Annotated in this window: 91 protein-coding genes, 2 tRNA genes, 6 rRNA genes, 1 pseudogene and 1 riboswitch (2 of these 101 running past the window's edge); of the genes and pseudogenes, 14 read left to right on the top strand and 86 right to left on the bottom strand. The window is 38.8% G+C overall.

Annotated features, from left to right (window positions below; genetic code table 11):
• Positions 1-227, top strand: the 3' portion of a protein-coding gene (locus VXM77_RS02375; RefSeq protein WP_161831077.1) for a hypothetical protein. Its footprint begins 754 nt before the window's first position; the window shows 227 of its 981 coding nt (coding positions 755-981); the start codon falls outside the window, past its left edge; it ends in the stop codon at positions 225-227.
• A gap of 281 nt (positions 228-508) precedes the next feature.
• Here VXM77_RS02375 and VXM77_RS02370 read toward each other — a convergent pair whose 3' ends face one another.
• From VXM77_RS02370 to VXM77_RS02350, 5 genes are all read right to left on the bottom strand, one after another.
• Complete coding sequence (locus tag VXM77_RS02370; protein WP_338506859.1) at positions 509-4,123, bottom strand: glucosaminidase domain-containing protein; 3,615 nt, start codon at positions 4,121-4,123, stop codon at positions 509-511.
• 151 nt (positions 4,124-4,274) lie between these two features.
• Positions 4,275-6,254 (bottom strand): LTA synthase family protein, encoded by a 1,980-nt coding sequence (locus VXM77_RS02365; RefSeq protein ID WP_338506857.1) that lies wholly within the window; start codon positions 6,252-6,254, stop codon positions 4,275-4,277.
• A gap of 416 nt (positions 6,255-6,670) precedes the next feature.
• Positions 6,671-7,726, bottom strand: a complete 1,056-nt coding sequence (locus VXM77_RS02360; RefSeq protein WP_338506855.1) for an N-acetylmuramoyl-L-alanine amidase — start codon at positions 7,724-7,726, stop codon at positions 6,671-6,673.
• Positions 7,727-7,835: 109 nt separating this feature from the next.
• Positions 7,836-8,342 carry a hypothetical protein gene (locus VXM77_RS02355; RefSeq protein WP_338506853.1) on the bottom strand — a complete coding sequence of 169 codons (507 nt, stop codon included), beginning with the start codon at positions 8,340-8,342 and terminating at the stop codon, positions 7,836-7,838.
• 209 nt (positions 8,343-8,551) lie between these two features.
• A complete protein-coding gene (locus VXM77_RS02350) occupies positions 8,552-9,157 on the bottom strand; it encodes a DedA family protein (RefSeq protein ID WP_338506851.1) in 606 nt (201 codons plus the stop codon).
• Positions 9,158-9,672: 515 nt separating this feature from the next.
• Between VXM77_RS02350 and VXM77_RS02345 the strand changes: the two genes are divergently transcribed.
• The gene (locus VXM77_RS02345; RefSeq protein ID WP_338506849.1) at positions 9,673-10,530 is read left to right on the top strand and encodes an Rpn family recombination-promoting nuclease/putative transposase; all 858 of its coding nucleotides are present in this window, start codon (positions 9,673-9,675) and stop codon (positions 10,528-10,530) included.
• A 66-nt stretch (positions 10,531-10,596) separates the two neighbouring features.
• Here the strand turns inward: VXM77_RS02345 and VXM77_RS02340 are convergent, their stop codons facing one another.
• From VXM77_RS02340 to VXM77_RS02310, 7 genes are all read right to left on the bottom strand, one after another.
• The gene (locus VXM77_RS02340; RefSeq protein ID WP_338506847.1) at positions 10,597-11,604 is read right to left on the bottom strand and encodes an LCP family protein; all 1,008 of its coding nucleotides are present in this window, start codon (positions 11,602-11,604) and stop codon (positions 10,597-10,599) included.
• 76 nt (positions 11,605-11,680) lie between these two features.
• A complete protein-coding gene (locus tag VXM77_RS02335; RefSeq protein WP_338506845.1) occupies positions 11,681-12,457 on the bottom strand; it encodes a hypothetical protein in 777 nt (258 codons plus the stop codon).
• 51 nt (positions 12,458-12,508) lie between these two features.
• Positions 12,509-14,461, bottom strand: coding sequence for a GGDEF domain-containing protein (locus VXM77_RS02330; RefSeq protein WP_338506843.1), 1,953 nt, complete (start codon positions 14,459-14,461; stop codon positions 12,509-12,511).
• Positions 14,462-14,652: 191 nt separating this feature from the next.
• Positions 14,653-16,395, bottom strand: a complete 1,743-nt coding sequence (locus tag VXM77_RS02325; protein ID WP_338506842.1) for a GHKL domain-containing protein — start codon at positions 16,393-16,395, stop codon at positions 14,653-14,655.
• A gap of 488 nt (positions 16,396-16,883) precedes the next feature.
• Positions 16,884-17,597, bottom strand: coding sequence for a LytTR family DNA-binding domain-containing protein (locus VXM77_RS02320; protein WP_338506840.1), 714 nt, complete (start codon positions 17,595-17,597; stop codon positions 16,884-16,886).
• 5 nt (positions 17,598-17,602) lie between these two features.
• On the bottom strand, positions 17,603-19,462 hold the full coding sequence (locus tag VXM77_RS02315; protein WP_338506838.1) for a diguanylate cyclase: 1,860 nt from the start codon (positions 19,460-19,462) through the stop codon (positions 17,603-17,605).
• A 405-nt stretch (positions 19,463-19,867) separates the two neighbouring features.
• Positions 19,868-21,715 carry a LysM peptidoglycan-binding domain-containing protein gene (locus VXM77_RS02310; RefSeq protein WP_338506836.1) on the bottom strand — a complete coding sequence of 616 codons (1,848 nt, stop codon included), beginning with the start codon at positions 21,713-21,715 and terminating at the stop codon, positions 19,868-19,870.
• A gap of 905 nt (positions 21,716-22,620) precedes the next feature.
• On the opposite strand from VXM77_RS02310, the gene VXM77_RS02305 reads away from it, so the two are divergent.
• Positions 22,621-23,850 carry an IS110 family transposase gene (locus tag VXM77_RS02305; RefSeq protein WP_161832790.1) on the top strand — a complete coding sequence of 410 codons (1,230 nt, stop codon included), beginning with the start codon at positions 22,621-22,623 and terminating at the stop codon, positions 23,848-23,850.
• Positions 23,851-24,081: 231 nt separating this feature from the next.
• On the opposite strand, the gene VXM77_RS02300 is transcribed toward VXM77_RS02305, so the two are convergent.
• The 4 genes from VXM77_RS02300 to nrdD form a co-directional block, all read right to left on the bottom strand.
• A complete protein-coding gene (locus tag VXM77_RS02300) occupies positions 24,082-25,086 on the bottom strand; it encodes a hypothetical protein (RefSeq protein WP_161831064.1) in 1,005 nt (334 codons plus the stop codon).
• A gap of 79 nt (positions 25,087-25,165) precedes the next feature.
• Complete coding sequence (locus VXM77_RS02295; RefSeq protein WP_161831063.1) at positions 25,166-25,651, bottom strand: dUTP pyrophosphatase; 486 nt, start codon at positions 25,649-25,651, stop codon at positions 25,166-25,168.
• A 22-nt stretch (positions 25,652-25,673) separates the two neighbouring features.
• Positions 25,674-26,177 carry an anaerobic ribonucleoside-triphosphate reductase activating protein gene (gene nrdG, locus VXM77_RS02290; protein WP_338506832.1) on the bottom strand — a complete coding sequence of 168 codons (504 nt, stop codon included), beginning with the start codon at positions 26,175-26,177 and terminating at the stop codon, positions 25,674-25,676.
• 112 nt (positions 26,178-26,289) lie between these two features.
• Positions 26,290-28,413, bottom strand: a complete 2,124-nt coding sequence (gene nrdD, locus VXM77_RS02285; protein ID WP_338506831.1) for an anaerobic ribonucleoside-triphosphate reductase — start codon at positions 28,411-28,413, stop codon at positions 26,290-26,292.
• Between the two features lie 812 nt (positions 28,414-29,225).
• Between nrdD and VXM77_RS02280 the strand changes: the two are divergent.
• A pseudogene (locus VXM77_RS02280) lies at positions 29,226-29,993 on the top strand (Rpn family recombination-promoting nuclease/putative transposase).
• Positions 29,994-30,156: 163 nt separating this feature from the next.
• Here the strand turns inward: VXM77_RS02280 and VXM77_RS02275 are convergent.
• The 7 genes from VXM77_RS02275 to VXM77_RS02245 form a co-directional block, all read right to left on the bottom strand.
• On the bottom strand, positions 30,157-30,978 hold the full coding sequence (locus VXM77_RS02275; RefSeq protein ID WP_161831059.1) for a metal ABC transporter permease: 822 nt from the start codon (positions 30,976-30,978) through the stop codon (positions 30,157-30,159).
• Positions 30,971-31,681: an ABC transporter ATP-binding protein gene (locus tag VXM77_RS02270; protein WP_161831058.1), complete on the bottom strand. Its 711-nt coding sequence runs from the start codon at positions 31,679-31,681 to the stop codon at positions 30,971-30,973. The genes VXM77_RS02275 and VXM77_RS02270 overlap by 8 nt, the downstream gene beginning before the upstream one ends.
• A 1-nt stretch (position 31,682) precedes the next feature.
• On the bottom strand, positions 31,683-32,759 hold the full coding sequence (locus tag VXM77_RS02265; protein WP_338506825.1) for a zinc ABC transporter substrate-binding protein: 1,077 nt from the start codon (positions 32,757-32,759) through the stop codon (positions 31,683-31,685).
• A 1,112-nt stretch (positions 32,760-33,871) separates the two neighbouring features.
• On the bottom strand, positions 33,872-34,738 hold the full coding sequence (locus VXM77_RS02260) for an Rpn family recombination-promoting nuclease/putative transposase (protein WP_262950728.1): 867 nt from the start codon (positions 34,736-34,738) through the stop codon (positions 33,872-33,874).
• Positions 34,739-35,185: 447 nt separating this feature from the next.
• On the bottom strand, positions 35,186-35,920 hold the full coding sequence (locus VXM77_RS02255) for a hypothetical protein (protein ID WP_338506822.1): 735 nt from the start codon (positions 35,918-35,920) through the stop codon (positions 35,186-35,188).
• Positions 35,921-35,922: 2 nt separating this feature from the next.
• A complete protein-coding gene (locus tag VXM77_RS02250) occupies positions 35,923-36,288 on the bottom strand; it encodes a hypothetical protein (protein ID WP_262950730.1) in 366 nt (121 codons plus the stop codon).
• A 376-nt stretch (positions 36,289-36,664) separates the two neighbouring features.
• Positions 36,665-37,741: a glycosyltransferase gene (locus VXM77_RS02245; protein ID WP_262950731.1), complete on the bottom strand. Its 1,077-nt coding sequence runs from the start codon at positions 37,739-37,741 to the stop codon at positions 36,665-36,667.
• 270 nt (positions 37,742-38,011) lie between these two features.
• On the opposite strand from VXM77_RS02245, the gene VXM77_RS02240 reads away from it, so the two are divergent.
• From VXM77_RS02240 to VXM77_RS02225, 4 genes are all read left to right on the top strand, one after another.
• Positions 38,012-38,206: a hypothetical protein gene (locus VXM77_RS02240; RefSeq protein ID WP_338505923.1), complete on the top strand. Its 195-nt coding sequence runs from the start codon at positions 38,012-38,014 to the stop codon at positions 38,204-38,206.
• Positions 38,196-38,552: an IS66 family insertion sequence element accessory protein TnpB gene (tnpB, locus tag VXM77_RS02235; RefSeq protein WP_338505925.1), complete on the top strand. Its 357-nt coding sequence runs from the start codon at positions 38,196-38,198 to the stop codon at positions 38,550-38,552. Before VXM77_RS02240 ends, tnpB begins: the two co-directional genes overlap by 11 nt.
• A 107-nt stretch (positions 38,553-38,659) precedes the next feature.
• The gene (locus VXM77_RS02230) at positions 38,660-38,872 is read left to right on the top strand and encodes a hypothetical protein (RefSeq protein ID WP_338505928.1); all 213 of its coding nucleotides are present in this window, start codon (positions 38,660-38,662) and stop codon (positions 38,870-38,872) included.
• Positions 38,869-40,164: an IS66 family transposase gene (locus tag VXM77_RS02225; RefSeq protein ID WP_338507421.1), complete on the top strand. Its 1,296-nt coding sequence runs from the start codon at positions 38,869-38,871 to the stop codon at positions 40,162-40,164. The genes VXM77_RS02230 and VXM77_RS02225 overlap by 4 nt, the downstream gene beginning before the upstream one ends.
• A gap of 199 nt (positions 40,165-40,363) precedes the next feature.
• Here the strand turns inward: VXM77_RS02225 and VXM77_RS02220 are convergent, their stop codons facing one another.
• Complete coding sequence (locus tag VXM77_RS02220; protein WP_161831053.1) at positions 40,364-40,756, bottom strand: hypothetical protein; 393 nt, start codon at positions 40,754-40,756, stop codon at positions 40,364-40,366.
• A 452-nt stretch (positions 40,757-41,208) separates the two neighbouring features.
• Between VXM77_RS02220 and cls the strand changes: the two genes are divergently transcribed.
• The gene (gene cls, locus VXM77_RS02215; protein ID WP_161831052.1) at positions 41,209-42,744 is read left to right on the top strand and encodes a cardiolipin synthase; all 1,536 of its coding nucleotides are present in this window, start codon (positions 41,209-41,211) and stop codon (positions 42,742-42,744) included.
• 81 nt (positions 42,745-42,825) lie between these two features.
• Here cls and VXM77_RS02210 read toward each other — a convergent pair whose 3' ends face one another.
• Positions 42,826-43,314 (bottom strand): DNA-deoxyinosine glycosylase, encoded by a 489-nt coding sequence (locus VXM77_RS02210; RefSeq protein WP_338506818.1) that lies wholly within the window; start codon positions 43,312-43,314, stop codon positions 42,826-42,828.
• 126 nt (positions 43,315-43,440) lie between these two features.
• Complete coding sequence (locus VXM77_RS02205; RefSeq protein WP_262953807.1) at positions 43,441-44,082, bottom strand: YoaK family protein; 642 nt, start codon at positions 44,080-44,082, stop codon at positions 43,441-43,443.
• Between the two features lie 701 nt (positions 44,083-44,783).
• On the opposite strand from VXM77_RS02205, the gene VXM77_RS02200 reads away from it, so the two are divergent.
• Positions 44,784-45,308 (top strand): flavodoxin domain-containing protein, encoded by a 525-nt coding sequence (locus VXM77_RS02200; protein ID WP_262950739.1) that lies wholly within the window; start codon positions 44,784-44,786, stop codon positions 45,306-45,308.
• Between the two features lie 44 nt (positions 45,309-45,352).
• Positions 45,353-45,871 carry a hypothetical protein gene (locus tag VXM77_RS02195; protein ID WP_262953808.1) on the top strand — a complete coding sequence of 173 codons (519 nt, stop codon included), beginning with the start codon at positions 45,353-45,355 and terminating at the stop codon, positions 45,869-45,871.
• Positions 45,872-46,261: 390 nt separating this feature from the next.
• Here the strand turns inward: VXM77_RS02195 and VXM77_RS02190 are convergent, their stop codons facing one another.
• From VXM77_RS02190 to VXM77_RS02135, 12 genes are all read right to left on the bottom strand, one after another.
• Positions 46,262-46,789 carry a VanZ family protein gene (locus VXM77_RS02190; protein ID WP_161831047.1) on the bottom strand — a complete coding sequence of 176 codons (528 nt, stop codon included), beginning with the start codon at positions 46,787-46,789 and terminating at the stop codon, positions 46,262-46,264.
• Positions 46,790-47,025: 236 nt separating this feature from the next.
• On the bottom strand, positions 47,026-48,345 hold the full coding sequence (locus VXM77_RS02185; RefSeq protein WP_161831046.1) for an amidohydrolase: 1,320 nt from the start codon (positions 48,343-48,345) through the stop codon (positions 47,026-47,028).
• A 66-nt stretch (positions 48,346-48,411) separates the two neighbouring features.
• Positions 48,412-49,464, bottom strand: coding sequence for an ABC transporter substrate-binding protein (locus tag VXM77_RS02180; RefSeq protein WP_161831045.1), 1,053 nt, complete (start codon positions 49,462-49,464; stop codon positions 48,412-48,414).
• Positions 49,465-49,486: 22 nt separating this feature from the next.
• The gene (locus VXM77_RS02175) at positions 49,487-50,515 is read right to left on the bottom strand and encodes an ABC transporter ATP-binding protein (protein ID WP_161831044.1); all 1,029 of its coding nucleotides are present in this window, start codon (positions 50,513-50,515) and stop codon (positions 49,487-49,489) included.
• 10 nt (positions 50,516-50,525) lie between these two features.
• The gene (locus tag VXM77_RS02170) at positions 50,526-51,308 is read right to left on the bottom strand and encodes an ABC transporter permease (RefSeq protein ID WP_161831043.1); all 783 of its coding nucleotides are present in this window, start codon (positions 51,306-51,308) and stop codon (positions 50,526-50,528) included.
• Positions 51,301-52,134 carry an ABC transporter permease gene (locus VXM77_RS02165; RefSeq protein WP_161831042.1) on the bottom strand — a complete coding sequence of 278 codons (834 nt, stop codon included), beginning with the start codon at positions 52,132-52,134 and terminating at the stop codon, positions 51,301-51,303. Before VXM77_RS02165 ends, VXM77_RS02170 begins: the two co-directional genes overlap by 8 nt.
• Before the next feature lie 31 nt (positions 52,135-52,165).
• Positions 52,166-52,266: riboswitch (purine riboswitch) on the bottom strand.
• A 277-nt stretch (positions 52,267-52,543) separates the two neighbouring features.
• Entirely contained in the window at positions 52,544-53,272 is a 729-nt protein-coding gene (locus tag VXM77_RS02160) for an HAD-IB family hydrolase (RefSeq protein ID WP_161831041.1), read from the bottom strand.
• Between the two features lie 216 nt (positions 53,273-53,488).
• Positions 53,489-53,815, bottom strand: coding sequence for a hypothetical protein (locus VXM77_RS02155; RefSeq protein ID WP_161831040.1), 327 nt, complete (start codon positions 53,813-53,815; stop codon positions 53,489-53,491).
• An 89-nt stretch (positions 53,816-53,904) separates the two neighbouring features.
• A complete protein-coding gene (locus VXM77_RS02150) occupies positions 53,905-55,224 on the bottom strand; it encodes a hemolysin family protein (protein ID WP_161831039.1) in 1,320 nt (439 codons plus the stop codon).
• A gap of 214 nt (positions 55,225-55,438) precedes the next feature.
• Complete coding sequence (locus VXM77_RS02145; RefSeq protein ID WP_161831038.1) at positions 55,439-56,116, bottom strand: hypothetical protein; 678 nt, start codon at positions 56,114-56,116, stop codon at positions 55,439-55,441.
• A 47-nt stretch (positions 56,117-56,163) separates the two neighbouring features.
• Positions 56,164-56,637: a hypothetical protein gene (locus tag VXM77_RS02140; RefSeq protein WP_262950744.1), complete on the bottom strand. Its 474-nt coding sequence runs from the start codon at positions 56,635-56,637 to the stop codon at positions 56,164-56,166.
• Between the two features lie 351 nt (positions 56,638-56,988).
• Complete coding sequence (locus VXM77_RS02135; RefSeq protein ID WP_161831036.1) at positions 56,989-58,545, bottom strand: glycerophosphodiester phosphodiesterase family protein; 1,557 nt, start codon at positions 58,543-58,545, stop codon at positions 56,989-56,991.
• Positions 58,546-58,713: 168 nt separating this feature from the next.
• On the opposite strand from VXM77_RS02135, the gene VXM77_RS02130 reads away from it, so the two are divergent.
• Positions 58,714-58,965 (top strand): DUF1653 domain-containing protein, encoded by a 252-nt coding sequence (locus VXM77_RS02130; protein ID WP_161831035.1) that lies wholly within the window; start codon positions 58,714-58,716, stop codon positions 58,963-58,965.
• 30 nt (positions 58,966-58,995) lie between these two features.
• Here the strand turns inward: VXM77_RS02130 and VXM77_RS02125 are convergent, their stop codons facing one another.
• From VXM77_RS02125 to VXM77_RS02110, 4 genes are all read right to left on the bottom strand, one after another.
• The gene (locus VXM77_RS02125) at positions 58,996-59,550 is read right to left on the bottom strand and encodes a DUF1836 domain-containing protein (protein ID WP_237658871.1); all 555 of its coding nucleotides are present in this window, start codon (positions 59,548-59,550) and stop codon (positions 58,996-58,998) included.
• A gap of 16 nt (positions 59,551-59,566) precedes the next feature.
• A complete protein-coding gene (locus VXM77_RS02120; RefSeq protein WP_161831033.1) occupies positions 59,567-60,418 on the bottom strand; it encodes a DegV family protein in 852 nt (283 codons plus the stop codon).
• Positions 60,419-60,880: 462 nt separating this feature from the next.
• Complete coding sequence (locus VXM77_RS02115; RefSeq protein ID WP_262950751.1) at positions 60,881-61,660, bottom strand: Rpn family recombination-promoting nuclease/putative transposase; 780 nt, start codon at positions 61,658-61,660, stop codon at positions 60,881-60,883.
• Between the two features lie 272 nt (positions 61,661-61,932).
• Positions 61,933-62,178 (bottom strand): hypothetical protein, encoded by a 246-nt coding sequence (locus VXM77_RS02110; protein WP_338506805.1) that lies wholly within the window; start codon positions 62,176-62,178, stop codon positions 61,933-61,935.
• A 487-nt stretch (positions 62,179-62,665) separates the two neighbouring features.
• Here VXM77_RS02110 and VXM77_RS02105 point away from each other — a divergent pair, with 487 nt between their 5' ends.
• A complete protein-coding gene (locus VXM77_RS02105; RefSeq protein WP_262950746.1) occupies positions 62,666-63,652 on the top strand; it encodes an HD domain-containing protein in 987 nt (328 codons plus the stop codon).
• Positions 63,653-63,930: 278 nt separating this feature from the next.
• Here VXM77_RS02105 and VXM77_RS02100 read toward each other — a convergent pair whose 3' ends face one another.
• The 35 genes from VXM77_RS02100 to VXM77_RS01930 all read right to left on the bottom strand — a co-directional run bounded on the left by VXM77_RS02100 (position 63,931) and on the right by VXM77_RS01930 (position 104,537).
• Positions 63,931-65,184, bottom strand: a complete 1,254-nt coding sequence (locus tag VXM77_RS02100) for an ABC transporter permease (protein WP_338506803.1) — start codon at positions 65,182-65,184, stop codon at positions 63,931-63,933.
• Positions 65,181-66,098, bottom strand: a complete 918-nt coding sequence (locus VXM77_RS02095; protein WP_338506801.1) for an ATP-binding cassette domain-containing protein — start codon at positions 66,096-66,098, stop codon at positions 65,181-65,183. Before VXM77_RS02095 ends, VXM77_RS02100 begins: the two co-directional genes overlap by 4 nt.
• A gap of 76 nt (positions 66,099-66,174) precedes the next feature.
• Positions 66,175-66,348, bottom strand: coding sequence for a hypothetical protein (locus tag VXM77_RS02090; protein ID WP_202618692.1), 174 nt, complete (start codon positions 66,346-66,348; stop codon positions 66,175-66,177).
• Between the two features lie 253 nt (positions 66,349-66,601).
• Positions 66,602-66,748, bottom strand: a complete 147-nt coding sequence (locus VXM77_RS02085) for a cyclic lactone autoinducer peptide (RefSeq protein ID WP_161831027.1) — start codon at positions 66,746-66,748, stop codon at positions 66,602-66,604.
• 11 nt (positions 66,749-66,759) lie between these two features.
• Entirely contained in the window at positions 66,760-68,070 is a 1,311-nt protein-coding gene (locus VXM77_RS02080; protein WP_338506798.1) for an ATP-binding protein, read from the bottom strand.
• On the bottom strand, positions 68,070-68,777 hold the full coding sequence (locus tag VXM77_RS02075) for a LytTR family DNA-binding domain-containing protein (RefSeq protein ID WP_338506796.1): 708 nt from the start codon (positions 68,775-68,777) through the stop codon (positions 68,070-68,072). Before VXM77_RS02075 ends, VXM77_RS02080 begins: the two co-directional genes overlap by 1 nt.
• 165 nt (positions 68,778-68,942) lie before the next feature.
• Complete coding sequence (locus tag VXM77_RS02070; RefSeq protein WP_320101440.1) at positions 68,943-69,776, bottom strand: transporter substrate-binding domain-containing protein; 834 nt, start codon at positions 69,774-69,776, stop codon at positions 68,943-68,945.
• The gene (locus VXM77_RS02065) at positions 69,773-70,531 is read right to left on the bottom strand and encodes an amino acid ABC transporter ATP-binding protein (protein WP_161831023.1); all 759 of its coding nucleotides are present in this window, start codon (positions 70,529-70,531) and stop codon (positions 69,773-69,775) included. Before VXM77_RS02065 ends, VXM77_RS02070 begins: the two co-directional genes overlap by 4 nt.
• A 13-nt stretch (positions 70,532-70,544) precedes the next feature.
• Positions 70,545-71,222 (bottom strand): amino acid ABC transporter permease, encoded by a 678-nt coding sequence (locus tag VXM77_RS02060; protein WP_161831022.1) that lies wholly within the window; start codon positions 71,220-71,222, stop codon positions 70,545-70,547.
• Positions 71,203-71,862 (bottom strand): amino acid ABC transporter permease, encoded by a 660-nt coding sequence (locus VXM77_RS02055; protein ID WP_161831021.1) that lies wholly within the window; start codon positions 71,860-71,862, stop codon positions 71,203-71,205. Before VXM77_RS02055 ends, VXM77_RS02060 begins: the two co-directional genes overlap by 20 nt.
• A gap of 1,618 nt (positions 71,863-73,480) precedes the next feature.
• Positions 73,481-73,554: transfer RNA gene (locus tag VXM77_RS02050), tRNA-Gly, on the bottom strand.
• Between the two features lie 10 nt (positions 73,555-73,564).
• Positions 73,565-73,673 (bottom strand): 5S ribosomal RNA (gene rrf, locus VXM77_RS02045).
• Between the two features lie 75 nt (positions 73,674-73,748).
• A 23S ribosomal RNA gene (locus VXM77_RS02040) occupies positions 73,749-76,642 on the bottom strand.
• A 92-nt stretch (positions 76,643-76,734) separates the two neighbouring features.
• Positions 76,735-78,251 (bottom strand): 16S ribosomal RNA (locus VXM77_RS02035).
• Together the 16S, 23S and 5S rRNA genes with 1 tRNA gene alongside form the textbook arrangement of a ribosomal RNA operon.
• Before the next feature lie 429 nt (positions 78,252-78,680).
• Entirely contained in the window at positions 78,681-80,054 is a 1,374-nt protein-coding gene (gene rlmD, locus VXM77_RS02030; protein WP_262951080.1) for a 23S rRNA (uracil(1939)-C(5))-methyltransferase RlmD, read from the bottom strand.
• A gap of 62 nt (positions 80,055-80,116) precedes the next feature.
• A complete protein-coding gene (locus VXM77_RS02025; RefSeq protein WP_161832605.1) occupies positions 80,117-80,929 on the bottom strand; it encodes a hypothetical protein in 813 nt (270 codons plus the stop codon).
• An 81-nt stretch (positions 80,930-81,010) separates the two neighbouring features.
• Entirely contained in the window at positions 81,011-82,204 is a 1,194-nt protein-coding gene (locus VXM77_RS02020; protein ID WP_161832606.1) for an L-serine ammonia-lyase, read from the bottom strand.
• 46 nt (positions 82,205-82,250) lie between these two features.
• The gene (gene uvrB, locus VXM77_RS02015; RefSeq protein WP_161832607.1) at positions 82,251-84,224 is read right to left on the bottom strand and encodes an excinuclease ABC subunit UvrB; all 1,974 of its coding nucleotides are present in this window, start codon (positions 84,222-84,224) and stop codon (positions 82,251-82,253) included.
• A 133-nt stretch (positions 84,225-84,357) separates the two neighbouring features.
• Positions 84,358-85,782, bottom strand: a complete 1,425-nt coding sequence (locus VXM77_RS02010; RefSeq protein WP_338506784.1) for a S41 family peptidase — start codon at positions 85,780-85,782, stop codon at positions 84,358-84,360.
• Positions 85,783-86,308: 526 nt separating this feature from the next.
• Entirely contained in the window at positions 86,309-87,535 is a 1,227-nt protein-coding gene (locus tag VXM77_RS02005) for a M23 family metallopeptidase (RefSeq protein ID WP_237658976.1), read from the bottom strand.
• Positions 87,536-87,570: 35 nt separating this feature from the next.
• Complete coding sequence (ftsX, locus tag VXM77_RS02000; RefSeq protein WP_161832609.1) at positions 87,571-88,485, bottom strand: permease-like cell division protein FtsX; 915 nt, start codon at positions 88,483-88,485, stop codon at positions 87,571-87,573.
• Entirely contained in the window at positions 88,472-89,155 is a 684-nt protein-coding gene (ftsE, locus tag VXM77_RS01995) for a cell division ATP-binding protein FtsE (RefSeq protein WP_161832610.1), read from the bottom strand. The genes ftsX and ftsE overlap by 14 nt, the downstream gene beginning before the upstream one ends.
• Before the next feature lie 275 nt (positions 89,156-89,430).
• Complete coding sequence (locus VXM77_RS01990; RefSeq protein WP_161832611.1) at positions 89,431-89,910, bottom strand: S-ribosylhomocysteine lyase; 480 nt, start codon at positions 89,908-89,910, stop codon at positions 89,431-89,433.
• Between the two features lie 102 nt (positions 89,911-90,012).
• Positions 90,013-91,110, bottom strand: a complete 1,098-nt coding sequence (gene prfB / locus VXM77_RS01985) for a peptide chain release factor 2 (RefSeq protein WP_161832612.1) — start codon at positions 91,108-91,110, stop codon at positions 90,013-90,015.
• Between the two features lie 122 nt (positions 91,111-91,232).
• A complete protein-coding gene (gene secA / locus VXM77_RS01980) occupies positions 91,233-93,752 on the bottom strand; it encodes a preprotein translocase subunit SecA (protein ID WP_262951084.1) in 2,520 nt (839 codons plus the stop codon).
• Between the two features lie 248 nt (positions 93,753-94,000).
• The gene (raiA, locus tag VXM77_RS01975) at positions 94,001-94,549 is read right to left on the bottom strand and encodes a ribosome-associated translation inhibitor RaiA (RefSeq protein ID WP_161832614.1); all 549 of its coding nucleotides are present in this window, start codon (positions 94,547-94,549) and stop codon (positions 94,001-94,003) included.
• A 224-nt stretch (positions 94,550-94,773) separates the two neighbouring features.
• A complete protein-coding gene (locus VXM77_RS01970; RefSeq protein WP_161832615.1) occupies positions 94,774-95,178 on the bottom strand; it encodes a hypothetical protein in 405 nt (134 codons plus the stop codon).
• Positions 95,175-96,518, bottom strand: a complete 1,344-nt coding sequence (locus VXM77_RS01965) for a helicase-related protein (RefSeq protein ID WP_161832616.1) — start codon at positions 96,516-96,518, stop codon at positions 95,175-95,177. Before VXM77_RS01965 ends, VXM77_RS01970 begins: the two co-directional genes overlap by 4 nt.
• Positions 96,519-96,799: 281 nt before the next feature.
• Positions 96,800-96,873 (bottom strand) — tRNA-Gly (locus VXM77_RS01960).
• 11 nt (positions 96,874-96,884) lie between these two features.
• Positions 96,885-96,993 (bottom strand): 5S ribosomal RNA (gene rrf, locus VXM77_RS01955).
• A gap of 173 nt (positions 96,994-97,166) precedes the next feature.
• Positions 97,167-100,060: ribosomal RNA gene (locus tag VXM77_RS01950) — 23S ribosomal RNA — on the bottom strand.
• A 92-nt stretch (positions 100,061-100,152) separates the two neighbouring features.
• Positions 100,153-101,669, bottom strand: a 16S ribosomal RNA gene (locus VXM77_RS01945).
• A gap of 449 nt (positions 101,670-102,118) precedes the next feature.
• Entirely contained in the window at positions 102,119-102,574 is a 456-nt protein-coding gene (gene tnpA / locus VXM77_RS01940; RefSeq protein WP_161832950.1) for an IS200/IS605 family transposase, read from the bottom strand.
• Positions 102,575-102,791: 217 nt separating this feature from the next.
• Positions 102,792-103,643 carry a DegV family protein gene (locus tag VXM77_RS01935; protein WP_161832428.1) on the bottom strand — a complete coding sequence of 284 codons (852 nt, stop codon included), beginning with the start codon at positions 103,641-103,643 and terminating at the stop codon, positions 102,792-102,794.
• 27 nt (positions 103,644-103,670) lie between these two features.
• Positions 103,671-104,537: a DegV family protein gene (locus VXM77_RS01930; RefSeq protein WP_161832429.1), complete on the bottom strand. Its 867-nt coding sequence runs from the start codon at positions 104,535-104,537 to the stop codon at positions 103,671-103,673.
• Positions 104,538-104,909: 372 nt separating this feature from the next.
• Between VXM77_RS01930 and VXM77_RS01925 the strand changes: the two genes are divergently transcribed.
• Complete coding sequence (locus tag VXM77_RS01925; protein WP_161832430.1) at positions 104,910-105,545, top strand: YigZ family protein; 636 nt, start codon at positions 104,910-104,912, stop codon at positions 105,543-105,545.
• Between the two features lie 88 nt (positions 105,546-105,633).
• On the opposite strand, the gene VXM77_RS01920 is transcribed toward VXM77_RS01925, so the two are convergent.
• The 9 genes from VXM77_RS01920 to VXM77_RS01880 form a co-directional block, all read right to left on the bottom strand.
• Positions 105,634-106,902 (bottom strand): replication-associated recombination protein A, encoded by a 1,269-nt coding sequence (locus VXM77_RS01920; protein ID WP_161832431.1) that lies wholly within the window; start codon positions 106,900-106,902, stop codon positions 105,634-105,636.
• Positions 106,903-106,992: 90 nt separating this feature from the next.
• A complete protein-coding gene (mreB, locus tag VXM77_RS01915) occupies positions 106,993-107,988 on the bottom strand; it encodes a rod shape-determining protein MreB (protein ID WP_161832432.1) in 996 nt (331 codons plus the stop codon).
• 246 nt (positions 107,989-108,234) lie between these two features.
• Positions 108,235-108,957 (bottom strand): M23 family metallopeptidase, encoded by a 723-nt coding sequence (locus VXM77_RS01910; RefSeq protein ID WP_161832433.1) that lies wholly within the window; start codon positions 108,955-108,957, stop codon positions 108,235-108,237.
• Positions 108,958-109,010: 53 nt separating this feature from the next.
• On the bottom strand, positions 109,011-110,009 hold the full coding sequence (gene spoIID, locus VXM77_RS01905; RefSeq protein WP_161832434.1) for a stage II sporulation protein D: 999 nt from the start codon (positions 110,007-110,009) through the stop codon (positions 109,011-109,013).
• Between the two features lie 581 nt (positions 110,010-110,590).
• Positions 110,591-110,992 carry an ATP synthase F1 subunit epsilon gene (atpC, locus tag VXM77_RS01900; RefSeq protein ID WP_161832435.1) on the bottom strand — a complete coding sequence of 134 codons (402 nt, stop codon included), beginning with the start codon at positions 110,990-110,992 and terminating at the stop codon, positions 110,591-110,593.
• Between the two features lie 14 nt (positions 110,993-111,006).
• A complete protein-coding gene (gene atpD / locus VXM77_RS01895) occupies positions 111,007-112,410 on the bottom strand; it encodes a F0F1 ATP synthase subunit beta (RefSeq protein ID WP_161832436.1) in 1,404 nt (467 codons plus the stop codon).
• Positions 112,411-112,426: 16 nt separating this feature from the next.
• Positions 112,427-113,284, bottom strand: a complete 858-nt coding sequence (gene atpG, locus VXM77_RS01890) for an ATP synthase F1 subunit gamma (protein ID WP_161832437.1) — start codon at positions 113,282-113,284, stop codon at positions 112,427-112,429.
• Between the two features lie 20 nt (positions 113,285-113,304).
• Positions 113,305-114,804: a F0F1 ATP synthase subunit alpha gene (atpA, locus tag VXM77_RS01885; RefSeq protein WP_161832438.1), complete on the bottom strand. Its 1,500-nt coding sequence runs from the start codon at positions 114,802-114,804 to the stop codon at positions 113,305-113,307.
• A gap of 17 nt (positions 114,805-114,821) precedes the next feature.
• A protein-coding gene (locus VXM77_RS01880; RefSeq protein ID WP_161832439.1) for a F0F1 ATP synthase subunit delta crosses the window boundary here: on the bottom strand, positions 114,822-115,343 show its 3' portion. Its footprint extends 21 nt past the window's final position; the window shows 522 of its 543 coding nt (coding positions 22-543); its start codon lies off the right edge, out of view — the gene reads right to left on this strand; the stop codon is at positions 114,822-114,824.

Here is a 115,343-nt window from a genome sequence, read left to right as displayed (position 1 = left end):
CTACCCCTACTCTTTTACGCCAGATAACCTTAGCAATTGAACAGTTAATTCTAAAAAAATTAGAATACTTCGATTGGGTGTGTTCAAAAAATAAAGAGTTAATTATTGGTGACCTTAATAAGAAAATTAAATACTCGCTAGAAAGCCAATATTTAACTAAGAACTGCCCACTTTATCTCACTGACAATGAGGGAAATCTTTACGCCACCATCCACCTTACCCCTTAATTTAAACCTACCGAAATCGGAAGTTATTTAAATTAAATTTCCCTTTCAATACTTTACACATTGAATCTAGCAAATACTTGAAAGACATTCGGGTTAATAGTGAAACTCACTTTCCATACTTTCTAACATTAAATTAAATGGAATTAAATTGATCAGCCCTATTCATTGAAAACAACTCTCCATCACCTGAATCAGCCATCTCCACCGAAACGTATTTCTTACTTTAAAGATGAAAAAAACGCATCAACCACACGGTAACGTGATTGATGCGTTTTTTTTGATTAACGAATTTCTAATTTAACTGGTTTTCCTTTTCCAGCGTTTGAAATAGTGTATGTTTTATTTCCAACTTTATATGTTTTTGAACCTAAGTCAAAGTTACTCATTACTTGACTCGTTTTTGAAATTCCCGAAACATTCACCTCGATATCGAAGGTATACGTTCCAGTTGGTAACGAATAGATATCCACTGTTTGTTCATAACGTGCATAATCGTATGGTTTGTTATACTCTTTCGAGAACCATGGATGATAGTAGTTTGAAAGAACTTGACGCTTCACTTCTGGATGGCTCGCATTCTTAATGATCAATGTTTTCTTGACATCGGCATCATTATTCATGTTTAAGTTTTCAATAAATGACCACCCATATAAATAAAGTCCGTTTTGATTAAAGTCTGCACGATCCACATGGTTTTCATGTTTCCCGGCTTTCACATTTGACACTTCTAATTTTAATGCTGTTCCTTTTCCGCCGTTTGAAATTTTATACAGGCGGTTCCCAGCTTGGTACGTTTGTGAACTTAACGCAAAGTTACTTGTCACCTTTGATGTTTTCGAAATACCTGAAACATTCACGTCAATGTCAAACGTATACGTTCCGACGGGTAACGAATAGACATCAACTGTTTGTTCATAACGCGCGTAATCGTATGGTTTGTTATACTCTTTCGAGAACCATGGATGATAGTAGTTTGAAAGAACTTGACGCTTTACCTCTTGATTACTTGCATTCTTAATAATCAACGTTTTCTTCACATCGCTATCATTATTCATGTCTAAATTTTCAATAAATGACCAACCGTATAAATAAAGTCCGTTTTGATTAAACTCCGCACGATCCACATGGTTTTCATGTTTCCCAGCATTAATCGTTGAAACTTCTAATTTTAACGCCGTTCCTTTTCCACCATTTGAAATTTTATAAATGCGGTTTCCAGCTTGGTACGTTTGTGGACTTAGCGCATAATTACTCTTTAATGCGTTCGTTTTCACCCCACCTGGCACGCTAACTTCAATATCAAAGGTATACGTTCCAGTTGGTAAGTGATAAACATTAACCGTTTGTTCATAACGACCATAATTATAGGATTGTTTGTATCCTTCTGAAAGGTCGGTTGAATAGAAGTTTTTGAGCGATTGACGTTCAACTACATTATTTTTTGAATCTTTAATGATCAATGTCTTTTTGACCTGGGCGTCTTGGTTCATATCGGCATTTTCAATAAATGACCACCCATATAAGTAGAGCCCATTTTGATTAAGCGCCACACGATCGACGTGGTTTTGTTGATTTCCAAGTGGAGCATTTGTCACCTCTAGTTTAAGAGCTGTTCCTTTCCCAGAATTAAACACACGGTAACGTTTCGAACCAACTTCGATGTATCCTGTATCAATAGCATCGTTGCTTTTCATCTCGCTCATTTTTTGATAATCGTTCGCTTTAAAATCTATTTTTAATGAATAGGTTCCATTTGTTAACGAATTGATGTTTAAAGTTTGCTTATATCGGGCATACTGATAAGGACCTTTATATGCTGCTGCGAAGTCAGCATTATAAATATTTTGAGCCGTTTGACGAACGACTTCCAATCCACGTTCATCCACTAATAGAAGCTCTTTTTTCACGTAGCTATCTTGGCTAATATCTACGCCTTCAGTAAAGGCCCAACCGTATAAGTAAAGTCCTGAATTCCCGATAGAGACTTGATCAATATGATTCAAGAAGTTCCCATAAGTGACTGTCGTTGATCCATCCGGACTCTTATAGTTCGTATGATTCACCGAATTAATTTCATTTTTTGAAATATACCCTGTCGATGTTTTAAAATCGTACGTTCCACTATAAACAGGACTTCCATTAACAATCGGAGTATCAGTTTGAATATGATAGTATCCATTCTTTTCTCCTGTAATCAAAACGGGATAGTTTCCAAAGCTTAAATTATTTTTACTGTTTTTTGTCTTATAGTACGTCTTCGCACTTGAAGTAGCATCACTTTTTACATCGACGACTTTATTTGATGATTTAACGCCAAGTGAATAATAGTTGTAGTCTTTTGACCCATTCGCTTGATCGAAACGGTAATACCATCCAGCAATTTTTTCACCCCAGAATGGATCAGAGGCATACCGCACGTTCATTCCGCTTCCTTTGTTTCCAACATGGGATCCAGCGTAACGCCAATCAGAAAGAGGATCGGTATATCCCCAAGAAAGGTAGCGATCGGCATGATAATTAATTCCCGCTTCAACGCTTGGGAAACTCGTTCCATTTCCATAAGGGTTATTATCCGTCGCATTCATTCCAAATAGGTTGTTTTTATTCATACTAAGGCTACTTTTACCCCAACCACTTTCATGAATTCCCATCGCGTATTGAAGGGCGCCATTAATTCCGAAACGATCGCCGACGGCATTAAAGTATTTTCCGGTTCCAATTAATTTTCCACCTGAACCCCCATTGTTTGAGGTATACGTATCAAATGCATTCGTTTGGTGGTTTGTTTTCGAACGGACCGGTAAGTATTGATAATAGTTATAGAATGGATTGCCTTGATTAACCGCACCTGTTCCATTCACCTTAATTTGACGCCAATCTTTATAGAAATATACCCCATCATAACTATAATACTTCACATTGGCGGACATAAAGCTTGGTGCTTTCCCTACCGTCACCTTTGAATAGCTTCCCGTCTTCGTCACATCATTCGTTAAGTAATGATAAAGCGTTCCGTTTTCATTTGCATAATAAGAGGGCGATTGAACAGAATCTGACGCGTAAGGCTCAATTCCTGATTCGTTCAACTCATCCGCTTTATTTAAATAATCCGTATGATAGTTTAATTCTGGAGCTTCTTGGTATGCTCCTTCATCGGCTAAAGTTCTAGCCCCTGAATCAGGAACATAGTAAGCGACTGTCTGAATTTCATACTTCACTTTTGTCCCATCATTATTTAAATCCAACTCAAAATAATGGGATTGTGATTTACGCACTTTTCCTTCATAGCCTGATAAATAAACATAATAATAATTAGCGTCTTCTCCTAAATAAAGGGCATCGTCGACATAACATGAGTTGACATACGTCTCATGTTGAGAAGTTCCGTTTAAAGGATATAAATTGTGGTTTGGGCGACATTGAAGATTTTTCATAATTTCCGCTGTCGATTTTCCCTCTTGGTCTTGTCCCGAAGGAACGACCTGCCATAGTTGGACAAGCCCTGAGCCTGACGCCCTTGGTAACAGTTCTTCATTTTGTAACTCTAACTCATCAGTTACTCCTTTATCCGAACTTGCTAAATCATTTGTTTGCTCCCCTTGTATACTATCTTCAACCGTTTCTAAATCCATTTCCCCTTGATTGATTGAAGGTGTCTCACTCTCTTCATTCCCCACTGTCTCACCTTCGGCTGAAGGTGTTTGAACCTCGTCAGTGCTCTCTGACTCTTGTCCTGTTCCTGCTGTCCCCATCTCAGGAACACTTGGGACACTCGGCGTATCTGTTTCTGATTCCAACGTTTCATTTGCTACATGAGCAAGGACCGCCACATCTGCCACATTGTTTAAAACTAGTGATAAAGCAACTGAGGTTTGAATGATTTTAATTTTTCCCATTCGTATCTCCGCCTCTCGTCTCTCATTTTTCTTCTTTTTAATTATAAAAAAAATATTCGTATTTGTCACGAAAAGCAAAAAAATAGTGTAAATTCGTCAGTATTTTTATATTATATTTGGGACAAATTGGATGAGTTGTAAAAAAAAGAAGTTAGTCGGCTAGACTAACTTCTTTTTCGTATTGTGCCCCTTGACCAATCGCTTGATCCAGTCCACTATGTTGCTTAATTTCGATTAATTGATAATCCACGTGAGCCCCCACGACTTGCAATTCCTGTGGAGAAACATACGTCGTACTATACGGTTCCCCGTCCAAGTAGACCCGACTTTCAGAAGAAAAACCATCCCCACGAATAATCAGGAGTTCATCTTCTATTTCAACTGAATCAATTTTCAATTCATCCAATCCAAAGAAGAGATACGACGTATACGGCAAGATTTTATTTTGATAAAATTGGCCATCGCCTTTTAATAAATCAAACTGAACCAAGTCTAAAATCTGTTGATACTCCTCCGTCGTTGCATAAGTTTTATGAATACTATTCATTGCTCCATCCGGCATTCCAAGTAATTGCAACAAATAAGAACCTAATTGGTACGCCGTCATCTCATGAAAGGGCGCTACCGGTTGAAGCTCTGTATTACTATAAATTAAATAAGGCGTTTCATATAAATCATGCGCATACGTTTTTTCATTGGTTACGAGTGATAAATTAGGTAAATGATCCCCGAACATCACAACAACCGTTGGTTCTGATAACGTATCGATATATTCAACTAACCGCTTGATCTGCACATCTAAGCTGTGCATCCGATTCACATAATCTTGAAGTGGTAAAAGCTCCTCTTTATCTTTCTTCCCCTTAACCGTAATTTCTGATGTTTCACCATCGGTTAGACTATATGGTTGATGCGTTCCTGCCGTCACGGCATAGATAAAGTTCGGTGCCTCATCTTTTTCCATTGTTTTAATGATATAATCCACTAACAGTGCATCATCGGTTTCATCAATCACGTGTGGTCCATGATCACCCGCCATATATTCTAACGGAACATACGTTTTAAACCCTAGCTGACTCACGACGAAATGACGATTATAAAAATTACCTTCATAGTTATGCAAAAACGTCGTTCGATGCCCCTTTTCATTAAAGATTGTTGCCAACGATTGAACCGGATTTCCTCCTAAAATTTCATCATAAGGATTGGCCCCAGGTTTAAACGCCGACATTGAAATCGATGTTAATGCCTCAAACTCCGTGCGAACCGTTCCCGCTCCAAAGGTTGGAACAACCATCGTTCCACTCGGATAACTTTCTGTAAGAGATCGAAACGTTGCGATTGGATCTTCACTGTACGTGACCCCTTCAATTTCTAAAGGATCCATAAACGATTCCAACTGAATCATCACCACATTCGGCAGATTCTCTGCCTGAACCTCTTCAAACGGATAAGACTGTAGGTCGTTCGCTAACGCCTCCAGATGCTTTTTATTTTGGGTCTGCTCCCCCTGCAAATAAGGGTAAATCGAATTCACAACCGAATACGCAAATCCATATTGGTCATAACTTTTCACATAATTCACTTTATCCGGTGGCATGATGCCTTGCTTCTCAATTCCATATAACCCATAAATAATCGGAATCACCATTGTGGTAAATAAGAGATAGTCTCTTTTTTTCACCGACGCCTTTACTTTAAATAAAAAAGCCATTCCGACGAATAAGAGCACGATAACTGCTATAAAGAGACCCATCGTCATCGGTGTAAAATAAAGGTCAATAAGCTTTGCTGCTTCGCCGATTAAAAAAAGATCCGCAAACATCAACGGCATCCCTCTAAAATGAAGGACGACGGCATTGGCAACCGCTAAAAATCCCCAAATAAACGTCCAAAGAGCAAAACAAAACCATTTGCGCTTCACCAGTAGCGCTAAACTATAAGTCATCATGATAATTAACACATTGACTAAAAAATAAAACGGGTATTCGCCTATAAAATGAACTGCTTTCGCTAACGAACCTAACTGTAACCATTGAATGATGAGACTTAATCCTAGCGATCCAATCACCATCACCCCATCATACCAGTGGTTGCGTCCATATTCCTTAAGTTGTGCCCACCTTTTCATGAAGCAACCTCCCTCCACTCACTTAATGGCAACGCTTTCTTCATCTAAAAAGAAACACTTTTATTGCAGCAATCTAGATTTAAGATCCTTCTTTCTTAACAAACACCTTAAACTTCTGTCAAACCCAATCCTTTCGTTTAACGATTTGAAAACCTTATCTCTTTGATGCCACCTTATTATAATAAAAAATGGTCGTCGCTTCAATGGATATCTATGGAATCTATCTCATCACTCTATGATCGCATGCCACCCTATGCACCAAATACCATCCTTATAACCTAAACTCTATCCAACCACCCTATCGTTCATCACATGCCCGTCTTTTCATTTTATGCAATAGCACGTCATTTATGAAAAAACAAACATACCGATAAAAATCAGTATGTTTGTTTAAAAAGTAGGTTTCATCCTTTACTTTAAAGTCGATACGTTGAAGCAATTTTATCAAGATCGAAACGTTTAACCATTTGAGGGTCAAGCGTAATCCAACCGATTCCATTGACAAGCGCTAAACCGTTTCTTTCTTCTGTAAATTCAAAAACCTCATATTGTTTTACATGGTCACTTACTTCTGATTCATAAGATGGACCACTCCAAGCATTAAGCTGAGGAACCATTATTTCGAGTTTCGCAATCGGTGCTGCCCATAAATCCCACATCAAAAATAAATGATAATCCAGTGAGATGTATTGGTTGTCGCCGAGTTTACCAAATAGCTCATCTTCGGTTATTTGATTGAAATAAATAACCTCACCTTTTTTAATATGGCCTACTACCGTTTGATAGTCCGTACCGTCCCAAATGTTAACATCGCATAGGGCTCTGACTTTTCGTTCGCATGCTTTTGTTTTAACATTGTCTTTTTTAGGTTTTCGATGAGGCGCTTTATTCGCACCTTTATTGCCAGCATGACCAGCGTTAGTGGTTGCTTTTAATGCTGTCGTCCCACTTGATAAGCTGGCCTCAATATTTCCTTTTTTAATTTCCTCAAGTACCCATTCGACTCGACCACGAACGCTTTCCCATCGTCCCTCGTCACGAATACGGTGCGGACAATTTTTATTAGCAAAGTTCGCATGTTGTTTTAAAGCACTGATCGGTAAGTTATATTGATAAAGAAGACGCGCCATCACATAAACCGCATTTTCTTCGGCTTGGGTATATCTGGGTCCTCCTGATAAAGAGTAACAAATTTCAACCCCGATTCCGTGACGGTTCCCTGGACCATTTGCTCCGTCCCCTGTATGCCAGGCATTACGATCAAATGGAAGGGCTTGAATGGCCTCTTTATCATCAACAGCTATATGATAGGAAACTTGATGATTATTTCTAATCATATAGCTCACCTCATTAGCCGCTGAAGCGTCATTTGAAGTATTATGACAAACAATATATTTAGGGGTCATTGGATACGGACATTTAATCGAATATTTACTACTTGAAACCATGTTTTGTTTGAATGTATAACTCATAAATTAAATCCCCTTTAAACATAAAGTGAGCGTACTTCCTCTAAGAAGAAAGTACCTAACCTACTATATGCGAAACATCCCGCTTTCGTCTCTCACACTTTCATTAAGTTTATTCCTGGTTCAAAATCAGCTGCACGACCATTCCAATGAGTAAGAGACTCGTCGTTGTAATCCCCGTTAATAAATATTTTTGTTCACGCGGTAAAATACGTTTCGGCTTTTTCGGTTTTCGTTTTTTCTTCTCTTTTAACTCCACTTCTAATTCTTCTTGTCCCTCCACCTCCGCCTGCTGTTGTTTAACTTCCTCAAAATAGCACGCCACATTCATCGCTAAATGATATCTTTTTCTCGAAAAATTCTTTTTAAGGTCCGCCAACAACGCTGGGTACTTTTCCTCCTCCCAATGCGTTACGGTATAGTCGAGCATTTCTCCGTTATGTTTTTGAAAGATTAATGGGTCTCCTAGAACGAGGTGATAGCAATCCGTTAAAAATTCTTTATCCTCTGAATAGGTCGTCAAGTTTTGAAGTAACATTTCGCGGACTTTCAGTAAGTTTCGGCGTTGTAAAAACACCGTCATTTCTTCCAAGCGCGCTTCTTTTTCTTCCTCTAACATGTAAACTCCCCCTTTCATCCATCACGCCTTATTACATTATATTCATTAAAAGTTCGACAATATAACTCACTGTTACTTTTTTTCACAGACATAAAAAGAGGCCCCATGAGGGAGCCTCTTTTTAGTAATCATTAGGTGTCACGATTTTAACCTACATACCTTCCACGCCACTATCATTATATGCTAGATTTAACCAAATCATACATCATTTATAGGGGATATTTCATCTTCTTTCGCTCGTGCACTTTTTTTAGGGCGATGCCCCCGATGATCAAGCCAAATCCGAGTAAAATAAACCATTTCCCTTTGTCATAGTAACCCATGACCTCGCGCCAACGATCCGCTAAAACATACCCAAGTGTAATGAGGAGGCTATTCCAAGCAAAAATCCCGATGGATGAGGCGAGGATGAAGGTCGTGACGCTTTGTTTTGTAATTCCTGCCATAAAGGAAATGTATGTTCGAAAGAGTGGAATCACGCGTCCGATTGCCACAGAGAAGGTCGCGTATCTTTTGTAAAAGTGCTGCGTCGATTCAATTCCTCTCTTTGTACTTGGATATCGGTGTTTCATGAATTCTAGAACACGACTTCCGCCGCTATACCCGATACTGTAACAAATCATTGAACCGAGTAATCCTGCAACGACGCTGATGAAAATCACTAGAAGCAGTGGCCGCCCACTCGATACGGCCATGGCACCTGATAGTGGCAACACCACCTCACTTGGAAGAGGAAGGCACGCATATTCACAGGCAATAAAGAGAAACATCGCAATCATTCCGTATTGTGCAATAAAATCAATGATCCATTCCATTCTATCATCCCCCTCTATTCACTACTAACGGTTCGTACGAACCCTAAACATCTCTCTTACTTTTTCTATCCTATGTCCCGCTATCTTCTCCTAGTACCCCACTTTTTATGAATCCTGTAATATTTCACTCAAAACCCTCTTTTTCAAATGCCTATCCATTTCAGTTTTAGAGGCCAAATGAAAATAAAAGGCCGTCATCTTTCATGAATTTTAAAAAGGAAATCGCTCCATTGAGGCGTATTTTAAAGTAGGAAGATGATTCGATACTTTAAAAATGATATAATGGGTCCCCTGCGCCAAGTAGCGAAAGCTCTTGGCTATCCTCCGCTAGTAGGGCTTTGGCCCGCTATTAGTTTCAAAATATTTAAATTTAAAAAAGGAAAATCCTCTATTCACGCGTATTGTAAGATAGAAAGATGTTTTGACATCGTTAGTATGCTATAATAAACGGAGGAAAAATAAGATGATAAATTTAGAGGATTTAATGAAACAAGTGAAAGGGGGTTGGAGAAGACGTGGGACCGGTACTATTACCCCCAACAATGGATTTTGTTTTCAAAGGGCTGTTTGGAAACGAGAAGAGACCAGAACTGTTAATTTCATTTTTAAATGCGGTATTAACACCCGATGAACCGATTACTTCGATTACCTTTAAGGATCGAGTACTCGATAAACAATATAAAAATGATAAACTCGGATCGTTAGATATTTTAGCTACAACAAACAAAGGGGAGTTAATCAATGTTGAGGTTCAGGTGGCGGATGAAAGGAACATGATTGAGCGGAGTTTGTTTTATTGGAGTCGGTTATTTTCGGGACAACTTCAAAGCGGGAACCCTTATCAAAAACTTGAGCGAACGATTTGTATTAACCTTCTCGATTTTAATTTACTGGATACGCACGAGTATCATAGTTGTTATGTCCTAAAAGAAAAGGAACGTAATGAAGTACTCAGTGACTTATTAGAACTACACTTTATTGAACTTGATAAAATAAAAGATATAAAGCAGGCAAGCGACATTAAAACACACTTAGAAGCATGGCTTGAATTTATTAAGCATCCAGAAAGCCAAGTGAGCTACGAGTTAGCTCGCCAAGATGAAGCCATTCGTGAAGCCAAAGATGACCTCCTGATTTTAAGTTGTAATGAGCAGTTCCGTTTATATTATGAGGCACGTTTAAAAGCGTTGCTCGATGAAACGAGCCGCCTACAAACGGCGAGAGAGGAAGGCCTCGCACAAGGAATTGAGCAAGAAAAGTTAAAACATCTTAAAAATTGTTTTTCTCTTGAATTGAGCGAGGAGCAAATTGCACGAATTACTGAACTGTCAATTGATGAAGTGCGGCGATTAAGACAGGAATTAACGTTTTAAATAACTCCGAGAATGGATGACTTCCATGAAAAAAGACCTCTTACCAAAATTGTAAGAGGTCTTTTTTTACTTCTCAATATAACCAAATTTTTCGTAAATCGTTGCTTCCATTTCTTTGACGCGTTTTGAAGGCTCATAGTTTGAATCTCCATAAATATCTTCATGGACGTCCTTCACTAATTGTTGGTAACTATCGACAATATAAAGTGGACTATAGCCGTTATATGTCACGCTCTGATTCACTGTTTCACCACTTCCACGTGGAATTTGATACGATTGAATATTTCCTAAATCAACTTTTAAAGCTTTCATTCCCAGCGATAAAATTTCATTTGTTGAAATATTCGTTTCAATATATGGCAAACATTCATTGACTAAGTCTAATAATTGTGAGTAATCAAGTGTTGATAACTTTGAAAACATTGCCTTCATAACAGCAGTCTGGCGATCCATTCGGACATAATCATTGTCTGAATAACGCAAACGCATATATCCTAATGCTTGCTTACCATCTAAATGTTGATAACCACTATGCGATACTTCTGCAATAAACGGAACTTCATTTTCATAAATCTCCAATTCAATTCCACCCATCGCATCAATAACATGCTCTACAGCTTCAAAATTGAAGGCCACATAACGTGTAAGGTCTAAATCAAAATTGTAGTTAATCGTCTGTAACGCGAGTTTAGCCCCTCCGTAAGCATAGGCATGATTTAACTTTTCAAAATCCTGTTTAACTCCAGGAATATAAATGAGTGTGTCGCGCTGTAACGATGTAATTTTAGCCTCATTATTCTTCGTATCTAGCGATAAAATTTTCATCGCATCACTGCGTCCATCGGTTTCATCCCCATTTTTATCAATCCCAAAGACGGCGATATTAATGACCTGAGATCGTTTCTCTTGCTCCAACAGATCTTTTTCAATTCCCGCCTCCGTTTTATCAATCTTCTCAGTCATGTCCATTTTTGAAAGCGTTGAATTTACAACATAATAAGCGGCCCCAACTCCACCTCCGACAAGTAAAACAACCACTCCGAGTATGATCCATAACACTTTAAATCGCTTCATGCTTTCCCCTCCAGATCTCTACATAAACTCTTTTTTAAAATTATACCATATCCCGACAAATCATAGCTATTTTTTATTATCGTTTGAAAATCTTTTCAAAAATATTTTGGAGTGATTCAATCCCTGATTGAATAGATTCCGTCAATATCTCTTTAACTTCACTCCACTTGCTTTCTAGTGTTCCTTTTTCCATCGCTAGATGCACATCTTCTTTCAACTGAAGAAATTGTTCATCTCCTTCCGATAAAGATAACGCCTGCTCAATCACCGTTAACGATTTCTCATACTGACGTTTCTCATAGTACGTCACGGCTTCTACTAATAAATCTTGAAGCCACCAACGTTTAGCGGTGTCCGCTAATTGCCTCGATTTTTCATAATTTGGATCCTCCTCAATCACCTGTAAATACAGGTGATAGGCTTCCTCCCACTTTTTTTGAATGGCTAGCTTTTCAGCCTCTTTAAACTGTTGGCGTGATTGCTTCAATTCATCAACCTTTGTTTGAACATCTTGAATCAAGGAAGGACGATTAGCAAATGCTTCGATTCGTTCCACGCCCCCTATCGCTTCATGATAAGTGACTTGTTCTTGTCGGTACTCCTCAAATAATTGATTCGCTTCTTCTAATAAAAAGTGATCAAAGTCCTCGCCATATTTAGTTGATAACCGATAGCGAATCGATTCAAAAGCAATCAAATCATTTTCTTCGTAATAGCTAATCGCTTGATTGTAAACTCTTTTTAATTGATACTCCCTAATGACTAGGCACCCCACGCAAAGAATGATAAAGGCGGTAACCCCCATCACTATCATCCTTTGATGTTCGCTAATCCAAACTTTTAAACGATTCATCCAAAAGACCTCCTTTTTTAAAAAAGGACCCATCATTTGATGGGTCAATGACTATAAGGTATAAATTCCTTTACCTCTTTGCTTAGAAATGTTTAATTTAATCGTCGCAAGATTAATGTATTCATCAATATCGATTGTATTTTTTATATGACCTTTACTAATCCCCACACAGCACGTGATTTCGCGTTTGGCTGAGATTGTTTGACTCTGCTTAATGGCCTCTAAAATAAAGGTAACTTTCTCAATCACAGCATGCTCTTCAACGTCTTTCAAAACAATAATAAAGTGGTGTCCAGAATGGCGCGAAATAGCGGCATCTGGAAACACTTCTTTTAGTAAGTGAGATATTTCTACAAGTACGCGATCTCCCGCTAAATACCCAAAGTCTTGGTTATACAATTTAAAATCATTGATGTCCATTAATAAGAAATAATAGTTTTTATCCGGGTCCATTTCGGACTCTAGCTGTTCATATAATGCTTTTTTCGTGAGCGTTCGAGTTAAAGTATCGGTTTTTCCACTGTCCTTTACTCGTTTTTTCAAGGTTGCAAAATAAACATTATAACGATAAGCCCCGTATGCCAAGCCAATCCCAAATAAGGTCGCCACCACGTATCCTCCATATTTTAATACGACTCGTGAGAATGAGGTGTTAAACTGCATCTCGCGTTGGGCACTTTTTTGAATCATGTTGCGTAAAGCATTAATCGCATCGAGTTCCTGATCGAGTGGATCTCTTAAACGAGAAGTATATTGATAGACGGTTTCATAGTCACCTAACTCCAGTAATCGTCCTAAAATTTGCGGCATCACGTGATACATAATCCCTAAAGTATCGGGAGTAAGATACATCTTTGCTAGCAATTGTTGATAACGCTCGGTAAAGTTAATGTCACTCGCTTTTGTCCGATAACTTAAATCTAAACGAACCATATCGATTAATTCACACACCGTTGGAGAAACATCCTCCCTATTTTTTATCAATTCAACCTCCTTTAAGTACGCTTCACTTTCCTCGTATTTTCCTTCTAACATGAGAAAATATGCTCGATTAAATGCGATAAACCATTCAATATATTCTTTTTCTTCTTCGACAACTTCAGGGTATTTTTTTGCTAGTTTAGCTAAGCCGTTTTCAAATCCTTCATAGCCGTACAAGTAATATTGAACTTGCAGCCAATGCCATAACATATCATAGTTTTCCTTAGGATCATCAGAAGCAATGGAAAAATAATTTTTTAACATCTCCTCTGTTTCCTCATATTGATGGGCCCCGAAATAAAAACGGATGAGATGATTCATCAATTGAAGCTGGAGTTCCTTATTGTGTAAACTCACACTCATATTGAGGGCACGCGTTAACTCGCTGACCGCTAAATCTTTTAAACCATTTATATCATAAACTTCGGCCAGTTGTTTCATTAAGATGACCTTTTGTTCCTCATCCCGGCATAACTGGATCGCCTCACTCAATAAATAAATCGGGAATGTCGTATGATTCGTATTCTCCGTCAATCCTTTAGCAAACTGCTGATAAAAAGAAATCGCCAGTGGTGAATTTTTCAGTTGGTAAATAACATTATTCGCCTCTTCAAAATAAAAATATCCATTCTCGACATCATTGAGCACTAAGTAATTTGTCGCAAGTGTTTCATAGATCAACGCGTCAATCTGTTTATGTCGGTCCGTAATAAAACTTGCAGCATTTAATAAATAATTATTTGATGACGCGTAGTCGCCTTGAAGAGCTTCAATTTTTCCTAATGCAAAATAGATTTTTTCTAACTCGTTGCGGCTTTTTAAGTGTGTGAGCTCTTTATTAATATCCGTTTCATAGCTTGCTAATTGTTCCTCACTTAAATTTTGGCTCTCTCCACTGAGGGCCTTTTCAATAAACCGATCACTTGCTGAAAAAAATACCTTCCCTTTCAGGACGGAGGCCACTAAAATAGCCAATATCACTAGAACACTCAAAATCTTTAGCCAACGGGACTTGCCCCTCATTTTCTTTTCCTCCTACTACCTTCTTCATGACTTAAAAGCCGAAATCATAAGAAGTAGCACACTTCTTAAAATATCGACTTCTAAGTATACCTATTGATTTATTACAACAAAATTTTACATAAGACTCATTATTATATCATATCATGCGGACATTAAAAGCTCAATGATAACCGCATCGAGTGTTCATGATTTTAATCAGCAGTCGGAATCGGAATCGTCACCGTAAATTGAAATTGAGCATGAACTTCATCGAATTTCCACATCGTCATTCCCCCATAATAGGATGTCACACGTTCGATATTTTTCACTCCATATCCATAAGTCATGCGCTCACGCTTACGACTCATGAGTAATTGGTTGATCACGATAGGTTCATGATCACAGCTATTTATTAATTTTATAATGATATACGACTCATTAAACGTATAAACTTGAAATTCTATCTCTTTATTCTCGCTTTGTTGACAACTTTCAATCGCATTATCAAGGAGGTTTGTCAGTAAGATCGTTAAATCCTTGTCGTTGATAAATGATAAATTCACACGTTCTATTTTATAATCAAAGTGAATATTTCCTTTTTTGATGAGGCTTAATTTTTCATTTAAAATGACATCCATTAATTGATGACCTGTAACAATCGTATTTGAAAGTTTCCCTAAATCATCATACATCACATCAATATAATCTAAGGCCGCCTGATTCTGTTCTAACTCAATGAGCCCCTTAATTGAACTGATATGATTTTTTACGTCGTGTGCCATTTCATTAATGCGTTCGTATTTTGAAAATATAATTTCATTATGTTCTAGTGCGAGGTGAGCACGGCGCTTTTCCATCATGACTTCCTTCATTTTCGCTTTTCGTATGACAAGAGCACCTCCAATAAAAGCTGCTAAAATCGTAATCGCACTGATTACTAAAGCGCCTATGACTCGTTCCTGTCTCCCTTGGTCATAGCTTTCAATCATATCAAGAACGTCAGTTGTAAACGTTGAAGTCGGAAGAGTTAATAAAATCCCCATACTAAAGTCACTACTTTTATGTCCAAAAATTAAATAATCTTGATTCTCCGTTTCTTCACGATAAAATCCATAATAGTCTCGATTATGATCGAAGGAATCTTTAATCGCTGCCAGTAATTTTGTTTCACGATCCCCTATTCTTTGATAATCTGTCACCCAATTAAAGGGGTGGGTACTAAACAACACATCCCCAAAATACTCTTCAATGGTTTTGGCCCCGCCTAAATTTAATTGAACTAAACTCATATGGGCATCTAATCCTTTAAGTTCTTCTCCTAGATTTAACGTGACATTCCCCATTAAATCTAACTTCACTTCTTCGCGAACCTTAAAAAAGATGAGTTTTTGATTCACTTCATCACGATAATAGTCTGATGGCCATGGTTCCATCAAATAATCCATTAAAGCTTCATCCACATTGATTGGCTTTCCTTGTGCATAAGCGACTTCTAACTGTTCATTTTCTCGATTCCAAATCGAAAATTCATACTTCGGGTATTCATAACTCAATCCTTTGATCAACTGTATTAAAGAGGGTGTTCCAGGGAGTTCGTCTCCTTCTAACTTTTCGGTAATGACCCGTTTAATTGAGACCAATTCATTCCAAAGCTCCGTTGAGATGACTCCCCGATAAACATTAATTTGCTCCGTTAATACATTCATCGAACTTTTTAATTCTTGTGCCCTTAATGCCAGCGCTGTTTTATATAACTGATTAATTTCAACCTTTCTCGTTCCCTTAACAATTCCTGTATAACAAATGGTCAAAGGGATCGTAATAATCAACGCTGCTAGAAAAATTTTCACGATCGATCCATATTTGAGGAAGAAACGTTTAAATGGGGAATAAACTTTTAAAATAAACCGTTGAATCCTTCCCTTAGCTACGATATGTTTAGTTCGATTCTGCATGTTACCTTCTCCTCATCGTTATTTAGCATCAATGCATGTAAATTACACTTTATAACCTTGTTTTCCTCACCATTCTTCTACCGACAAGACACCTTATCATAGGTCTATAAATTTAATGTTGACTTAGCCTATCGTGAAAAAACCTTTTTCATTGGATGACACGCCTCTTCTAAGCGGATTTAGGGACTAGTAAAAATAGAAATTCTTATGTTAACATCTTGTGTAGGCGGACTATTTATTTCCTTCTCTAAATAAGGAGAAATAATCCTAATCTTTACCTCCCGGTCATCAATCAATTCCAGCACATTAAATCGGTTCCTAACTCTATAAAACTTACTTCACTTTCGACAAAATAGAATAATATACGACAATATTATACACGAATGTGTACCAAATTTCTATAAAATTTCAAGTTTCACCGATTGAAACCATAGAAAAAGGGAATCCTTCTCGGATTCCCTTTTTCTCTTCATCGACCGTGAAAGAACTTATAGACTACTCACATATTCCATAAATTTCTCTTTAAATTGTTTATATTTTCGTAAGGAGATATAAACTTCTTGACCGTTCGTTAACGTGACACTATCTTTACCCACTAATTTAACATGCTTCAAATTAACAAGATAACTTGAATGTGTTTGCGCAAAGTGATGATGTTCTAGTTCTTTTTTAAACTGTGCTAGACTTTTAGAACTGACATAGACTTCATCCTTTGTATAGAGGTTAACCTTACGACCCGCTATCTCTAAATAAAAGATATCTTCTACGGCGACTTTTGCTACCCTTTTATCTTGAGAGGCTAGTACAAATGGCGTCTGCTCAATCAGTTGATCCATAACCTCTTCAATTTCTAAATATAAAGACTCATCAGTGATCGGCTTAATAAGAAATCTTGAAGCAAGTACTTTATACCCCTCAGGCCAGAAATTTTCATGCGCCGTTAAAAAAACAATTTTTGTTCGGTGCGATTGTTCACGAATTTTTTTTGCTAACTGAATTCCATCAATGCCCGGCAAATGAATATCAAGGAACACCAAATCATATGCCTCTTTGAAATGGTTTAAAAATAATTCAGCACAATCAAATGCTTTTATATTTAACGAAATATTCTTTGCCTTTCCGTAACGCTCAACTTGCGTCATAATTTGCTTCATTTGAAACGACTCATCCTCACAAATTGCAATACGGTACAAAAAAATCACCGTCCTTATTCATCTTCATCTTTTAACGATTTCATATGGCGTTGCACTTCTTTTAAACATCGATCTAAATCAAAGTGATTTGATAACTGATAAGATAGTCCGCTCGCTCTCATTAAAAGTTGTCCCTTTGTTATCCCAGTATTAAATCTAATATCTAATGCATGAAAAGCTTCAATCGCTTGATTCATTTTTTCATGAATGCACGCTTCTTGATCAAATAGCATCACAATAAACTGATGTCCATTATAACGAACAACGAATCCCTCGTCAAATGTTGATTTTAATAAATCAACCGTTTGTCTTAAAATTCGATTTCCTGCCATATACCCATACGTATCATTGTATTTTTGAAAAGATTCTAAATCAAATAACATGACCTGTAAGGTCTCATGCTCCTTAATTAAAGAGTGAATTTCTTCATCTAACCATTCGTAACTTAATGATTGAGTCAAGGCATCGATTTTTTTCGAGTGTTCTATCTCCCTTTTCAAACGGCTAATCACTCGTCTTTGATAGAAGTATCCACTCATTAATATGCCAACTCCTATCAATATTAAAGCATTTAATTTAAACATTTGTTTCTTTTCTGAGCTATCTTTCAAATTCATAATTTGATCAACATCTTCAAATGAAGGCTCTTTCAAATATTCCTGGTCTAAGTAAAACTCATTCGCATAAGGAACACTATTTCCCCTTATTTGAGATAAATAGTCTTTCGCCTGACTGTAAATAAAATACACACTGACTGTCGGTAACGCTCCAGTTCTTGATTGTTCTAATAGTGTCTCATATTCTGAGTATAAATCAATATCTACATTCAGATTTCGTTTAACTTCAAGTTCGAGTGTCTTCCTCCACAACTTAGAGTATTCATCTACTGCCGCCGTTTCTAGTAATTTCAGGGCTTCCTCATACTGACCTTCGGAAATTAATAAATCTGTCTGTAATAGATCGTAGTAATCATCAATGACTCCGGATTCTTGTTCTCTGATTTCATTTAAAAACTTAATAGATTCATCATATCCGTGGAGTTGGTAGTAACTATTCATTAAGAAATAGAGATAACCCATCGGATCGATGTCATACATTGTTTTATCAATCACTCGAAGTAATTCAAAGGTTCCTTCATAGCGTTCTTCGGCATAGTAGGCCATCGCTCCAAGATATAAGATATATTGTTCTAGCAAATTATTATCTTGATCTTGTGCCAACATCCATGATTGATAGAGGTAATACATGACCCCTTCATAGTTATGGCTCATTAAACTAATTTCCATCATTAATAAATTTGTTTCAATGATTCGCATAGGTGTTAAGTCTAAATAGTTTGCCAACTGAGCTAAATTAGCAACAGCATCGAGGCGACTAAGCGAGTTCACATAAAGTTTCGCGCGTGATTCATAAACATCTGCTAATAATGAAAGTTCTTGGCAATCAATCGCATATTGTTGCGCTTTTTCATAATAGAGTTGTGACTGTTTAAAATCGCCTAACAAATAATAATTATTTGAGATTCCCATATAAATCATGATTTGTAGCTTATTCGACTCCGTATTTGCAACACTCAGAGCACGAAAAAGATAATCATTTGATTTCTCGTACTCGTTTGAATAATAGTGTAATTGGCTTAACCAATAATATCCCTGTTGTAATTCCTGTCTCGATTTCACGAATTCTAACTCTTCATTAAGATACTTTTTTTGCTGTTTTATAAATTTTGAGTCTAAATGATAATATTGTGCCATTTCGAAGTTATGCTCAAACTTATCAGTCCTAGTCATTTTATACTGATGGCTTACCACTCCAATTAGTAAAATGAACACACTAATTAAAGCCAGTATGATGATAGTAAACCTCCGCTTCAAAGCTACTCCTCCTAAATCCATTCTTGCATGTATGCTGGATTTATCATAACATCCTAATCAGAGGGACTCAACATTTTTCACATTTTCGTTGACTTTTTCGACAAAAATGTCTATGTTTATCGAATTAATACAAAGCGAAAAGCCCTCTCTATAGCTAACATCACGTAATGGGTTAACTCATCACCGATAAAACTTATGGAGCATCACTATTTATTTAAAAGGGATACCGTGAAGAGCGGTATCCTTTTCTAGAAAAACGGAAATTCTTTTATTGCTTTATCTCTTAGTATTCAGCGTGAAATTCATTGTTACCATCTATATCTAACAGAAGCACACAATATTTTCAATACGCGGTAACCCAATCATCCTTAATCTTTTTATATCGGGCTCGAATCTCTCTTATCCTTAATATAGACGTAACGTTTCTCCAGGATAAATTAAGTTCGGATTTTGGATGCCATTTAATCTCGCTAACGCATTTGCACTCGTTCCATAGCGAGCCGCGATTCCTGATAACGTATCTCCACCTCGAACGGTATACGTTCCTTGTCCGCTTGCTGTTACACCAGAATTAGATCCTCCTGATACTGCTGCTGTTCCGCTAATTTTTAACACTTCACCTGGATAAATTAAGTTCGGATTTTGGATGCCATTTAATCTCGCTAACGCATTTGCACTCGTTCCATAACGGGCCGCAATTCCCGATAACGTATCCCCACTTCGAACCGTGTATGTTCCTTGACTAGTGGCTGTTGCATTAGAATAAGATCCACCTGATACAGCTGCGGTTCCACTTATTTTTAAGACTTCACCTGGATAAATTAAGTTTGGATTTTGAATGCTGTTTAATCTCGCTAATGCATTCACGCTAGTTCCATAACGAGCGGCAATTCCCGATAACGTATCCCCACTTCGAACCGTGTATGTTCCTTGACTAGTGGCTGTTGCATTAGAATAAGATCCACCTGATACAGCTGCGGTTCCACTTATTTTTAAGACTTCACCTGGATAAATTAAGTTCGGATTTTGAATGCCGTTTAATCTCGCTAATGCATTCACGCTAGTTCCATAACGAGCGGCAATTCCCGATAACGTATCCCCACTTCGAACCGTGTATGTTCCTTGACTAGTGGCTGTTGCATTAGAATAAGATCCACCTGATACAGCTGCGGTTCCACTTATTTTTAAGACTTCACCTGGATAAATTAAGTTCGGATTTTGAATGCCGTTTAATCTCGCTAATGCATTCACGCTAGTTCCATAACGAGCGGCAATCTCTGATAAGGTGTCACCCGACTGTACGGTATAGCTTCCTTGTCCAGATGTTGTTGAACCTGAATGAGTTCCACCTGATACAGACGCGGCTCCTCTTATTTTCAATACCTCACCTGGATAAATCAAGTTCGGATTTTGAATGCCATTTAATCTGACTAATTCATTCACAGTCGTTCCATAGCGAGCGGCAATTTCCGATAACGTATCGCCTGACTGTACCGTGTACGTTCCAACATCGGTTGGTGAAGAACTTGGAACTTGTGGTCTTGCATGATCAGGGACTGTCGGAATTCCACCTTGATCAGATAAGAAAATATCCGCTGTATAGTAATCTAAATCGACCGAGCTTCCATAAATTCCAGGAACCCTTCCAGATTCACTATACTGAAACCCTACCCACTCTGTCCACTTTCCATTATTCCGTGGCTGACTCACACCATACTCAGCAATCCAAAGTGGATACTGGGCAACTGCATTATTCCAGATGTAACGCGCGCTTGATAGATTACTATATACCACAGCTCCCTTACCACTCAATGATTCAACAGTTTGCAAAAAGGCTAATCCAATTTCGTTGATTTCCCATGTAGATAAAGATCCATAATATTCAAAATCCATCGCTAAACGGCAATCAATTTCTTTTCCCTCTAAAATAGAAACAAAATAGGCGGCCTCAGAACGAGCCTCTTGAACACTTTCAGCTGTTACATAATGATAAACCCCAACTTTTAATCCCGCTTCCTTAGCCTTTGCATAATTAGCCTCAAACATCGGATCCATCCGGTGCCCTTGACTTGATTTAATATATACGACCTCAACACCCGAATTACGAACAGCATAGAAATTAATATTTCCTTGCCACTTACTCACATCGATTCCCCGATATATCGTTTCACTGCTTGGACTCATGGCAAAGGCAGTGAAACCCGTTATTAACGACAACACTAAGCTTAGTGTTGCCACTAGAAATTTCTTCATAAAATCGCTCCTTTTAATGTATATTCCATACATTTTATGAAAAAAAAAGAAAGAGCGACAGGGTGATTATCTCTAACAACTGAAACATAAAATAGTTTTTTCCTAAAAAATCAACTCGCAGTGACAAAAAGAAGCAAAAGAGATTGAAAATCTTAACCCCCTCCTACCATTCAAGAAAACCTTTCATGTCCCGGGAAATAAATTGCCCCAATTTGTTAAAAAACAATAAAAAAAGTCCTTATCCAAGGACCTATTTTATATTGATACAATTCGTTCACCCATCAACACTCGATTTTTCCGACTAAAAGAACCACCAAGCGACAATTCCAATAACCCCTAATAATCCATAAGCAACCGTTAACCCTTTAAAAACACGCCTAATCACTTCATCACTCATCGTACCCCTCCTTATTACATCATAAGAAGCAACAAAGAAGGATATTCCTAATCTTTACGCCGATTCGTCCACATTTTTCACCTTACATCCCCCCTCGTATAATAAGTTTATGCCCTTCTTTATGGGCGTTAATTGTTCTTTGAAAACTAAATGATGGCTTAATTCTTCTTTCCGTCATTTCAGTTAATTGGTTACCCTCTTTTTGTCTGAGATTTTATCGGACATCCCACCATATAGGTAATGGAATTGGATCCATCAGGAATATACTTTCTCCCCCTGTAGTTTGACTACTTTTAAAGACTGTGACCCAGACCAAAACTGTTCGACATACGCACAAGCTGTATCGATTCGTCCCATATTCCTCTTCTTAGTAGGCTGAGGGCAGCACTCATGGGGCGATTCTTTAGAATACTTATACACGAGGTTGTCGCCATGTTTTGGGCCCTAGGGATATCCGTCCGCATCCGAGTTTATTCCAAATTTATCTCAAAGAAAGGAGGTCCTTTCCATGAAATTGTTTGTCGGTATTGATGTGAGTTCTGAAAAGCTTGATGTTTGTTTTCTAGATAGTTCAGACACCACTCTGAAGGAAGTCACACTTCCTAATAATCTAAACGGTGCCTCATCTATCAAGGAATCTGTTCTAACGTTTCACCACTCTTTTAACTATGAAAAGATTGTGATTGGAATGGAGTCCACCTCTATTTACAGTTTTCATCCTGCCACATTTTTATCTGAGGACACTGACTTAAATTCCCTTGGATGCGTGGAAGTTGTCGTTCAAAATCCGAAGTCTATCCATCGATACAAAGGCCTTTTTGAAGAGGATAAAACCGACCGCATTGATGCCTTTCGTATTGCGGATTTCTTACGCATTGAACGCTTTAATAAGACGGTTTTAAAAGAGGAGCGTTACATCGCTCTTCAACGGTTGACTCGTTCGAGATACCAACTCGTTCACCAATTAACCGAATGTAAACAACACTTTCTTGAGAACCTTTACTATAAATGTAATACGCTCTCTAAGGAACTTGATACTTCTGTTTTTGGTGCCACCATGCTTGATCTTCTCTCTGACTCGCTTTCACTTGATGAAATTGCCCAAATGGAGTTAGAAGATTTAGCCCTTCTCTTACAAGAAAAGGGGCGCGGTCGCTTTAGTGACCCGCAAAAGATAGCTAAAATGATTAAGAAAGCGATTCGCGACTCTTATCGTTTAGCCCAAGTCGTCCAAGAATCAGTGGATATGGTTTTAGCGACTTATGCGAGATTAATTCAAACATTGAAAAAACAAATTAAAGATTTAGAAAAAAGTATTGTCGCCTTATTTGAAGTTGTTTCAGAGGTCCAATGCTTAAAAAGTATTCCAGGAATCGGTATCGTGTATGCCGCCGGTATTGTCGCTGAAATCGGTCAAATTGAACGTTTTGAAAATGAAGCCCAATTAGCCAAGTATTGCGGACTTTATTGGAAGAAGAATCAATCTGGAAACTTTGAATCGGAACGCACACCTATGACACGAACAGGTAATCAATATCTTCGATATTATATGGTTGAAGCTGCCAACTCTATAAGACGTCATGAAGAGAGTTACCGTCTCTATTATCAAAAGAAATATGATGAAGTTCCGAAATTTAAACACAAACGAGCCCTCGTCCTTACCGCTAGAAAATTTGTGCGTTTGGTGGATACGCTACTACGTAACCGCCAACTCTACACGCCAGAAAGGAGCGTATAACTCAAAGGCTAACATCTGTTGCTTTTGAATCCTTTCTGTTCTGGCGCTAGGCTAATTTTTTTAGAGATTAGCCGAGGGTCTAGTTCAGTGCGCCTAAATTTTTAAAATCTTTAACTATTTTTATCAATTAACTATTTGACTTAATACCACAAGTCTTTTGTTTTGTCTTTAAAGAAATGGGCTCATCTCAAAAGTTAAAGGATGTAGTGAAAACGTAAACTTTATCTCAAGCTAGATTTTTAACCTTTGAGATAAAAAGACCTTGACTCCTCCCGCAAAAAGAGGTAATGCTAATAAAAAAAGAAGAAACTGCATCAAAGACCCGCCTCCTCGATAACCTAATAAAAGAACTAAAAGAAGAGAATGAATCATATAAACTTCCATCCCACAAACCCCCATCGTCTTAAAAAAAGAGGAGCGGCATTGAAGTTTCATTAATAAACATAATAAAAAGGCGATGAAAATATAAGGAAGTCCCCAAGTGATTAGCGTACCGCCACGAAGATACCATCCGTAACTTAACAAAAAGACAAGCGTCGTCCCAGCAAGAAAGGTCGAAAACCGATAACGTATCATCCGGAATAAATAATATTGATATTGGCAACAAAAGGCCCCGATTAAAAAACAAAAGGCCACCGTTGCATTCCAATCCAACTTCAAACTAATAAAGGCATAAATCAAGCTAAACACACCCAGCAACTTCATTTTAAATCTCGTCCGGTAACTCACATAAAAAGCGGTATAAAAATAAAGCGTGGCCCCAAGCAACCAAGCACTACTCCCATCAAAAAAATGGGTTCCTACTGTTTGGTAGACAATAGTCCTTAAATCTACCTCGTTTCCTTGAAACATCATTACCAAATATTCTAAAACGTTCACCCCAATAAAAAGAAAAAGAAGTTGTGGCACCTGATGATAAAATAGTTTTTTTACCTGTCGTTTACTTTTTCGATACACTGACATCCACTCATATCCACAAGTAAAAAGATAAAGGATTGATCCTAACGTCCCTACCTTTAACATCGATGCCATTAACGGGGTAGCATGCGTCAATCGCTCACCCACACTTTGCATCACAATTAATAAAATAGCAATTCCCTTCAATGTCCCAATATTGTTTCGATTTAAAAAAGCGTAGCCGCCCCTCCCCCAGACATATGACCGGATGGATAAAAGAAACGGCATCACTAAAAAAATGAAGACATAAACGATCCACCCCTGCGATAAATAAAGCATCCTTTTTCCCCCTTTTGTTAAAATTATATCTTATTCGAGAGAAACGGACAAATAAAAAAAGCAACCGACGTTGCTTTTTTTATTTTCCTGATGACCCAAAGCCTCCTGTTCCACGCTCTGATTCCATCGCTAATAATTCATCGCGACTAATTTCTTCAATCTGTAGCTTCGGCACCTCAACCATTAGGCATTGGCAAATTGCCTTTTCATACGGATAAACGATACACTCAGGAAATGACTGCGGGGTAGCACTTTTAGCAATAACAAGTGGTTGCGGATTATGATTGGTTATCGCAATAAACCACTCGCCACGGTATCCTGAATCAATGACCCCACATCGCTGACCGATTCCTTTTGATCCCGTTGAACTTCTTTCTTTAATGATTGCAACATACTGACTTGAAAAAGCCGATGAAATTCCCGTTGGAATTAAAACTGTTTCATGGGGTTGAATCATCTTGTATGGTTCATCGAAACAAGCATATACATCGAATGCCCCATCTTCTTCTCGTTTTGATGGAATAATCGCCTCATCTTTTAGCTTCGCAAAATAAATTGAATTCATCGTTATTCTCCTTTTACATGCTTTAATAGTTTTCAAGTAGTGTTACTTTTCCTTCACTCAATGTTTTTTGAACGTCAATAATGCGTTGGTTTTTGCTCCCTTTAAAACGGAGTCTTAAATCTTTTTGTTCTTCAATAAAGGGACCATCGACTAATACGTCACAATATTTCAGGATTTCTTTTGTCTTTTTATACATCATAATTTCTTCAAACATATATCCAGAATAAATCCAAATGTTTTGTCCCGTCTCTTCTTTTATGCGGCAAACTAAATCTTTTAAATCATTATCACGAACTTGATCCATTGGCTCCCCACCAAGAATCGTTACCCCGTGAACGTTTGGATTTTTAATATGTTCAATAAACTTATCCTCAATTTCCTTCGTCCACGGATGCCCATAGCGAAAGTGTTTGTAATCTTGGTTAAAGCACCCCTTGCACTTGTGGGTACATCCAGAAACGAATAACGTTGAACGAATTCCCGTCCCATTTGCCGTGTCAAATTTGCGTATTTGTGCATAATACATGAATCATCACTCCCAAACTGTCCTCTAAATAAAACAGAGCCCATCGGCTCCGTTTTAACTCCTTCTTATACTATAATCCATTCGAAGACATTTATACAACTCATTCGCATTTCTATAAATGTAAGACGCGGTTTTTGATTTCCTCTGTTTTTCCTTTATTCCAGAAGTTGTCACCCAAATAACCACATGTGCGGCGAATAACATTCATTTTTGCCTGGTCTTTATTATGACAATTCGGACATTCCCATGTTAAATCGTCATTAAGTAAAATTTCCCCTTCATAATGACAGACATGGCAACAATCAGACTTTGTATTAAACTCTGCATACTGGATGTGATGATAAATATAGTTGACCACTTGTTTTAAAGCCTCTAAATTATGGGACATATTCGGAATTTCAATATAGGAAATACATCCCCCTGTTGAAATAGATTGGAATTGTGATTCAAACTCTAACTTAGTAAATGCATCGATTTCTTCTCGAACATCCACGTGATAAGAATTCGTGTAATAGCCTTTATCCGTCACATCTTTAATTTCTCCGAATTTCAGTAAATCAATTTTAGCGAAGCGATAGCAAAGTGATTCAGCCGGGCTACCATATAGTCCAAAGCCAATGCCTGTTTTTTGTTTCCAGACCTTGGTTGCTTCTTCAAGTCGGTGCATGACTTTTAACGCAAACGCCTCTCCATCAGGGTGCACATGTGACACACCACGCATCAATTTCGTAACTTCATATAAGCCAATATACCCAAGTGAAATCGTTGAATACCCATTTTCAAGCAAAGGATCAATGACAGCACCTTGTGGTAATCGTGCAATGGCTCCATACTGCCAATGAATCGGTGACTCATCCGATAACGTTCCTTTTAATGCCTCATGTCGGCACATGAGCGCCTCGTAACATAGTTCTAGGCGGTTATCGAGTAGCTTCCAAAACTTCTCCTCGTCACCATTTGAAACAATCCCGATTTGTGGAAGGTTGATACTCACAACGCCTTGATTAAAACGTCCTTCGAATTTATAGTTTCCGTCTTCATCTTTCCATGGCGATAAGAATGAGCGACACCCCATTGGACTAAAGACGTTTCCTTCATAAATTTTACGCATTTCCTTCGCCGAAATATAATCTGGATAGAGTCGTTTTGAACTACATTCAACCGCTAATTCGGTGATGTAGTCATACTTTCCACCCTCTAGACAATTATAGTCATGAAGGACATACACTAATTTAGGGAACGTCGGCGTTGTATAAATGCCTTTTTCATTTTTAATTCCTTGAATCCGTTGTTTTAAAATTTCCTCGATGATTAAGGCCACTTCGTCTACATATCCATCATTTAAATCTAAGTTCAAGAATAGGGTGACAAAAGGGCTTTGGCCGTTTGTCGTCATTAACGTGTTAATTTGATATTGAATCGTTTGAACACCTGATGCGAGTTCTTTTTTCATCAACACTTCAACCGCTTGTAATCGTTCTGCTTCGGATGAAATCACGTCTTTTAACATGGCCATATATTTTTCTTTGCTTCGTCTTAAGTATTTTCCAAGATGGCGAACGTCGATGGATTGCCCACCGTACTGGCTACTCGCAACTTGGGCGATAATTTGACTCATGACTGTACACGCCACTTGAAAGCTTTTCGGACTCTCGATCATTCGCTTATTAATGACGGTTCCGTTATCTAGCATATCCTTAATATTAATTAAACAACAGTTGAAGATAGATTGCATGAAGTAATCCATATCATGAAAATGCAGGACACCTTCATCATGTGCTTGAACGATACGAGCCGGTAACTTTTTACGTCGTGTAATATCTTTTGAAACCTCACCGGCAATCAAATCTCGCTGAGTAGAAGCCATCATCGGGTTTTTATTTGAATTCTCATTCATGACTTCCTCGTTGCTTAAATCAATGAGGCTTAAAATACTGTCATCTGTTGTATTTGTTTCACGTTTAAATTGTTGAATCGCTCGATATCCTTCATAAGCCTTCGCGGTTAACTCCTGACCATTTTCAATAAGCTTCAAATAAACAGCCGTTTCAATTTGAAAAATAGTCGGTGTTTTATGTTGGTGGGCAAACGTTTGATTAATCTCATGGGCAATTTTATTGGCCACATTCTCATTTATAATCCCACTTCCATACTTCATCGCTTTTAAAATCGCTTGATAAATTTTCGATTCATCAAATGCGACATGACTTCCATCACGTTTAATTACCTCACGCATGTCCTCACCCTCTCCAAGACAGGAATCATTAGGAACCTCCTAAGAATATCCCGCCCCTCAACTTTTTTTATCTTTCATTAAAAACTAGATTAGGTCCGCTAAACAGACCCTAAAACATCTTCCAACATTATTTGACCCAAATCGATTATTGGCAAAATAATTATAATCTATCATATTAAAAATCAAACTAAAATTCAAGCATATAAGACAAGATAAATCATGTAAATCATTAAGCCTATTTTCATCCCTATTTCACCAAAATACCACCTCCCTTAAGTCTATGTTTTAGACAAAAAATTTATACCGGGTCGTGGCATTGCCCGTACGTATCCTCCGCTACTAGTTGTAAAATGTTTAAACTTAAAAAAAGGAAATCTCCATTTATACGCGTACTGTAAGATAGAAAGATGTCCGAACATCTTGAATATGTTATAATGATTGGAGGAAACATAAAAATGAAAAATTTGAATGATTTAATAAAACAAGTGAAGGGAGATGGAGAAGACGTGGGTCCCCTACGCTAAGGAGTGAGTGTAACGAACTCTTAGCTATCCTCAACTAGTAGGGGGTCCCCTGCGCCACGTGGGACAATCTTTGATTGGCATCGTGGCTATCCTCAACTAGTAGGGAATGGACCTGTGTTATTACCACCGACCATGGACTTTGTGTTCAAGGGACTGTTTGGGAACGGGTTCCCTGGCGTACGAGGCATAGCCCGTACATATCCTCAACTGCTAGGGCTTGGGTTCCCTGCGCCAAGTAGCGAAAGCTCTTGGCTATCCTCCAATAGTAGGGCTTAGAAAAAGCCGGAATTGTTAATTTCATTTTTAAATGCGGTGTTAACACCTGATGAACCAATTACTTCAATTACGTTCAAGGATCGAACGATTGATAAACAATATAAAAATGATAAACTCGGATCGTTAGATATTTTAGCTAGGACAAACAAAGGGGAGTTAATTAATGTTGAGGTTCAGGTAGCGGATGAAAGGAACATGATTGAACACAGTTTATTTTATTGGAGTCGGTTGTTTTCTGGGCAACTCCAAGGTGGAAATCCCTATCAAAAATTAGAACGAACAGTTTGTATTAACCTCCTAGACTTTGATCTACTTGATACACTTGAATACCATAGCTGTTACGTTTTAAAAGAACGCGAGTGAAATGAAATATTAAGTGATTTATTCGAACTTCATTTTATTGAACTTAATAAAATAAAAGACATAAAACAGTCAAGCGAGATTAAGAACCAGTTAGAGGCATGGCTTGGATTTATTAAACATCCCGAAAGTCAAGTGAGCTATGAATTAGCACGCCGGGATGAAACGATTCGTGAGGCAAAGGATGAACTGCTCGTCCTAAGTTGTAATGAGCAATTTCGTTTATACTATGAAGTGCGTTTAAAAGCGTTACTTGATGAGACGAGTCGTCTACAAACTGCACGAGATGAAGGAAAAATAGAACGAGATTTAGAAATTGCCACGAATCTTTTAGACGTCTTAGATGATGAAACCATCTCGCTAAAAACGGGATTACCTTTAAACAGCATCCAACAATTACGAAAAAGTTCAACTAAATAAACACTCGTCCACATTTTCTGTTTGACCTTCTCAGGGTAGCCCTTTTGGCTACCCTTTTCCTATTTCTTAAAAGAACCACCCTCGATTTACGGTCCTCCTTCTACCCTCCATCAATAGAATTCTTCATTCATAAAAAAAGTTGCCTCCATCGGAGACAACTTTTTTAGATGCGTCGCATGAATGATCCAATCACGCTAAATAGAAGAAAAACAGCTGCATTAACTAGGACAACACTCGCACCTGCCGGCGTCGAATATAAGAAAGAGACAGTCATCCCAATAAAAAAGCACGCCACTGAAATAATTCCAGAAGAAATCATAACGCGTTTAAAACTATTAAAAATACGCATCGATGTTAAGGCAGGAAAGATAATTAAACTCGAAATTAACATCGTTCCCATAATCCTCATTCCAAGTACAATCGTAATCGCGGTTAAAAAGGCGATTAACATATTATAAAGCTCTACATTAACACCTGTTGCCTTTGCAAAATTCTCATCAAAGGTCGTGGCAAAAATACGATCATAACAAATAAGAAATAATAAAAATACAATGACTGAAAGAACAATACTTATCTTTACATCGCTAGAAGTCATCGCAAGGACACTCCCAAACATGTAACTATTAATATCTGCATTCAGTCCGCTCGTAAGCGACGTGACTGTCACCCCAATCGCAATAGCACTACTTGAAATCAAACCAATAGCTGCATCCCCCTTAATTTTACTATTTTGAGAGATTCGCAGTAAGAAAAAGGCCGCAATAACAACAACCGGAACGGCTATCTTCAACGGAGCCAAGTTCAAAGCCATCGCAATAGAAAGAGCCCCAAACCCGACATGAGATAACCCGTCCCCAATCATCGAATATCGCTTTAAAACAAGGCTAACTCCTAACAAGGCTGCGCATAATGAGACGGCACTACCGACTAACACAGCACGAACCATAAAACTATAAGAAAACATTTCTTGCCAAATACTAAACATGTTTTACCGCTCCTATATGATGGCACGAATTCGTAAAACATAAATACTCATCCGGTGTCCCATAAAATACAACTTCTTTATTTAACCTTAAAATCTTCGTCGCATGTTCTAACCCACTATTCATATCATGCGTGACCATAATAATACTCATCTTGTAATCCCGATTCAACTCCTCAATAATCTCATACAGATGCTGAGTCGTCACAGGATCAAGCCCTGTTACAGGCTCATCTAATAATAAAATCTTCTCTGAAGCACAAAGCGCACGCGCAATTAACACACGCTGCTGCTGTCCTCCTGATAAATCACGATAGCATTTATCCTTTAAATGTTCAATCTTTAATTTTTTTAAATTATTCAGAGCACGCTGTTTTTCTTCTTTCGAATAGAACGGGCGCCATCCCCGTTTATTGAGGCACCCCGATAACACGACTTCGTACACCGAAGCGGGAAAATCCCGTTGAACAATCGTCTGTTGTGGAAGATAACCGATATCGTGATTTTTTAATTGGGCCCCATATTGAATAGACCCTGATTTCGGCGTTACCAATCCTAAAATGGATTTCATTAATGTACTCTTTCCGGAACCATTATCTCCGATAATACATAAATAATCGCCATCCTCTAAATCAAAGTTCACGTTTTTCAACGCCACTTGATTATCGTACTGTACATTTAAATTTTTACAAGATAAAATTGCCATATTAATTCAGTCCCACTCTTAAATTTTCCACGTTTTGTTTCATCAACGAAAGGTATGTTACCCCTTGATTAAACTCTTCTTTAGAAACATTGTGGCATGAATGTAATAATAACATCTGAGCTCCTGTCTCTTCACTAATCATTTGTGAAATTTTTGGATCCACAAGTTCTTCATAATAAATCGCTGGAATTTGTTGCTCTTTCATCTCCTTAATCATTTGAGCAACAAGGGCTGCACTTGGTTCAGCTTCAAATGGTGCACTAATATAATTAATTCCGTATTCATTTGTTAAGTATTGCATCGCGAATCGGCCACCATGATAAATTGTCTGACGTTTAGCATGAGCTACGACCTCTTCAAACTCATGATTTAACGCCTCTAACTCATTTAAATAGGCATCGGCATTTGCTTGATAGTAGTCCGCATTTTCAGGATCTACCTCACATAAAGCCTCTAAAATATTTTGCACCATAATCATCGCATTTTTAGGGCTTGTCCAAATATGAGGATCGTATGTATGGTCATGCCCATCGTGGTCTGAATGTTCTTTTGCAATTGTCCCATGGTCATGATCTTCCTCAGATTCATGATCGTGTCCAACCTCTGCTTCATGATCGTGATCCGTTTCAGACTCGTGATCGTATCCAGCCTCCGCTTCATGATTATGATCTTCTTCAGACTCATGGTCATGTTCATCAATCGTACAGTTTGGGGCAATTAGCGAAACACCCTTTGAAACATCTAATACTAAAACATCGTTATTATCAACACTCTCAATAATACTATGCGCCCATGGTTCCATAGATTCACCTGTATAAATAAATAAATCGGATTTATTTATATTAATGAGGTCAGCTGGGGTTGGCTCATAAGAATGAGAATCCATCCCAAAAGGTAATAATAAGGAAACATCTACCTTATCTCCTCCGATAGCACGCGTAAAATCGTACTGGGGAAATAGCGTCGTTACAACTTTGACTTTATCAACTTCATCTGCCTTCTGTTGATCAGTCCCGCACCCAACAAGTAGCAAAAGGGTCGACATCAAGCCGGCAATAAACAATCCTCTTTTTCTCATAAAACTCCTCCTTAAAAACATACTTTACCTATGTTATGTCTATTTTAGCATAGTTTCATACAAATGATAATAGTTATCACCTGAGTTGAATATATGTGCATTTACTCATATATTGTCGTGGAAATGAAAAGAAATTCCTCTTTTTTATCTCCCCTCCTCACATCCAAAGCCTCCATCAAAAAATCACTTTTTTCCTATAAGTCATTAAGGAACCAAAAGCTGAATTTCAAAAATTAGTTACTAACCTCAAAACTATAAAAAAAACATATCGATTAAAATTTCCATATCATATTTATTCAAAAATAATTCATACAGATACCAACAATAAATTATTAGAGTTAAATAACTTTATAAGATCATAAAATTTATTGCATTTTTTTTAAAACTAAATATATACTATATTTAGTGAATAGCGGTGGATGTCTGCGGACTACACCTAGGAGAGATGGATGCGTCTATCTCTCCTTTTAATTTTATAGTAAACGTTAAACTTTATTCCTTTATTGCTAATCCATTCCCTTAACAAGACAGTGATATTTTTTTCATAGTAGCGGTGGATACATTTATCTCGTAAATACTAAGTAGTCCCGTAGTGTAGAGGTTCCCAAACATACACTTCCGTAAAGATGAGCAACGTAAAAAAACATTATCTGAGTTCGGAATGACCCTGAGTTGAGATAATGTTTTTTTATTGGTTATTCTACTTATTTAGATTGAGATAAACTGGGGGGACTAACTATGATAACCACGATTTATCTTATTTCTGCTCTACCTATGCCTCTCCCTAGTTATATTTTAAACTAGGGAACCAGGAAATTACAGAAAGAGGAACTAATTAAATCCTTCTATCCAAGGTGAATTGATAAAATTTATTGTCCTGAAACATCTATGTTAGGGCTAAAAGGGATAACCTTTCCACCTTACCTTCTCCATAAAACATTTCATTTTCATCTCACTTTACTTGCCCTAAATGCCCTTATAGAAAGATATACAGCTATCCTCAAAAGAAATTTAACAGTCATTCATCCCATGAACTCCATTCCGACTAAACAGAAAAGAGCTAAGCACCTCACCTGGCACTTGGCTCTTTACATGCTTTTACTGTATTATACCTACATTTTGGTTCTCGTAGCTTCTACTTCTTCTAAAGATAATCCTGTTGTTTCTACGATAAAACCATTGTCTAACCCTTTTTGAATTAAATTTTTCGCAATTTCTAATTTCTCTTTTTTTGCCCCTTTTTCCTCTGCAAAGGCTAAGGCACTCGCTTCATCTAGCATCGCTTGTCTACGTTTTTCAAACAATTCTCTTTCCACTTTATTCCCACTTAATCGAATTAACTCCGCTTTAGCTGATTTGATTTCAGATTCAACCGCTTCTAATTCTCTGACTACTTCACTATCAGGTTGATTAATAAAATGTAACCACGCTTCTAGCTTACTTTTGACCTCGTCCGCATGTTTCACATGTTTCATTTTCTTTAGCTCAATAAAGTGTAATTCAATGATATCTGTTAACTCTTCATGAGTTTCACAATCCTTTAAACGATAAACACTATGAAATTTATCATGGTTCAATAAATTAAAATCAATCAAGTTGATACAAATCGTACGGGCTAATTTTTGATAGTCGTTCCCACTCTCTAATTGACCCTCATATAATTTACTCCAATAATAAAGACTTCGTTTAATCATATTGTATTTATTATCGAGTTGAATTTCAATGTTGATATGTTCCCCTTTATCCGTCGTTGCCCGCACATCCAATCGGCTATATTTATCCGTAAGATACTCTTTCTCAATAGTTGTATCCTGTAAAGTGACTGATTTAATGGGATCACTCGGATTCAATACCGCATTCAAAAAGGAAATGAGGATGTTCGGATGCTTCTCATTTCCAAAAATTTTCTTAAATACAAAATCCATCTTAGGTGGTAATAGGGCTAACGTCATTTGACTTTCTCTTCCTTTCTTCTTCACTCTATATTTTCTTCTACTAGTTATATTATAAAGGATTCCTAACTCATAAACCATATCCTAGAGGTAAATGACAATAGTTGCACTTAAGTATTGTCCAATAACCTCATTTATCCTGTTTGCTCTCATCTTCATTCAAAAGAAGGTAACCCCTCCTAATCATACATTTCCGCTCACGCTAACCCTTTCATTGATCCCGATTAGCATCATCAACTAACAAATCATAACCACTCTCTTAATGTTTCATCAGGGATAAGTGACCCACTCCATACGACCAACTTACCTGATAGTCATAGAAAAAGCCATCAAGGTATCGTAAACCTCGATGGCTTCGTTATGAGTAATTATTTGATAACTGGAACACGATAAAACATTGATGTATCCATATTTGACGACAAATACCCCCTTATGTCTTTGGCCCCCTAACAACGAGGAACCCGTTGATTTTTATTATTGATGTAAGCCATCAAAAATTTGTTTTTGCTCGGTTAACGTCGTACGAGTAGATGACGTGATATACAACGGCTCATTGTCTTGATAAAGTGTCGTGTAAATATCTCCTGTTATATTTGAGCCGTAAGTTAATTTAATCACCTTGTCTTCTCCTTTAAGCGTATAGGCATGCATCACTTCATCCATATCCCCAACAACAAAAGAATAATCTGTGACTTCAGATGTGTCCTCATTGACCTCCTCACTTACCTCAGGCTCAATATTGAACATTGAACGAATTTCATCGATCGTTACTCCCTCTTCACTCATCCGACTGGCAACTTCCTGATAACTCCCTAACATCTTTGTCGGTGTTTCATTTAAAAGGTCCCTAATCGCTTCATCCTTTGCGACAACTGAGGTCTTACTTACCATATTCTCTTGTGCAACAGTTAATTCGCTCATCGAATCGTGCCAATCATACATGAGGCTAGCCACTTGATCCGCACTGACTTCAACCGTTAACTTCTCATCTCCTTTTTCGAAGACTTTAATGGTTCCTAGATCCTCGGTCGCCTCTCCTAACGTTTGAGGGAGTTTATTTACAGCGACGCTTTCTCCCTGCGCTAAGACTTCTGACGTTTTAAAATAATAATCACTTAAACTTTCCGACTTTTCCTGTGAATGCGGCGATTGGCATCCTCCAACCCATAAACTTAAAGCAACGACAGCCATTGTTCCTATTTTTTTCAACTTCATCCCTCTTTCCTATCTTCATCCATTTCCTTTAATCGTTCACTCACATCGTTCATCAATTTTTCAAAATATCTTAGTCGATGGTCATATTGCTTATACGCTAGTGCCTGTAATTGACTAGGCCCGTATAAAATAGATTCATTGTCATACTCCTCAAAGTGCGCTAATTTCTTAGTTAACCCCTGTTCATTGGCCTTGTCAATGAGCTCGCCTAATTGTTTAAATTGATGATTATACCACCACTTAAATGGAAGTTTAATAAAATAACCTACGATTCCGGCATCCGTGAACCCATCTAAGCTTGCAGCAAGTTTACATCGTTTCGCACACACGAATAACCGATGATACGTCTGTTCCATCTCCAACACGTCCCCCCTCCTCTTTGCCTTAAACGATACTTTCATTATAATACAAATTTATCCTCTGTTATAGAAGTGTAATGAAAAATTTGTATTATAATGAATATTTTAGTTATTTTGTAAAATTGCCATCATTTTCACACCACTTCTTCCTTTAAGCAGCAATCCCCTCCTTCATTTTAGACGGGACTCAATCATTCATCCTAGCTTTCGAACCTCATGCCCCAAAAGGTCGCATACGATGCCCCCTTTAACGTGAGAAAAAAAGCACCCCCCATGGATGCCTCCATGCGGGGTGCTTTAATGGGGATTACGATTTATTTAATGGAAGTTCCATGTTTGAGCTTTAAAAAATGAGATCAAAAAGGAGTCATTTTTTCCTTTACTTTAACGCTTTAGCGATTAATTCATAGTTCGCCTTTAATCTCTTATTTTGAGGGGCACAATTAAGGGCCAGTTGCGCATAAATGAGTGCCTGCTCATAGTTCCCAAGATAATACTGACTAATGGCTCCTAAATCATAGGGTGTTGCATCCCAAGAACTTGGATCCGTAATATAAGAAAGTGGTCGTTCCTTAATCTTTAAAGCATTTTCCACGGCATAGGCTACGCCGAACCAGTCAGACTCTTTATAAAACTGTAACGCGAGTTGAATATATCCCTCTCGAAGATAAGGTGCCTCCTTAATGGCTTTAAAAAACCATGTCTTCGCCATTTCCGGCTCTTTAAGTGCCGCATATGATTTCGCAATATATCGCATCGAGGCGGCCCGCTCAGCATCCCAAGTGGCAGTTGGCAAACTAAGGTGACGTTTCAAGGTCGTAATGGCTTCATCATAACGATTATAGTAGAAATATTCACGCCCAAGGTAATGCACGTTTCGATCATCATTGGGATTTTCTTTAACCGATAATTCTAGAAGGGGTAAGTATTGCCCGCGTGATTTAGTTCGATCCGGATAATGATTTAACTGAATGCCCGTCAAATAGACGACGCGTTCCATCCCTTCGCCTAAATATTCTAACACCTCATGTACAGGGTGCGTCCAACGGTAGTGATGACGTGTATGAATTTTATCATAATCAAAAACGGAACCTTCCGTTCCATCCTCATTAAAACTCCACGTATACCGATAATGCCCCCTCGTCACCCCTTTTTTCCAAAGCTTTTCAATCACTTGACGCCAACCCGGTTCTAGCACCTCATCTAAATCGGTGCATACACACACATCACAATCCTCTGGAACCAATTTTAAAGACTCATTTCGAGCCACGTCAAATCGCCAAGGTGTAATAACCTTCTGTTCAACAATGACCCCTCTTTCTTTTAGTAGTGCTACTGTTTGATCGGTGGACCCCGTATCTAAAACATAAATTTCATCTGCCTCAGACATCGAATCCACCCACCTACTCACAAACTGCGCTTCATCCTTGCAAATCGCATAAACACAGATTTTCATAATATCCCTCCCCAATAATCCCGCTATCCCTACATTGTATTCAAGAAATCTTCCTTTCATTACTAAGACCGACACCTTATTACAATAGCTTCTCCCTGCTCTACATCAAGAAAACCTCTAAAACTCTCAACATAAATGTGATCGGAAACAAATAAGACGTTGTGGCTTGATTTCTCCGATTGAACGTAAGCACGTAATATAAACATGTCTATTATGACCTTCAACTTTGAGCTATACTGTAGCTATCAAAGTAAAGGAGGTCTATTTTTTATGAAAGAAAATCCTATTATAGTTCCAGTCGCATTGAGTGACTCTAATTTAAAGTCTCATTCAGTATCTGAGACTAATAAAAATACACCTGTTTGTCACTTTAAAATTAAGGATGCTGAAGTCACGTTTTACAATGGTGTGAACAAATATATCTTACATACTGTTCTAGCGGAGATGTCTAAGTATGCTCGTTGATTTTACTACGGTTCAAAATATCTTTATCGTTTGTGGCCATACTGATATGCGTTGTGGGATTGACGGTTTAGCTAGTGTCGTCTCGGATAAATACAACTTAGATTTATTTAATGATGCTATCTTCTTGTTTTGTGGAAGAAAAAAGGATCGATATAAAGCTTTGTACTGGGATCGTGAGGGATTTATGTTATTGTACAAACGAATTGAAAATGGAAATTTACAATGGCCTAAAGATCAAGATGAAGTTAAGAAATTAACGGCCCAAGAACTCCGTTGGTTATTAGAGGGGTTATCCATTCAACAACCCAAAGCCATTAAACCTGCTAAAACAGGATGTTTATACTAATAGAAATAAGGGATTTTCGACAAAAATCTCTTATTTCTATTTTCATAAGTTGTAAGATTAGGTATACTAATCTTAACACGAAACCTTTTTGAAAGCAGGTGAATTTGATGACAGAACTTGAACAACAATTAATGGAACAAAATAAGGCACTTCTGGAACAAGTTCGCCAACTAACTGAACAAATTCAGTACCTAAATAAAAAGCTATTTGGATCTTCGAGTGAAAAGACTAAAGTAGCCGACGGCCAAATTTCATTATTTAATCCAGATAATTTTTTGAAGAGACAGAGACAACTGAAGACCAAACCGTCGAAGAAATAACCTATCGACGTAAAAAACAAAAGGGAAGGAAGGCAGAATTAATCAAGGACTTACCAATTGAGGAAATCCATTGTCAATTACATGGAGAAGACTGCTTATGTACAAATTGTGGAAACGAAATGAAACAGATAGGAAAAAAGATCATTCGTGACGAAGTTTGTTTCGTTCCAGCCCGATTATATAAAAAGCGATACATTAGCTACGCGTATGCATGTGATTGTCATGATGCATCGATCGAAGCTAAACCGATTCGTTGTGCCGAAACTCCAAAAGCTCCGATTCAAAGAAGCTTTGCCGGAGCGAGTATGTTAGCTGAAGTTTTTCATCAAAAATACGTCTTAAGTATTCCTTGTTATCGACAAGTATCAGAATGGGCACGCTATGGATTAAGTGTGAGTGATAAGACGCTCTCAAATTGGATAATCACTACCTCTTATGATTGGTTACTTCCGATTTATGAGCGATTGAGAGATGAACTAGTTCAACAGACCGTTTTACACGCAGATGAAACACCGTATCAAATTTTAAATCGAGCGGATGGAAAACCTGCCACCTCTCAATCAAGGATTTGGTTATTTAGAACCATCAAAAATGCCCAACATCCTGTAGCTTATTACCACGCTGATCTAACACGTGAACGCGCGGTGGCAACCACTATCTTAGAAGGATTTAAAGGTTATCTTCACTGTGATGGGTACTCCGGCTATAAAAATATTCCCAACGTGAAATTAGTTGGATGTTGGGCTCATGTCAGAAGAAAGTTTTTTGAGATACCTGGAAATAACGGTAAGGCAAAAAAGGCAGTCGAATACTGCGATCAAATCTTTCGTTTTGAAAAGACGATTAAAGATTTATCTCCTGAGCAACGTCAAAAACAGCGCCAACTGATCATCAAACCAGTCATCGAAGAATTTTTCAAGTGGCTCGAATCCTTCTATGTGATGAAAGGAAAACTTCAAACAGCGGTGATGTATGCCCTCAATCAAAAGGTAGAGCTTTTGCGCTTTTTAGATGATGGAAATCTTGAAGCCTCGAATAATCTAGCTGAACAAGCGATTCGCCCCATCGCGATTGGTCGTAAAAACTACCTTTTTTCAACCAGTATGAAGGGTGCGACTGCTAATGCGATGGCATACACAATCCTGGAGACAGCCAAGGCAAACAGTCTAAATCCATCCAAATATCTCACTTATCTTTTTCAAAAACTACCTAATACGGACTTCATACGAAATCCAGGCGTATTGGTGGACTTTTTGCCATGGGCGAAAACAGTCCAAGAGATTTGTCAGTAACAATATAAGATAAAAGCTACCAACTCTGTACTTTTAGTTTACAGGATTGGTAGCTATTTTTGTATCCGTGTTATTATTACGTGCTTACGATTGAACGCCTAAAAAGTTAGCGGGAAAAATCATTTAACATGCCTTCGTCGTCCCCCTATTAATCCCCATAAAAAAAGATCCATCCTATCGAATAGATCCTTTTATTCACTTATGTTTTCTTGATAAACGTATGACGACATTTTGGACAGGTAATCTCGATTTTTCCCTTTTTTCGTGGAACTCGTAATTGTTGTCCACATTCTTTACATTTAAAATATTTATACTGTCTTCGGGCCTTTAGGTGTCGATATTTATTCATCATCTTTGTTTGAATAGGATACCAATATTTTAAAAATAAAATATTTTCTTGATGTCGCTTCAACTTATTCTTTGAAAAAGCTCGATAGTAACACAACACTAATGGGATAAGTGACAGAAAGCGAACCATCGACCATCTAAACACCATTCCTATCAGTACTAAAACAATGGATAAAATTAATAGCGCGAGTGACAGGTGATCGACACCTGTTCGATCTTCCATAAACTTTTTAAACCGATCCAAAGCAATCCCTCCTTAATGGCTGACTTGTTTTATATTATACTTCATCTTCGCCTAAAGTTCCAAATCTGTCTTCAAAAGACATCCCCGCCTTTCTCCGGTTGCTACAATCCGTCTACGGATTCAAAGGACAGGTTGCTGCTCGCAAACAAAGGACATTCCTCTAGTTAAACATAAAAAAACGATGGGGAGGCATCCCACAGCGACATCAATTGATTGGAAAACAGTTGATTAAAAATCTCAAAAAAAGAGGATGCCGGTTGGCAACTAAATAAAGCCGTCATATCTCCTAGGTAGGCGACATATACAAAAAGAGAACCTCTATTTTCGGAGATGACCGTTTTTATCCGATTTTTGACCCTTGTAATCAACCATCTTTTATTTACGAGTGTCTCAGGTTTTGCTATAATAAATTCCATTATATAACTAATTGTTTAAGAAGGAGAGACGTACGAGTGAAAAAAGTTTTAAGAATTCTTTTAGGACCGATTGGATTCACGGGACTTTTAATTGCCCTACAAGCCCTTACTTTAATTGTTGTCATTGCCTGGTTCCAACAATATTTTGTTTACTTTTATGCCTTTTGTATCATTCTTAGTATTATTGTCGTGATGACCATTGTGAATAACCGACTAAATCCTGCTTATAAGATTGCCTGGATTATCCCTATCATGGCCTTACCCATTTTCGGGGGACTCTTCTATTTACTATTTGGTAGTGAACATTTAAGAAAACAATTTTTAAGCGAAATGCAGCCCATCCTTAAAAAGATGAACTGGCATTTACAACAAGATGAACAAGTCTTTAAAACACTTGAACAAACCGACCTGCGGGCAGCCAATCAGTCAGCCTATATGAGCAACTACGCGATGTGCCCTGTTTATCAACAAACAACGAGTGAATACTTAAGCATTGGGGAAGAAAAATTTGAACGTTTAATAAAAGAGCTGAAGGAGGCTAAACACTACATCTTCCTTGAATACTTCATTATTGAAGAAGGCGTGATGTGGAATACCATCCTCGATATTTTAAAAGAGAAAGCGGCTGCAGGCGTCGATGTCCGCGTCATTTATGATGGATTTGGATGCTTATTTACGCTCCCAACCGACTATCCACAACAACTTGAAAAAATGGGAATTAAGTGCTGTATCTTTAATCCTTTTGTTCCCCTCCTAACCATTCGCATGAATAATCGGGATCACCGTAAAATATGTGTCATTGATGGCCATACAGCCTTTACCGGAGGAATTAATTTAGCCGATGAATATATAAATGCCATCGATAAACACGGTCACTGGAAAGATAACGCCATTGTGATAAAAGGAGATGCTGTTTGGAGCTTTACTATTATGTTTTTAACCATGTGGGGATACATTCGTAAAGTCAATGAAGACTTTGAAAACTTTAAACCCCATCTTTATCATCCCGCTCCCTTTCAAACGGATGGCTTCGTTCAACCGTATACCGATTCTCCACTTGACCGCGAAACCGTTGGTGCCAATGTTTATCTCAACCTGATTAACAATGCAAAATCTTATGTCTACATCGCCACCCCCTATTTAATTTTAGACCATGAAATGACGATGGCTCTATCTCAAGCAGCGAAACGAAATGTCGATGTAAAAATTATAACGCCTCATCACGGAGATAAGTGGTATGTCCATAGTGTAACACGTGCGAACTATTCCGAACTCATTGATAATGGCGTTAAAATTTATGAATATGAGCCGGGGTTCATTCATGCGAAAAATTTCATTGTTGACGATGAATACGCCGTTATTGGGACGATTAATTTAGACTATCGCAGTCTATATCTTCACTACGAATGTGCCACATGGTTATATAAGACAACGAGTGTTTTGGACATCCGTGACGATTATTTAAAGACGCTCGCTGTTTCTATCCCTGTTAGCGCAAAAGATTTAGAAAAGATGCCGTGGTATATTAAAATTATTTATGCCTTTTTAAGAATTTTTGCCCCACTAATGTAAAGAAGAGCCCTAGGGCTCTTTTTTATTAGTTATCATGGGAATCTTACTCAAACATTACCCCGCCTTCTTTTGATGCTCTTGCTAGAGGTATTTTAAAATTTGGGTGTATTCCTTTTTTAACTGTTCGTCATTGATTCGACGATTCGCCGGACTGGTTGAAGGAAGGCCGATTGCCTCTATGTGTGTCTGCTCATAGCAATACTTTTGATATAAATCGGTCGCCTTCTTCCCGGTTGTAAAGATGGTTTTGATGTCCGTTTTATCAAGCAGTTTCGTCAAATCATTGGGAACCGGGCGCTTAATACTCGCGTCTTCCGCGCCTTCAATTTCACACTCCGCTAGCACATCCCAAAGCGCGAGATGATGACGGTGTAAAAAATCGATTTTTTGTTCAGTTGTCGTTAATGGATCTTCCTCAAACAACGCGGCCAACACTTTCCAAAAGCGATTTTGAGGGTGACCGTAATAAAAGCCTACCTCTCTCGATTTAGGCGATGGCATTGTTCCTAAAATAAGAACCTTTGACTGACGATCATAAACGGGGCTTAACGTATGCTTCACAAGCGCCATCTTTTTTTCCTCCTTTTCCTCGTGTTTTTCTTCCTATTATTCCTCAGTTCTTCGTGTTTTATAAGCTAGAACCTTCACCCCAAATGTCCCTACTCGCTCTTATGGGAAAAATCTTTTGCCACATCCTTAACGCTTTCGAATCTTAAAAAAGACCCTTATTAACATGAGGCAACAAATCCAAACGGTCCATGTTTTTAAAAAGGGAATAAGGATCGCCCCCATAAATGCTCCGAAACAAAAGGAGGAAATAATGAGCAAATAATTATGCCCCTTAGCTTTTTCAGTCTCGTTCTTAAATAAATAATAGTCCATCCAAGATTGAGCTGCTGATCGTAAGTTTCCCGTACAAAACGTCGTTGCATAAGCTGCCCCTTGAATTTTTCTAAAAGTGCTAACCTGCATCGAACAAATAAAAGAAATCACAAGGTTAACCATTAACGAAGGAGCTGTTAAGGGATAAAAACCAATGAAAAAAAGTAGCACTATTTCTACCCCAATTACCGCCTCGTGCCACCGCTCGTGTAACTTCAAAACCTCTGTGACCGCCGCCCCTATAAAAAATGATAAAATCGGAACCAAGTAATAAAAAACTTGCCCCCATTCTTGATGGGCTAAACTTAATGTTAATAATACCATATTTCCTGTTTGTGCATTCGCAAAAACGCCCCCGTGTAAGAGATAGGTATAACTTTCTAAAAAGCCGCCGACTAACGCTAGCAGTACCCCCACTTCGCGTGATTCCCACACGATGACTTGATCCTCACTCATCACTAAATCGCCTCCCCTCTTTATCACTTTATGTCATTTTCCTGAAGATGAGGATAAAAAGGAGCCATTCTTTTTCCTTAACCGTGGTGAAACCTATAAAAAAATAATGAGGCTACTCCTCATTATTTTTTTTGTTTATCTTGCACTTGCAAACGCTTCGTATAAAAATGGAACGAAATCAATAAAGCAATAACTACAAGGGGGACTAATAGGACAAATAAAACGCTCCGTTGATCGAAGAAAATTCTAAAATAAGCATAAGCTTCTAATAATAAAAATAAGGTAACCGATAAAACAATGAGATGATAACCTATTATCTTTAATAACTGCTGTTGATTTTGATAGCTAGGAGCAACTAACGTTGCCCCTTTCCTCGTTAAAAAAGGATTCCTATTACTAATAACGGAAGAAATCTAATCCCATTCTCCAATGTAACTTCCATCCAGTCACTCATATTATCCCCTCCATTTTTTCTATATTTTACCGCAAGACACCTGATGAATCAATCATTTAAACATAAAGAGTACACTTAGCTATCTCCCCTCTCTCCTGCTCGACTTCTCAACGGTGCGTTTCCCTCGTTGAAAAAGCTAATCTTCCCTTTCATCAACCCGCTTTCTTTAAAGAATATGAAGCAGTACTCATATCTGATTGCCCCTTTTGAATACAATGTACTAAGCCAAATTTAAAAGGGGGATTTTATGACATCGACGCTTGTTATTTATACAACTAAATATGGAACAACTGAAACATATGCTAAACAAATCGCGACAGTGTTGAAAGCTGATTTAAAAGAAATAGCGAATGTGGAAGCACATGATTTAATCTTTTACGATACTGTTATTTTCGGGGCGCCTCTTTATCTTGGAAAACCGTATCATTATGAAAAGGTATTGGATGTGATTCGCCTTTACCCACCTCACCTCTTTCTTACCTTTTTAGTGGGCGCAAGCCACCCAACAGAGGAAGAATTAAAGCTCATCAAACATTTGCTTCCGGTTCAAGACGATCACTTATTCTACTTCCCCGGACGTCTTGATTACCAGACACTCACGCTAAAAGATAAATTTCTTATGCAAGGATTAAAACTATGGATTAAAGGGCACGCTAAAAAAACAGCGGATGAAGAAGGCATTTTGGAAAGTTTTAAACATCCGGTTGATTTAAGCCAAGAAAGTTATACGCAACCACTCATTAACTTTGTGAATGAAAATGCCTTAAACTAGGCCCTACTCGTTATGCTATAATGGAATAAACGGAGGGGGATTTCATGAAAAAAGTTTATACCTATCTATTGATTGGTTGTCTATTTACAACACTTGATCTTTCCATTGGCGGACTTCACTTGCTTCCCGATAGCATCGGCTATCTACTCATCGTCATCGGTGCCTATCTCGGGGAAAAGCACCAACGCATTCAAGAAATGGTCCAAGCTAAATACTTAGGGATAGCCCTTATTGTTTACAGTCTGATTTATCCATTTCTTCAGGAGGCGGCGGGAAATGAGACGTTGTGGCCGTTAGTAAGCCTATCGCTGACTGCCCAACTGGCGACCCTTTATCTTTTCTATTCACTGATCAAGGCAGAATATATTTGGCATCCACAAACGCAAACACGCCTGTTTATCACGAATTATTTAACCCTCGGGATTATCCAATTCGTTGCCACCTGCCTTAGCTATTTCGTTCCTGTATTAGGAATTTTATCAGGAGCATTAGCCCTGATTATCGCCATTTACCTCATTTATATTTTCTATACGTTGCGGGAACAACAATCAACACCTGAATAAAGGGGAGCGAATTCGCTCCCCTTTTACTTCTATCACAAACGTCCCCTCTAAATCTTAAATAAAGAAAGATTAGAACTCTCGTTTCCTAAGTCTCCTGTCTACTCTTATCAAACACTAAAACAAAGATCATTCGATTATCCCATCTCCCCTGAATCTAACTTCAGTTTCATACCTATGCCCTGAGATTCATTTGAAGAACTCACCTTTCAATGGTTACTGGAGGTATTGTTTATACTCCCGATAGGTTAGACGCGAACACCAAGTGTGAAATGAACCATTGAACATGGAATGAGTCAGCTAAAATGGGCTCCCCCATCCTTAAGGTTGTCTAATAAAAAAAGTAAGTAGAATGACTATAGTCATTCTACTTACTTTTTTACTATTTAAAATTTATTTCCGTTTTAAATCTAATAATTTTTTTCCTAATAAAACTCCTATATACGTGCCTAATGTATTCATAATAATATCATCTAGTTGAAAAAAGCGGCCTGTAAATAATTGAATAGTTTCAATAATAGATGTGAATAAAAATCCAATTAATATTCCATAAATCTGTCGAGATTTAATTTTTTTAAATACTAAGACAGAAAAAAAACCATAGGGAATAAATAATAAAATATTTAAAAGGGTAGCAGGAGTAATTCCCTCTGACAGAAGAGTTAAACTCACGACTGAACTTCCATCTAAAATAGATGTAACACCAAATGTCCCTCCTATAATTGCTTCAATTATCCCCGTAATTAGCAAAATACTAATGACAACAATCAACCACATTAGCTCATTGAATGTATTGAAAAACGTTATATCAGCTTTTTTACCTAAAATAAATTTTAAACTAATAACAACTAATACTATACACAAGGCTATAGGGATAGCCGCCAATAAATAAAAAATTCCATTTGATAAATGATTTAACAATACATCTCTCCCCTATTCCATTTTTTTCTAATTATACCCCAATTTATTATGAGTTTCAATTCTAATCTAACATAAACTATTAAAGGCTTTATTGTGATATCTCTTTTAACGGATTAACCCTAGGGGCGGTTAACTGATAGTTTCACGGAAACTTCCTGATGCGCAAGAGAGGGAGAAGCTAAAGCCTAAACCTCACCTTCCATCATCCTCTCATTTTTCGTCGATACGCTTCCTTTTTATAATTCTTTCGCGCGCTCAATGGCGCGTTGCCTAAACGTCTGCATTTCTTTAGCTAACGATTCCTTAACGTGTTTTTGATTGAAAATGGATTGCTTATTCTTTAAAACTTGGCGCCCATTAATCCAAACTGAATCAACATTAGAGGCGTTCGCGCTATAGACAATCGCCGAATACGGGTCATGAATCGGGAACATATTCAAAGAATCGGTCTCAATTAAAACAAGATCCGCCTTCTTCGAAACTTCTAGCGATCCAATTTCATGTTCCATCCTTAATACTTTAGCCCCCCCGATCGTTGCAAGCTTCACTATCTCTTCCGCCTTAAACAATGAACGGTCCTTATAATGCGTTTTTTGGGCATAGACAGCCGTTTTCATTTGGGTGAAAAGATCGAGTGTATTTCCACTACTTGGTCCGTCTGTTCCTAATCCAACAGCCAGTCCGCTCGCCACCATTTCTTTAACTGGCGCGATTCCTTTGCCCGCTTTCATATTTGAGCCGATGCAATGGGCCACACGCGTCTGTTTCTCACTCATAAGCTTCATATCTGATTCGTTTAAATGGATACAATGTGCCGCAATCAATCGATCACTTAAAACCCCGATAGAATCTAAATATTCAATGGGCGTCATTTGATAGTTCGTTCTAAATTCCTCCATCTCGTAATCCATTTCCGCCACGTGCATCGTTACCAGGGCATCATATTTAACTGCCAACTCGTGGGCGGCCTGTAAGGCCCACGCTTCATTGGTGTTTGTCGCATGAGGGGCAATAATCGGAGTAACGAGTTCGTGTCCTTGCCACTCCTTTATAAAATTTTCACCGTAGGCCAATCCGCCATAAGGAGCCGTAGTATCACATGTTGCGAAGTTAATAACCGTCTCTCCTAATACGCCGCGCATTCCTAATGCTTCACACGCCTTAGCGACTTCCTCTTCAAAATAATACATATCTAAAAAAGTCGTGACCCCACTTTGTTGCATCTCTAAAATTCCATACTGGGCTGCATGATAAACTAACGAAGCCGTCATGCACTCATTTTCAAGAGGAAAAAGATAGCGACGTAATCGATCCGGACAATCATCGCCTAATGAACGAAACGGAATCATCGAAACATGGGCATGGGTATTAATCATCCCCGGCATTAAAATGCCTCCTCGCGCATCGATCACTTCATCTGCTCTCTCTAGTAACGTCGCATTCGCTTCCCCTACGTAGGCAATCCGTGTCTCCTCAATGAGCACCATCCCATTTCGATAAGTAGTTAACTGTTCATCCATCGTTAAAATCCAAGCATTTTTTATTAATGTTCGCATTCAAACACCCTCCTTAAAGAAAAATATCCAATACATCTGCATTGGATATTTTTTTATTTTATTTCATTAACGGTTAATTAAACGATTCCATTGATCAATCCAGTTATTTAATAACGGGTTAACAAATGAGTAATCAATCGTACGTGCATTTTGTGCGACTTCACCATACGTTTTATTTTGAGCCACTTCTGCTGATAACTCTACATTTTTATTGGTTGGCGCCTCATTTAACGTCACCGCTGTTTTTTCTTGTAACTCTTGACTTAAACGCCAGTTCACATATTCATAAGCTAATTCTTTATTTTGAGAGTTTTTATTAATATCGATAGTATTAAAGTTAGCGTATGTTCCTGACGCTGGAACAACAAATTCAACCGTTGGCTGTGCTTGTTCAATCGTTGGGATAGCAAAATCTCCAACAACCGCAACAGCGATTTCTCCAGATGCAAACATATTCGCTAAGTCACTTGATTTCGCATACGTTTTAACGATGTTTGGTTTTAAGGCTTCTAATGCTTTAAATGCGGCTTTTCCTTCATCTGATTCAATGTTTCCTTTTGCGTAATCATTTGCAACATAAACCATGGCTGGTCCAAATGTCGTTGTAATATCAGGAATTGAAATTTTTCCTTTTAATTTTTCATTCCATAAATCTGACCAATCATTAATTTCAAATCCAACTGCTTCTTTATCATAAATAATTCCGATACTATTAATCACATACGCAGCTCCAGCTCCTGATTCCGCTAATTGTTTAGCTGGATCAATTAAAAACTCAGCATTCGGAATTTTTGAGTAATCGATTTTTTCAAATAATCCTGCGTCATATCCATTCGCAGCTGCCGACTGTGATAATTCCATAATATCTACCGCCGCGTTTGGATTATTTGCTAATTTGGTATAACGCTCGTTTGTTCCTCCCACTTCTAACACAAGTTCGCAATCAAACTTTTCTTCAAAAGGAACCTTAACTTCTTTCTCCCATACTTCTTGACTTAATCCCCATGTTGAAACAACTAATTGCTTTTTAGAAGACTCGTCTTCTGACTTTCCTGAACATCCTGTCATCACTGTTGTTAAAAGTAATGCTCCAACTAATAATTTCCATTGTTTTTTCATTGGTCTAAACTCCTTTTGCGCATTAAACTAAGACGATTTTGTTTGATGGTAAGTGTAAAATAACTTCATCATTCACTTCATAACCTTTTGGTCCTGCATGATTTACGATGATTTTTCCAACTGCTGTTTGAACTTCATATTGATAACTTTTTCCTAAAAACGTGCGAACTTCAACCGTCCCTTTCACACAGTTTTCTCCCACTGTTTCAACAACTTCGATATCATCCGGACGAATCGTTCCAAGTGTCATGTCTCCTTCTTTTACTTGATCCACTTTAAACATCGTTTCCTGACTTAAAAAGAGCTGATCTTGGTGATGTTTCATCGGAATAAAGTTTTCAAATCCGATAAAGCGCGCGACAAATTCGGTCTTTGGTCGTGCATAAATATTTTCTGGTGTATCGTATTGTTCAATAACCCCTTTATTCATGATAGCTACTCGATCCGAAATCGCAAAACACTCCTCTTGATCATGCGTTACAAACACAGTCGTAATTCCTAACGACTTTTGAATACGTTTAATCTCAACGCGCATCTGAAGACGAAGCTTCGCATCTAAATTACTTAATGGTTCATCTAATAATAATAATTTAGGTTCAATAACTAAAGCGCGGGCTAAAGCGACACGCTGTCTTTGCCCCCCTGAAAGTTGTTTTGGTAAACGATCTTTATACTCTAACAATCCACAGACTTCTAACATCTGATTAACTTTCTTCTCGATGTCTTGCTTATTCATCTTACGAAGCTTTAATCCAAAAGCAACATTATCTTTAACTGTTAAATGAGGGAATAATGCATAGCTTTGGAATACAAGACCAAAATTACGTTTATGAACAGGAGTTTTTGTAACATTATCGTCATCTACTAAAAACTCTCCATCCGCTATATCAATAAAACCGGCGATCACTCGTAACGTTGTTGTCTTCCCACACCCACTTGGACCGAGTAAAGACACCAATTCGCCTTCTTTCATTTCTAAGTTTAATCCTTTTAAAATATCATTTTTTCCGTCATATGTCACACGAATATCATTTAATTCTACGAATGCCATGGTCTTCCTCCTATTTCGCTAATGAGTTAATTCCTAATGTCTTTTCAACGATAAACATAATTACAATCGTGGCTACCATTAATAAAACAGATACGGCAGAAACCGTTGGATCATAATAATATTCAATGTAGTTCATTAAAGCCGTTGGCAAGGTTGAAATACCAGGACCTGTTAAGAACATCGAAACCGGAATATTATTAAATGAATTAATGAAAGCAAGTAAGAAGCTTGAAATGATCCCACTTGAAATATTCGGTAGAACGATTTTGAAAAATGTAGTGAACTTGTTACATCCTAAACTCCAAGCGACCTCTTCAATTGAGAAATCAAATTGTTCGAGTGAAGCCCCTACAATTCGGATAATATAAGGTAAGACAACTAAGAAATGTCCAAATAATAATCCTTGAAAAACGGGAAGCTGAAGTTTAATCACTAAAAATTGAAATAAGGAATACCCAATTACAATTCCTGGAACAATCGTCGGTGATAGAAAAAAGCTCTTTAATAACTTCTTCCCTCTTAGCGAATAACGCGACATCGCATAGGCTGCAGGAATTCCAATGATGAGCGCAATAAGTGTCGATATAAATGCAAGTTTAAAACTTAAAGCAAACGCATCAATAAATGTTTTTGAACTTAAGGCTTTAATAAACCAATTAAACGTAAAGCCTTTAATGGGGAACGAAATCGTATTCTCTGTTCCAAAGGCTGTGACCGTAATAATCAATAACGGAAAGAATAAAAAGATAAAAACCGCAAGGGAAATAAAGGTTAAAAATTTGTTTTTACGCATCTAACTCACCTCTCTTATCTACTTTTGCGGCAATCACATTTAATCCTTTCATCACGATTAGCGTGGTGATAATCATAATCGCTGCAATGACACTCGCACCTGTCCAATCATTTAAAGACATCGCGCGTTGATAAATGAGGGTTGGTAAAACAAGGGTTTTATTTCCTCCTAAAAGTTGTGGCGTCGTATACGCTGTTAGCGATCCAGTGAACACCAACACAGCACCTGTAATCATTCCGGGAACACTCATCGGTAAAACGACTTTCATAAAAGCAATGAACCGATTGGCGCCAAGACTTTCCGCTGCTTCCATCATGTCATTATCGATGTTATCCATGACACCGACTAACGTCATAATCATAATGGGTAAGAATAAATAAACGGTTCCGATAATCACAGCAAACTCTGTGTATAACAAACTCATCGGTTCATCAATCCACCCAAGGTTCATGAGGCATTGATTAATCACACCATTTTTTCCTAAAATATTAATCCATGCAAAACTTCGCACAACCGAGTTCGTTAATAATGGAAAAATAGAAATTGCGATTAATAATCCTTTCCACTTTGATGAACAACGTGAAATAAAATATGCGGTCGGTAGCCCAAGTAGCGTACAAACCAAGGTAGTAATCAAGGAGATTTTCAGCGTTCGATAAAATATTTCTAAATAGTAATCGTCTTTAAAAAAGTTGACATACTGATTTAAAGAAAATTCATGGCTAAACACTGTTGGCCATAATGTTGCGCATAGGGGCAACATTAAAAATAATAAAAGCAAAACAAATCCTGGAACTAATAAAACATAAGCTGAATTTTTCTTCATGTTGTTACCTCCTTGCGATAGAACACCGTCCCCATGTTCTATCTCTTCTCATAGTCCGATTTTTTACGGAAATCGGGTAGAAACATACGCACCTTATTTGCGTTATATATGAAAATAACCTTGATAACCGCCATAATTATACCAAATATCCCTTCTAAATGATATTTTTTTGTCATTTTTGGTATAAAGAAAGGGTTTTTTATCTAAAAAATAAAAATAATGTCTTATTTACAGAACTTCCTTCCCGTGAAAAACCGCTTATTACTAAATGGAACAAGGATAAGCGCTATTCACTTAATCACGGCAATTAAGATGGCTTTTCATTTTAAGACACCCTCTCCCCCAAAAATATTCACACAAAAAAAAGTCTCTCATCCTTTCGTGAGAGACTTTTTAAACGTTGCTTTTCTTATAGTAATTCAATGTGATCCATATCTAATTTATATTTCACGTCTTTTCGTTCAACGATGACGTTGATTTTTTGTCTTAAGGTTTCATCTTCCATTAACTTCGTAATAAGTTCCCTTGTCGGATTAATGGCAAATGGTGTTCCTACTGCGCGAAACATCGTTAAATCCCCAGTGGTATCCCCATAAGCAAAACTTTGACTTAAATCAATATCATACTTCGCTTGAAGTTCATCGATTGCTTTTTGTTTACTTACCGCATCCCACATCGGAATCACATGGCCGTTATAACGTCCCGCTTCATCCGTTTCATAAATCGTTCCGCGATAATCATCCATTTTATATTTATTTGCCATTTTACTCACTAACTCATAAGGTGATCCAGAAATCGCGATCACAATATGTCCTTGCTCTTTATGCCATTTCATTCGTTCGCGTGAGAACGTATAAATTCGATCCCCTTTTTGATTAATCACCTTTTGAGCCACATGCTCAATATGTTCCTTACTCACCCCTAGAATCGCTTGTTTATAGGCGTCCACCATTTTAAGTAAGTACTCATCATAATCCCCTTCACGACGATCCCATTTTAAATAAACAGGCTTCACTTCATGATGCCAGACTTCTTCTTCAATCAGTTCATATTTAATAATTTTTTTAAAAACCTCGGTAATTAAACCTTCACGATAAATCGTTCCGTCAATATCAAAAAATGCAGCAATTCGAGACATGTGCAACACCTCCTACTAATTTTTAAAACCATTGAATCTTACCTGACTATTATACAATTATTTACATCTAGAAACAAATTCATACGCTCATCCATTAAATCCCTTGTTTGTTCCTAAACAAATGTAACTTCTATAGTTTATTAAAAATCATCGACTCTCATGCTAAAAATACACGACTCTTTGCCAAATCTTAATAAAAAAAGCTTAAACAATCGTTTAAGCCTCTTTATCTGATGAATTTGAAACAACTAGTGGGGGTTCCTTTGTCCCCGCTGATAAGAGTCGTTCGATTAAAGAGTTCACAACCCCTCCACCGCGACTCACTACAAGCCCTGTCACAAATTCACCAATATACGGACATGCCATATCCATTCCAACCGCTTCGAATAAGTCAAATGGAACACACATACAAACCGCCACACTTAAAACAATGGCTCCAATTTTTTTATAACTAACCTTACCGTTTTTCTTAACAATCGTATTAAATGTTTCAACCGCCGATTCTACAACAACAGAAATAATAATTAAAGGTACTAAGTTCATCCCTAACTCCCCCTCTATCGATCAAGGCCCCCATGATATCGGATTAAATTCCTTCACCTCTTTACATCTATATGTCCAAAAATGTCCTTTTATGTTAGATGGGTGGACGGAATATAAATTTTAACGCGCTCAATGCGTCGATCTTTTACCTCATCGATTTTGAATACGAAGTTCTCATACGTCACGGTACACGTCTCACCTTCATTAGGAATATAGTTCATTTGTTGTAGTAAAAAACCTCCAAGTGTTTCATAGTCTTCTCCCTCTTGTGACAAGTTTAAGTGCAACTTCTCATTTAAGTCCTTAATACTTATCAACCCGTCCACAAGATAAACACCTTGCCCGATTTCTTCAATCACCGCATGATCGTCATCGTACTCATCCTCAATCTCTCCCATGACTTCCTCGATTAAATCCTCGATGGTTACAATGCCTGAAAAGACACCATATTCGTCAATTAAAAAGGCGAGATGCGTTCTCGATTTTTGAAGTTCTTTAAATAGCTGATCAATATTTTTACATTCGGGCACAAAATAGGCAGAATGAAGCAGCGGTCTCACTTCTACATGATCAAATCCAACGCGATAGGCTTCTTTTAAAACGTCTTTTAAATAGAGCACCCCAACGATTTGATCCAATTGATCTTCATAAACAGGAATGCGCGAGTAATTTTCTTCTAGTAACTGTTCGATGGCTAACGGTTGATTCACATTAATCATATAAACCTCTGTCCGTGGGGTCATAACTTCTTTGGCTAATTTATCATCAAACTCAAAAATACTATTAATCATTTCCTTCTCAATTTGATTAATGACGCCGTGTTCCTCGCCCGCATCAACGAGCGATTTTATTTCTTCACGAGACACTTTTTCTTCTAATTTCTCATCGTTTAGTCCGAAGAGTCGCAAAACAACATTCGTTGAAAAAGATAACCATCGAACAAAGGGCTTGGCCAGTTTTGAAATTAACACAATGGGCTTAACTGCAATCATCGCCAATTGTTGTGACTTTTGAAGCGCAATTCGCTTAGGAACCAACTCCCCTAAAACAAGGGTGATATAGGACAAAAGAAGCGTCATGACAACGACGGAAACCCATTCCGCATAAGGAAATCCAAAGCTAGCTAAATAAATTCCTAACCGCTTTGAAATCGTGGTCGCTGCGGATGCACTTGAAAAAAAACCAGCTAGCGTAATCCCGACCTGGATGGTCGATAAAAACAAATTAGGTTCTTCTAATAACTTCAACAACGAAAGGGCCCTGCGATCCCCACTCTCTGCTAATTGTTTAATGCGGGTTCGGTTAACAGAAACAATCGCCATCTCTGCCGCCGCAAAAAAGGCATTTAAGACAGTCAAAGTGAAAATTAAAATAACTTGTAGCGTGAAGCTCATCGGTTCGGGGTCCATAACATTAATCTCTCCTCTAATTAATACAGCTACCGATTGCGGATGGCTTTTCGGTAGAATAACTATTTATTGTTCTAATGTATTATATTCCCGCCTCACAAAATTGTCCCTCAAACAAAAAAATCCCTATCGGAAACTCACAACAAGTGTCCATAGGGAATGATGCGTTACCCTCGAAGTGGCAACCACCTCATTACTAACCTGTCTCTAAAGGTTAAAAATCAAATTTATGCCTAAACGTGTCGTACCAGTCCGTTGCCCACTGTTGCTCCTGACAGAGCGCTAGAAGTTCATGTTCATCGTTAATGCCCCGTTCCGTAATGAGACGATGCGTTTCTTTATTCACGATTAACCCATTATCAATCTGATCCGCCAACTCCTTGTAAAGGGCATAACTTCTAATATGGGAAAATTCACAGGTTCTAACAACAAGTGGTTTCCCAGTTAACTCATCCGACTTAATTTTATACTTCGTTCTTCGTTTCTTTTTCAATCCCTTACGTGCTGCATTCAGAGTGTAATCATACTCGATTCGTCGCAATTTCACCGTTGGACAGGTATTAATCGCTTCATAGTATTGTTTAGACGCCTCCAAATTGGCGCCTTTTTTCCCTACCCCATTTTCCTCAATATTTTTAGCCAGATGCTCAAGTACCTTATACCCACGAACATATTCCTGGCCGTCGAACGATTGTTTAAGGCTATCTGGAACACAAGCGACGAAGTAACGGGCATTCTTTTTTGTCGTTCGTAAAATACTATGCAGTTTCTCTACCTTAATCCACATCCAACCTTTACTATCAATAAGAACCCCCTCTTGCCAGGCGCGTTCAAGTTCAGTTTGAACCTTCCGACTAATCTGGCCTTCCATGACAGGGTTTTGATACTCCACCTCTTTACCTTTTAAATAGGTTGTGAGCTCATATTTGGGTTTAATGGCTAGTCCCTCCCCACCATTTGTTGATACAAATCATTGAGTTTCGCCATCGCTGCCGTTGCCTGTTGATGAGAACAAAAATCGGGATGAATCACTTTAGAAATTTGTTCGCGCCACGCCTTAGCCGCCTTTTTACTACTAAAATGAGACGCATTAACCCCCAATTTTTTCAATCGGAGTTCTCCATCAAGTTCAGTTAAATAGAAAATATACTCACTCGCCCGTGAATTAAAATAGCCCGCTTCGGCTTCCTGCTTAACGTCCCCTTTTAACGAATGAACACATTCACCCGTGGATAACTGTTGCAGCTTTTCAACCTTCTCGCGAAACTCACAAATTGAATCTAATAATCCTTGCCAACTTCGACCCGACACATGAAGTTGACTCCATCCTTCTTCTTTAATCTGTCCCCGTACTTCATTAAAACTTCCTAATTTCTTCAATTCCTCTAAATCATTCACTTTCAACCAGTCCAAAAACATTCCTCCTTTAGTTTAACCCGCACTTTTAACTCCTCATCACCCTTAACAACTTGATTAACCTCACCACGCAACTAAACCCCTACTAAACTTTATTCCAGCAACGATCGCCTCAGAACATAAGTGTCCCGTTTTATAAACTTTTTCACAACTTTCCCCCGCTTAAGCGTTGATCCCTCCTCTTTCTTAAACCACCGATCCTGTTTCAATAGTATAGGGGCACACGAGAGAGAGGAGACACGTAAAAGCATCAAAAGATATCGTTTGCTCCCCGTGAGCCTACCCTTTTTCAACACAGGAGGCAAAGACATGCTCCCATAAAAAAAATCATCCAAAACGGATGATTTTTTACATGTAATCTAAATGAATATGCAAATCTCGAATCATAAAATGGCTTTTTCCTGCAGCCTTTGGCCCAATGATCACTCGATAATACGACTGATCACCACTCACCGAATTCATCGCAAGAAACTGTCCACTCATATAATGCCAATTTCCATGGGCCGTACTTTTGATACTATGTTCAACTTCTTGCACACGCCCTTCTTCCACATATTCAAGCCCAGCCCGGATGCTATCCTCCTCCATGCCTAAATAAAAGAATGAAACGGTGACTACATCTCCAACAGCGAGGGGCGCCAACTTAACTTCTAGCACATTTCCAAATTCCCCTTCATCAAACACTTCTAAGAGTTGGCCCTCTTCGTGGTATATCCACCCCTCGTTTCCTTTTTCCTTAAGTGGCGACGACAAACTATTGATATACTCTGATTGATGATGGAACAAATAATCTTTTCCCCCTTTACATCCAACCAATGATTGGCGATACAACAAGGTATTCGTTGTCATAAAATCGACGCCCATCTTCATCAATTCTTGCATCTTTTCATTTAAATCTACCGTCCAAGTCGCCACTAATACTCCCTGTTGATGGGCTTGATGGACTAACTTTTGAGTTACCTCTTTATAACGACAACTAATCGCCATTTTATACTTGGCACAGACTTTAATATTTTCCTCGTTGAGGTGTGCCAACCACTGTAAGGTCATCGCTTCCTCAAGTTTACGAATTTGCACCAACGTCTTTTTCGAAAAAGAAATAATGATGACTTGATGAGCATCGCCCCACTGCTTAATCAGACGAATCAATCGTGAAATACTAGACTCCTCGATTTCTTTCACCTCAATAACTGGTACAATCCCCCACGACTTACAGACGTCTAAATATTCTTCGAGCGTTGGGAGTTTAAGAGATGGATAGCGTTGAATTTGATGGCCGGATATGATGGTTAATTGTTGAAGTTCCTTTAAGGTGTAGTCACTAATTCTTCCAACACCATTCGTCATTCCTTCTAGGGTTGAATTATGTAAAATAACAAATTCCCCATCCTTCGTTTCATGAATATCACACTCTGCGCCATAATAGCCATAGCGTCCCGCAAGTTCATACGCGGGAATCGTATTTTCAGGAGCAATCGAACTTAGTCCCCGATGGGCAATCAGACGTGTTTTAGCTGGAACATGAGGCTTTGGTTGAGGCACGATATCTGAGCGGGATTTTCGCGTCTCACTTTTCACCTCGACATAAAAAAAGACCCATCTTTCTTCCCCGCCCCCTTCTTCTATTAATAATTCGCATAAAAGGGGGACATTAAAGTTAACAAAATGCTCCGTTAACGTTAAAAGAATGGCTCCATTTTTAGCGGGAGAAAGGTTACAACTTTCGAAAACGGGTTGGTTATTCGATTGCACCCCTTCTACCCGAACGCGACAATTTTTCAAATTGACGATGTGTTCGTCCTGAATTAAAACCACCTCTAATACACATAGGTCTCGCGTAAAATCAAGCGTTACCTGTCTTTTTTCACGATCGGATAAATCGAGTCGCACAAATTTCTTATACATCCGGCATCTCCCCTTTATTGATACACGTTTAAAACATAACGTTCTCTATCTTATATATACCCACTTTTGTCCATGTTGTGACAAAAGATCGTCCATCTTCATCGCATGAATGACTCCTTAACGGAAATACTATCATTGGGTGTTAAACAAGTGAGGAGGATGTAGGCTATGCGAGATATCAGTGCTTTAAAAGGGAAAATTTTTAGGCATTTTAAAGGAGATTTATACCTCGTTGAAGACGTCGTCAAACATTCTGAAACGCAAGAGTTAATGGTATTATACCGGGCCCTTTATGGGGATTGTGGACGCTTTGTTCGTCCCTATGAAATGTTTGTAGAGAAGGTTCCTAATGGGAAAGAAAATCCAACAGGGCAAACCTATCGATTTGAGCTCTATACCGTTTCAAGCATAAAAAAATAAATCTATTGATCGCTCAATAGATTTATTTTTTTATTCCTTTAACGTCTCTGCTTTTTGTTTCGCCTCTTTTTTCGTTGGCAGGGCCACGTCCTTTTCTAATAAATAGTTTTGGATAAATAATTTATGTGAAATAGACATCACGGCCGAACGTAAAACTTCTGTTTCAAACGTAATCGTTGTCGCCGAATTAGGTTCAACTGTTTCCCGTGTTCCAAAAACGTATTGCAATGCCTGCTCTAACTCGACACAGAAGAAATCATAGGCTTGTTGGATCGGATAGAGGTTCGTTTGAACGGTAATCATTTGACAGATTTCTGTTAAGCTATAAACTTGCTTAAATAAACAAACGACAATCAGATAGGCCAAATGATTTTCTGTATATCGTCTCCCTACTGGCGGTCTTACGACGCGTTGCTTTACATAATTATTCAGCATGGTTGGAGTTAATAGTTTTTCATCTCTATTTAAATTTAGGGGTCCTAACAACTCCTCAATATAAGCAATCACCTGATCCTTATAAAGAGGAATAGTCGGTAATTCTTCATATCTTGGACAATGAAATTTTAAGATTTCTTTATGTTCCATGCAGCTTCCCATCCTTTTATTTGAAGATTGGGTGTTTTTTTATGACTTGAATTGCTACACATCCGGGACCTCCCTGTGCGGTGAAGACCGGAGTCAGTAACATGATTTCAGTTTCTACACCTTCTATTAATTTTTTTACCATTTGTTCCGCCTCTTTAGCAAGTTCTTCATGACATGCATGAGAGATATAAACTTTATAGTCTTCATTCACACCTTTTGCTAATAAATCCTCGCTAATCGCCTGAATCGCCTTTTTAAAGGTTCTTTTTGTTGAAAATTTTGTAAGACGTGTGGCATCTTCAGAAAGCGTCATAATGGGAACTAATTTAACGAGTCCTCCAATTTTTCCTACGAGCGGTGATAATCGTCCACCGCGAACAAGGTATTCAAAGTCCTGCGGAATTAGGAATGAGGTTGAGGTTTGAATAAGGGCCTCGATCTCATCAACAATAAGAGATTTTTTCATCCCTGTCTTCGCTAATGCGACGGCTGTTTCTACTAAGTAACGATGAGGTCCACATAAGGTCTTTGAGTTAATGACTGTGATTTGGTCCCCGTGGTCAACCATTGATTTTGCCATGCAGGCAGATTGATACGTTCCTGATAATCCGTCGGCTAATGAGATATTAATGATTTCCTCATCTGGGTATTGTTCATACATGTCGACTACTTCACCAATTGCGGGTTGTGATGAGCTCGGAACATGCCCCTCACCAATTAGTCTTACCAATTCAATTGTTTCTAACTGTTCAAATTCTTTATATGACTGCCCGTCTACTAGAACAGATAATGGACGCACGTCAAACCCTAACGATTGCGCCTCTCTTGTTGAAAAAAGTGTTGATGAATCCGATACAATCCTTACCATAAAAACCCCTCCATATTCAATAAAAAGCTGCAGACACCGCCTATTTGGACGAATAAGTGGAAAGCAATCGTCCTAGACACATGAAATGTGTTGGTGCGGTTGCCACACTTAATCGGACAAATGGTGTCTAAAGCTAGATTCAATAAAAAGCTGCAGACACCGTCTATTTGGACGAATAATTAAAACTCCATTACCCCCGATATCCTTCGCCACGCCATCCTGTTGTACAACCTAACCGTGTAACGGGCCCCTACAGCTTCAATTGGTATCCATAACAGACAACATTTGTTGAAAAAGATAACCCATGTTAAATGCTATAATCTATTAATTAATCTATATTATCTAGTTTTAAATACTATATAACTTAGATTACCATTAACCACTTATAAAGTCAACGGGTCTTCATCATCTTCCCTAAAAAAAATCACGGGCTTTATTCCCGTGACTTTAGCTATTTAACCCTTAAATTTCTTCCCTTAGTTGACGTACAAGATCGACAGGTAACCCGGTTTTACGTGAAATCGTTTCATCATCTAAAATATCTAATAAATTCTTAGCAATTTCTAAATCGCGTTGCATCTTTCCTTGTTCGATTCCCTGTTCTATTCCCTCGTCACGTGCTGTTTGTAGCCGGCTCGTTTCATCAAGTAAGGCCTTTAAGCGGGACTCGTAGTATAAACGGTATTTTTCATTACAGCTTAAGACAAGGAGTTCGTCCTTTGCCTCGCGAATCGTTTCATGTTGATGCGCCAGCTCATAGCTCACTTGACTTTCGGGATGTTTAATAAATTCAAGCCAAGCCTCCAATTGTGTTTTTATTTCTCCCGCATCTTGAATATCTTTGATTTTATCTAGTTCAATGAAATGAATTTCTAAAAGATCACTGAGTTGTTCATTTCGTTCGCGTTCCTTTAAAACGTAACAACTATGGTATTCGGCGGTATCAAGCAAGTCAAAAGATAAAAGATTAATACACACTGTTCGTTCTAATTTCTGATAAGGATTCCCACTCTGAAGTTGCCCGGAAAACAAACGACCCCAATAAAACAAACTACGTTCAATCATATTCCTCTCATCCGCCACCTGAACCTCAACATTTATGAGCTCCCCTTTATTGGTCGTCGCTAAAATATCTAAAGTGCCGAGTTTATCGTCTTTATATTGTTTATCAAGTGTCCGATCCTTAAAGGTAATTGAAGTAATTGGTTCATCTGGCATTAAGACAGCGTTTAAAAATGAGATTAACAGTTCTGGTTTTTTCTAAGCCCTACTATTGGAGGATAGCCAAGAGCTTTCGCTACTTGGCGCAGGGAACCCAAGCCCTAGCAGTTGAGGATATGTACGGGCTATGCCTCGTACGCCAGGGAACCCGTTCCCAAACAGTCCCTTGAACACAAAGTCCATGGTCGGTGGTAATAACACAGGTCCATTCCCTACTAGTTGAGGATAGCTAAGAGTTCGTTACACTCACTACTTAGCGCAGGGGACCCAAGCCCTAGCAGCGGAGGATATATTTACTTCGTAAATGCTAGGGAACCCCCCACGATTTGGTAGACGGCGATGGTTAGGGTGATGAAGGCGATGTTAAGGATTAGGCATCTGGTGTATCGGTTGGTGATGGTTGGATCAAGTCCTAACAGGCCGATCATGATTGCAAGGCTGGCTAGTCCGAGTTGAACAATGGTTGGTGTTCCCCCGACTCCTATGAGCAAAACTGCGAATCCCCCAAAAAATAATTGTGCTTTTTTTAATTCGTTCAAAAAACTCTCCCCCTTCTCTCTTGTTATAAAGACTTCGATGGATATTAAAATGATTCTACTTACTTTTAAAAAGGGGACCTAATAGATAGGCGACCACGGCACAGAGGAAGACCCAGAGTCCAAAATGTAATATTTGATGGCGCACTATATTGACGACATGATGACATCTTAAAAAGTACATCACTCCTTGATCAAGGGTATAGGTTAAACAGAAACAACTTATTAAAAATAAAATCGCTCTTGATTTTCTCTTCATTCTCTACTCGCTCTCCCTATCAATGCTTTATCTCCTTGAAATGTATCATATTCCTGTCTATATTCCTACCCCTTTGTGCTAACTGGTCAATAACTGTTGCAGTTTGGACAAATTAGACCAAGTCTAAACCAAAACCACCCTCTTTTTTCCCCTAACTATTCAACTCATCTTGACAACCTGGCCCGTTAGAATTAAACTAAAACGATATTTTAATCGGAAGGAATGGTGCACTTGAAACAAGTTCAAACGATAACTGATATACTTTACGGAACTTTTGAGGTAGAAGCTGTTTTGGGCGAGCTCTTAACGTGTGATGCTCTCTTAAGACTGAAAAATATCCATCAAGGAGGTGGCGCATTTCTTGTCAATCAAAATTGGAGCACGACGAGGTATGAGCATAGTGTCGGCGTCATGCTTTTAATCCGACTTTTAGGGGGAACACTTGAGGAACAAATTCTCGGGCTTCTCCATGACATTTCACACACGGCCTTTTCGCATGTAATCGACTATCTCATGGAGGAGGCGGAAGAAGATTACCATGAAAAAATTTACGAGGAAGTGATTGAGAGTTCACAAATCCCTTCTATTTTAAACAAATATGGAATGGACGCTAAAGCTCTTCTAACCATGAATAGTCTCCTACTCGATAGCCCGCTTCCTAATCTTTGTGCCGATCGCATTGATTACACCTTAAGGGACCTATTTCATTGCAAATTTATTAATAAAGATGAAATCCATTCGTTTATCAACGCTTTAACGGTAAAAGACAACGAGATCTGTCTCACTTCTCAATCGATGGCTGAGTGGTTTACTAAAGTTTATTATCGTGAGGTCATTGACTTCTTTATGGATCCCCTAAATATTTACGCCAATGATGCCCTGACGCGTCTATTAAAGCAAGCCCTCAAAAAATCTGTGATTACCCTTGAAGACTTCAAACGAGATGACGCATGGATTCTTGATAAAATAACCGCAAGCCAAGACCAGGACCTCCTTCAACTCCTGAAACAGATTAATTCCCACGTCATCCTCATCGAAGATGACTCCCAGTATGATATCTATCGTAAACCTAAACCACGAATGGTAGATCCCCTTCTATGCATAGACGGGATGGACCCTGTCCCAATCAGTACAGTATCGACAGAAATACAGCAATTGATTAAGGTAGCCCTCAAAAAATTACATCGCGGAACCTACTTAAAAGTGATTCCGTATTAAAAGATAAAGACTCGTCCAACAATTACGACGAGTCTTTATCTTTTACACCTATTCATACATTTACTTCGTAAAGCCCTACCAGCGGAGGATAGCTATGAGCTTCGCTACATAGCGCAGGGGACTTAAGCCCTAGTGGTGGGGGATTGTTCGCCTTGCTCACTGCTAGGGGACCCCCTAGCAGTTGAGGATATGTACGGGCTATGCCACGTACGCCAGGGGACTTAAGCCCTACTAGTGGAGGATAGCCACGAGCTTCGCTACTTGGCGCAGGGAACCCCCTACTTATTTGTTTTGATGAGTTTGAGGGCATCTTTTAGTTTGATTGGGTTTCCGTATCGGAGGGTTGCCATGCGATAGATTTTCGTCGCCGTGTAGGCCACGACTATTGTTGAAAGGATTAGTAAAATAAACGATATGCTGATTTCTAGGAAGGATACGCTCCCCATCGCAAATCGCGTTGGCATGGTCATAAATGAACTAAATGGAATAAATGAGGCAATTTTCATCGCGGAACTTTCAACGTCTCCCATTCCAAACATCGTGACAAAGAATACGATCACAAAGATCATGGTAATTGACGTGATACTCGAACTCACGTCCTCTGTTTTTGAAACGAGTGCTCCGAGCACACCAAAGATAAAGGCATAGAATAAATAACCTACTCCACCAAAGAAGGCAAAGATGATTAGGATATCATGCGGAATATCAAAAATTCCATCTAACATCGAATTCCAGGCCCCTTTATTCACTTGATAGGCAATCATTCCTGAAGCAATCATCAATCCAAATTGTATAAAACTTGCTAGGGCCGCAGCGATCACCTTTCCACAGATTAAACTCGTTGGATGAACACTTGTCACTAAGATTTCAATCGCTCGATTACTCTTCTCACTCGTTACTGATGTTGCAATCAATTGACCATAGGTAATGATCATAAAATATAGACCAAAAACGAGCAAATATGTATACGTATAATTATAAATTCCGTCTTTGCCTAAAATAGTCGTTTCTGACGTAATCGGAGCATTATAAGAACTTTCTAACTCCTCAAAATTCAACCCATGTTTAGCTGCATAATTCACACGATTAATCAATGATAACATCTCTGAAAAAATGGCCTCATTCGAATCACTAAACGTAGAGTTTTGAACAATGTAATCAAAGTTAGTAGAACTGTGCACAACAAATCCACCATCAACTTCTTCCTTCACGATTAAGTTCTTCATCTCATCTTCACTATCCACGCCCACAAATTTCACAGATGGGAAAAACTCAGCTAAATAATCCGAATGAATCCATTGACCTTTATCTAAAATCGCCAAATGAGATTGTTCCTCATCACTTAAATCTTCCGCTTTTTCCTCTGAAGACGTCTCCTCCAATGAAGGAATCCATTGACTCATATCAAAGACAGACGGGAGCGACAGACCGACAATCAATAAAGCGGAGACAAGAATGGTTGTTAGCACGTAGCCCTTACTTTTAAAATAGTGAGTCAGTTCAAAATATAAGACGGTTAAAAACTGTTTCATGCCTGATCACCTACCTCTAAGACAAAAATATCCGTTAATGTTGGTTCATAAATCGCAAACTTTTCAATATCGACATCGGTTGTTAACAGCGCCGATAATAAATCATTTTTCGTTTGATTGTTTATTAATTGTAAGACAAGGAACTCTTTTTTCATCTCGAAGACGTTGACTAAATCAGCAAGTTGTTCTTCACAGATCGCCTTTAAGTCGCTTAAAGAGTAGTTATTCGCACTTAAAATGAGTCGATTTTTTCCAAACTCTTTCTTAATGGCTTTTAAATTACCGGTTAGTGCAACCTCACCCTTGTTAATAATCGCTATTTCTTCACAGAACTCTTCAACGTATCCCATTTGATGAGAACAGAAAATCACTAACTTATTTTGCTGAATAAGTTCATTTACAACGTCTTTAAGAACTTGTGAATTAACTGGATCAAGTCCGCTAAACGGTTCATCAAGAATGACAATCTCAGGATTACACGTTAACGTCTGCGCCAATTGAACCTTTTGCTGATTCCCTTTCGAGAGCGTTTCTAGCTTCCTATTTTCATACCCTAAAACGCCTAATTTCTCAAGCCATTTCTTAGAACTTTGGATCGCCTCTTTTTTACTCATTCCCCTTAGCATCGCTAAGTAGACAAGTTGTTCTAAGACGTTCTTCTTCGGATAAAGTCCTCGTTCCTCAGGTAAATATCCAATTTGATGCTCACTCGGCTTAAACGGTCGGTTGTCTAATAAAATTTCTCCTGAATTCGCCTTAAAGACATCCATCAGAATCCGAATCGTCGTTGTTTTTCCTGCACCATTTCGTCCTAATAAACCGAGTGCTTTCCCGCTTTCCACCGAAAACGAAATCCCATGAAGAACTTCAGTCTCCATAAAACTCTTCCTTAAATTTTTAACCTCTAACCTCATACGCCCTCCTAAAATGTTCTTTTAACATCTTTTAGCTCCGTCTTAACTAATTGAAAAAAGTAAACATATTTTGTATCTACCTTTTCTTTTTAGAATCTAGGCTAAGACCAATAGCAACACCTAAACATAATCCGATAGCTATTTGATTTAATACTACACCAAAAATCAGCCCTATTCCTATAAAGATTGGAAAGTAATAACTATGGCTGATTTTTTCACCCGCATCTTCTTTAACACAGATTTTTTTCAAGGTCATTCCCTCCCTAATAAATTATTAACGATAAGAATGATTATATCACACAAAAAAACCTATTTACACCATTTTATTCCAACTGAGCAAGATAGAAAGCCAACTGGGCATTATTTATTATCATCTTCAGTTAAAATCCATCATTTGATGGATGAAGCTTTGCCTCGCCCCGTACCGAGAAATCGCGTAAAAAAAGAGCTTATTATGAAGTATAATAAGCTCTTTTTTTCTGCTCTTCACTAACATCGGAAATTTATTTAATTTTCTTTAAACGGCTTAATTCTTTTGGTTCTTTGGGTTGGTGAACAAACCATAAACTCGTACTGTTCGCTGATAACACCGCAATCGCGAAGCATACCATTGATAATTGTTTCAGTAAAGCTAATCCGATTTTTTTCATCTTTTCTTCCCCTATTCCGGGATGGCAATTAAAATACTCAAATGAAATTCATTCTCTGAGTGATTGATTACCATCTCTCCTCCATATTTATCTACAATGTATTGAATACTTGAAAGACCAATCCCGTGTTCCTCACGATCGGTCTTCGTTGTTTGAAGGCGATTGCCAACCATTTTAATCTCATTTACCTTAGAATTCACTAATTTAAATACCATAAAGCCATTCATAACTTTACACATCATATCGATATACTTCTCTTCTCGATCCTCCATCCGTTGACAGGCCTCGATGGCATTGTCGAGCGAATTCGCAAACAAGGCACAAATTTCAACATCTGACATAAAATCTAACTGACTAATATTAATTTGGTCATCAAATTCAATTCCGTATGCCCGACACAGGTGGAGTTTTTCACTTAAAATAATATCAAGTGCTTTATTTCCTGTATATCGAAACGTTTCAAATTCCTTGACTTGCCCCTCCAACTCGCTAATATATGCCTGCATCTCTTCTATCGTCGGCAAGTGCTTTAGACAAAGGAGATGGTTGTGCAAATCATGGTACACATGACGTAAGCGTTGATGAGCTTCCTCCATCCGACCATATTGTTGATAACTCGTTTGCATCAGTTTATTGATGAGTTCCACTTCAGACCGTTGCTTCTCATTTCTTATAATCACATTGGTAATAAAAAATAAGGACCCAATAGAGAAAAGCATCAATACGGTAATCAACATCAGTCCCATTAGACTATATCGCTCATCTGCTGGGCGTGTAAAGTTATAACCATAAATCGCAAATAAACTTACTAATGTAGCCGTTACCGGAATCCCGATTAAAAAACTTTCTTTTAATTTAAAATTAAAGGACGGTTTACCCTTGTGCAAAACAATTAAACTCAGAATCATAAGCGATTTCGAAACAATCATGGCCTGTCCTCGAAATACAGGAGTACCAATCACTAAGGTCATATCTTCTAAATGATAAAACACAACTAGCACAATGACTGAAATTAACTCGTACGCCATAAGAGCTAAATAAAATAACAACGCTACGATGAAACTATTTTTTAAAGAACCTTTGTACACCCCTTTAAACACAAAGATGCTCGCAACAATCATCCCCACCACCCGCGTATTGGGATCGATGGACACAATATCAATAAGCCCCATGGCTAAAAACGAGAGCATAAAAAGTTTTATATTCCTTTTGAAAGGGACCGTCGCGTGTCCCAGGAAGTTGGCCGCTATTAAGAAAAAGCCCCAATCCATCCCAATCGTTACGTAATCTATTATCCGCCACAACGTTTCTTGACTCATCATCATTGATCTCCTAATAATTTTAACATAGATAGTTTTAAGTCGCGTATCCGATGTTTACTCACAGGAACCTCCTCTTGTTGAATGCGAACCGCATTCGAAAGTAACCGATCAACATGTACTAAGTGAATGAAGTAACTTTTATGACTTCTAAAAAACGGATAGCCACTCAGCCTTCGCTCAAGTTCCGATAAACTCATTCGAATCTCATACGTGCGATTCAACGTATGAATCAAAACCCCAGGCTTTTTCGTCTCAATATATAAAATTGATGGAATATCAATTCGATAAAGGACTCCCCGATTCTGAATAAGTAAATGGGCATCCTGCCTTAACAATCGCTCCTCAATACACGACATCACATGCTTCAACACTTTTTTATCGTCCAATGGCTTTAGCAAATAGCGATAGGCACGAACGACGTATCCCTCCTGCATAAACTCCATCAACGACGTTAAAAAAATAATATCCACAGTTGAATCAAACGAACGAATTTCCTTCGCTGTTTCAATCCCATTTAATTGCCCCATGGTAATATCCAATAACAACACATCTAAAGATTGTGGATAAGAGGCTAATAACTCTTCACCTGATGAAAACTCATAAATCTCATAGGTTAACTCATACATTTTTAAATATTTTTCAACTAACTGTCGCGTCTTTAAACGGACACGTGCTTCATCATCACAAATACCAATTCGAACAATCATCCCATTCTCCCCTTATCCTCTCCTGTTACTCTACATATTCTAACATATTTCGCTTTCTGTGGCTACCTGTTCTATTTAAACAAAAAATCCCTTCTTTCGAAGAGATTTTCTTATTCTTTCTATTAAAAGAAACGATTTCATATCCGCAAAAACGTCCACTTCTATTTAATCCTCTAATACCCCACCTTCAATAACAAGATTATCCACATCAGCTGCTTCCCCATAAACAGGCGCTAACGTCTGTTCATACGCCTCATGGAAAAATTGTTCCTCACCTAACGCCTTAATCTCATCATTGATCCAATCTAGCAACTCTTTATTATCTTTATTCACCGCCGCTGCAATCGTATCAATATTACCTAAACTCTCCACTCCGACACTAAAGCCCTCATTTTCAAGCGCCCAAGCTAGAACCTCCGTATTATCCGTCGAAAGTGCATCCCCGCGCCCATCTAATAAAGCCCCATACGCTTCCGTATACTGATCAAACTTCAACAAATTAACTTCTGGATGATTTTGTGTAAAATACGTCTCCGCCGTTGTTCCCTTACTTACAATGAGCGTTTTGTTAGCGAGTTGCGATACATCTGTAATCAGTGCACGATCAGGAGAAACAACACCTAGTGCCACCTTCATATAAGGGAGCGTAAAGTTTACCTTTTCGGCGCGTTCTTCTGTTACCGTGAAGTTCGCTAAAATAATATCTACTTTGTTTGATAATAAATATTCTACACGACTAGCCGCCTCAACAGGTACATATTCAACCTCAACCCCTAAGTCCTTAGCTAATCGGTTTCCAAAGTAAACATCATATCCTTGATAATCCCCATTGGCATCCACGTAACCGAATGGTTTTTTATCACTAAAGACCCCTATGACTACTTTTCCACTCTCTTTAATTTCGCTTAATGAACGAACATGGGAATCATCCTTTCCACAAGCTGCCATAAGACCGAGACAAAAAACAAGACTTAAAATGCCTAATATTCGCTTTTTCATTTTCCATCCCCCTCTGATTCAAACGTAAACAGATTTAAAAACTGTTTGACACGTTCCGTTTTAGGACAAGTAAAGAAACTCTCCGGATCATTTTCCTCAATGATTTGCCCTTCGTCCATAAAAACAATTCGATGAGCAATAGCCCGTGCAAACTGCATCTCATGTGTCACAATGACCATCGTGCTTCCCTCTTTCGCCAACGATAACATGACATCCAAAACCTCACGAACCATTTCCGGATCAAGCGCCGCCGTCACCTCATCAAATAATAAAATTTTCGGTTGCATACAAAGCGCACGTACAATGGCGACCCGTTGTTTTTGCCCACCTGATAATTCCCCCGGATAAGCATCCTTTTTATGAAGTAACCCTACGCGTTCAAGCAACTGTAAAGCTTCTTCAACCACCTCCCTTTTAGGACGCTTTTGAGCTTTTACAGGACCGAGGATAATGTTTTGTAAAACATTCATGTGTGGAAAAAGCTCATAGCTTTGAAAGACCATCCCAATCTTTTGCCGCACCCGGGAAAGATCCCCTTTTTGATGACTAATTTGTTCACCTTCAAGCAAAATTTTTCCTGCCTGAATATCTTCTAATCCATTGATACAACGAAGTAACGTACTTTTTCCACAGCCTGATGGTCCCAAAACAACGACGACCTCTCCCGGATTAACCGAAAGAGAAAGCTGACTTAACACAGTGTGATCGCCATACTTCTTCGTCACTTCTGACAATTGTAATATGGGTTTCTCCATTTAAATCCCCTCCTTAACCATTCCAACGTTTTTCAAGGTGTGTCGCCCACTTCGAGATGGGATAACAAATTAAAAAATAGAGTAAAAAAATAACGCCATAAATCCAAAGGGGAGCACTCGGCGTCGTTAGGCGGGCAGACTCAATGATTTGCTGTCCAACTTTTACGACTTCTACGACCCCAATTAATACGATAAGCGATGTCGTTTTAATCATGCGTGTCACTAAATTGATTGTCTGTGGCAGAAGACGCCGCATTGTTTGTGGAAGAATGACATAGACATAAATTTGCCATTTATTTAAAGCTAAGGCTGCCGCGGTTTCATATTGATGCTTAGGTATCGATTCTAACGCCCCCCGTACTAGATCGCCCATTTCTGCAACTCCCCAAAAGGAAAAGACAAGGACGGATGCCCAAAAGCCTGATAAATTAATTCCTAACGATTTACTCAACCCAAAATAAACTAAAAATAAGAGAACTAATTGTGGAACAATGCGAACTGTTTCTAAATAGACCCGACACATAAATTGCACCACTCGATTTTGTAACCTCATCACCATTCCCATTAAGAGTCCTAATATAATTGAAAGGCACACTGAAATTAAAGAGACTTGAATCGTGACGCCTAATCCTTCTAATAACCGGATAAAATTCCTTCCCTCGAATAAAATATTAATCCCTAACTCCTGCATATCGCACCTTCCTTTCTATAAAAGCAAGTATCAAAGAAATAGGTAATAATAAAATCAGATACGCTATGACAAGCATGAGCAACGCCTCATCCGTTTTATAGTATAAGCCGATTAACCCTTTCGCAACATACATTAAGTCGGCCAATGCAATCACGCTAAACACTGACGTTTCCTTAATTAAAAATATAATATTCGCACTAAATGCAGGAAGGGCAACTGCGATTGCCTGTGGTAACGTCACATACCAAAGGACCTGCCATTTCGTCAGCCCAATACTTAATCCTGATTCCACCTGTCCTTTAGGTATTGCCTCTAAACCGCTCCGAAAGGCCTCAGACATATAACTACTCCCCAAAAAAGTTAACCCAATGATTCCACATACCGATGAATTTAAAACGATGCCAAGCTTCGGTAATCCAAAATATAAAAAAAATAGCTGAATTAAAAGAGGAGTATTTCTTGAAAGTTCAATATATACGCCCACTATCCGTTTCAGGATCGGAACATTGTAGTAACAAATTAGACAACAAACAAATCCAATAACAATGGATAATAAAATTCCAATCCAAGCAATACCGAATGTCAATTTTGCTGCTTCCATATACATGGGTGTATACATTCTCACAAATTCAAAATCCATAGGCTCCCCCTCCTTCCTTCTCTCCTATCAGCATCAAGCCTATCGTAAGCTCATAACATCATATGACAAAACCACAGAATTAATGACAACAAAACATTTAAATATAAAGGCTCGTCACCGCTCATCCCTGAGAAACTCTCCTCCTAATGGAATGCATCTCATTAAAACTGATGAAACCTTTTAATGTCCACCTTTTCATCAAAGAAAGAGTTTAACTCCTTCCCCCTCAAATTAGACGGACCACGCTTTAAAGAAAATTTTATAATTAACCCGAAAAAAATTTCTTTCATTGTATAAAAATAACAATTTTATCCATAACATAGATGTAAGTTTTATAACTTGCTCTTCCAAAACTCCTTATTTTATATACTCCCCTTTCTCTCCCAACTGACTCCCCCAAAGTTGGGACTTTTTTTTGTTATTCATAGAGGTTACTAGCAAACTTAACATATTGGTCAATCGCTATTGTTTCTAATCAAAAACCGACCTAAACTTAGCGACGATAAAACAACCTTCATTATTTATCACTAACTCTTTTCTTAAAAAAAGTCGCTTTCGTTGTATAAAAATAACAATTTTATCCATAACATAGATGTAAGTTTTATAACTTGCTCTTCCAAAACTCCTTATTTTATATACTCCCCTTTCTCTCCCAACTGACTCCCCCCTCAGTTGGGACTTTTTTTGTTATTCATAGAGGTTACTAGCAAACTTAACATATGGGCCGATCGCTATTGTTTCTAATCAAAAGCCGACCTAAACTGAGTGATGATAAAACAACCTTCATTATTTATCGCTATCTTTTTTCTTAAAAATATTTCAAGCCAATTGAATAAACAGGAAAAATAGAGACATAATAAAGTTGCAAGTAAAAACTTGCTGTTTTATAAATTATATAAACTCTTTCTTTTTCATTTCTCTTCCATAAAACAACTGACTCCCCCTCAGTTGTTTTATTTTTTTATTCACCTATAATTTTCACCTATTACGGCGTAGTTGAGGCAAACGGCGTGTAAATCTCAATCCTTTTAATCAGGCATACCCTATTATCCTAATAGGTGCTACAAATGTAACCCTATCATTACCGCTCATTATAATTAAAGGATAAGAACCTATGAATCACTCCAAATCTTTTTTCCATCATAAATCGCTTATATTAAACTATCACTCAATCCTATGACAATACTAGGACTCCGCATAAGAATCAATCCTAAATCATTCCTCCCATGACGAAAACATTCTATCTGAATTCTGAATCCTTGAGATCAAGGTTAATAAAAATATCCGGTTTCCTGTGTATCCTATGATGCCGTGTAGGACCTTAAAAATCTAGATTTATTTAATGCTTACTACTCTTTGATTGAATCCCCTCTTTAGTTTAAGGAGATCCCTTCAACTAAAACTAAAAAAAACTCCCATTCACTTATGAATTAGGAGTTCGCATCCATTTTCTTGTCTGGCAACTCTCGCATCACAGTGGTAAAGTTCAATAACTGTTCATCACCTTCGTGATTCCTCAGTTCTTTTCACTTTCTGCCTATGATAACCGCTCGTTGTTGCCTTTCCTTTAATTCTCGATAAATAAAAAAAACATCCCGAAGGATGTTGATTGGCTATTTGGAGCGGGTGAAGAGAATCGAACTCTCACAGTCAGCTTGGAAGGCTGAAGTTCTACCATTAAACTACACCCGCATTTTTTTCGGCCTAGCGACGTCCTACTCTCGCACTTGCGTACTACCCTCGGCGCTAAGGAGCTTAACTTCTGTGTTCGGTATGGGAACAGGTGTGCCCTCCTTGCCCTTATCACTAGACCTTCTGTCAGATCTTATCAATCTCACAAAACTAGATATCTTCTGCTTATGGATCGGCTTTCTTGCCTTTCCTTTTTAGTTAAGTCCTCGATCGATTAGTATCAGTCCGCTTCATCTGTCACCAAACTTCCACTCCTGACCTATCTACCTCGTCGTCTTCAAGGGATCTTACTTCTTTCGAATGGGAAATCTCATCTTGAGGGGGGCTTCACGCTTAGATGCTTTCAGCGTTTATCCCTTCCACACGTAGCTACCCAGCTATGCTCCTGGCAGAACAACTGGTACACCAGCGGTGTGTCCATCCCGGTCCTCTCGTACTAAGGACAGCTCCTCTCAAATTTCCTACGCCCACGACGGATAGGGACCGAACTGTCTCACGACGTTCTGAACCCAGCTCGCGTACCGCTTTAATGGGCGAACAGCCCAACCCTTGGGACCGACTACAGCCCCAGGATGCGATGAGCCGACATCGAGGTGCCAAACCTCCCCGTCGATGTGAACTCTTGGGGGAGATCAGCCTGTTATCCCCGGGGTAGCTTTTATCCGTTGAGCGACGGCCCTTCCATTCGGTACCGCCGGATCACTAAGCCCGACTTTCGTCCCTGCTCGACTTGTTGGTCTCGCAGTCAAGCTCCCTTCTGCCTTTACACTCTTCGAATGATTTCCAACCATTCTGAGGGAACCTTTGGGCGCCTCCGTTACTCTTTGGGAGGCGACCGCCCCAGTCAAACTGCCCACCTGACACTGTCCCCTGACCAGCTCATGGCCACGGGTTAGAACCCCAGTAACACAAGGGTAGTATCCCAACAGCGACTCCTCCAAGACTGGCGTCCTGGTCTCTTCGTCTCCTACCTATCCTGTACATGTGTCACCAGTGCTCAATATCAAGCTACAGTAAAGCTCCACGGGGTCTTTCCGTCCTGTCGCGGGTAACCTGCATCTTCACAGGTACTATGATTTCACCGAGTCTCTTGTTGAGACAGCGCCCAGATCGTTACGCCTTTCGTGCGGGTCGGAACTTACCCGACAAGGAATTTCGCTACCTTAGGACCGTTATAGTTACGGCCGCCGTTTACTGGGGCTTCAATTCAAAGCTTCGCTTGCGCTAACCTCTCCTCTTAACCTTCCAGCACCGGGCAGGCGTCAGCCCCTATACATCACCTTGCGGTTTAGCAGAGACCTGTGTTTTTGATAAACAGTCGCCTGGGCCTTTTCACTGCGGCTTGCTTTCACAAGCACCCCTTCTCCCGAAGTTACGGGGTCATTTTGCCGAGTTCCTTAACAAGAGTTCTCTCGCTCATCTTAGGATTCTCTCCTCGCCTACCTGTGTCGGTTATCGGTACGGGCACCTAATAAATTATCCCTAGAAGCTTTTCTTGGAAGCGTGACATCAGCTGACTTCACCCTTTCGGGCTTTCGGCATCACAGCTCAATGTTTCGCCATGCGGATTTGCCTACATGACCACCTCACTGCTTACACGTGAATCCATTCACACGCTCAACTTAGCCTTCTCCGTCACTCCTTCAGTTTATTAAGTGGTACAGGAATCTCTACCTGTTGTCCATCGGCTACGCCTTTCGGCCTCACCTTAGGTCCCGACTTACCCAGGGCGGACGAGCCTTCCCCTGGAAACCTTAGGCTTTCGATGGATAGGATTCTCACCTATCTTTCGCTACTCACACCGGCATTCTCACTTCTAACCGCTCCACAGCTCCTTCCGGTACTGCTTCTGTGCTGTTAGAACGCTCTCCTACCACTGACACTTCGTGTCAATCCGCAGCTTCGGCGGTCCGTTTAGCCCCGGTACATTTTCGGCGCAGAGTCACTCGACTAGTGAGCTATTACGCACTCTTTAAAGGATGGCTGCTTCTAAGCCAACCTCCTAGTTGTCTGTGCATCTCCACATCCTTTTCCACTTAACGGACACTTGGGGGCCTTAGCTGGCGGTCTGGGCTCTTTCCCTTTTGACCATGGACCTTATCACCCACAGTCTGACTCCCGATCATATCTATCTGGCATTCGGAGTTTGATTGAGATCAGTACCCCGAGGTGGGGCCATCACCCATTCAGTGCTCTACCTCCAGTAGACTCTTATCGAGGCTAGCCCTAAAGCTATTTCGGAGAGAACCAGCTATATCCGTGTTCGATTGGAATTTCACCCCTAGCCACAAGTCATCCAAGCACTTTTCAACGTGCCCTGGTTCGGCCCTCCAGTCAGTGTTACCTGACCTTCAGCCTGCTCATGGCTAGCTCACACGGTTTCGGGTCTACAACATCGTACTCCTCGCCCTATTCAGACTCGCTTTCGCTTCGGCTCCGTCTCTTCAACTTAACCTTGCACGATATCGTAACTCGCCGGTTCATTCTACAAAAGGCACGCCATCACCCTTTAACGGGCTCTGACTAGTTGTAGGCACACGGTTTCAGGTTCTCTTTCACTCCCCTTCCGGGGTTCTTTTCACCTTTCCCTCACGGTACTGGTTCACTATCGGTCACTAGGTAGTATTTAGCCTTACGAGATGGTCCTCGTTGCTTCCGACGGGATTTCTCGTGTCCCGCCGTACTCAGGATCCCTTCCCTGCTTCACACAATTTCACCTACGGGACTCTCACCCCCTCCGGTTGGCCTTCCCAGACCATTCGGCTATCATGTTCAGTCATTTCTGAAGGTCCTTCTACCCCGGATTACTCCGGTTTGGGCTCCTCCCTGTTCGCTCGCCGCTACTTGGGGAATCGATGTTTCTTTCTTTTCCTCCAGGTACTTAGATGTTTCAGTTCCCTGGGTCTGTCTCCTCTATGGCTATTGATTCACCATACGGTGCTAGCGTATGACCACTAGCGGGTTTCCCCATTCGGATATCCCCGGCTCTTTGCTTACTTACAGCTCCCCGAGGCGTTTCGCCGTTTGTCGCGTCCTTCTTCGACTCCTAGTGCCTAGGCATCCTCCGTGCGCCCTTTATTACTTAACTTTTCTTCTTCAGAAGATATCTAGTTTTCAAAGATCAATTCTAGGAAAATCGAAATTCTCCCAAAACTAAACAGAACGTCTCTTTCTCCATAGAAAGGAGGTGATCCATCCCCACCTTCCGGTAGGGATACCTTGTTACGACTTCACCCCAATCATCTACCCCACCTTAGGCAGCTCCCTCCTTGCGGTTAGGCCACTGACTTCGGGTGTTGTAAACTCTCGTGGTGTGACGGGCGGTGTGTACAAGACCCGGGAACGTATTCACCGCGACATTCTGATTCGCGATTACTAGCGATTCCAACTTCATGTAGGCGAGTTGCAGCCTACAATCCGAACTGAGATTGGCTTTATGAGGTTTGCTCCACGTCACCGCTTCGCTTCTCTTTGTACCAACCATTGTAGCACGTGTGTAGCCCAGGTCATAAGGGGCATGATGATTTGACGTCATCCCCACCTTCCTCCAGTTTGTCACTGGCAGTCTCGTTAGAGTCCCCATCTCACTGCTGGCAACTAACGACAGGGGTTGCGCTCGTTGCGGGACTTAACCCAACATCTCACGACACGAGCTGACGACAACCATGCACCACCTGTATCCATTGTCCCCGAAGGAAACCCTCTATCTCTAGAGGCGTCAATGGTATGTCAAGACCTGGTAAGGTTCTTCGCGTTGCTTCGAATTAAACCACATGCTCCACCGCTTGTGCGGGTCCCCGTCAATTCCTTTGAGTTTCAGTCTTGCGACCGTACTCCCCAGGCGGAGTGCTTAATGCGTTAACTTCAGCACTGAGGTTCGACCCCCAACACTTAGCACTCATCGTTTACGGCGTGGACTACCAGGGTATCTAATCCTGTTTGCTCCCCACGCTTTCGCGCCTCAGTGTCAGTTGCAGACCAGGAAGCCGCCTTCGCCACTGGTGTTCCTCCATATCTCTACGCATTTCACCGCTACACATGGAATTCCACTTCCCTCTTCTGCACTCAAGTCAACCAGTTTCCAATGACCCTCCACGGTTAAGCCGTGGGCTTTCACATCAGACTTAATTAACCACCTGCGCGCTCTTTACGCCCAATAATTCCGGATAACGCTTGCCACCTACGTATTACCGCGGCTGCTGGCACGTAGTTAGCCGTGGCTTTCTCATAAGGTACCGTCAATTGATAGTCATTTCCTCCTATCACCTTTCTTCCCTTATAACAGAATTTTACAACCCGAAGGCCTTCTTCATTCACGCGGCGTTGCTCGGTCAGGCTTTCGCCCATTGCCGAAGATTCCCTACTGCTGCCTCCCGTAGGAGTCTGGGCCGTGTCTCAGTCCCAGTGTGGCCGTTCACCCTCTCAGGTCGGCTACGCATCGTCGCCTTGGTAGGCCTTTACCCCACCAACTAGCTAATGCGCCGCAGGCTCATCCATCAGTGATGCCAGGAGCATCTTTAAACTTTCGTCCTATCCGGTATTAGCGATCGTTTCCAATCGTTGTCCCCGTCTGATGGGCAGATCACCTACGTGTTACTCACCCGTTCGCCGCTTCCCACCGAAGTGGTTCGCTCGACTTGCATGTATTAGGCACGCCGCCAGCGTTCATCCTGAGCCAGGATCAAACTCTCCATAATTGTTTGTTTCCTTAGCTTGCGAAATTTCTTTCGCTCATGATTCTTGACGTTCTGTTTAGTTTTCAAAGAACTTCTCTCGCCTTTTGGCGACTTCTTTATCTTACCACATTCGACTTTTTCTGTCAAATGTTTTTTATCTTTTTTGTAAGATTTCTTGTCTACCTCTCTTGGCGACTTTTCTAGTTTATCATGTTCAACCGTTTCTGTCAAACACTTTTTAACTTTTTTTGTTTTCTTTTCCATCGCCCTTTTGGCGACTCATTTATAATACCATTCCACTCATTTAATGTCAAACAGTTTTTTGATATTTTTTAAAATTATCTTCTCTCTCATAAAAAATGCACCAAACGTGTTATAAAAGCTAACACACTTAGTGCACGATATCAATTCTTTTTAACCGTAGGAATATTTTCTACCTTCCTTACATGATTAAGCCCTAACTAATTTTGCTACACACTCAATGTGCGCTGTCTGAGGGAACATGTCAACGGGTTGAACAACTTCCAATTTATAGCCTCCATCTATAAGAACACGCAAGTCTCTAGCAAGTGTCGAGGAGTCACAAGATACATAAACAATACGATCAGGGGCCGCCTCTAACATTGTATCTAATAATGATCGATCACACCCCTTACGTGGAGGGTCAACAACGATAACGTCAGGTACAATCCCGTTCTCAATCCATGCAGGAATAATTTCTTCAGACTTTCCTACAGCAAATTGGGTATTTTCAAAACCATTTAACCGGGCATTCATTTTCGCATCTTCAATTGCCTCAGGAATAATTTCAACACCATACACCTGTTTAGCATGCTGCGCTAAGAATAAGGTAATTGTACCAATTCCACAATATGCATCAAAGACAATCTCATTCCCAGATAATTGGGCATATTCAACAGCTTTTGAATACAATGTCTCCGTTTGAATCGGATTGACTTGATAAAAAGAACGCGGTGAAATAGCAAAACGAATTCCATTCATTTCATCATAAATATAAGGTTCCCCATATAAAATACGTGTCTCGTCTCCAAAAATAACATTCGTGACTTTAGGATTCACATTTTGAGCGATACTTTTAATCTTAGGGTATTTACTTACTAGCCTTTGAATAAGCAACTCACTATTTGGAATTTCATGCGTTCTTGTCACGAGCGTTACCATGATTTCTTCCGTTTTAAATCCTACGCGTACAATAACATGACGTAAAACTCCAAGGTTTAATGATTCATTATACGGATCAATCTCTAATTCCTGACACAATTGTCTCATTGTTTCTACAATTTGATCTGAGATATCTGTTTGGATTAAACACGACTGCATATTAATTATTTCATGGCTCCGTTTTTGATAGAATCCCGCTACCACTTTTCCATCCGCATACCCAAATGGAACCTGCGTCTTATTACGGTATCGACTAGGATTTTGCATTCCGATTGTCGGTAATACATTTGCATCTTCAATATGACCTATTCTTTTTAAATGATTAACCACTGTGTCATGCTTCATTTTAAGTTGTCCTTCATAACTTAAATGTTGAACTTGACATCCACCACATTGCTTGTATATTCCACATTCTGGTTTGACACGTTCCCCGCTCGTTACAAAATAATCAACTGCACGGCCAAAGGCATACGTTTTTTTTACTAATGTCACCTTCATATTGATTTCTTCACCGACAAGTGCATTAGCGACAAACACTGGAAATCCATCGACACGCGCTACACCTAATCCATCATGCGTTAAACTTTCAATCTTTACATCATAGTACTCATTTTTTTGAACCGGCACTATCTTCTTCGTCATTTCTATCACCTATACCTCTCGTTGTCATAAGAAGAGGGAGACGTATTGTCTCCCCCCCCTATTTATTGCCATACAAATGATTGCGTATTTTTATCATAGGCTCCCCAACTTGGATAATCGGAAATTTCCGTTGGTTTGATTGCCTGATCAACTTCTAAATAAGGAATATCACCTAAGGCTTCTTCTTCCTCCGCCGTCAAAACTGTCAACGCCTCAATGCGGGCATCAAAAGCTTCCTTTTCTTCTTTATAACGGTATTCATATTCACCTGTCTTCTTGTTGTAATCTTTTGGCATGACTTTAATGTTATTTTTAGCACGGTCGATGTTTTCCTGTGTTGGATATTCTTCAGCATGAGCAACGATTTGTTCGACGATATCTAATCGGTGTTGCTTATAATATTCCAATTCTTGCTCGCGGTTGGCATCAGTTAATGCTTTTACATCTCCAGTCGATACGACTAATTGAAATGAATACTCCTGTGATTTATCCCCAATCTCATCTAACATTTTTGTGGCTGTTGCCTCTGCCGCCGCTCGTGCAGTCTCAACATCTACTCCATCATTTACCTGAACGTTTACGTAAACAACGGGCCCTTGAACAGTTACCTTTACTTCATTAACCCCTGATTGCTGTGCCCCTTTTTCCTCAGCAGCCGCTATAACAGAGTCGCTAATTGACTCTAAATTTTCCGTACGGTACCCATACACCGGACGTCCCGCTACGGATAACGGATCTAAATAAAAATATTTTAAAAGATGAAATCCGAATAAAACTGTCAGTACTGCTAAAATACCGATATAGCTATAAAGTATTACCCGTTTTTTCGGTAATTTGGGTCCCTTAGTCGGTTCCTTAACTTCTTCCTTTGCCATACAGTCACTTCCTTTACTGTTTATTCACTCATTTTAAATATTCTTTATTATACCATTAAAATCCTGTAAAACCTAGTCAGATTAACATTCAGCAAAATGTTTTGCTAGTCCCCCCTGAGCCGTTTCACGATATTTCGCCATTAAATCAAGCCCTGTCTCTTTCATCGTTTGCATCACTTGATCTAATGTAATGGTATGATAACCATCGGTTAACATCGCATATTTAGCTGCATCATAGGCACGCTTTGCCGCAACCGCATTACGTTCAATGCATGGAACTTGAACATACCCATAGACAGGGTCACATGTCATTCCTAAATGATGTTCTAATCCAATCTCAGCTGCATATTCACAATGTAAATTAGAGGCACCTTTTAGAAAGGCAACCGCCGCCGCTGCCATTGAACAAGCTGATCCTACTTCCCCCTGGCATCCAACCTCAGCCCCGGAGATAGACGCATTTGTTTTAATTAAATTTCCTACCAGTCCCGCAACCGCTAATGCATCAATTAATTGTTCATCCGTATATCCTTCCTCTTCTTGTAAGGCAAATAAAACGCCTGGAATAACACCTGATGCTCCACACGTTGGGGCCGTTACAACAACATCTCCACATGCATTTTGCTCTGAGACAGCCAATGCATAAGAATAAATTAAAATAGATAATTCTCCCTTATTTGCCTTTGCCTGTTCATAAAAATTTTTCGCGCGACGTGGATAATTTAGTTTCCCCGGCAAAGTCCCCTCAGCAACTAGACCATTCATCAGTGTTTCACGCATTATTTTAAGAATTTCTCCTAGATACTCCTTAATGTCTGGTTCATATTGATAAACATAATCTGATAACGTCCAATTATTTTTTCTACAAACTTCTAACACCTCATTCATGCTCGAATGTGGATAAATAGTTGGGACTTCATCTCGAGCCTGACCCTCTTCAATGATCGATCCCCCACCAATTGAGTAAACAGTCCATGAACCTAATTCTTTCTCGTTCTCATCATACGCAATAAACTTCATCGCATTCGGATGAAAGGGACGAAAGTCTTCTGGCTTCCACGTTATTTTAACTGGTTTAGGCTCCATCGTTTTTATAATAATATAATCCGTTAAATGACCCTCACCTGTTGCAGCTAAACTACCGTATAAAATGGCCTCAAAAGACGCCGCTTCCTTATAACGATTCATAAACACCTTTGCCGCTCGTGCGGGTCCCATTGTATGAGAACTAGATGGCCCATTCCCTACTTTATATAATTCACGTAAACTTTCCATACTTTTACCTCACTCCTTAACTCACTTAAACACTCAGATAAACTTATTATGAACCTAACTCAATTTTTAATTCTAACATCGCATCTCGAAGCGTTGCTGCTGTTTCAAAATCAAGTGCTTTCGCTGCTTCTTTCATTTCACGCTCTAATTTTTTCATTAATTTTTCTTTTTCTTTACGAGACATCTTCGTATCATATTTAGCCTCTTTTTCTACAACCTCTGTTGCACGAATAAGATCTCGAACATCCTTATGGACAGTCATTGGAATAATACCATGATCCTCGTTGTATTTTTCCTGAATCTCACGACGTCGCGCTGTCTCATCCATGGCGCGTCGCATTGACCCTGTTATTTTATCTGCATATAAAATAACACGTCCTTGTGCGTTACGGGCAGCACGTCCAATTGTTTGAATAAGGGAACGGTCACTACGTAAAAATCCCTCTTTATCCGCATCTAAAATCGCAACTAAAGAAACTTCAGGAATGTCAAGCCCCTCTCGTAAAAGGTTAATTCCAACTAGCACATCATAAGTTCCAATACGTAAATCGCGAATAATTTCAATACGTTCAAGTGTTTTTATTTCTGAATGTAAATAAGCCACTTTAATTCCTAATTCTTTTAAATAATTTGTTAACTCTTCAGACATCTTAATCGTTAACGTCGTCACAAGAACGCGTTCGTTTTTCTCTATACGCTTATAAATTTCACTGACTAAATGATCGATTTGCCCTCGACTTGGATGCAATTCAATAACCGGATCCAATAATCCAGTTGGTCGAATAATTTGCTCAATAACCTTATCCGTGCGGGCCAGTTCATAGTCACCCGGCGTCGCCGATACGTAAATGGCCTGATGAATTTTATCCTCAAACTCATTAAATTGTAATGGGCGGTTATCTAACGCTGATGGCAATCGGAATCCGTGATTAACTAACGTCTCTTTACGAGCGCGATCCCCATTGTACATTCCCCTTACCTGTGGCAACGTCACGTGCGACTCATCGGCCACTAACAACCAATCCTCAGGGAAAAAGTCAAGTAGACAATAAGGTGTTGCTCCACGTTCACGTAACGACAATGGACCCGAGTAGTTTTCCACACCTGAACAGAATCCCATTTCAGCCATCATTTCTAAATCATATCTTGTTCGTTGCTCAATCCGTTGAGCCTCGAGTAACTTACCCTCTGATTCAAAATACTTCACTTGTTGCTCAAGTTCTTCTTCAATATTTTTTAACGCAATCTTCATTCGCTCTTCTCCGGTTACGAAGTGTGACGCTGGGAAGATGACAACATGTTTACGTTCACTTAAGACTTCCCCTGTTATCGTATCAATTTCGCGAATACGGTCAACTTCTTCCCCAAAAAACTCTATTCGGATTGCATTCTTTTCAGTTGCAATCGGTAAAATTTCTACAATATCGCCACGAACCCTAAATGTTCCCCGGTGAAAATCAATGTCATTTCGTTGATATTGGATTCGAACTAATTCATTCAACAAATCATTTCGTTCCATCTCCATTCCTACACGAATAGATACCATCATCTTTTTATACTCTTCAGGGTCCCCAATCCCGTAAATACATGAAACTGAAGCAACGACAATAACATCATTACGTTCTAAAAGCGCTGCTGTTGCAGAGTGACGTAGCTTATCAATTTCATCATTGGTCTTGGCATCCTTTTCGATAAACGTATCCGATGAAGGAACATAGGCCTCCGGTTGATAATAATCATAGTAACTCACAAAGTATTCGACTGCATTATTCGGAAAAAACTCTTTTAACTCACTATAAAGTTGTCCGGCTAACGTCTTATTATGAGCCAAAACAAGGGTTGGTTTATTTACCTGTTGTACGACATTCGCAATTGTAAATGTTTTCCCTGTCCCAGTTGCACCTAATAAAACCTGTTCCTTAACACCGGACTCTATATTTTCTACTAATGATTTAATTGCCTGTGGTTGATCGCCGGATGGCGAATACTTTGAGACAATTTCAAACTTACCCTTTTTCATAAAAAGTCACCTCGCATGAACTCATTATACCACCTTTTTCAACTAAGAACTAAAGTAATTCTATGGACCTTACATTTAAATACAATCAATTTCTCCTCTTTCCAAATAAAAAAGAGGGGTCTCCCCCTCTCTATTAAGTATTCTGTAAAACTTCTAATGCCTTTTTAAATTGTGTATCAAATGCCTTATCTCTAATTTTATCTCTTAAGGCTAATGTTAATTGACTCGCCGTCTTATTATCAATGATACCTGTTTCTGCTATATTATTATCCTTTTGAAACTGTTTCACTGCTGATATTGTCGAATCATCAAAATATCCATCCGTTCGGTCAACTGAATAACCGAGCGTATTTAAAATATTTTGTGCATTTGCGATGGCCGGGTTTACTTGATCAAACTCCAACTCTTTTCCATTCTCGAGATACACTTGATAATAATTATAAAATTCAGGTGCTTCAACTTCAACGGTTGGGGTTACCCCTTTTTCATTAATCCAATTATTATCTGGTGTTTTCCATACTTGGGTCGTAATCTTAAGTGATGAATGATCATCAAGTGGCATCGATACCTGCACAGTTCCCTTTCCATATGATGTTGTTCCGACTACCTCATATCCACCCGCTTCTTTCATCGCGGCAGAAAAGATTTCAGAGGCTGATGCGCTTCCCTCATTAATTAAGGTAACAACCGGATAGTTCTTACCTTCACTTTCCGTTTCATAACTCACTGAACTTCCATCTCGCGATTCAATCGTTGTAATCACTTTACCCGGCGGTAAAATATAATCGACCATCTCGACCACGCTCGTTAAATATCCTCCGGAATTATTTCTTAAATCAACAATGAGGCCTGTCATCCCTTGCCCCTCTAATTCCTCAATTGCGGTTTTAAATTCCTGTGCTGTATTTTCACCGAATGTTGTAATTTGAAGATATCCAATTGCCTGACCCTCTTCTGTGATTAACTCAGATTTAACTGTCTCTTGATCAATGGCCTTACGTGTTACCTCAATATAAATTAAATCAGGATTATCATTGCGAGATATTCCCAAAGTTACTGTTGAGTTCACAGGGCCTTTAATCTTATTCGTGACTTCCTGCAACGTTTGACCCACTACATTTTCGCCATCCACTTCAACAACTAAGTCATTCGCTAATATTCCAGCCTCATCCGCCGGCGAATCAGGGAATGGTGAAACAATCATTGTATACCCATTGACAGTGGTCACCTCACACCCAATTCCTGAATAAGTATCCTCTAAATGCTCCACAAAATTTTCGTAATCCGTCATCGTAAAATAAGTTGAATGTGGGTCGTCTAAGGCATTAATCATTCCTGAGATGGCTCCGTCAATTAACGCCTGACTATCGCCCTCATAAAAATAATGATAGGATTTGAGTGCCTCATATACCTGATTAATTGAAGCAATCTCCCCATAATTAGACGGTGAGATAATAGAATCTGATTTCTTCTCTGGAAAAATCAATGACAATAACAAAGTCACCACTGCACCTAAACAAAAGCTTCCAATCAGTAGAAACCCGTTTTTATGCTTCATATCATCACTCCTTTTTTTATTTCATAATCTCTATCCTGTAATCATCTTTCATATGTGAAATTCGTCGGATGTTTTAGTATAACTCCTATTTTACCAATTTTTATATTCTTTGTCATTCCAAGAAAATAGGATAAATTCACAAATCCTGCAATTCAAACCATTTACCCATTTTTTCTAACCCTTGTAATCACTTCAAGTTTATGGATGCATTCTAACTGTTCAGTCAATCATTTAATGAAGATTAAGCATCCTTATCTAATCAAAACTGGATGTTCCTATGAAAAGTCGCTTTTTACTTATATAGTATGGAACAATTTATAAATTTATTTCATTTTAAAGATGATTTATTACAAATGACTACGTTCGATCCCTCATCGATTAAATAAAAAAAGTACCTCATTGAGAAATAGGCGTCGTCTTTTTGAACGCTCTATATTCTCAATTCAAAGGTACCTTTTTATCTCACAACTTTGGCGAAAATAATCGTCATAATCTTATACTAACATCTGGCACGCCATTAAAGCCCCTACCATGATGATGGGAAATTAATATATTTTCTTGGGTTAACGGCATGTGGATAATTATAATATCCTTCATACATTTCAAAATGTAAATGCGCTCCAAAGGAATTTCCTGTATTCCCCATCGTTCCTAATTGGGTTCCTCGTGCAACTTGTTGCCCAACTGAAACATACGGTGCTGAGTGCATGTGAGCATATACAGTTGTCATTGTTTTCCCATTGATATTGTGAGTAATCATTACGTGATTTCCATATGCACTATGCCAACCTGCACGAATAACAGTTCCCGCTTGTGCAGCATACACCGGCGTTGATGTATCCCCATAGTTGGCTAAGTCAATTCCCGTATGGTTACTATAACACATAAATTCGCAACTTACATATCCACGGGCCAATGGAATCATAAACCCTGATCCCGTAACAACCCCACCACTTGAAGAACTGCCATTACTTGAAGAGTTTCCTGATGATACAGGAGGCGGTGGTGTCTGCTCTAAAATTTTCTTCTGCTCTTCAGCAATTTCAATAATTTCTGAAGCTGATAAACGTTCACTTTCTAATTCTTGCATTTGTTTAGCCAAGTCACGTTTTTGTTGCTCTAACTTTTGTTGATAAGCGTCTAACGTTTCACGTTCCTTCTCTAGCGAATCCTTGCTTTCAGCTAACTCCTGTTGTTGAACCTTCAAAGTCGCAAGTAACGCTTGCTGCTGACTGACTAAAAGACTTAGTTCATCCATCGATTGAGCATCGCTTTGTGCAAAGTGATTAATGACACGTAATTGGCGAATAAAATCAACTAAACTGTTAGATTCAGATAACATCTGTAACACTAAATTTCCACGTGAAAATCTCTGTGACATATGCATTCTTTGCGCCACAACTTTTTTTAAGGCTTCCACCTCTTCATCTAATCTTTTAGCTTCCTCTTCACCTGACTTAATTTCAGTTTCTTTTTGGGAGATTTTCTTCTCAAATTCAGAAATCGCACTTTCTGTTTGTGAGATTTTCTGAACAGTTGTCCCCATATCCCCCTCAACAATCTCTATTTCATCTTGAAGTTTGGATTCTCTGCCCTTAATTTCAGAAATTTGGTCTTGCGCCTCACTAATAATAGCATTACATTCTTCCTTCGTTTTACACGATTTCGATGCCTCTACTATTGTGGGCATCGTAGGAATCAATCCCAACGCTAAAGACAGGCACAATCCCATTTTTATAAATGGCTTCTTCATCTCCTATATCCCTCCTTTTTCAATAACTCTATCTATTAAATTTTTAAAGAATACTTGATGACTGCGAAGAAACTACCAAGTAGACTGATGACGATTGACATTAATCCGACAATTGTTCCTAATTCATAAACAGTTGGGAACGGTGTAGCCATTTGAAGCATTGGAATAACTAGTACTCCTCCAAAAATATGATATAAAAATTGGTAACCATACATCGTTAGCAAAATAGGAACGACAGCCCCTAAAACACCGATAATAACACCTTCAATTAAAAACGGAACCGTCACATGAGCAACTGATGCACCTACTAGCTTCATAATTTTCAATTCATTTTGACGTGCATAAATCGTTAATTTAATTGTATTTTGAATTAAAAATACTGCTAATACGAGTAAAATCAAAACAATAACTGATAACGTTTGACGGATGATTGTTGTAATATTGGTAAAAGCAGATAACTCTGATTCTTCACCGTAATTCACGTATCCAACACCATCAATTTCCTTAATTGCCTTCGCTACCTCGTCAACATTTTTCACATCGTCAACCGAAACAATGCCTGTATCGGGTAATGGATTTCCATCACTTGTATTTTCAAAAAAGTCTGCTAACTCAGGATCATTCTCACCGATTCGCTCAATAAACTCCGTGTATTCTTCCTCTTTGGTTATATGATTAACTTCCGAAACGTGCGCTTGAGACTGTATTGCTTGAATCGAGGAAGCAATTTGCTCATCCGTCGCATCTTGAGAAAATTCAATAAAGATCTTAATTTCGTTTTCAACCTGTTCTGTAAAATTTTTAGTATTGTAAGCGAACAGAACGAAAAAAGAACATAAGCTAAGAGTAATAGTTAACGTTACAATTGATGAAATGGACATAAATAAGTTATTCCAAATATTTTTAAATCCATCGCGAATGTAGCGAAAAATTTGTCTAATTATTTTCATAATATCCCCTCACTTCATCGCTAAATATAGTCCCATGATCGATCGTCACTACACGACAATCTTGGCCAAATATTAATTCATGGTCATGAGTTGCCATGATGACCGTCTTTCCTTGCTTGTTTAACTCTTTCAGAATATTAACAATTTGTATTGAATTGTCTGGATCTAAATTTCCCGTTGGTTCATCAGCAATAATAATATCTGGATTATTCGCAATAGCGCGTGCAATCGCTACACGTTGTTGCTCTCCTCCTGACAATTGGTTAGGATAAAATAATAATTTTCCCTCAAGACCAACTAACGTTAATGCATCGAGTGCCTTTTGGCGAACCTCCTCCTTAGGAAGGCCAATAGCCTCTAAGGCGAACGCTACATTTTGATAAACGGTCATTTTTTTTAATAATTTAAAGTCTTGAAAGACGACACCTATTTGCCGACGCAATTTAGGAATTTTAAAGCGACTTAGACGAGTAATTTCAATTCCATTAACCTTAATTTCTCCACCTGTAGCTTTTTCCTGACAATTAATCATTTTTAAAAAAGAAGATTTCCCGGCACCACTCGGTCCAATGACGAATAAAAACTCGCCTGATTCGATTTGAATATTTATATTATGAAGTCCGATAACTCCATTTGCATACTTTTTACTAACGTTTGTAAATTCGATCATTATCTTCCCACCTATCTCTAAACGTCTTTTTTCATTATAGCACAACTATCTGACAGTTTCATTTTCAATACGCCAATTCCCAACAAATACTATCCTAACCATTGCCCCATATTTCATCCCTAATCGATTTCCATTTTAACATAATCGCATTTATCTTAATATAAAATGTCGAATAATTGATTTATATTTCATCCTTTTTTACACCCTTTATACATAATACTTAATTATTTACATAAAAAAAGTGGAGGGTCACCTGATAGGTGGCCTTCCACTTTTTAATTAGGATAAACTAAATGTTTATCTTCAATTTGGTTTAATGTATTTTCTAAAAATGCGTTTGCTTCATATTTAGCGGCCGGTAAATTCATATCTAAATAATTACCACAATCTCTAGCACTTGCTCCCGGAACTTCCCCTTCATAATTCGCAATAAAATTAAAAGTTTCTGTAATAAGGTTAACCACGTCACGTGAATCTAAATCACCTTTTAAAATTAAATAAAAACCTGTTCGGCACCCCATAGGCCCAAAATAAATCGTTTGATCCGCTGCTTGCGGATGATTTCTTAAGAAGGTAGCAGCTAAATGTTCAATCGTATGAATTTCAGCCGTATTCATGACAGGTTCTCGATTCGGAAGTTTAGTTCGAATATCAAATGTTGTAATAACCTCTTCTCCAACGACATCTTTTCGTGATACATAAATTCCACGTAATAAATCTTCATGATTGACTGTAAAGCTCGGAATTTTTTTCATAAACGGTTCACTCCTCTTAAAGTTAATCTAACGTGCCCTTATTATACACTCTACCGTTTTTTATAACCATCCCAAAATGCACTTATCCACAAAATACCACTGTTATAAACTTTTTCTTAAATAAGCATCAATAAATCCATCTAAATCCCCATCCATAACTGCTTGTACATTTCCAACTTCATATGAAGTACGGTGGTCTTTTACTAATGAATAAGGATGAAAAACATAGGAACGGATCTGACTTCCCCATCCAATATCTTTCACCTCACCACGAATTTTTGCTAACTCTGCTTCTTGTTCCTCTAGTTTTCGTTGATAAAGCTTAGACTTTAACATCTCCATGGCAGCTTCACGATTTTTAATCTGTGAACGTTGATTTTGACAGGTCACAATTGTATTCGTTGGTAAGTGGGTAATTCGAACAGCAGAATCTGTTGTATTAATATGTTGTCCTCCAGCCCCACTTGCACGGTAAGTATCTATTTTTAAATCCTCGCTACGAATTTCAATATCAATATCACCAGAAAACTCAGGCATTACATCACACGAACAAAAAGAGGTATGTCTACGTCCACCTGAATCAAAAGGTGAAATACGTACTAAACGATGAACCCCACGTTCCGCCTTGAAGTACCCAAATGCATTTGTTCCTTTAATTTTGATCGTCACACTTTTAATTCCCGCTTCTTCTCCTACTAAGTAATCTAAAACTTCCACTTTAAATCCTTTTCGTTCAGCATAGCGTGTATACATACGATAAAGCATCTCTGCCCAATCTTGAGATTCTGTTCCTCCAGCACCTGGATGTAACTCTAAAATAGCATTATTACCATCATATGGGCCACTCAATAAAATTTCCAATTCAAAGGCGTTCAATTTTTCACTCACCTCATGAATTTGTGCCTCAAGTTCTGACTGTAAATCCTCATCGGCCTCTTCTAAAATTAACTCAAAAGCAATTCCGAGCTCTTCTACTTCCGATTGTAAATTATAAAACGAAGAAATCTTCTCCTTCAATGCATTAGCCGCATTAATAACCTCTTGTGCCTTTCTTCGATCGTCCCAGAAACCAACCTCTTGCATTGTTTGTTCATATTCTTTTATTTGATTCTCTTTTTCGGCTACGTTTAATGACTCTTTAAACTGTAAAATGCGCTCAGACATTTTCTTTATTTCAGATCGTATTTCATGAATTTCCATTCTAATCACCTCTTTTTATTCGCTATAATCTCACTTTTACGCGCTAAGAAGCAGTGACTTTTAATATGATCAAAAATCACTGCTCCCCCGATATACGTTATATACGATACTTGTATGATCAACTACTCATTTTGACCGCAACAATGCTTATATTTTTTCCCACTTCCACACGAGCATTCTTCATTACGACCTACCTTTTTAGACACGCGTGTCAATGGACGTTTCTTCTCATCTTTTGGTGCGTTAGTCGCCGTTGGCTTAGCTACCTCTTCGCGTTGTAAATTTTGACGAATTTCAGCTCGAATAATATAGCGTGTTACGTCATCCTCAATACGTTCAATTAAACGATTGAACATTTCAAATCCTTCACTTTGATATTCATGTAATGGATTAATTTGCCCATATGAGCGTAAATGAATTCCCTGACGTAAGGCGTCCATCGCATCGATATGATTCATCCAATGAGTATCCACTACACGTAACACAATAACCTTTTGGAATTCATGGAAAACAGACGCATCAATCGATTTTTCTTTTAGGCGATAATCTTCTTTTACAAGATTAGTCACATATTCAATTAATTGCTCCTCTGTTTTCCCTTCAATAGCTGCACGTGTTACTTTATTAACAGGGAAGAAGTTAGTATTTAGATAAACAAGTAATCCTTCGTAATTATACTCTTGTTCTCCCTTTGACTTCTCGTGCTCAGAGTGTGAGAAGTTATGAACTAATCGTGTAACCGATGAGTTTACCATTCCAAAAATAATATCGGTTAAATCTTCTGTTTCTAGAATATCTTGACGTTGTCCATAGATAACCTCACGTTGACGGCGAATGACATCATCATATTCTAGTAAGTTTTTACGCATATCATAGTTATTACCTTCTACGCGTTTTTGTGCCGATTCTACTGCCTTTGTAACCATTTTGCTCTCAATTGGCTCATTTTCATCCATACCCAATTTATCCACCATTGCATGCATACGATCTGATCCAAATCGGCGCATTAATTCATCTTGGAATGACAGATAAAAGCGAGTATATCCAGGATCTCCTTGACGCCCCGAGCGTCCACGCAATTGGTTATCAATACGACGAGATTCATGGCGCTCCGTCCCAATAACGGCCAATCCACCTAATTCCTTAACTTCATCTGTTAATTTAATATCCGTTCCTCGACCCGCCATATTGGTTGCAATCGTGACAGACCCTTTCTTCCCTGCATCCATAATAATTTCTGCTTCGCGTTCATGATTCTTCGCATTTAAAACGTTGTGCGGAATTCCCTTACGCTTTAATAACTGTGAAATATACTCCGATGTCTCGACCGCTACAGTTCCAAGTAAAACTGGCTGTCCCTTTTTATGGCGTTCGATTACATCTGCAACAACGGCATTAAACTTAGCATTCATATCCTTATAAACTAAATCTGGTGCATCTAAACGGGCAATCGGACGATTAGTCGGAATTTCCACGACCATCATATTATAAATATTTCGGAACTCTTCCTCTTCTGTCTTCGCTGTCCCTGTCATTCCTGATAACTTACTATATAATCTGAAAAGATTTTGGAACGTAATTGTTGCTAACGTCGATGTTTCTTGCTTAATTGAAACTCCCTCTTTTGCTTGAATGGCCTGATGTAAACCTTCAGAGTAGGCACGTCCCTTCATTAAACGACCTGTAAACTGGTCAACAATCACAATTTCGTCCTCTTGGATAACATAATCCACATCGCGCGCCATAATGTAATTTGCCTTTAATGCATTATTGATATGATGTAACAACACTGCATGTTTAATATCGTATAAATTATCAATTCGGAAAGCTTTTTCCGCCTTCTCAATTCCTCCCTCATTTAATTGGATATTTTTCGTTTTAATATCAATTGTATAGTCTTCTTCGTCCTTTAAACCTTTAACAAAATGGTCAGCGTGTACGTATAAATTAGCCGTACGTTTCTGCCCACCTGAAATAATTAATGGTGTACGTGCCTCATCAATTAAGATTGAGTCTACCTCATCCACAATGGCATAATTTAATTTACGTTGTACCATTTGCTTTGCATACAACACCATGTGATCACGTAAATAGTCAAAACCTAGTTCATTGTTTGTTGAGTAAGTAATATCACATGCATATTGCGCCTTTTTCTCTTCTGAAGTCATCCCCGTTAAATTTAAACCAACCGTTAAGCCCAGCCATCGATAAAGCTCTCCCATCTCGCGCGCATCACGGCTTGCTAAATATTCATTTACCGTAATAATATGAACACCTTTTCCATCTAATGCATTTAAGTACGCAGGCATAGTTGAGGTTAATGTTTTTCCTTCCCCCGTTTTCATCTCGGCGATATTTCCACCATGTAAGGCAATCCCACCAATAATCTGAACCTTATAAGGAGTCATTCCTAAAACGCGTGTTGACGCCTCACGAACAACCGCAAATGCCTCAACTAATAAATCATCTAACGTTTCTCCCTTTTCAATTCGTTCTTTAAACTCTAAAGTTTTATGTTTTAATTGCTCGTCTGTTAGACCTTGCATATGAGGTTCTAACGCAATGACCGCATCCGCTATTTTATCCGCACGCTTTAATACTTTTACACTTGGATCTAACATTTTCTTGATTGCCGAAATCATCATCATCGCTCCTTGTCTATGTCTTACTAGGCTTATACTAGCTAATACTCTGTTATTAACATAATGTTACCACTTTTGACTAAACATGTACACAAAAAAACCTGTTCGGAACATAACTTTACCTAATTTTTGTCATTTCATTCGGGAGATTTTCTCTAAAACCCTACATCCCCACAGAATCTATCATTTTTCACAAGCATAAAAAAAGACTACCGCGTAAGATAGTCTTTTTTGTTAATTCACTATTATTAATTATTCGTCTCAATCACAGCGTATTTTCCATCATTACGACGATAAACGACACAAACAGCATCAACAGCCATATCACGATAGACATAGAAGTCATGTCCTAATAATTCTAATTGCATAATTGCTTCTTCAACGTCCATTGGTTTTAAATGAACATTTTTAACTTTGTACGGTACTTCATCTTCTTCGTTATAAACCGTATCCGGATCATCAATAGTAATGAAGTAATCGCTAATACCCTCACGTTCACGAATTTTTTTGTTTGCTTTTGTTTTGTGACGACGAATTTGACGTTCTAATTTATCCACAACAAGATCAATCGCTGCATATAAATCATCACTTTCTTCCTCTGCTCGTAGGATGAACTGATTCCCTGGAATAGTCACTTCTACTTTCTGAATCACATCATAGATTTTAATATACACGCGAGCCTCTAAATCCGGATTTGTAGGTAAGAATCGTTGTAAGCTTCCCACTTTTTCCTCGATATAATTTTTAATAGCATCTGTTGCGTTGAAACGATTAGCTCCCCTAATTTGAATTCTCATTAGAATCACTCCTATCTATCTGATGTACCTCTATTATAATATAAATCCTTCATTTAAGAAAGCGTTTTCCGTATTTTGTCGAACACTTAAGTGCTTCCTCAAACGTGGAAAATAACAGTGTGAGATATGACTCAACTATTAAAAAGAGATTCATTTCATTTTAAGCAAAACAAAACAATTATATACCAGTAAAGCGCTTATAAAAATCTATAATCGGTTACTTTTTAATAAACTTTAATCGTCCGTTCATCCTGTTCGGTTGATAACACTAATCTAATTTGTCCAATTTGAATTTTAGAAAAAAATTTTTCTAGCTGTTCTAATAATACATCGCTCCACGGATAGGGACCCTCCCCTGACATGTCTAAAATCGTAACCGATTTATAACTTCTAAACTGCTTTCTAATCTCCTTGACATATTGGGGAATAAAAAGTTGTAGTAACACTAAATCTCCCTGATCCAGTCGTTCAAGAACAGATAGGAGCCATTCATTTTGTTCAAAAAGACAATGATTTTCCCCAATTTTTAGATTCCGTTTACACTTAGAGCATAGACACGGATCGTTAAGCGCAAAAATATCTTGAAGATTATGAATCGTTATTAATTGAAAACAGACGAGACACCTCATTTATAATCCTCCTTTAATAACTTCTGCCTTCTCGCATGGTTATTCATCTCACGAATCTGGCGTCGTGCAGACTCCATTGCCAAAGTAATTCCATAATGAAAAAATACGATTTCACCGTGTGGGTACATAGGATTTCTGCCAACACGCCCACTAATCTGAACAAGTGCACTCTCTTCGAACACCTCATGTTCTGTCGAAAAAATGGCCACATCAATATTTGCAATTGTTACCCCTCTTTCTAAAATCATCGTCGTAATCAAAAATTGACCCTTTCCCTCTTTAAAGTTTTTAACTTTTGCTAATCTATTTTCATCGCTTGAAAAAACAAACTCTACTTCTAATGCAAAACACTTCCTTATAGCCTCCTGTAAAAGGTACCCCATTTCAATTGTTGGAACAAATAACAATGCGCGTCTATTTAACATTAACTGTTTATTAAACCACTTTTTAATCACGCGTGGTAATCTCCTTTTCTTTAAAAAACGTGAAAGGTTTCCTGAGAAGCAGTATTTAGGAATATCTAATGCATGTAAATGATATCGAGCTGGAATTAAACAACATTTTAATCGTCCTCTTTTAATTAGCCTCTGATCCGTCTTAGAGGGGGTCGCCGACAAATAAATCGTTGCACACCCCGTTTTACATGCCTTTTGGGCTAATCTTGGTAACATCTCATCAAATGTATAAGGAAAGGCATCCACCTCATCGATAATTAGTAAATCAAATGCCTGATAAAATCGAATTAACTGATGCGTCGTCGTTACAACAATATCCCCATAGATATTTTTCTCCTCAGAATTTCCATGAAGCCCTACTACACGTGCATATGGAAAAGCTCGTTTAATTCGAGGAATCAAATCAACAACAACATCGGCACGTGGAATAGCCCAACATACACGCTTTTTTTGCAACAACGCCAATGAAATTGTCTCGAACATCATTTCAGTTTTTCCAGCACCACAAACCGCCCAAATCATTCCAATTCCTGAAGAGTTCAATATTCCTTTTGCAAAATCAGATGCTCGTTGTTGTAAAAAGGATAACTGGAAATCTTGATTTAATATCTCCGATTTTTCTGTAATTGGAGCAGGTACGATTGAACGATATAGATATTGTGCATCATCGATCATTTTAAAATCCAAACACTGTCTACAGTATTTAACCGGCTTCTCTTTATAGATAAAGGTCGCAAACCAATCCTCTGATTGATTTAAACAACGTTCACAACGTTTTCCCTGAATCCCTTTGACTCTGACAACTTCACTTTCTTTAATAATCCCCTGTTTAAATAATTCTAAATATTCATCCTCTAACCATTCCCGACCACTGACATCTATCATGAAAACACCTCCATCATACAATACGATGAGTAGAGACAAAATCCTTTTTTAAAATTTATAATTATAAAAAAAACTCCCATTCACTTATGAATTAGGAGTTCGTATCCATTTTCTTGTCTGGCAACTCTCGCATCACAGTGGTAAAGTTCAATAACCGTTCATTACCCTTGTGATTCCTCAGTTCTTTTCATTTTCCGCCTATGATAACCGCTCGTTGTTGCCTTTCCTTTAATTCTCGATAAATAAAAAAAAAACACCCCGAAGGATGTTAATTGGCTATTTGGAGCGGGTGAAGAGAATCGAACTCTCACAGTCAGCTTGGAAGGCTGAAGTTCTACCATTAAACTACACCCGCATTTTTTTATGGCCTAGCGACGTCCTACTCTCGCACTTGCGTACTACCCTCGGCGCTAAGGAGCTTAACTTCTGTGTTCGGTATGGGAACAGGTGTGCCCTCCTTGCCCTTATCACTAGACCTTCTGTCAGATCTTATCAATCTCACAAAACTAGATATCTTCTGCTTACTTCTTCTTGTCCGGCAACTCTCGCATCACAGTGGTAAAGTTCAATAACTGTTCATCACCTTCGTGATTCCTCAGTTCTTTTCACTTTCTGCCTGTGATAATCGCTCGTTTTTGCCTTTCCTATTTAGTTAAGTCCTCGATCGATTAGTATCAGTCCGCTTCATCTGTCACCAAACTTCCACTCCTGACCTATCTACCTCGTCGTCTTCAAGGGATCTTACTTCTTTCGAATGGGAAATCTCATCTTGAGGGGGGCTTCACGCTTAGATGCTTTCAGCGTTTATCCCTTCCACACGTAGCTACCCAGCTATGCTCCTGGCAGAACAACTGGTACACCAGCGGTGTGTCCATCCCGGTCCTCTCGTACTAAGGACAGCTCCTCTCAAATTTCCTACGCCCACGACGGATAGGGACCGAACTGTCTCACGACGTTCTGAACCCAGCTCGCGTACCGCTTTAATGGGCGAACAGCCCAACCCTTGGGACCGACTACAGCCCCAGGATGCGATGAGCCGACATCGAGGTGCCAAACCTCCCCGTCGATGTGAACTCTTGGGGGAGATCAGCCTGTTATCCCCGGGGTAGCTTTTATCCGTTGAGCGACGGCCCTTCCATTCGGTACCGCCGGATCACTAAGCCCGACTTTCGTCCCTGCTCGACTTGTTGGTCTCGCAGTCAAGCTCCCTTCTGCCTTTACACTCTTCGAATGATTTCCAACCATTCTGAGGGAACCTTTGGGCGCCTCCGTTACTCTTTGGGAGGCGACCGCCCCAGTCAAACTGCCCACCTGACACTGTCCCCTGACCAGCTCATGGCCACGGGTTAGAACCCCAGTAACACAAGGGTAGTATCCCAACAGCGACTCCTCCAAGACTGGCGTCCTGGTCTCTTCGTCTCCTACCTATCCTGTACATGTGTCACCAGTGCTCAATATCAAGCTACAGTAAAGCTCCACGGGGTCTTTCCGTCCTGTCGCGGGTAACCTGCATCTTCACAGGTACTATGATTTCACCGAGTCTCTTGTTGAGACAGCGCCCAGATCGTTACGCCTTTCGTGCGGGTCGGAACTTACCCGACAAGGAATTTCGCTACCTTAGGACCGTTATAGTTACGGCCGCCGTTTACTGGGGCTTCAATTCAAAGCTTCGCTTGCGCTAACCTCTCCTCTTAACCTTCCAGCACCGGGCAGGCGTCAGCCCCTATACATCACCTTGCGGTTTAGCAGAGACCTGTGTTTTTGATAAACAGTCGCCTGGGCCTTTTCACTGCGGCTTGCTTTCACAAGCACCCCTTCTCCCGAAGTTACGGGGTCATTTTGCCGAGTTCCTTAACAAGAGTTCTCTCGCTCATCTTAGGATTCTCTCCTCGCCTACCTGTGTCGGTTATCGGTACGGGCACCTAATAAATTATCCCTAGAAGCTTTTCTTGGAAGCGTGACATCAGCTGACTTCACCCTTTCGGGCTTTCGGCATCACAGCTCAATGTTTCGCCATGCGGATTTGCCTACATGACCACCTCACTGCTTACACGTGAATCCATTCACACGCTCAACTTAGCCTTCTCCGTCACTCCTTCAGTTTATTAAGTGGTACAGGAATCTCTACCTGTTGTCCATCGGCTACGCCTTTCGGCCTCACCTTAGGTCCCGACTTACCCAGGGCGGACGAGCCTTCCCCTGGAAACCTTAGGCTTTCGATGGATAGGATTCTCACCTATCTTTCGCTACTCACACCGGCATTCTCACTTCTAACCGCTCCACAGCTCCTTCCGGTACTGCTTCTCCGCTGTTAGAACGCTCTCCTACCACTGACACTTCGTGTCAATCCGCAGCTTCGGCGGTCCGTTTAGCCCCGGTACATTTTCGGCGCAGAGTCACTCGACTAGTGAGCTATTACGCACTCTTTAAAGGATGGCTGCTTCTAAGCCAACCTCCTAGTTGTCTGTGCATCTCCACATCCTTTTCCACTTAACGGACACTTGGGGGCCTTAGCTGGCGGTCTGGGCTCTTTCCCTTTTGACCATGGACCTTATCACCCACAGTCTGACTCCCGATCATATCTATCTGGCATTCGGAGTTTGATTGAGATCAGTACCCCGAGGTGGGGCCATCACCCATTCAGTGCTCTACCTCCAGTAGACTCTTATCGAGGCTAGCCCTAAAGCTATTTCGGAGAGAACCAGCTATATCCGTGTTCGATTGGAATTTCACCCCTAGCCACAAGTCATCCAAGCACTTTTCAACGTGCCCTGGTTCGGCCCTCCAGTCAGTGTTACCTGACCTTCAGCCTGCTCATGGCTAGCTCACACGGTTTCGGGTCTACAACATCGTACTCCTCGCCCTATTCAGACTCGCTTTCGCTTCGGCTCCGTCTCTTCAACTTAACCTTGCACGATATCGTAACTCGCCGGTTCATTCTACAAAAGGCACGCCATCACCCTTTAACGGGCTCTGACTAGTTGTAGGCACACGGTTTCAGGTTCTCTTTCACTCCCCTTCCGGGGTTCTTTTCACCTTTCCCTCACGGTACTGGTTCACTATCGGTCACTAGGTAGTATTTAGCCTTACGAGATGGTCCTCGTTGCTTCCGACGGGATTTCTCGTGTCCCGCCGTACTCAGGATCCCTTCCCTGCTTCACACAATTTCACCTACGGGACTCTCACCCCCTCCGGTTGGCCTTCCCAGACCATTCGGCTATCATGTTCAGTCATTTCTGAAGGTCCTTCTACCCCGGATTACTCCGGTTTGGGCTCCTCCCTGTTCGCTCGCCGCTACTTGGGGAATCGATGTTTCTTTCTTTTCCTCCAGGTACTTAGATGTTTCAGTTCCCTGGGTCTGTCTCCTCTATGGCTATTGATTCACCATACGGTGCTAGCGTATGACCACTAGCGGGTTTCCCCATTCGGATATCCCCGGCTCTTTGCTTACTTACAGCTCCCCGAGGCGTTTCGCCGTTTGTCGCGTCCTTCTTCGACTCCTAGTGCCTAGGCATCCTCCGTGCGCCCTTTATTACTTAACTTTTCTTCTTCAGAAGATATCTAGTTTTCAAAGATCAATTCTAGGAAAATCGAAATTCTCCCAAAACTAAACAGAACGTCTCTTTCTCCATAGAAAGGAGGTGATCCATCCCCACCTTCCGGTAGGGATACCTTGTTACGACTTCACCCCAATCATCTACCCCACCTTAGGCAGCTCCCTCCTTGCGGTTAGGCCACTGACTTCGGGTGTTGTAAACTCTCGTGGTGTGACGGGCGGTGTGTACAAGACCCGGGAACGTATTCACCGCGACATTCTGATTCGCGATTACTAGCGATTCCAACTTCATGTAGGCGAGTTGCAGCCTACAATCCGAACTGAGATTGGCTTTATGAGGTTTGCTCCACGTCACCGCTTCGCTTCTCTTTGTACCAACCATTGTAGCACGTGTGTAGCCCAGGTCATAAGGGGCATGATGATTTGACGTCATCCCCACCTTCCTCCAGTTTGTCACTGGCAGTCTCGTTAGAGTCCCCATCTTACTGCTGGCAACTAACGACAGGGGTTGCGCTCGTTGCGGGACTTAACCCAACATCTCACGACACGAGCTGACGACAACCATGCACCACCTGTATCCATTGTCCCCGAAGGAAACCCTCTATCTCTAGAGGCGTCAATGGTATGTCAAGACCTGGTAAGGTTCTTCGCGTTGCTTCGAATTAAACCACATGCTCCACCGCTTGTGCGGGTCCCCGTCAATTCCTTTGAGTTTCAGTCTTGCGACCGTACTCCCCAGGCGGAGTGCTTAATGCGTTAACTTCAGCACTGAGGTTCGACCCCCAACACTTAGCACTCATCGTTTACGGCGTGGACTACCAGGGTATCTAATCCTGTTTGCTCCCCACGCTTTCGCGCCTCAGTGTCAGTTGCAGACCAGGAAGCCGCCTTCGCCACTGGTGTTCCTCCATATCTCTACGCATTTCACCGCTACACATGGAATTCCACTTCCCTCTTCTGCACTCAAGTCAACCAGTTTCCAATGACCCTCCACGGTTAAGCCGTGGGCTTTCACATCAGACTTAATTAACCACCTGCGCGCTCTTTACGCCCAATAATTCCGGATAACGCTTGCCACCTACGTATTACCGCGGCTGCTGGCACGTAGTTAGCCGTGGCTTTCTCATAAGGTACCGTCAATTGATAGTCATTTCCTCCTATCACCTTTCTTCCCTTATAACAGAATTTTACAACCCGAAGGCCTTCTTCATTCACGCGGCGTTGCTCGGTCAGGCTTTCGCCCATTGCCGAAGATTCCCTACTGCTGCCTCCCGTAGGAGTCTGGGCCGTGTCTCAGTCCCAGTGTGGCCGTTCACCCTCTCAGGTCGGCTACGCATCGTCGCCTTGGTAGGCCTTTACCCCACCAACTAGCTAATGCGCCGCAGGCTCATCCATCAGTGATGCCAGGAGCATCTTTAAACTTTCGTCCTATCCGGTATTAGCGATCGTTTCCAATCGTTGTCCCCGTCTGATGGGCAGATCACCTACGTGTTACTCACCCGTTCGCCGCTTCCCACCGAAGTGGTTCGCTCGACTTGCATGTATTAGGCACGCCGCCAGCGTTCATCCTGAGCCAGGATCAAACTCTCCATAATTGTTTGTTTCCTTAGCTTGCGAAATTTCTTTCGCTCATGATTCTTGACGTTCTGTTTAGTTTTCAAAGAACTTCTCTCGCCTTTTGACGACTTCTTTATCTTACCGCATTCGACTTTTTCTGTCAAATGTTTTTTTATCTTTTTTTGTAAGATTTCTTGTCTACCTCTCTTGGCGACTCGTCTATAATAGCATTCTAGAACTTTATTGTCAATCAGTTTTTATAAAAAACATAAATATTATACTAGTATTTTTTCTAAAGACCTTTCTTTTGTTAAATGGATTCTTCATCTTATGATTAATATAAAAACTACCCGTCAAACGGGTAGTTTTCTCCAGGGCTATAAGCCCTGATTACCGGCTAGCGTCTCAAGGCGCTAGCTTTCACTTTGTTCAAGCTACTTGCCATTGCCACCTTTGCTCACCCCTAAAGGAGTGCTCGTTCTACTGGCTACCCCTTAAAGGGGTCTTCATATTCTTTTACACTTAATTTATCCATCGCAATATCATGCTTTTCCTGATCCTGAATATATTTCCTTATCGTTGCCTCATTTAGGCCAACCGTACTGACATAATATCCTTCTGCCCAAAAATGCCGATTTCCAAATTTGTATTTCAAATTTGCATGTTTATCAAACATCATCAATGCACTCTTTCCTTTCAAATATCCCATAAAACTAGATACACTCATTTTAGGTGGAATACTTACTAACATATGGACATGATCTGGCATTAAATGCCCTTCAATAATTTCAACTCCTTTATAGGCACAAAGTTGTTTTAAAATATCTCTTATACTTGTTTTATATTGATTATATATTATTTTTCGTCTATACTTAGGAGTAAACACAATATGGTATTTGCACATCCATTTTGTGTGCGATAAACTATTTGTTTGATTCGCCATAAAAATCACCTTCTCTTCTAAAATAGTAGCTTAAACAACTCTATTATAGGAAAAAAGGTGATTTTTTAATGGGGTTATAAACTTTTATTCGCCACCCGCATAGCGGGTGGTTTTATGCTTCACACGCTTTGCGTGTTCAACAGACTAAAGTCTCTAACAAAATGCCCTACGGACTAGACAAGAAACCTAACCGTAGGGCACCTCTTATTCGTTATGATTAATCATGTTTTACCCAACCGATTGCCACTGCACCTGGTCCTCCATGGACAGCTACAACTAAAGAAATTGGGTAAATTTTAATTGTATGATTTGGATAGACTGCTTGTAACTCTGTTTGAACAAGTTTAGCCCCTTCCTCATTACCGATATGCATGACAACTAGTTGATAATCTTCGGTTAATTGTGCTTCCTTTCCAATTTCAACTAATCGTTTAAGCGACTTTTTAAAAGTACGAATCTTCTCAATCGCCTGTAACGTTCCATCCGGCTTCATTTGACAGATCGGTTTAATCTGTAAAAGACTTCCAAGAGCCGCCTCAACGTTAGACAGACGCCCTCCCTTACGTAGGTTAGTTAAATCATAAATTGATGCATAAAATTCACTATTTTCACGCATCATTTCTAGATAACTAAGAATTTCAGAGACACTTGCCCCTTCTTTTGCCTTTTTAGCGGCATTTACTGCAAGCATTCCTTGGGTATATGTCACGGTACGTGAATCAAAAACATGAATATGCTCCGGATTTACCATTTCAGCACATGTCTTAGCAGTTTGATGACTTCCGCTTAATTGACTTGAAATATTAATGTGGATGATATCCTCATAACCTTGTGCAAATAATGATTCATATAATTCTATTGTTGCTCCTGGTGATGGTTGTGAAGTCGTAGGTAAACCATCATAGTTTTCACAACGCTCCATAAACTGTTCTACCGACATATCTTTAAACTCTCGATATGATTCTGTGCCAAAAACGATTGAAATATAATTTACATGTATATCAAATTCTTTTAACTCTTCTACAGGAATACATCCCGTACTATCTGAAACGATTGCTATTTTAGTCATATCTTTTTACCTCCCAAATAATTACCATTAAATTTCGTAATGATCAGGCATCCAGCAAGCTCCTACTCCGCCTCTTCCAAAATGGATGGCCATTACAGGACCAATTTCATTTCCAACGTGAACTTCCACTTGATCTCCACATGCCTCTTGCATTAATTGCTTTAACTCATTTGCGCCTTCTAATGCATTTACATGCGTAATTCTTACAATTTGTTTACCTGAACTTTTAACATCTTCGCGTAACTTCTCCACAATCCATTTAAAAACACGCTTCTTTGTTCGTACCTTATCAAAAACATCTAATTTTCCATTCGATAGGCCAATAATCGGTTTTATATTTAATAGGTTTCCTATACTTGCGGCCGTTTTTGAGAGGCGTCCAGTACGAACCAGAGTATTTAAATCATCTACATACAAATACATTGGACCATGAGTTTTATAAAATTCAACAACATTAATAATTTCTGAAAGATTGCTCCCAGACTCTAAAAGTTGGCATACACGTAAAACGATATTTTCTACTCCAATTGATGCCGTATTTGTATCAATCACTTTAATTTTGTCTTGCGCCCCCTCGACCATTGTACTAGCAATTCTTGCAGAATTCACAGTCCCGCTGACATTATTTGTGCAGAATAACCCTAAAATATAGTCGTATTCCTTAAGTAATTTTGTATACAATTGGACAAATTCTTCAGGAGCAGGTTGAGACGTTGAATAAGTTGCCCCTTCATCAATCATTTGAAATAATTTTTTATTATTTATTTCCTTTTGTTCGGCATATGCCTTATCATTAACAATTACGTTTAAATATCCATAATAGACATTTGGGTAACGTTGCAAATCGGCCGCCGTTAAATTTGTAAGACTGTCTGTTACAATAGCTACTTTCATAATCCACCTCTTTATTATATCTTTTCATTATTATACCATAAACAATATTCCCTTAAAGAAATGACTTTCACAATGTTTAGTTTTATATTCAAATCTTTTCTTTAATTTTAATGAAAAAACAGAAAAAGTCAACTGTAGCAGTACATTCATTCTAATAAAAAGAATACGATTGTTATTAATCTATTTTAATCAAGGATTTAATGAATGGGAAATTTCTTGTCATTCTAATAAGATCACATTTTTAATAAAATATCCTTCATACTTTTCCCCCTTTCCTAGGGCTTATTCACCAATGTCTAATTTTTAACCCTTATCTTTTATTAAAGAATCTCTTTTATGTTATAATTAAAGCAAACTAATTGAGGTGATATATTGGAACATTATTTAATGATTGCACATGACGGACAACATGAAATTATTGTTGAAAAATCACGTTTTATTTGTCATGTTAAACGTGTTTATACTGATCAGGAAGCAGTAGAGTTTATTAAAAAAATTAAAAAAGATCATTGGAATGCTACTCACAATTGTTCCGCTTACCAGATTGGTGACTTTAACGAAATTCAACGTTCAAATGATGATGGTGAACCGAGCGGTACTGCAGGTATCCCGATGCTTGAGGTATTACGAAAGCAAAATCTTAAAAATTGTGCCGTTGTAGTGACTCGCTATTTTGGTGGAGTGAAACTAGGCGCCGGTGGTCTAATTAGAACTTATGGAAAATCAGTTTCTGAAACAATAAAGACACTAGGTCTTGTTGAAAGAAAAACAATGAAAACAATGTTTATTAACACTGACTATAATCTCCTTGGGACACTCCAAAACCGTTTAGAAGGGAGTAACTATCTCCTAAGCCAAGTTCACTATACCGATAAAATATCCTTAGAAGTTTTAATCGATATAGATAGTGAAGAACAATTTACGTCTTGGATAGTCGATATTACACATGGTAAAGCAACAATTGTTGCAGGCGAAGTTTCCTTCAAAGAAATCCCTTATCAACCTTAAAACAAAAACCATAAACAAGATGTACCTCTATCCTCTTTATAACCTGATGAGGAAAGTATAACTACTCGTTGTTTATGGTTTTTTTTTATTAATTTTTTTTACCTTGAACATAGTTTTGATATGCCATAAATCCTTGTTCAACTTTATTGACTGCCGGGTGATAATATTTAACATGTTTGATAGATGTAGGTAGGTACTGTTGTTTCACATAATGATTAGGATAATCGTGAGGATATTTATAGTTTATACCATATCCTAGGTCTTCCGCCCCCGCATAATGACTATCTCTTAAATGATTCGGGATACTGCCTATATTTCCCCTTTTTAAGTCCGATAGGGCCTTATCAATGGCGACAACAGCAGAATTTGATTTAGGGCTATTTGAAAGTAAAATAACTGCCTGCGCTAATGGAATACGGGCTTCGGGAAACCCCAATTGTAATGCTGCATCTGTACAACTTTTTACTATACTTATCGCCTGTGGATAAGCCAAACCAATATCCTCAGCTGCAATAACTAAAAGACGGCGACAGATAGACAGTAAATCTCCTACCTGAATAAGACGCGCTAGATAGTGGATAGCTGCATCAGCATCACTCCCACGAATTGATTTTTGAAAAGCGCTAAGTGTATCGTAATGTTGATCACCAAACCGATCATAGGAAAATCCTGCTGTAACAGTACTTTTCTTAACTAAATCTAAATTCAATATGAATCCCTCAGTTTTACAATTAGGGTACAATGCAATCTCTAATGCATTTAACCCCTTTCTGAGATCTCCATTACAGAGGTTTGCAATATATTTAATGGCCTCATCATCACACTCAAAAGGATAAATAAAAAATTCATCCTCTACTAATTGAATCGCACGTTTTAATCCCTCTTCAATTTCTTGAGGGGTTAATGGTTTAAATTCCAAAATAGTCGATCGACTTAGAATGGCGCTAAAAATAGTAAAATAAGGATTTTCGGTTGTACTAGCAATTAAAGTAATTTGCCCATTTTCAATATATTTTAATAACGTTTGCTGTTGTTTCTTATTAAAATTCTGAATTTCATCTAGATATAAAAGAATCCCATTCATTCCATCTAATGTATCTAAATCTTTAATAATATTTCTAATATCCTCTGTTTTAGCATCCGTTGCATTTAACTTATAAATCTTCTTTTTAGATATCTTCGCAATTATATTAGCAACAGTCGTTTTTCCCGTTCCACTAGGTCCATAAAATATTAGATTAGGAATATGATTAACCTCAATCAGTTTTCTTAGTATTTGATTTTCCCCAATTAAATGTTGTTGTCCTACTACCTCATCTAATGTTTGGGGTCGAATTAAATCTGCCAATGGTTTCATTACTTCACCTACCCGTATCAACTAGTATAATTAACATAGCTATTCCCCTTTGAAAAAAAGCCTCAGACAAAGGTCTGAAGCTTTTTTCATTTAACGACGACGAATTTTATCAATATGATCAAGCATAATTCCGGTTCCCACAACAACACAATGTAAAGGATTATCAGCTACAAAGACCGGTACATGTAATTCATCTGCTAATAGACGATCTAATCCATGTAACAATGCTCCACCACCGGTTAATACAATCCCTTTATTCATAATATCCGCTGATAGTTCAGGAGGTGTTTGTTCAAGTACGTTTTTAGCAGCATGTACGATAATGCGAACCGATTCACGTAATGATTCTTCAACTTCCGTTGATGAAATTGTTATTGTACGTGGTAACCCTGATACTAAATCACGTCCACGAACTTCTAACTCTTCTTCACGTCCCTCTGGATAAACTGTCGCTACACTTATCTTAATCTCTTCAGCCGTTCGATCCCCAATTAATAGCTTATAATTTGTTTTAATATAATCCACAATGTCTTGATCAAATCGGTTACCTGCAATTTTAATAGATGCAGACGTAACAATATCCCCTAATGATAATACGGCGATATCCGCTGTTCCACCACCAACGTCAATAACCATGTTTCCTGATGGTTTTGAGATATCCATTCCAGCACCTAAAGCTGCAATCTTAGGTTCTTCCTCAATGAAAACCTCACGCGCCCCACATTTTTCTGCGGCTTCTCTAATGGCGTTTTTTTCCACTAATGTAATATTAGTTGGACAACAAATCATAATTCGCGGCTGTGAAAGCACTCCTTTAATATTCAATGAATTGATAAAATGTTTTAACATCATCTCTGTTGCTGCAATGTCTGCAATAACTCCGTCTTTCATTGGTCGGACAACCTCAATTTTTCCAGGTGTACGCCCAAGCATTTGACGTGCCTCTTCACCGGCCGCAATCATACGTCCCGTTTGTGCATCCATTGAAACAACTGATGGTTCCTCTAAAACAATTCCTTTACCTTTTTCATATATTAATACGTTAGCAGTACCCAAGTCAATTCCAATATCTTTTGAAAATAGCATACTTTCCTTCCTCCAAACTAATTTTTCAGTATTAGTATGTCTAAATAATTCATCACTATTTTATATTTTATCACAATTATATAGGTACGACCATATCTTTTCCAGTTGAAAAAAATATTTTTCAACAAAAAAATACACTAAATTACATTAGTGTATTTTTTATTATGGTTAATCCATAAAAATCTATACTACTATTCTTATGAATTAAATTTTATTATTTAATAACTCCAGCTATTAAAGAGAGTTTTATAAATCACCTAATTTAGTATTAATCACATCTTCAGGATTAAGTTTATTATTATCTTTCATCACTTCAAAGTGAACAACATTTCCTGAATCTGGCTCTAATTGTGATGTACCTGTCTTACCAATTACATCACCTTGTTCAATATCATCACCAGCTTTTACAGTTACATCGTAAACGCCAGTGTAGATAGTTTTAACTCCGTTTTCATGTTCAACTGTTACTACTGTTCCTTTTAATACCTCATCTTTTACAGTTAAAACTTTCCCAGATAAAGCTGATAAAACGTCCACTTCTTTATTATTAGAATTTTTTAAACTTACACCTTTAGACTCATGAGTATATTTAGTTTCACCTACTGTATAACTAAATAAACTTTTCATTTGCTCTTTTGTATCAGCTTCCTGATCGTAATACGATTTTGCTACTTCTACATTTTTTCCCTCTAAAGGAGATTTAACTGTTTCCTGTAATAACGCAACTGTTTTAGCATCAGTTGTTTTATTTACTGCAGTTGTTTCATCACCTTTTGTACCTACTGTTTCTTGATTCCCATTAGCAGGATTAGAGACTGTTTGATCCCCATTAATTCCTGTTAACCATAATTGCACGCCTGCAAATGTAGCAGATGCTCCTAGTAATACTACAAGTGCGAAGCTAATTGGATCAATCTTCTTAAATAATTTTTTGTTTTTTAACTTTGTCATTCTTTCTTTTGTTTTCATATGATCATCACCTCACCGTTATGATGATCACTTTTGGTAAATCTTATTCAATTCTAGTTAAAATTTTCCGTTATTTTAACATTTTGGTAATAATATTTTAGGATATCATCGTACTTTTTCCCCTGCTTTGCTAATTCATTTGCGCCATATTGACTCATTCCGACACCATGTCCATACCCAAATGTCGTAATAATGACTTTATTATTACTAAATTTAATTTTAAAATCTGCAGAACGTAATCCTAGAATTTCTCGAAACTCTCGACCAGAATACACCTTATCGCCTACTAAAATCTCGTTAATATTTTGTCCGGCCGTTTTATTAAGAATAACAAAACTATCTTGCTTTAAGTTATTATTATTAAATTTATTTCTAAGTTCCTGAATTGTAAATTCGGTTTCTACCTCATAATTAGGTGCGGTCTTATCCCATTCACTGTTAACACTTTTTAAATAAGGATAGGCCGTAGACCAATAATCTTCCGCATTTTCAGTAAAACCATTACTGATAGAAAAATAAAATGGTTTGATTAACTGATCCTCATAAGTAATTACCTGTCCGGCAGTTTCTGATACGGCTTGCGATACCTTATTATAATACTCATCAAATTTATCCTGCCATTTTTCCTTAAGTTGTTCCGTATCTAAATATACTTGGTGTTTCACTGTATCATGTATACGATCCTGTGATTCTAATAACTGAATTGTATAAGTTCTAGCGGCAACAGCCTGGGCTTTAAGGGCCTCAATATTGTATAAAGCTGGCATCTCCCCCGAAACAACACCTATTAGATAGGTTTCTAAGGGAATATCTATTTCCTCATTTTTAGATTCTCTAAAAACCGTTACCACTTGCTCGCCCTTATTCTCCTCTTTATTAGTGGCAATCATATTTTCCTTAACCCCTTCATTATTATCCTTCGATGAGGAGTCCATGGCCTCAGTAACTTTCCCGCCACCATCGTTATTTAATTGGTGAATCATTTGAAATGAAAATGGAATACAAATTAATGTTAAAATAAAGGCCACGAATCCTATAATAATTTTTTTCATAATATCACCTATCTTTTATAAAATACACCCTTTTCAAATGTATGCATAAGATAGAATAATATACCATTAATTAAAATATTTGTTTCAATAGATAAAATATATCTGTAAAATAGTCTAAAAAAAGCTTACTAAGACTAACTGTTATAATTAAATATAAAAGGACAATTGTGTATCTATCACTCCCTCTTTTAAATAAAGACTCTAAACGTAATGACAATATTAATTTAAATACGATGGGTAGCATTAAAATATACCAAATAATCATAAAGTATGCTTGAAAATTCATTATACTCCTCCCTCATAGTCTGATTATTATATTCGGTTCATCAATCATTTTATTAACGGAATTAAACTTATATATTATTTTTTCAATTTCTTATTTACTTGATAAGATAAATCTTTGGAGCGTAGATTACTCCTTATACAAGAATGAATACCTTGGATTATCTTCGAATTGTGGATATTTGAATTCCATAAGTAGTAATTTAAATTATCCTATAACTGTAACTATTTTCTTTAGTTAAACAAAATAAAAAATCGAAATTGAGTTAAAAGGGAGGCCTAAGGCCTCCCTTTTAAGATTATTTTTTTTCACCAACTCGTATTTGGTTGAGAAGTTTCACGATTTCCATTTCAGATTTAATTAAATCTTCACGGCTCTTTGCATTTTGTTTTTGACGTTCCTTACGCTCTAATTCCATCTTAGCACGTGCAACGTCAATATCTTCTGCCATCATTGCATCATTTGATAATACATTAATATGGTTATTTGAAATTTCAAAAATACCACTATCAATGGCAACATATGAAGACTCACCGTTCATCTCGATGCGTAATTCACCGACTCCTAGCGGTGTCATCATCGGAATATGGTTATATAAAACAGCAAAGTCACCATCAATTCCTCGGGCAAAAACTCGCTCCGCTTCTCCATCGAATACAAGCTTATCTGGTGTTACCACGCGAATAGTCATCACTGACATAGTACCACCTCACACTATTTCATCTTATTAGCTTTTTCGATAGCTTGCTCGATTGTACCAACTAAACGGAATGCTTCCTCTGGTAAATCATCGTGTTTTCCATCAAGAATTTCTTTAAATGCACGAACCGTCTCAGCAACAGGAACATAAGATCCTTTAAGTCCTGTAAATTGTTCCGCAACATGGAAACTTTGCGATAAGAATAATTGTACACGGCGTGCGCGGTGCACGATTTTTTTATCCTCGTCGCTTAATTCATCCATACCTAAGATGGCAATGATATCTTGTAATTCACGATATCGTTGTAACATCATCTGAACACGACGTGCAACATCATAATGTTCTTGACCTACAATATCTGGTGATAATGCACGCGATGATGATGCTAACGGGTCCACGGCAGGGTAAATCCCCATTGCAGCAATACGACGCTCAAGGTTAGTTGTTGCATCTAAGTGAGCAAAGGTTGTCGCTGGTGCTGGATCGGTATAGTCATCCGCTGGTACATATACCGCTTGAATTGAAGTAATCGATCCTTGTTTTGTAGAGGTAATACGTTCCTGAAGTTGCCCCATTTCAGTTGCCAATGTTGGTTGATAACCTACGGCTGAAGGCATACGTCCAAGTAACGCCGAAACCTCAGAACCAGCTTGAGTAAAACGGAAAATATTATCAATAAATAATAATACGTCTTGTTTCATTTCATCACGGAAATACTCAGCCATTGTTAATCCTGTTAATGCTACACGTAAACGTGCACCAGGTGGTTCATTCATCTGTCCAAAAACCATGGCCGTTTTATTAATTACTCCAGATTCCGTCATTTCATGGTATAGGTCATTCCCCTCACGAGTACGTTCTCCTACTCCAGCAAATACTGAAATCCCACCATGTTCTTGGGCTACGTTATTGATTAATTCTTGGATTAATACCGTTTTTCCTACTCCGGCTCCTCCGAATAAACCAATTTTTCCACCTTTAATATATGGTGCTAATAAGTCTACTACCTTAATACCAGTTTCAAGAATTTCAACTGTTGTTGATAACTCGTCAAATTTAGGAGCTTCTTTATGAATTCCCTCATGTGGTGTACCTGCTGGCACTTCTCCCTTATTATCTACTGGTTGTCCTAATACGTTAAAAATACGTCCCAATGTGGCCTCTCCAACTGGAACACTGATTGCATTTCCTGTATCAACAACTTCTAATCCACGAACTAACCCATCTGTTGCGTCCATTGCGACGGTACGTACAACCCCATCACCAAGCTGCACTGCAACTTCAAGTGTTAATGATTTACGTTCCCCACCAACTTCATAATCAACAGTTAAGGCATTGTAAATAGCAGGAAGATGTTCTAAATCAAACTTTACATCTACTACCGGTCCGATGACGGCTACAATATGACCTGTTGCCATTTATGATGACCTCCTTTTATTCTAAGGCTGAAGCTCCACCAACAATTTCAGTAATCTCTTGCGTAATTGCTGCTTGCCTTGCTCTATTATAAACTAACTGTAAATCCGTAATAATTTCTAATGCATTATCGGTTGCATTTTGCATTGCATTCATTCGAGATGCATGCTCCGAAAGCTTAGCTGTAATCGCTATTCCATAAATTGTTCCCTCGAGATATTTTGGTAAAATAGCGTTGATAACTTCCTCTTCATTTGGTTCAAATGAGTATTGAGCTCTTGTCTTTTCAGTGTCTTTTGGAGCCAATGGAAGTATTTGTTTTTTGGCAGGTTCCTGTGAGATTTTCGATAAATAGTTATTATAAATAATAACAACCTCGCTAAGAACACCGTCCATATAATCACCAATCACTTTATCCACAACTGGTTTTATATCCTGATATACGATATCATCTGGTACAAATACAAATTGATTTTCAATCTTTAGATCAGAGCGTTTTGCATAATCGAATCCCTTGCTCCCAATCATATAAAGTTTATATTCATTGTTCGCATGAGAGTTAATTTCTTGCTGCATAAGCTTAAGAACATTCCCATTATATCCCCCGGCTAATCCACGGTCAGAGGTAATAATCAGGTAGCCGGTACATTTTTTTTCACACTTTGGTTTAAAAAAGGGATGATGACTCATTGTTGACGTACTAGAAATATTTCTAACAATGTCCTCAAGTGTCTCCATATAATGATGATAATTTTTTGTTTTTGCTTCGGATTTTGTTAACTTTGCAGCTGATACCATTTGCATGGCTTTAGTAATTTGACTCGTACTTTGAGTCGAAGTAATCTTATCTTTTATATCACGCATTGATTGAGCCATACTTATCCACCGCCCTTCTATTAATTAAAAACGGCTTTAAAGCTCTCAAGTGCTTCGTTTAATAAATCAGTGTCAGGTAAATCCTTTGTATCTCTAATATGTGATAAAATTTGTGGACGTTCATTGTCTAAGAATGTATAGAATTCTTTCTCGAAACGACCAATATCAGAAACTTCGATACTATCTAAGAATCCGTTAACCAACGCATAAATAATGCATACTTGTTTTTCCACAGGGATTGGTTGATGCACCCCCTGTTTTAAAACTTCAACAGTTCTTTCACCACGAGCTAATCTAGCACGAGTTGCATCATCTAAGTCTGATCCAAACTGAGCAAATGACTCTAATTCACGATAAGACGCTAAATCAAGACGTAACGTTCCGGCAACTTTTTTCATCGCTTTAATTTGGGCTGATCCCCCTACACGCGAAACTGATAACCCTGCATCAATAGCCGGACGAATTCCAGAATGGAAATAATCTGATTTTAAGAAAATTTGCCCATCTGTAATTGAAATTACATTGGTTGCAACATATGCCGATAAATCTCCAGCCTTAGTTTCAATAAATGGTAAGGCTGTAATCGAACCTGCACCAAGCTCATCATTTAACTTCGCTGCACGCTCTAATAAACGTGAATGTAAGTAGAATACATCCCCTGGATATGCCTCACGACCTGGTGGACGACGTAATAATAATGATAATTCACGATAAGCAGCTGCTTGTTTTGATAAATCATCATAAATAATTAAAACGTGTTTTCCTTGATACATAAATTCTTCTGCCATTGTTACACCTGAATATGGTGCAATGTATAGCATTGGAGATGGTGAAGATGCAGCTGCAGAAACAACAATTGTATAATTCATAGCATCATGTTTTTTTAATGTCTCTACAACAGAGTTAACAGTAGATTCCTTTTGACCAATTGCTACATAAATACAAATAACATCTTGTCCCTTTTGATTTAAAATCGTATCAACCGCAATTGCCGTTTTCCCTGTCTGACGGTCACCGATAATTAACTCACGTTGTCCACGACCGATAGGAACAAGGGCATCAATTGCCTTAATCCCTGTTTGGAGTGGTTCGTGAACCGATTTACGCGCCATTACCCCTGTAGCCTTAACTTCAGTTGGACGGAATTTAGTTGTTTCGATTGGTCCAAGACCATCGATTGGATTTCCTAAAGCGTCAACAACACGACCAATTAAGGCATCCCCTACAGGAACTGACATGATACGTCCAGTACGTTTAACTTCGTCACCTTCGCTAATTGAACGATATTCTCCTAAAATGATAACCCCTACGTTATCCTCTTCAAGGTTTTGCGCCATTCCAACGGCACCTGAGGCAAATTCAATAATTTCACCAGACATAACATTTTGTAGGCCATGAACACGAGCGATTCCGTCCCCTACCGTTAAAACTGTACCAGTTTCAGTTATATCTAATACTTGCTCATAATTTTTAATTTGATCGCGCAAAATTGCACTAATTTCTTCTGGTCTGATGGCCACCAATGCTCACCTCTATTCTATTTTAACTCAACATTTAATAAGTTATTTTTTAAGTTTTTCAATTGTAATTTAATTGAGTTATCGTATACAACGTCACCTAAACTAACTTTATATCCCCCAAGCAAAGTTGGGTCGATTACAACATTAAGTTTAATTTTTTTATTTAATTTTTTTGTAAAGGTATAGGTAAGGCGCGTCAGTTGCTCCTTACTTAAATCAACTGCACTATAGACAGTTCCTTCCAAAATTCCTAGGTGTTGATTTACTAATTGATTATAAGCAACCATTATTTCATTTAATAAACTAATACGGTCCTTATCAATTAAAACCATTAAAAAATTAACTAAAATTTGTGATGCATCTTTTGAAAAAACATTTTTTATCAAGTTCTTTTTATCATCCTTTGATAATTTAGGAAGTGTTAAAATTTCCATAAATTGTGGTTGTTCTTTCATAAGTGAACAAATGACACCAAAATCTTGTTTAATATCTTCTAATACTTTATCATCACCCGCAGCATCAAATAATGCATGTGCATA

The sequence above is a fragment of the Turicibacter sp. KK003 genome (assembly GCF_037014675.1).
Classification (GTDB): Bacteria; Bacillota_I; Bacilli_A; order MOL361; family Turicibacteraceae; genus Turicibacter; species Turicibacter faecis.
Note: the sequence above shows the minus strand (reverse complement) of the source record. Positions and strands in the feature narration are given on the sequence as shown.

Coding starts and splice junctions, on each gene's coding strand:
- VXM77_RS02330 (WP_338506843.1), bottom strand. CDS start 14,461: ATGAGGGGCAAGTCCCGTTGGCTAAAGATTTTGAGTGTTCTAGTGATA.
- VXM77_RS02130 (WP_161831035.1), top strand. CDS start 58,714: ATGCGAGATATCAGTGCTTTAAAAGGGAAAATTTTTAGGCATTTTAAA.
- VXM77_RS02275 (WP_161831059.1), bottom strand. CDS start 30,978: ATGTTTAGTATTTGGCAAGAAATGTTTTCTTATAGTTTTATGGTTCGT.
- VXM77_RS02025 (WP_161832605.1), bottom strand. CDS start 80,929: ATGGCAAAGGAAGAAGTTAAGGAACCGACTAAGGGACCCAAATTACCG.
- VXM77_RS02360 (WP_338506855.1), bottom strand. CDS start 7,726: ATGAGTTATACATTCAAACAAAACATGGTTTCAAGTAGTAAATATTCG.
- VXM77_RS01910 (WP_161832433.1), bottom strand. CDS start 108,957: ATGAAAACAAAAGAAAGAATGACAAAGTTAAAAAACAAAAAATTATTT.
- VXM77_RS02340 (WP_338506847.1), bottom strand. CDS start 11,604: ATGAAGCGATTTAAAGTGTTATGGATCATACTCGGAGTGGTTGTTTTA.
- spoIID (WP_161832434.1), bottom strand. CDS start 110,009: ATGAAAAAAATTATTATAGGATTCGTGGCCTTTATTTTAACATTAATT.
- VXM77_RS02325 (WP_338506842.1), bottom strand. CDS start 16,395: ATGCAGAATCGAACTAAACATATCGTAGCTAAGGGAAGGATTCAACGG.
- VXM77_RS02210 (WP_338506818.1), bottom strand. CDS start 43,314: ATGGCGCTTGTGAAGCATACGTTAAGCCCCGTTTATGATCGTCAGTCA.
- VXM77_RS02310 (WP_338506836.1), bottom strand. CDS start 21,715: ATGAAGAAATTTCTAGTGGCAACACTAAGCTTAGTGTTGTCGTTAATA.
- VXM77_RS01920 (WP_161832431.1), bottom strand. CDS start 106,902: ATGAAACCATTGGCAGATTTAATTCGACCCCAAACATTAGATGAGGTA.
- VXM77_RS01965 (WP_161832616.1), bottom strand. CDS start 96,518: ATGATAGATGTCAGTGGTCGGGAATGGTTAGAGGATGAATATTTAGAA.
- uvrB (WP_161832607.1), bottom strand. CDS start 84,224: ATGAAAAAGGGTAAGTTTGAAATTGTCTCAAAGTATTCGCCATCCGGC.
- VXM77_RS02245 (WP_262950731.1), bottom strand. CDS start 37,741: ATGAAAATCTGTGTTTATGCGATTTGCAAGGATGAAGCGCAGTTTGTG.
- VXM77_RS02295 (WP_161831063.1), bottom strand. CDS start 25,651: ATGAATTCAATTTATTTTGCGAAGCTAAAAGATGAGGCGATTATTCCA.
- tnpA (WP_161832950.1), bottom strand. CDS start 102,574: ATGGCGAATCAAACAAATAGTTTATCGCACACAAAATGGATGTGCAAA.
- VXM77_RS02095 (WP_338506801.1), bottom strand. CDS start 66,098: ATGAGGTTAGAGGTTAAAAATTTAAGGAAGAGTTTTATGGAGACTGAA.
- nrdD (WP_338506831.1), bottom strand. CDS start 28,413: ATGCGTGAGGTAATTAAACGTGATGGAAGTCATGTCGCATTTGATGAA.
- VXM77_RS02300 (WP_161831064.1), bottom strand. CDS start 25,086: ATGCTTTATTTATCGCAGGGGTGGATCGTTTATGTCTTCATTTTTTTA.
- VXM77_RS02160 (WP_161831041.1), bottom strand. CDS start 53,272: ATGTCTCGAATTGCTGCATTTTTTGATATTGACGGAACGATTTATCGT.
- VXM77_RS02060 (WP_161831022.1), bottom strand. CDS start 71,222: ATGCAGGAGTTAGGGATTAATATTTTATTCGAGGGAAGGAATTTTATC.
- tnpB (WP_338505925.1), top strand. CDS start 38,196: ATGCTCGTTGATTTTACTACGGTTCAAAATATCTTTATCGTTTGTGGC.
- VXM77_RS02335 (WP_338506845.1), bottom strand. CDS start 12,457: ATGAATCGTTTAAAAGTTTGGATTAGCGAACATCAAAGGATGATAGTG.
- VXM77_RS02120 (WP_161831033.1), bottom strand. CDS start 60,418: ATGGTAAGGATTGTATCGGATTCATCAACACTTTTTTCAACAAGAGAG.
- VXM77_RS01930 (WP_161832429.1), bottom strand. CDS start 104,537: ATGAAAGTAGCTATTGTAACAGACAGTCTTACAAATTTAACGGCGGCC.
- VXM77_RS02355 (WP_338506853.1), bottom strand. CDS start 8,342: ATGTTAGAGGAAGAAAAAGAAGCGCGCTTGGAAGAAATGACGGTGTTT.
- VXM77_RS02305 (WP_161832790.1), top strand. CDS start 22,621: ATGAAATTGTTTGTCGGTATTGATGTGAGTTCTGAAAAGCTTGATGTT.
- VXM77_RS02150 (WP_161831039.1), bottom strand. CDS start 55,224: ATGGACCCCGAACCGATGAGCTTCACGCTACAAGTTATTTTAATTTTC.
- raiA (WP_161832614.1), bottom strand. CDS start 94,549: ATGAGAATTCAAATTAGGGGAGCTAATCGTTTCAACGCAACAGATGCT.
- VXM77_RS02065 (WP_161831023.1), bottom strand. CDS start 70,531: ATGGAGAAACCCATATTACAATTGTCAGAAGTGACGAAGAAGTATGGC.
- VXM77_RS02080 (WP_338506798.1), bottom strand. CDS start 68,070: ATGATGAGTCAAGAAACGTTGTGGCGGATAATAGATTACGTAACGATT.
- nrdG (WP_338506832.1), bottom strand. CDS start 26,177: ATGTATTATGCACAAATACGCAAATTTGACACGGCAAATGGGACGGGA.
- VXM77_RS02135 (WP_161831036.1), bottom strand. CDS start 58,545: ATGTATAAGAAATTTGTGCGACTCGATTTATCCGATCGTGAAAAAAGA.
- VXM77_RS02175 (WP_161831044.1), bottom strand. CDS start 50,515: ATGGCATTCGTAGAATTAAATGATATTCGTGTGACATATGACGGAAAA.
- VXM77_RS02165 (WP_161831042.1), bottom strand. CDS start 52,134: ATGAAGAAAAATTCAGCTTATGTTTTATTAGTTCCAGGATTTGTTTTG.
- VXM77_RS02370 (WP_338506859.1), bottom strand. CDS start 4,123: ATGGGAAAAATTAAAATCATTCAAACCTCAGTTGCTTTATCACTAGTT.
- ftsE (WP_161832610.1), bottom strand. CDS start 89,155: ATGATCGAATTTACAAACGTTAGTAAAAAGTATGCAAATGGAGTTATC.
- VXM77_RS02005 (WP_237658976.1), bottom strand. CDS start 87,535: ATGAAGAAGCCATTTATAAAAATGGGATTGTGCCTGTCTTTAGCGTTG.
- atpD (WP_161832436.1), bottom strand. CDS start 112,410: ATGGCAACAGGTCATATTGTAGCCGTCATCGGACCGGTAGTAGATGTA.
- prfB (WP_161832612.1), bottom strand. CDS start 91,110: ATGGAAATTCATGAAATACGATCTGAAATAAAGAAAATGTCTGAGCGC.
- rlmD (WP_262951080.1), bottom strand. CDS start 80,054: ATGACGAAGAAGATAGTGCCGGTTCAAAAAAATGAGTACTATGATGTA.
- VXM77_RS01970 (WP_161832615.1), bottom strand. CDS start 95,178: ATGAGGTGTCTCGTCTGTTTTCAATTAATAACGATTCATAATCTTCAA.
- VXM77_RS02155 (WP_161831040.1), bottom strand. CDS start 53,815: ATGAACTTAGTACCTTTAATTATTATTTCTGTTGTTGTAGAATCGGCG.
- VXM77_RS02075 (WP_338506796.1), bottom strand. CDS start 68,777: ATGATTGTTCGAATTGGTATTTGTGATGATGAAGCACGTGTCCGTTTA.
- VXM77_RS02350 (WP_338506851.1), bottom strand. CDS start 9,157: ATGGAATGGATCATTGATTTTATTGCACAATACGGAATGATTGCGATG.
- VXM77_RS02170 (WP_161831043.1), bottom strand. CDS start 51,308: ATGCGTAAAAACAAATTTTTAACCTTTATTTCCCTTGCGGTTTTTATC.
- VXM77_RS01935 (WP_161832428.1), bottom strand. CDS start 103,643: ATGACTAAAATAGCAATCGTTTCAGATAGTACGGGATGTATTCCTGTA.
- ftsX (WP_161832609.1), bottom strand. CDS start 88,485: ATGAAAATAATTAGACAAATTTTTCGCTACATTCGCGATGGATTTAAA.
- VXM77_RS02265 (WP_338506825.1), bottom strand. CDS start 32,759: ATGAGAAAAAGAGGATTGTTTATTGCCGGCTTGATGTCGACCCTTTTG.
- VXM77_RS02240 (WP_338505923.1), top strand. CDS start 38,012: ATGAAAGAAAATCCTATTATAGTTCCAGTCGCATTGAGTGACTCTAAT.
- VXM77_RS02055 (WP_161831021.1), bottom strand. CDS start 71,862: ATGGATTTTGAATTTGTGAGAATGTATACACCCATGTATATGGAAGCA.
- VXM77_RS02230 (WP_338505928.1), top strand. CDS start 38,660: ATGACAGAACTTGAACAACAATTAATGGAACAAAATAAGGCACTTCTG.
- VXM77_RS02195 (WP_262953808.1), top strand. CDS start 45,353: ATGAAAAAAGTTTATACCTATCTATTGATTGGTTGTCTATTTACAACA.
- VXM77_RS02185 (WP_161831046.1), bottom strand. CDS start 48,345: ATGCGAACATTAATAAAAAATGCTTGGATTTTAACGATGGATGAACAG.
- VXM77_RS02205 (WP_262953807.1), bottom strand. CDS start 44,082: ATGAGTGAGGATCAAGTCATCGTGTGGGAATCACGCGAAGTGGGGGTA.
- VXM77_RS02100 (WP_338506803.1), bottom strand. CDS start 65,184: ATGAAACAGTTTTTAACCGTCTTATATTTTGAACTGACTCACTATTTT.
- VXM77_RS02085 (WP_161831027.1), bottom strand. CDS start 66,748: ATGAAAAAAATCGGATTAGCTTTACTGAAACAATTATCAATGGTATGC.
- VXM77_RS02125 (WP_237658871.1), bottom strand. CDS start 59,550: ATGGAACATAAAGAAATCTTAAAATTTCATTGTCCAAGATATGAAGAA.
- atpC (WP_161832435.1), bottom strand. CDS start 110,992: ATGTCAGTGATGACTATTCGCGTGGTAACACCAGATAAGCTTGTATTC.
- VXM77_RS02270 (WP_161831058.1), bottom strand. CDS start 31,681: ATGGCAATTTTATCTTGTAAAAATTTAAATGTACAGTACGATAATCAA.
- VXM77_RS02365 (WP_338506857.1), bottom strand. CDS start 6,254: ATGAAAAGGTGGGCACAACTTAAGGAATATGGACGCAACCACTGGTAT.
- secA (WP_262951084.1), bottom strand. CDS start 93,752: ATGATTTCGGCAATCAAGAAAATGTTAGATCCAAGTGTAAAAGTATTA.
- VXM77_RS02200 (WP_262950739.1), top strand. CDS start 44,784: ATGACATCGACGCTTGTTATTTATACAACTAAATATGGAACAACTGAA.
- VXM77_RS01990 (WP_161832611.1), bottom strand. CDS start 89,910: ATGAAAAAAATTCCGAGCTTTACAGTCAATCATGAAGATTTATTACGT.
- mreB (WP_161832432.1), bottom strand. CDS start 107,988: ATGCTATTTTCAAAAGATATTGGAATTGACTTGGGTACTGCTAACGTA.
- VXM77_RS02020 (WP_161832606.1), bottom strand. CDS start 82,204: ATGGAAAGTTTACGTGAATTATATAAAGTAGGGAATGGGCCATCTAGT.
- VXM77_RS02180 (WP_161831045.1), bottom strand. CDS start 49,464: ATGAAAAAACAATGGAAATTATTAGTTGGAGCATTACTTTTAACAACA.
- atpG (WP_161832437.1), bottom strand. CDS start 113,284: ATGGCTCAATCAATGCGTGATATAAAAGATAAGATTACTTCGACTCAA.
- VXM77_RS02070 (WP_320101440.1), bottom strand. CDS start 69,776: ATGAAAAAGCGAATATTAGGCATTTTAAGTCTTGTTTTTTGTCTCGGT.
- VXM77_RS02010 (WP_338506784.1), bottom strand. CDS start 85,782: ATGAAGCATAAAAACGGGTTTCTACTGATTGGAAGCTTTTGTTTAGGT.